Source organism: Micromonospora sp. NPDC005254 (assembly GCF_042872525.1).
Classification (GTDB): domain Bacteria; phylum Actinomycetota; class Actinomycetes; order Mycobacteriales; family Micromonosporaceae; genus Micromonospora.
This window is the reverse complement of the sequence record NZ_JBIAKM010000008.1, coordinates 1-115,343: the sequence shown is the minus strand read 5'-3', so window position 1 is coordinate 115,343 and position 115,343 is coordinate 1. Positions and strand designations below refer to the sequence as shown.

Sequence of the window (115,343 nt, the reverse complement as noted above, 5' to 3'; positions counted from 1 at the left end):
ACCTGCGCTTCGTCAACGACTACTTCATCAAGGCGCACCCGTCGGCCAACGTTCTTTATGGACAGGTCGGCAAGGGCGACGACGACCACAAGTGGTGGGGCCCGGCCGAGGTGCTGCCGATGGCGCGGCCCGCGTACAAGATCGATGCGAGCTGTGGCGGCGCGGACCTCGCCGGCGAGACGGCGGCCGCGATGGCCGCCTCCTCGATGGTGTTCCGGCCCACCGACGCGACCTACGCGGACAAGCTGCTCACCCACGCCCGGCAGCTCTACACGTTCGCCGACACGGTGCGGAAGTCCTACAGCGAGTGCATCACCGACGCGGCCTCCTTCTACAAGTCGTGGAGCGGCTACCAGGACGAGTTGGTGTGGGGCGCGATCTGGCTCTACCGGGCCACCGGCGACGCCAGCTACCTGACCAAGGCCGAGAGTGAGTACGACAAGCTCGGCACCGAGCCGCAGTCCACCACCCGTTCCTACAAGTGGACCATCGCCTGGGACAACAAGCAGTTCGGCGCGTACGTGCTGCTGGCCAACCTGACCGGCAAGCAGAAGTACGTCGACGACGCCAACCGTTGGCTGGACTACTGGACCGTCGGGGTGAACGGGCAGCGGGTGCCGTACTCGCCCGGTGGGATGGCGGTGCTCGACTCCTGGGGCGCGCTGCGCTACGCGGCCAACACCTCCTTCGCCGCGCTGGTCTACAGCGACAAGACCACCGACACGACCCGCAAGGCGCGCTACCACGACTTCGCCGTCCGGCAGATCAACTACGCGCTCGGCGACAACCCGCGCAACTCCAGCTACGTCATCGGGTTCGGGGCCAACGCACCGAAGAACCCGCACCACCGCACCGCGCACGGGTCCTGGTGGGACAGCCAGACGGTGCCCGTCGAGACCCGGCACACCCTCTACGGCGCGCTGGTCGGCGGCCCGTCCTCGGCCAACGACGCGTACACCGACAGCCGGTCCGACTACGTGATGAACGAGGTCGCCACCGACTACAACGCCGGCTTCACCTCGGCGCTGGTCCGGCTGACCTCCGAGTACGGCGGCACGGCGCTGGCCAACTTCCCGGTCGCCGAGACGCCCGACATGGACGAGCTGACCGTGGAGACCACGGTGATGCAGGCCGAACCCCGGGCCACCGGGCTCAAGGCGATCATCTACAACAAGTCGGCGTTCCCGGCCCGGGCCCTGACCACCGGCAAGTTCCGGTACTACTTCCGGCCCGACGGCACCGGTCCGGTCCAGGTCACCTCCGGCTACACCCAGGGCTGCCCGTCGCCGACCACGGCCAAGCAGTTCAGCGGCGACATCTGGTACGTCGAGGTGGACTGCACCGGCTACACCATCGCCCCGGCCGGGCAGTCGCAGCACCGGATGGAGGTCCAGTTCAAGATCGGCGTGCCGGAGGGTGGCACCTGGGACCCGACCAACGACCCGTCGTACCAGGTGACCGCCGGGCCCAACCGCAAGGTTCCGCTCTACTCCGGCGGGGTGCGGGTCTGGGGCGAGGAGCCCGGACCGGCCACCCCGGACACCACCGCGCCCACAGTGCCCGGCACGCCCGTCGCGTCCGCCGTCACGTCCAGCGGGCTCACGCTGACCTGGGCCGCGTCCACCGACACCGGCGGCAGCGGGTTGGCCGGCTACGAGGTGACCCGTACCTCGGCCGGCGCCGACCCGGTCGTCACCGCCTCGACGGGGGCCACCCTGGCCGTGACCGGGCTGGCGCCCGAGCGGACGTACCAGTTCACCGTGCGGGCGCTCGACGGCGCCGGCAACCGCTCGGCGGCATCGGCCGCGCTCACCGTCACCACGCCGGCCGGCCCGGCGTCGGACACCACAGCGCCGACCGCACCCGGTACGCCCACCGCCTCCGCGATCGGCCCGACCGGCCTGACCCTGACCTGGGGCCCGTCCACCGACGCGGTGGGCGTCACCGCCTACCGCGTCTACCGGGGCGGGAACGTTCTGGTCGGCTCGGCCACCGGCACCACGCTGGCGGTGACCGGGCTGACCGCCTCCACCACGTACACGTTCACGGTGGTGGCGGTGGACGCGGCCGGAAACGTTTCGCCCGCGTCGCCCGGCGTCACGGTCACCACCACGGCCCCGCCTGCCGGCGGCGGCTGCGCGGTGACCTGGACGTCGAACAGCTGGGACACCGGGTTCACCGCGAACATCACGATCGCCAACACCGGCACCACGGCGATCAACGGCTGGACGCTCGCGTTCACGTTCGGAAGCAGCGGGCAGAAGGTCGGGCAGGCCTGGTCGGCGACCGTGACCCAGACCGGCACCGCGGTGACCGCGTCGAACCTGTCCTACAACGGGACACTGGCGCCGGGTGCGTCGACGAGCTTCGGCTTCAACGGCACCCACACCGGCAGCACCACCAGGCCGGCCGCCTTCACCCTGAACGGCGCCGCCTGCACGGTCTCCTGACTCATCGACGCGGCGTGGCGTGGCCGGTACCGCACCCGGGCGACCGGCCACGCCGCGCGCGCAAGGCCAAAACATTTCCGAAACATTTCCGAAAACTCGATTGTCCGGACCGAGCCGTGGTTAGCATCGATCGAGTTTGATATCCCAATCGAAGACGTCCGGCCGTGCCCCTCGGCGGCCCGGGTGTTGGCCAGTAAGGAGGCCGAGATGGCAATGAGCCCATCCGTTCATAGCGGCGGGACTCGGCGACGGCGATCACCCGCCGTCCGAGCACTGCTCGCCGGCGCGTTCAGCGTCGTGACTGTGGCCGCCGTCGCGGTGATGATGCCCTCGGCGAACGCCGCCGCGACCACGCTCGGCGCGGCCGCCGCGCAGTCGGGCCGGTACTTCGGCACCGCAATCGCGGCAGGCCGGCTCGGCGACTCGACATACAGCACGATCGCGGCGCGTGAGTTCAACATGATCACGGCCGAGAACGAGATGAAGCCGGACGCGACGGAGCCCCAGCGGGGCCAGTTCAACTTCAACTCCGGTGACCAGATCTACAACTGGGCGACCCAGCGCGGCCTGAAGGTCCGTGGGCACACCCTGGCCTGGCACGGGCAACAGCCGGGGTGGATGCAGAGCCTGAGCGGCAGCAGCCTGCGTCAGGCGATGATCGACCACATCAACGGCGTGATGGGCCACTACCGGGGCAAGCTCGCCGCCTGGGACGTGGTCAACGAGGCGTTCAACGAGGACGGCAGCCGTCGCAACTCCAACCTCCAGGGCACCGGCAACGACTGGATCGAGGTGGCGTTCCGCACCGCGCGGGCGGCCGACCCGTCGGTCAAGCTCTGCTACAACGACTACAACATCGAGAACTGGTCGTACGGCAAGACGCAGGGCGTCTACCGCATGATCCAGGACTTCAAGTCCCGTGGCGTGCCGATCGACTGCGTCGGGTTGCAGACCCACTTCACCGGCGGCAGCTCGCTGCCGAGCAACTTCCAGACCACGCTGTCCAGCTTCGCCGCGCTCGGCGTGGACGTGGCGCTGACCGAGGTCGACGTCACCAACTCCTCCACCACCCAGTACGCCGGGTTGACCCAGGCGTGCCTGAACGTTCCCCGCTGCATCGGCATCACCGTCTGGGGCGTACGCGACAGCGACTCCTGGCGCTCGAACGAGAGCCCGCTGCTCTTCGACGGCGGCGGCAACAAGAAGGCCGCCTACAACTCCGTCCTCAACGCGCTCAACGCGGCCCCCCCGACCTCGGGGCCGACCGTGAGCCCGACGGTGAGTCCGACCGTGAGCCCGACGGTGAGCCCGACCACGAGCCCGCCGCCGAGCGGCGGCGCCGGCCGGATCGTCGGGGTGCAGTCGGGCCGGTGCATCGACGTGCCCAACGCCACGCAGACCAACGGCACCCGCGTCCAGCTCTACGACTGCAACGGTCAGTCGAACCAGCAGTGGACGTACACCTCCGGCAAGCAGTTGCGGGTCTACGGCAGCAAGTGCCTCGACGCGAACGGCGCGGCCACCGCCAACGGCACCGGAATCATCATCTGGGACTGCAACAGCGGCGCGAACCAGCAGTGGAACATCAACTCCAACGGCACCATCACCGGTGTGCAGTCCGGCCGGTGCCTGGACGTCTGGGGCACCGGCAACGGCCAGCAGATCCAGCTGTACGACTGCCACGGGCAGACCAACCAGCAGTGGCGGACCGACTTCGGCGGCACCACGCCGACGTCGGCGCCGCCCACCACGGCACCGCCGACCACGACGCCGCCCACCACGGCGCCGCCGAGCGGCTGCGCGCTGCCGTCGACCTACCGCTGGTCGTCGACCGGCGCGCTGACGAACCCGCAGAACGGCTGGGTCTCGCTCAAGGACTTCACCAACGTGGTCTACAACGGCAAGCACCTGGTCTACGGGTCGAACGTCAACAGCGGCGGCCAGTACGGCTCGATGAACTTCAGCACGTTCACCAACTGGTCCGACATGGCCTCGGCCAGCCAGACCGGAATGAGTCAGGGCACCGTGGCGCCCACGCTGCTGTACTTCGCCCCGAAGAACATCTGGGTGCTGGCGTACCAGTGGGGACCGACCTCGTTCAGCTACAAGACGTCGAGCGACCCGACGAACGCCAACGGCTGGTCCTCGGCGCAGACGCTGTCCACCGCCACCCTCTCGGACGCCCCGTACGGGGTGATCGACCAGACCCTCATCGGCGACGACCAGAACATGTACCTGTTCTTCGCCGGCGACAACGGCAAGATCTACCGGTCGAGCATGCCGCTGGGGAACTTCCCGGGCAGCTTCGGCTCGACCTACACGACGATCATGACCGACTCGACGAACAACCTGTTCGAGGGCGTCGAGGTCTACAAGGTGCAGGGCCAGAACCAGTACCTCATGATCGTCGAGGCGATCGGGAGCCAGGGACGCTACTTCCGGTCGTTCACGTCCACCAGCCTGAGCGGCTCGTGGACCCCGCAGGCCGCCAGCGAGAGCAACCCCTTCGCCGGCAAGGCCAACAGCGGCGCGACGTGGACCAACGACATCAGCCACGGTGACCTGGTCCGCACCAACCCCGACCAGACCAAGACCGTCGACGCCTGCAACCTGCAGTTCCTGTACCAGGGCAAGAACCCCAGTGCGGGAGGCGACTACAACCTGCTGCCGTGGCGGCCGGGTGTACTGACCCTCCAGCGCTAGGCGCACATCCGTTCGCGCAGAACCGGGGCGGGGGGGGGGGGGGGGGGGGGGGGGGGGGGGGGGGGGCGGGGCGGGGGCGGGGGGCGGGGGGGGGGGGCGCGGGGGGCGCGGGGGGCGGGGCGGGGGGGGGCCGGCGCGCCCCCCCCCCCCCCCCGCCGCCCCCGCCGCCCCCCCCCCCCCCCCCCCCCCCCCCCCCCCCCCCCCCCCCCCCCCCCGCCCGGTTCAGTCGGCCAGCTCCTCCGCGAGCAGGTCCATGAGCAGGGCATTGTGCCAGCGGCCGTCCTCGCCCCGCTCGTAGCGGCGCATGATGCCCACCGGCCGGAAGCCCACCTTCGCGTACGCCCGGATGGCCGCGCTGTTCGCCGCGGCCGGGTCGATGGTGAACCGGTGGTGGCCGTACTCGTCGATCAGGTGCCGGGCCAGGGTGCGGATGGCGTCCCCGCCCAGGCCCTCGCCGCGCACCGCCGGGTCGAGGAAGATGTCCAGGCTGGCGTGCCGGTAGTCCGGGTCCGGTTCGGCGTACCACTGGATCGCGCCGATCACCCGGCCGTCGTGCTCGATGGCGTACAGGGCGAGGTCGCCGTCGTTCAGGTCGGCCTGGACGGACGCGGCCAGGTCGTCGCCGCCGCGCCACCACCGGCGTACCTCCGGGTCGGCCCGGATGGCCGCGAGGGCCGGCACGTCCGCGACCGTCGCCGGTCGGAGGGTCACCGCACGCCCGCGCAGCATCGGCTCAGCCTCGGCTCTCGCCGTGCTCGACGCAGACCGCCGACCAGCCGACCGGCAGCACCTGCACCTTCATCCGGCGTCGGCAGCGCGGGCAGTAGCGCGGCGGCTCCAGCGTCCGGGCCGCCGCGCACGACTCGTGCCCGGCGGCCGACGCGTCCTCGCCGCAGCGGTCACACCAACGCTGCGCTGCCACAAGCTCGGTCACGTCGTCCTCACCGGTCAGCTCAGAGGGTCGCGGAGAGGGCCTTGACCGGCATCTTCAGCTCGTCGAGCAGGTCGAGGTCGGCGGTCGCCGGCCGGCCCAGGGTCGTCAGGTAGTTGCCGACGATCACGGCGTTGATGCCGCCGAGCAGACCGTCGCGGGTGCCCAGGTCACCGAGGGTGATCTCCCGGCCGCCCGCGTACCGCAGGATGGTGCGCGGCATGGCCAGCCGGAACGCGGCGATGGCCCGCAGCGCGTCCTTGCCCTCGACCACCGGGCGGTCACCGAGCGGGGTGCCGGGGCGCGGGTTGAGGAAGTTCAGCGGCACCTCGTGCGGGGCCAGCTCGGCGAGCTGCGCGGCGAACTCCGCCCGCTGCTCGACGGTCTCGCCGAGGCCGAGGATGCCGCCGCAGCACACCTCCATGCCGGAGTCGCGGACCATGCGCAGCGTCTCCCACCGCTCCTCCCACGAGTGGGTGGTGACCACGTTCGGGAAGTACGACCGGCAGGTCTCCAGGTTGTGGTTGTAGCGGTGCACACCCATGTCGACCAGGTCGTCGACCTGCTCCTGGGAGAGCATCCCCAGCGACGCGGCGACCTGGATGTCGACCTCGGCCTTGATGGCGGCGACGCCCTCGCGCATCTGCTTCATCAGCCGGTCGTCCGGGCCGCGCACGGCGGCCACGATGCAGAACTCGGTCGCCCCGGTCTGCGCGGTCTGCTTCGCGGCCTCGACAAGCGACGGGATGTCCAGCCAGACCGAGCGCACCGGGGAGGTGAACAGGCCCGACTGCGAACAGAAGTGGCAGTCCTCCGGGCAGCCGCCGGTCTTCAGCGAGACGATGCCCTCGACCTCGACCTCCGGGCCGCACCACCGCATCCGCACCTCGTGGGCGAGCTGGAGGGCGGCGGGCAGGTGCTCGTCGGGCAGGTTCAGCACGGCGAGGACGCCGGCCTGGTCGAGGCCGACGCCGTCACCCAGGACCTGGGTGCGGGCCTGGTCGAGGATCTCTGGCATGGCTCGTACCCTACAAGGCCCCCGGCCAGCCGGGTACGACCTGCCGTCCGGTCGATCTCCGCCGGCGGAGATCGACGCACGCCGGTGGCGACCGCTGGTGACTGACCATTGACGGTACGTGGTGACGGTCGCCGCGGATCCCGATCGGCGTCGACATCCGCCGCCGGTCGGCCCCCGCTTGCCGAGTGGATTCGTCGGGTCGGTGGCGGCGGGTGGTAATTTCGCCCGGCGGGTGTCGGCGTGACCGGCGCGGACGGCGGTGAAGGGGTGACGGTGGCGGACTGGCTGGCGGCGCTCGATCGTCGCGCGCAGTTGCGGGCTAAGGCCGGCCTGACCCGTCGGCTGCACCCGCGTCCCGCCGACGACCGGATGACCGACCTGGCCGGCAACGACTACCTCGGACTGGCCACCCACCCGGAGGTCACCGCCGCGGCCACGGCGGCACTGTCGGCGTACGGGCTGGGAGCGACCGGGTCGCGGCTGGTGCGCGGCTCGACCGACGCGCACGAGGCCCTGGAGGTCGAGCTGGCGCAGTGGCTGGGCACCGACCGGGCTCTCGTCTTCTCCTCCGGATACCTGGCCAACCTCGGCGCGCTGCGGGCCCTCGTCCAGCCCCGGACCCTGCTCGTCTCGGACGCGCACAACCACGCGTCGCTGATCGACGGCTGCCGGATCTCCGGCGCGGAGACGGTGGTCAGCGCGCACGCCGACGTGACGGCGGTGGCCGCCGCGCTGGCGGTGGCGCCGGGACGTCCGGCGGTGGTGGTCACCGAGTCGGTCTTCTCGGTCGACGGCGACCTCGCGCCGCTGGCCGACCTGCACGCGGTGGCCCGCCGCTACGGCGCGCTGCTGCTGGTCGACGACGCGCACGCGCTCGGCGTGACCGGTCCGTCCGGTGCCGGCGCGGTCGCGGCCGCCGGGTTGGCCGGCGAGCCGGACGTGGTAATCACCGCCACCCTCTCCAAGGCGCTCGGCGGGGCGGGTGGGGTGGTCGCCGGCCCGGCGGAGTTCGTCCGACACCTGGTCGAGACCGGCCGTACGTTCATCTTCGACACCGCGCTGCCGCCGGCCGTCGCGGCCGGTGTGCACGCCGCGCTGCGGCTGGCCCGGGCCGGCGACGACCTGCGCGCCGAGGTGGCCGACCGGGTGGCGCTGGCGGTCGGTCGACTGGGCGCGGCCGGGCTGGCCGTCTCCGCGCCGGACGCGGCGGTGATCTCGGTGGCGGCGCCCGGCCCGGAGGCGGCGACCGCCTGGGCCGCCGACTGCCGGGACCGGGGAGTCGCGGTGGGCTGCTTCCGGCCGCCCTCCACCCCGGACAGCCGCTCCCGGCTGCGCCTGACCGTCAGTGCCGGGGTGCCCCGGGCGGATTTCGAGCGGGCCCTCAGCGTCATCGTGGAGTGCGCGCCGTGAGCGCGTGGGAGGGGTCGGTGCTGGTCACCGGCACCGACACCGAGGTGGGCAAGACGGTGGTCACCGCGGCGATCGCGGCGGCGGCGCAGGCCGCCGGCCTGCGGGTGGCGGTTCTCAAGCCGGGTCAGACCGGCACGGCCGGCGGTGAGCCGGGCGACGTGGACGCGGTCAATCGGCTGGCGGCTCCGCTGACCGGTCGCACGCTGGCCAGCTTTCCGGACCCGCTCGCCCCGCTGGCCGCGGCCCGGGTCGCGGACCTGCCGCCGCTGGAGCTGTACGCGGCGGTGGACGCCGTCCGCGAGGAGGCGGACAAGCACGACCTGGTCCTGGTCGAGGGGGCCGGTGGCCTGCTGGTGCCGATGGGGCTGCGGCCGTCCGGCGAGCCGTGGACGATGGCCGACCTGGCGGTGTCCCTCGGCGCGCCGGCGGTGGTGGTCATCCGCGCCGGGCTGGGCACGCTCAACCACACCGCGCTGACCCTGGAGGCGCTGGACCGTCGGGCGGTGCCGGCCGGCGTGGTGATCGGTGCCTGGCCGGCGTCGCCGGAGCTGGTGCACTGGACGAACCTCACCGACCTGGTGCCGAACCTGCTGGGCGCGGTGCCGGCCGGCGCCGGTGCGATGGACCCGGGGGTGTTCCGGCGGTCGGCGCCGGGTTGGCTCACTCCCGCGCTGCACGGGGTGCTCGACGACTGGCGCGTCTGGGCCGAGGAGAGCAGCTGAACACCTGACTTTCGTCGGTGTCGGGGCAGGTCGGGCGTGGGTAGCGTGGCCGCCGTGAGCATCCTGGACCTGCCGGGGCGGTGGCGGCGTCCGCTGCTGGACGTGCTGCTCTGGGCTGTGGTGGCCGCCCCGATCGCGGCTGCCCGGTTGACGCCGCCGTACCCGCGTTTCGACGTGGCGCTGCTGCTCGGTTCGCTGGCGCTGCTGGCGGTCGCGGTGGCGTCGGCGCGGCGCTGGCCGCTTGTCGGGTTGCTGCTGGTGGTGCTCGGTTCGCTGGTGGACGGCAACTTTGTCTTCGCCATCCCGGTGTTCAGTTATCTGAGCGGGCGGCGCAGTGCGGGCGCGGCGCCGGCGGCGGCGCTGTTCGGCGTGATCGCCGTCGGCGGCACGGTGCTGAACCTGGGGTTGCTCGGTACCGGGGCGGCGACCTGGTTTCTGCTCGCTTCGGTGCTGCTGTTCGCCGGGGTTTTCCCGTGGCTGGTGGGCCGGTACCGACGGCAGCAGCAGGCTCTGACCGATGCCGGTCGCCGGCACGTCGAGGCGTTGACACGCGAGCGGCGGGGCGCCGCGGAGCGGATCCGGCTGCGGGAGCGGGCCCGCATCGCCGAGGAAATGCACGACTCGCTCGGTCACGACCTCAGCCTGATCGCGTTGCGGGCGGCCGCGTTGGAGCTGGCAGACGACCTCGCCCCGGAGCACCGGACGGCGGTGGGGGAGCTGCGGGCCAGTGTCGCGGCGGCGACCGAACGGCTGCACGGCATCATCGGGGTGCTGCGGGAGGAGGGCGGTCCGGCCGGCGTCCGCCCGGTGGGGGAGACAGTCGTCGACCTGGTGGTCGGGGCCCGCGAGGCCGGGATGGCGGTACGGCTGGACGGCCCGACCGACACCGTCGAGCTGCCCGGGTTGACCGGGTCGGCCGCCCACCAGGTGGTGCGGGAGGCGCTCACCAACGCGGCCCGGTACGCCCCGGGCGCACCGGTGACCGTCACCCTCGCTCGGGACCGGAACGCGGTCGAGGTGCGGGTGCGTAACGCGTCGGCGCCGGCTGGCCCGCTGCCCCGACCGGCCTCCTCGGGGAGCGGTCTGCTCGCCCTCGCCGAGCGGGTCCGGCTGGCCGGCGGCGTGCTGGATGCCGGGCCGCGCCCCGACGGTGGCTTCGCGGTGCGCGCCCGGCTGCCGCTGCCCGCCGAATCGCACTCCGGCGCGGGATGGTCGGGAGTACCCGTCGCGGTGGGCGCCGGGACCGATGGCACGTTCGACGGTGACGCCCCGGTCGGCGGTGGCCCGGAACGGCCGGCCGACGCCGAGCGCCGGCTGCGCGAGGCTCGCCGCCGGGCTCGGCGCAGCCTGCTGACGGCGCTCGCCGCCCCGGCCGGTCTCGCGCTCGTCCTGTCGTTGGTCTACTACCCGGTCGCCACGACCGGCACGGTGCTGGACGAGTCGACGTACGACCGGATGCGGCCCGGTACCTTGCGCGCCGACCTGCCCGGGTTGCCCCACCGGCAGCTCACCCCGCCGGTCGGCGGGGCGACGCCGGGGTGCGAGTACTACACCGACGGCAACTTCCCCCTCGCCGAGCCGACGTGGCGGCTCTGCTTCACCGACGGTCGACTGGCCAGCAAGGAGCGGATCGCGCAGTGAACACCGATACGGCCGCGCCGCCTCCGGTCCGGGTGGTCCTCGCCGACGACGAGGCGATGATCCGGGCCGGCGTCCGGGCCATCCTCGCCGCCGATCCGGGCATCGAGGTGGTCGCCGAGGCCGGCGACGGGCGGGCCGCGGTGGAGCTGGTTCGCGCGCACCGACCCCGGGTGGCGGTGCTGGACATCCGAATGCCCCGGTTGGACGGGTTGGCCGCGGCGGCCGAGATCCGCCGGGTCGCGCCGGCCACCGCGACGCTCATGTTGACCACCTTCGGCGAGGACGACCACGTGGCCCGGGCGCTCGGGCACGGCGCGAGCGGGTTCCTGCTCAAGGCCGGTGACCCGCGCGAACTGATCGCCGGGGTGCACGCGGTCGCCGACGGCGGGGCGTACCTGTCGCCGCGGGTGGCTCGCCGGGTGATCGAGCTGGGGGCCGGACGGCTGGCCCGCCAGCCCGCCGCGCGGGACCGGACGGCCGGGCTGACCGAGCGGGAGCGTGAGGTGCTGGCCCTGGTCGGGGCGGGGCTGTCCAATGCGGAGATCGCCCGCCGGCTGCACCTGGTGGAGGGCACCGTGAAGAGCTACCTGACCAGCATCTTCACCCGGCTGGATGTGCGCAACCGGGTGCAGGCGGCGATCCTCGCGTACGAGGCGGGGCTGGTCGAGCAGTGAGCGGGGGCCGCGAGGGCCCCCGCTCGGTGTGGCTCAGGCGTCGCGGCGGCGCAGCGCGGCCTGACCGAGCAGCAGGGCGGCGCCCGCCCAACCGGCGAGCACCAGCAGCCCGACCGCGCCCGGGTACGGCTCGGTGTCGCCCGCCAGGAAGTGCCCACCGGCCACGCCGGGGAACGCGTCGGCGATCCGGTTCAGGACGGTGATGTCCGGCTCCTGCAGGGACAGCGGCACGATCATCAGGGTGGCGAAGAGCACGATGATCGTGAGCACCGCGCTGCGCAGCGCCGCGCCGAGGCCGAGCGCCAGGACGCTGACCAGGGCCAGATAGGTCGCCACCGCCACGATGTCGCCGATCGTGCCGGCGGTCGGCGCGCTGCCCCACTCGCCGAGCACCGGCCGGGCGACCAGGGCGCCGACCCCGCCGAGCAGCAGTCCGAGGACGAAGGTGACCGCGCCGGCCACCACGGCCTTGGCCAGGAGCACCCGACCGCGTGCCGGGGCGCACTGCAGGGTGGTCCGGATGGTGCCGCTGGTGAACTCCGTCGTGATGGCGAGCAGTCCTAGCGCCAGCACGGCGTACTGGGTCAGCTCGACCGCGTCGATCAGCACGCTGCCGACGGCGACGATGCCGGGGTCGTCGGCCGGGTCGTCGTTGGTGTTGGCGTTGGCCGCGTAGATGGCGAGCTGGCCGGCGCTCGCGGCCATCAGGAACAGCCCGGCCAGCATCGTCCACCAGGTGCTGCGCACCGAGACCAGCTTGGTCCACTCGGCGGCCACCGCGGCCCGGAAGGCGGTCGGCGCGCTGACGGCCGGCGCGGCGGTGGGACGGCTGCCCACCACTGTCTGCGTGCTCATCGTGCGTCACCTCCGGTCGGGCCGCCCGCGTACTCGACGCTGTCGGCGGTCAGCTCCATGAACGCCTGCTCCAGCGACGCGCCGTGCGGGCTCAGCTCGTGCAACCGCACCCCCAGCTCGTACGCCAGGTCACCGATCCGGTCGACTGTGGTCCCGGTGACGGTCAGCTCGTCCGGGCCGGCCGGTTCCACGGTGGCGCCGTGCGCGGCGAGACGGGCGGCGAGGGTGGCGAGCCCGTCGGGGTGCGGGCTGCGGACCCGTACGGCGAGTCCACTGCCCGCGATGACGTCGCCGACCGGGGCGTCGGCGAGCAGTCGTCCCCGGCCGATCACCACGAGCTGGTCGGCGGTGAGCTGCATCTCGCTCATCAGGTGGCTGGAGACGAAGACCGTGCGGCCCTGCCCGGCCAGGGAGCGCAACAGCTGCCGGACCCAGCGCACCCCGTCCGGGTCGAGGCCGTTCACCGGCTCGTCGAACATCAGCACCGGCGGGTCGCCGAGCAGCGCGCCGGCGATGCCGAGCCGCTGGCCCATGCCCAGGGAGAGGGTTCGGCCCGGTTTCCCGGCGGCACGCCCGTCCAGCCCGACGGTGTCGAGCACCTCGTCGACCCGCCGCGCGGGGATGCCGTTGCTGCGGGCCATGGCCAGCAGGTGCGCGCGCCCGGACCGGGTGGGGTGGATGGCCCGGGCGTCGAGCAGGGCGCCCACCTCGTGCAGCGGTCGCCGCAGCTCCCGGTACGACCGACCGTCGACGAGCGCCGTTCCGGCGGTGGGCCGGTCCAGGCCGAGGATCATCCGCATGGTGGTGGACTTGCCGGCGCCGTTGGGGCCGAGGAAACCGGTGACCCGGCCGGGTGCGATGTCGACGGTCAGCGCGTCGACCGCGAGGGCCGCCCCGAACCGTTTCGTCAACCCACGTAATGTGATCATGCGCTGACGCTAGGCGTCCGCCACGTCGGCCCGCCGCGCCCGAACGGCACCACCCGACCCTGACTTTCGTCAGGTCGCCCCGGTCAGCGGATGTAGTCTTCCAGCAGCGCCGGGGTGAGCCCCGCCCGGTGGATCGCCTGCAACGCCGCGAGGAGGTCGTCCATCAGCGCCGGCCGGAAGTGCATCAGCAGCACGTCGCCGGGTTGGACCACCTTCTCCGGGGTCTGGTAGCGCACCTTCCCCTCGTGGACGGTCTCGGACCAGTGCAGGACGGCCTTCGCGCCGCAGTCCCGAGCGGCGGTCAGCGTGGTGCTGTCGTACTCGCCGAACGGCGGGCGGAACAGGGTCGCCCGCTTGCCGAACAACGCCTCCAGCCGGTCCACGGCCCCGCAGATCTCCTGCTTCTGGTAGTCGTACGACCGGCCGGCCAGCGAGGTGTGCCGGATCGTGTGGCTCTCGACGACCCCGCCGGCCACCTGGATCTGCCGGAAGTAGACGTCGTGCTCCTCGGCCGCCGGTGAGTTCAGGAACATCGTGACCGGGATGTGCGCCCGCCAGATGAAGTCGGCCACCGCGGGCGGGCGAGCCAGCCCACCGTCGTCGATGGTGATGAAGGCGACCTTCTGGTCGGTCGGCAGGCGGTGCCAGAACGGGATCGCGCCGGTCGCGGCCAGCGGCACCGGCTGCGGCGGTGGCGCCTCGGGAAAGGTCGGCACCTGGGACACGTACCAGTCCAGGCTTCCGGGGGCGGGCGGGGCGGACGGGGACGGCGAGGCGGACAGCGACGGCGAGGCCGACCGGGTGGGTGCCGCGACCGACGGGCTCGGCGGGACCGCGGCGATCTGCCGGGCGTGGGACACGGGTCGGGCTGTGCAGGCACTCAGCGTCAGCAGGGCCAGAAGCGTTGTGGCGGCGAGGATCCGACGGGCGGGGGTGGCGGACACGCCCGGAAACATACCGAGCGGAGGTCGGTCCGGTCAGCCCGGTGCGACCTGAGGACGCCGCACCACGAAGGCGTCCGGCATCCGGAAGGTGAGGTTGTCCGGGCACCACGGCGGCCGGACCACGCTCACCCCGTCGAGCAGTGGCGTCGCCTCGGCCACCACCACGGCCGCCTCCATCCGGGCCAGTACGTCCCCGACGCAGCGGTGCGCGCCCGCCCCGAACGCCAGGTGCCGGCGCGACCCGCGCTGTCCCGGGCGGAACTCGTCGGGGGACTCGACGATCGCCGGGTCCCGGCCGGCGCGGGCCAGCCACAGCACGATGCTGGTGCCCGCCGGCACGGCGGTCCCACCCAGCGTGCCGTCCACCGCCGCGACGCGCCGCCACGTGACGATGGGCGGTTCGAGGCGTAGGCCCTCCTCGACGACGTCGGCCACCGCGACGTCGCCGGTGCGCAGGCCAGCGCGTACCGCCGGTTCGACGGCCAGCCGGTGCAGCAGCAGGGTGAGGAACTGTGAGGTGGTCTCCTGGCCGGCGACCAGGAGGAAGAAGAGCGCGCCGACCACCACGTCCGGCGGGTGGCCGCCCGCGCGCAGCTCGGCGGCCAGGCCGCCACCGGTGGCCGCGAACTCCCGCAGGACGCCGTGGAAACGGCCCACCTCGGTGGCGAGCGCGAGCTGCCGGTCGCCGTCCAGGGGCGCCCAGAACAGCTCCAGTGCCGCCCGGGCGAACTCCTTGACCGCGCCGACCGGCGCGTCCGGCAACTCGACCAGCCGGGCCAGCACCAGCAGGGGCAGGTCGGCGGCGAGGTCCGCGTACAGGTCGACCGGCTCACCGGCGTCGAGCGCGGCGCGCAGCCGGGCCACCCGCTGCCGGACCAGAGCGGTGAGCCAGGGGCGTTGCGCCGCGACCCGCGCGGGGTGCAGCGCCTCCGCGACGATCGCCCGGATCGGGGGATGGCTGGCGGCGGAGTTGTTCGCCAGCGTCGGCGGCAGCCGGAACCGGTGCCCGGCGAGCACCCGCAGCGCGGTCACCGGCATCGGGGTCACCGCGTCCAGGGCGTTGTCCGGCCGGTAGCGGACCGGGTCGGCGAGGACCTGCCGGACCAGCGCGTGCCGGGTGACGACGAGGTGACGTACGCCGACGTGGTCGGTCACCTCGGCGACGTCCGGCCAGGGTGCCTCGACCTCGGACGCCCAGCCGGAGAACAGCACGTCGACACGCTAGCCGGCAGCCCTCGGCAGGCCGGCGCGCAACTGCCAGACGGTGGTGCGCTTCACCCGGACGCTCTCCAGGGCCTCCGGCACCGGCACGTCGTAGGTCGCCAGCTCGTCGAAGCGGTCCCGGGGCAGGAACGCCCGGCCGGGGTCTCCGACCAGCGCCGGCGCCCCGGCCCGGGTGGCGCGCAGCAGGAACCGCAGCACCCGCCGGGCCATCGCCTCGCTGTAGAACACGTCCCCGGCGAGCACCACCTCGGCGTCGCCCGCGTCGCCGTCGAGGATGTCGCCGAACTCGGCGTCGACGCGTACCCCGTTGGCCTCGGCGTTGAGCGCGACGGCCGCGACCGCCAGCTCGTCCACCTCGACGGCCCGCACGGACGCCGCGCCGGCCCGGGCGGCGGCGATGGCCACCAGGCCGGAGCCGGAGGCGAGGTCGAGCACCCGGCGGCCGGCGACCAGCTCCGGGTGGTCGGTGACGTAGCGGGCGAGCGCCTGCCCGCCGGCCCACGCGAAGGCCCAGAACGGCGGCGGCCGGTCGCTGGAGAACTCGCCCTCGGTCAGCTCCCAGAGCCCGATCGGTTCGTCCGCCTGGTGCAGGCGCACCTCGGGAACGAAGGGGACCGGGGCCAGCCGGGCGTGCAGCCGGACGAAGGTGCTGGAGAGCTCGGACACCCGGCGATTCTCGCGCACCGGTCAGCCCCGGCGACGCACGGAGGTGGTCGAGGGATCGCGGGTACGCGTGAAGGGTTCACCACTCTCGGTGAAATCACCCCTCCTGCTTGGCATCCGATGCGAAGACACCCCTCTGTCCGGCCCGCCCGTTTCCTCCTAGCGTTTCCCTCCAGGGACGAGAAGGAGCGAGGTGGTGGTGATCGTGTGGCGGTACGCGCTGCGGCTCGGAGCGTTGGTTGCCGGCGTTGCCGGGGCGGTGCTGACCATGGCCGCGCCGGCACAGGCGGCCTTCGCCACCGAGATGAGCGGCCTGCCGGCCCGGTTCAGCGCGGGGGACCAGGTGCGCACGATCTCGGCGGTGGTCTCGCAGACGGACCGGCGCGGCGGATGCGCGAAGGTGCGCTGGTCGATGGTGCTCCGCGTGCAGGGCATCCGGCTCGACCAGGTGAAGATGGACCGGGTGGAGGAGAACGGCGACTTCCCGCTGGAGGTCCAGACCGAGGGTGACGTGGCCCGGTTGACCGATCGGCAACTCGACCCGGGCACGCTCTGCCCGGGCCGCACGGTCACCGCCCGCTACCGGGTGGCCTTCGCCGAGGACGTCACCCAGGGGCGGGTCACCCTCGCCGCCGAGGCGTACGACGCCAACCTGCGCCTGTTGGCCCGCCAGACGGCCACCCGGTCGGTGGTGGGGGCAGGGGTCAGGCCGACCGGTACGCCGACGCCGAGCGCGACGCCGGCCGAGCCCAGCGATCCGCCGAGCGAACCGGCGCAGGAGAGCGCCCCGGCCGAGGAACCGGTCGCCGACCAGCCCATCGACGCCGCGCCGCCGGCCGCTGGCCGTCCGGTCTCACAGACCGGTGGGTTCGGCATGGTGCAGGCCGCCTTCCTGCTCGGTGGGCTGCTGCTCTCGCTCGGGGTGGGGCTGCTGCTGCGGCTGCGTCACCTGACCCGGGCCGCCACCACCGAGGCCGAGGACCCGCCGGTGGACCGGCTCTGGGAGCGGCCGGCGCCGGCGGGTGGCTGGCGACCGGCCCGCCGCTGATCGGGGGTTGTCGGGGCCGGCGGAGGACCGCCGGCCCCGACGGTGTCACTTCGTGAACGCCTGGAACTCGGCGATCCTGACCTGGGCCCGGGCCGGGCTGGCGGTCGCGCAGTCCGTCGTCGTGGCCGGGTCGTCGTCCTGCTCACCCGCGTACTGCGGGCCGCCGGTGCACTGGCTGGCCAGCACCTCCAGGCGCAGGTGGGTGGCGAGGGTGGTGGGCACCGCGAACGTCCGCAGGTTGATGTCGCGGCTGTACGCCCGGTACGCCCCGCCGGGGAACGCGTCGCCCGCGCTGGTGTAGATCCGCCGCCAGTGCGCCGGGTCCGCGCAGTCGGTCGTCGTCGCGTCGCACGCCGACACCGCGAACGAGCGCAGCGCGCTGAGCGCGTTCTGACTGCCGGTGTCGGCGTCCCCGACGATCGCGGGTCGCAGCATCGCGCTGACGTTCACCCGCTTGACCGTCTGCGGGCCGTCGCCCGGCAGGTCCACGGTGAGCTGCCGGCCGGCCACCCCGTCCAGGGAGGCCCAGTTCGTCGCCTCGGTGTCGTCGGCGACCCGGTCCAGGTTGACCCCGTCGCCGCTGATCGTGGCACCGGAGGCCGTGGACGCGAGGTTGCGACTCAACCGCAGGTCCACGTAGCCGGTCCGGCCGGCGTCGGCGACCACGCTGAGCCGCTGGTGCCCGAAGCCGGGCGCGACGGCCAGCAGGTCGTACGTGCCGGCCACCATCTCCACCGTGTCCGGGATCGGCGTGGCCGGGTCGGTGTCCGCGATCGGCGTGGCCCGTGCCTCGTACGCCCCGACGTACACCCGGATCGGCGCGTCGGCGCTGTCCCCGCGGGGGCGCAGGGTGAGCGTCGCGTTGCCGCCGCGCGGCGAGGCGAAGCTCGGCGTCGGGTCGGTGTCCGCGGCGCCGTTGGTGGCGGCGTCCCGGCCCATCCCGGAGCGGGCGAACTCGGCCCAGATCAGGTCCTGGTTCGCGCCCCCGAAGCGCAGCAGGTCGGCGGTGAGCATGTTGTCCCGCATGTCGAGCATGCTGACCTGGCTGGCGGCCTGGAGCAGGAACGAGTCGAAGACCAGTTGCGACCAGCGCCGGTTGCCCGGGCACTTGTCGGCGGTGACCTTGCCCTGCGCGCACTCCAGCTGCCGCTGGGTGGTGCCGAGGCCGTACCGCTTCACCAGCGCCGAGCGGACCCGGTAGTTGGTGGCGCCCCAGATCTCCCCGTCGGCGTGCACGGCGGGGCCACCGGTGTTGTAGCCGATGTCGGAGTAGTTCAGCGGGCTGCGGCTCAGGTCGTAGTTGCGGATGCCGCTGACCAGGTTGCCGGTGACGTAGCCGCCGGTGACGAAGGGCGACTCGCCGGGCGCGCGCAGCCCGTTCTGGTACAGGTACTCGGCGGCGAGCAGGTCGCCCCACGACTCACCCATCGCCCCGCCCTGGTGGCCGCTGATCCCGCTGTCCGGGCCGGCGATCATCCGGTTGGTGATGGCGTGGGTGTACTCGTGGCCGATCACCGTCATGTCGTAGTCGCCGTCCACGCACGGCGGGTACGGGCCACCGGCCTGCGGCTGCCACAGGTACATGTTGGTGGTCGGCGGCAGGCCGTCGCGCCCGGTGCCCTGGTTGGCGTTGTTGCGGTTGCCGGTCAGCGCGCCCTGCTGGGCGCGGCCCTGCTCGGCGTCGCCACCCAGCCCGGACGGGGTGAGGTTGACCGCCTGGAGGTTCCACGCCGACTCGGTGAAGCCCAACTGGTACGCCCAGTCGTGCATGCGGTTGTGCATGACGAAGAGGTTGGCGATCGCCGCGTCCGCGTCGTTGCGCTGCGCCGACGTGAACACCGCCGGGTTGCACTTCGCCTGGTGCCACTGGTCGGTGAACGGGTACTCGTAGCGGCGCTCCGGGCTGGGGGTGGCCGGGACGATCGGGGTGTTGTTGCCCCAGGAGAGCACGGTGTTGGCCGAGTTGCCGCGCGAGGTGAAGGTCGGGGTGCCGGTGGCCGCGTCGACGTCCCACGGCTGGCCGGTGGCCGGGTCCCGCTGGGCGACCTGGCAGCCGGGGGCCGGGTCACCGCACCAGCGCACCCGCGGGTCCTGCCCGGCGGCGAGGTCGCGGGGCGGGGTGGCCGGGAAGACCGCCCAGCTCGGGTTGTCCGAGTCGAAGTCGACGAGGTCCTCGCGGACCAGCACCTTTCCGGTGCTGCCGTCCACGTAGCTGGTGAACGCCGCCGGGTGGTCGGCGTCCGCGCCGATCATGGTCACCTCGTAGGCGGCCCGGGGCCCGTCCAGCGGGGTGGGTACGGCCACGGCGCGCACGGTGTGGCTGGCCACCGCCGTCGCGGTCAGCCCGGCGTCGGCGAGCGCGTCGGCGTACGCCTGTTCGGCGGTGCGGGTGGCCGGCGCGGGCGCGCTGGTGTCGCGGGCCAGCGAGGAGTTGACGGCGAGCACCGAGCCGCCCTGGACCGCGAGGGTGACCAGGCCGTCGGGCCCGGCCGGCAGGTCGCCGAAGCGCTGCCGCAGGGTCACCACGGCACCGCTGCCGATCGGTCGGACCAGCACCCGTTCCAGGTCGGCGACCGTCGCGGCGTCCATGCCGTACAGGTCACGGTTGGCCCTCAGGTAGGCGCGGGCGGCGGCCTCCGGGTCGGTGGGCAGCCCGGTGGCGAGCGGGGTACGACCGGGGCCGAGTGCCTGCGGGGTGCCGAACCGGTTCCACCGCACGTCGGGATCAGCGGCGCGGGCCAGGCCGCGCTGGCGGGCGTCGGGTGCCGCCGTACCGGAGCGGTTGTCGAGGTCGGCAGGCTCGTGGTTGCCCTCGGCGAACGGCCCGGACGAGCGTTGCGTGGACGGCGCCCCGGCGGGGGCCGCGGTGCTCGCGCCCGTGGGTAGCAGCGCGGCGATGGTCGCGGTCGTCGCCAGGACGGCGATGAGCCGGCGTCGACGCCGGCTCATCGGGGGTGACCACTCCGGTTGTGGCACGGGACCTCCTCGTGGGAGCGGGATGGCCGGCGGCTGCCGACCGACGCAGCGCGGTGACGCATGCGCATCTGTGGATATCAGCCGACCGGGGGCGCGGCAAGGCCCCCGACCGCCGACGCGCCGACTGATCGAGATAAATCGACTTTACAAAACGTACGCTCTTGTAAATGAACGTGATGGCTGTCACTGTCGATGTCAGAACGCGAGACCGGAGGTTGGCCATGACCGTCGATGCCGATCCGACCGTCGAGCCCGCCGCCTGGCGGGACCGTCGCAAGCCGCTCTGGCCGCTGGCGCTCCTGGTGCCGGCGCTGCCCTTCGTCGGCTTCGCGCTGTGGCGGGCCGGCGGCGGCGCCTGGGCGTGGTGGCTCACCCCGGCCGTCGTCTTCGGCCTGATCCCGGTGGTCGACCTGCTGCTCGGCGACGACCGGCAGAACCCTCCCGAGGAGGCCGTGCCCCGGCTGGCGGCCGACGGCTACTACCGCTGGCTCACCTACCTCTACCTGCCGGCGCAGTACGCCGCACTGGTGCTGTGCTGCGCGGTGTGGGCCCGCGACAGCCTCTCCCTCGCCGGTGCCGCCGGCCTGGTGGCCACCGTCGGGGTGGTCAACGGCATCGCCATCAACACGGCCCACGAGCTGGGCCACAAGCGCGAGCGGGTGGAGCGGTGGCTGTCCAAGGTGGCCCTGGCGCCGGCCGCGTACGGGCACTTCTACGTCGAGCACAACCGCGGCCACCACGTCCGCGTCGCCACGCCGGAGGATCCGGCGAGCTCGCGACTGGGGGAGAGCTTCTGGGCGTTCTGGCCGCGTACCGTCCTCGGCAGCCTGCGCTCGGCCTGGCGGTTGGAGACCAGCCGGTTCCGCATCCGCGGCCGGTCCCCGTGGACCCACCGCAACGACGTGCTCAACGCGTGGGCCATGACCCTGGTGCTGTACGCGGCGCTGACCCTGGTCTTCGGCCCGGTGGTGCTGCCGTTCCTGGTCCTGCAGGCGGTGGTCGGCTTCTCCCTGCTGGAGGTGGTCAACTATCTGGAGCACTACGGGCTGGCCCGGCAGCGCACCGCCGCCGGACGCTACGAGAAGGTCGACGCCCGGCACAGCTGGAACAGCGACCGCACGGTCACCAACGTCTTCCTCTTCCAGCTCCAGCGGCACAGCGACCATCACGCGAACCCGCTGCGCCGCTACCAGACGCTGCGCAGCTTCGACACCTCACCGCAGCTGCCCGCCGGGTACGCGACGATGGTGGTCGTGGCGCTGGTCCCGCCGCTGTGGCGACGGGTGATGGACCACCGGGTGCTCGCGCACTACGGCGGCGACCGGGGACTGGCCAACACGCGGCCCCGACGCTGACCGCTCAGTGGCCCGGGGCCCAGTCGGGGTCGCGGCCGAAGGCGGCCAGCAGCTGGTCCTGCTCGTCGGCGTCGGCGGGCAGCCGCGCGTCGTCGCGTACCAGCTTGTCGCGCCGGTAGTCGTCGATCCGCCCGGCGAACCAGCGGGCGCACACGCGCACCGCGTCCGGGTCGAGCCGCGGATCGGCGCCGATCGCCACCGCCAGATCCCAGCCGTGCACCAGGTGTTCGGCGAGGAGCTGCTGGACGTACTCCGCGGCCGGGGTCGGGCCGGCCGACAGGTGCACGGTGCGGTCGATCGTGCCGGGATGGGTGACAGCGATCTCGGCCTGCGCGGCCGCCTCCCGCGCCGTCGCGGCCGGGTCCGCGCCGAGCTGGTCACCGTCGAAGCGGTCGCCGACCTCGTCGACGGTGCGGCCGGCGAGCAGCGGAACGCTCCACCGGTCCTCGCCGACCACGTGGTTGACCAGGGTGCGGACGTCCCAGTCCGGGCACGGTGTCTCCTCGGCCCACTGGCCGGGCCCGACCTGGTCCACCCGGTCGACGAACTCGGCCAGGCTCCGGCGGTACGCCTCCAGCAGGTCCATGCCGTCGATTGTTCTCCTCGGCGCGGTGGCCCGAGCCCGTTTTGCCCGGCCCGACCTGCGGTGCCGTTCCGCCGTCGCCGCTCAGTCCAGGTCGGCCGGGGCCAGGCCCAGCTCCCGGGAGGTGACCAGCCGCACCCACTCCCCGAACTGCCGGCGGGAGATCACCCGGTCGTGCACGGCGAGCTGCACGGCGAGGCCGTCCATCACGGCGCTGATCCGCCAGGCGGCCCCCTGCGGGTCGGCGCACTGGAAGGTGCCGTCGGCGACCCCGGCGGAGATGACGGCGGCGAGATCCTGCCGCCAGCGCAGGTCGAGCCGCCGGGACACCTTCTCCAACTCGGGGGTGCGCAGCGACTCGGACCAGCCGTCGATCCACATCGACCAGGAGGTCGCCCGACCGGCCGGGGTGTAGAGCTTGAGGATCCGGCGGAGCTTCGTCAACGGCGGAGCGGAGGAGCGGGTGACCGCGTCCAGGCGGGCCAGATCCTGCTCGACGGCGTACGCGAACGCCTGCGCGAGCAATCGCTCCTTGGTGGCGAAGTGGTAGAACACCAGGGCCTGACTCACACCGGCGGCCTGTGCCACGTCCGCCGTCCGGGTGTTGGCCAGACCGCGTTCCACGATCACGTCGCAGGCCGTGCGCAGCAGGGCATCCAGGCGGATCTCGGCCGCACGTCTCGTCACGACCGTTACCGTAGCCCATCCACCCGAACACGAACAGTTACCGCCACCGTCCGTTTCGTGGGCTAAGAGTCGGAAGTCGGACACTTTCCAGGGGTGCCGCGGTTCGGTCTCCCGGCGGTGTTCGTCGAGGTCCGCCGCTCGCCGCGGGCGCGCGTCGCCGCCGGGCGAGGGGCCGTTGTCCCGGTGGCGACAGCGGGCGTCGCACGATGCCGGAGTGTGACGGTCGGGAGTCAGTTGAGAAACCAGGCCAGCTCCCTAGGAAGCCTGCGGCGAGTGAGTCCGACCCTCCCCGGGATCCGGCACGCGGCCCCCGCTCGGCGCTCCCGGGCGGGAGGGGACGCGCCGACACAGACCCCCGAGTTGGCAGTCGTTCACCGGCTCGGCTAAAGTTCTCATCCGTCACCCGGGAACGCCGGGGGCGTGCGGACGTAGCGCAGCTGGTAGCGCATCACCTTGCCAAGGTGAGGGTCGCGGGTTCGAATCCCGTCGTCCGCTCGGAGCTGCCGCCACGCGTGACGGGGGCAACCTCGGTGGGGTGGCCGAGAGGCGAGGCAACGGCCTGCAAAGCCGTCCACGCGGGTTCAAATCCCGTCCCCACCTCGGCATTATGCACGGGCGATTGGCGCAGTGGGAGCGCGCTTCCTTGACACGGAAGAGGTCACTGGTTCAAACCCAGTATCGCCCACCAGCTGTACAAGCAGGTCAGAAGGCCCGTTACCGGATATCCGGTAACGGGCCTCGTTTTTGCACCGGTCGCCGGCCGGCTACTCGCCGGCGCGGAGCACCTCGCTCAGCCGGTCGCGTCGCCGCAGGGCCGACTCGACAGGTACGACCGTGGCGGCCGCCGCCAGCAGCGCCACGCTCACCAGGCCGAGCAGCCACCACGGCGGGACCGCCCCCGGGTCGGCGGCCTGGCCGGTGAGCAGCCGCAGGTCGAGCGGGCCGAGCGTCAGGCGTGCGAGCAGGGCCCCGAGCAGCGGGCCGCACACCGCGGCGACCACGACCGGCGGCAGCACCTCTCCGGCGGCGACCCAGCGGGCGTCGCGTGGCCGCAGGCCGAGGGTCCGCAGCCGGGTCAGGGTCTGCCACCGCTCCGACGCGCCTGCGGCGGCGGCGAGCGTGAGGCCGAGCAGCCCCAGCGCCAGCAGCACCGCGGCGGCCGTCCACGCCAGCCGTACCAGCCCTGCGGTCAGCGGAGCCACTCGCTGCGCCCGTAGGACGTCGGCGCGCAGCACGACGTCGGCGGCGACGCCGCTGTTCGACACGGCCCGCGCCGCGCCGGGGCCGGTCACCCAGACGGTGTTCGGAACGGCGGGCAGCCCGGCGCCCGCGAGGGCCGCGGCGTCCACGATGACGACGTCACCGGCGCCGCCGACGGAGGGCGCGGTACCGACGGCGGTGAGCCGGATCGCCGGGGCGTCGTCCCGGGGTAGCTGCAACCGCGTGCCGGTCGGCAGCTCGCCGTCGCTCGATCGGACCAGCGCTGGGACGTCCCCGGGGCCGGGACCGGGTGTCGTGAGCCGGGCCAGCGCCGGCGCGTCGGGCAGCGGAGTGGTCGCCAGCAGGCGCTGGAACGCGTCGGCGTCCACGATGACCAGGCGTGGGGTGAACAGTGTCGAATCGCTGAAGACGCGCGCCGAGTCGGTCACCTGCGCGACGACGACCTGCCCGACCCCGGGTGCGGCGGCGATGCGCTCGGCGACCGCGGGCGTGGCGACCCCGGCCTCGGCGCCGACGTCGAGGCGGGCGTCGGCGCCGACGCTGCTCCACGCGCCGTCGGCCAGGCCCCGGGTGACGGTGGTGCCGAGGATGAGCGCGAACGACGCCAGCGCCGTGGCGCTCACCAGAACCAGCAGCGGTAGCGCGCGCCCGGCCGTTGCGGCCGCCCGGGCGGCACCGAACACGGCCAGCGGGCGGCGCGAGCGCAGCGCCTGCCGGAGCGCGAACCGCGCCCCGAGGGGCAGCAGCCGGAGCAGGACGAGCGCGCCGACGAGCACGCCCAGAGCGGGCGCGCTGATCGGCAGGATCGTGTCGCCGGTCAGCGCGCCGGTGTCGCCGTCGGAGGCGACGGACAGGAGCCCGCGCTGGTGCAGGGTGACGAAGGCGGCGACCGCGGCGATCAGGACTGCGGCCTCCACGGCGGCGCGGCGTAGCTGGCCGGTGGCCCGGATCCAGCGCCGAGCGGCCCGGTTGGCGGGTTGGCGCCGGTCGCGGCTGGCGCGGGCGGCGGCGAGGATGCCGAACGCCGGCCCGGCGACGGCGCCGGCCAGGACAGCGGGAACGGCCCAGGCCCAGGAGACGCCGGGAGCCGCCGCGCGGGCGAGCGCGAGCCCGACGGCGGCGGCCGACAGGGACACCACTGTGGACTCGATGGCCAGTTCCGCACCGAGGTCGGGTAGCGCCGCCCCACGCTGCCGGGCGGCGCTCAGCGCCGGGGTACGGCGGCGGACCAGCAGGTCGGCGGCGAGCAGCAGGACCAGCACCGTGGCGGTCAGCACCCCGGTGAGCAGGACGGCGGCCTGCACGGCAACGGCGCCGATCCGGGTACGGGCGGCGCGCAGGGTGGTGTCGAGTTGCGACTCCCACTTCAGGGACTCGTCGCGGGCGCCGGAGGAGCCGGAGGCTGCCTTGAGCTTGACCACCTGGCTGGCGAGTGCCGCGGTGGTGTCCCAGGTGAGCGCGTCGGGAACGGGTGCGAAATGGATGGTACGTCGCAGTTGGTCCTCGTCGACGGCGAGCCGGGCGTCCGGTAACGACTCGGCCGACAGCAGGCCGGCGAACCGGGTGGTTCTCACGCCGTCGGCGCCGGGCACGGGGCGCAGAAGCGCCGGGGCGAGTCGCCAGGCGGGGTCGGCGCTGTCCGCGGGTCGGTAGATGCCGCTGATCCGGACGTCCCGGTCGCGACCCTGGCCGTCCTTGACCGGGATCCGATCGCCGGGGCCGAGGTGGAGTGCGGTGGCCTCCGCCTCGGAGATGCCGACCTGCACCGGCCAGGGCGGTCCGTTGTAGGGGGTCTCGACGAACTCGTCGGTGACGGCGGGGCCGGGCGCGCTGCCGGCGATCCAGGTCACGTCCGGGCCACCGAGATCGCCGGCCAGGTAGGTGAACTGGAAGGTACGCGGCGCGCTGCCGTCGGTGATGCTGAGGATCGGACCGTTGACAACGGCGATGGGCGGGAGCAGCGCGGCGTCCAGGTCGGGCCCGAGCGCGTAGGCCGCCCGGGCGCGGAAGTCGTCGACGTCATCGGCGAGGCGGGCTGTCCGGACCCGCCCGCCGGTCGGGCCGTCGTCGCGTTCCCAGTCGGCGCGTACGAGGACGTTCGAGTCCTGGCCGGCGCGGCGGACCGTGTCCTGGACGGCGCTGTTGGCGGCGGCCCGGAGCAGCGCCGGCACGGCCCCGGCGAGCAGCGCGACGGCCGCGATGACGGCGGCGGTGAGCAGCAGCGGTCCGGCGTCGGTCCGGCCCCGGCCCCGGACGCTGGGCCAGTGCGGTGCCGGCCACCGGCGGGTCAGCCACCGTTTCACGGCGCCACCCGCAGGTGCGCGGCGTCGGCCCGGCGGACCTGGACGGTGACCACAACGGCGACCGCCAGCAGGCATCCGGCCAGCAGTACGGCGAGCAGTGCGGCCTCGGCTGGCCACGGCCACTGTGGCTGGCGGCCGGGACGGGCGCGGCGCCGGTGTCGGAGCGCACGAGCAGGGGAGCGACGATGCGGGTGGCGAGCGCGCCGACGGCCGCGCCCGCCGCGAGCAGGGGCAGCAGGACGCCGACGTGCTGGCCGAGCAGCACGGCCCGGATGCCGCGCCGGGACATCCCGAGGCCGCGCAGCCGCCCCACCTCGACGGCGCGGACCTGCAGATCGCAGGTGACGTGCAGGACGACGCCGGCGAGCAGCAGCAGGGCCGCGGCCGGGACGATGAGCCGGAGCGCGGCCGGCAGCCCGGCGCGCAGCGGGCCGCCGGTGAGGCGGGCGGTCTCCGCCTCGCGGTTCGTGACGGTGCCCAGGTGCAGGGCGGTGGCCCGCTCGGCAGCGCCGGGACCGGCGGGGTGGCCGACCCACCAGGCGTCGACCGGGAACGTCAGGTCGCCGGTGACGGCGCGTGCGCGGGACAGCGTGTCCAGGTCGGCCAGGACGGCGACGGCGCCGGGGGCGGACGGTACGGTCGGCACGACCTCGGTGACGACGATCGGGACGGGCGTGGTGCCGACCGTGACGCTGAGCTGGCTGCCACTGTCGACACCGACCTCGCTGGCAAAGCGGGCGGAGACGGCGACGGGCACCGGCCCGGGGTCCGGAAAGGCGGTGGCGACGATAGTCCGGGCGGCGTCGTCTGCGCCGCCGAGGTCGACTGTCGCGGCCATCCGCAGCGCGGTTCCCGTCCGTACCGGAGACAGCGTGACGCTCAGGTCGCGCACCCTGCTCGGGACCGGCGGCGCGGACGTGGCGGTCCAGTCCGACCCGTCGGTGGACCCTTCCGCCGACCCGGCGGGCGGCACGGTGAGCGTGACGGCTACGGCGACGGGTCCGCCGACCGGGTCGGCGGTGACCGGCAGGGCGACCGCGACGAGGCGCAGCCCGTCAGCCGTCGCGCAGGCGGGCAGCCGAAACTCCCGACCGTCGAGCGGTACGGCGGGACCGGTGCAGGACGTGCGCAGGCCGGTGGCGTCCTGCAGCAGCAGCCGGGGCGTCACGGCGAGGGAGGTGCCGCCGGCCGCGGTCCCGCTCAGGACGAGCGGGGCGCCGGCCGCAAAGGCGAGGCCGGTGACCCGGGTGCGTGGTGCCAGCGTGGCGCCCACGTCCGCCCATCCGCGGTCGCTGTCCACCGGCCCGCGCAGCAGCGCGTCGGCTCGGGTGGTGTCGACGGCGACCAGGCGCGGCGCATCGCCGGCGGTGCCGAGCCACTGACCGACTGCGGTACCACGGTCGAGGGCCGGACTCACCGCCCCCGCGGTGGCCGCGCTGACGACCGCGCCGTCGCCGGGTGCTGGCGCCGTGCTGAGGGTGAGTGCCAGGTCGGTGCCGACGGAGAGCGCGGCCTGGTCGCGCTGCGACTGGTGCCACGTGGCGTCGAAGGCGAGGCCGAAGGTTCCGGCCGCGCAGGCCAGCCCGACGAGCAGCCCGGCGGCGACCGCCTGGGGGCGGCGGGCGCTCTCGGAGACCGCCAGCGGGAGCGCCAACCCGCGGGCGCGGTACGCCAGTCGGTCGGCGCCGCGCAGCGCGGGCAGTACCACCCTGAGCGCCAGGGCGGCGCCCGCGGTGAGCAGCAGCGCCGGCGCGAGCACCCGGACCGCGTCGGCGCGTGGGCTGGCGGCGGTGGGCTGCGCGTGCAGCTGCCACCATCCGGCGGCGGCGAACACGGCGAGCATCAGGTCGGCGCCGGAGCGGGCCAGCAGTTCGCGGCGGGTGCGCCGGTCGCCGGGTGCCCCGACGGGCCGGATCGCCAGGACGGTGAGCACAGCGGTGAGCACCAGCGCACCGCCGACCACCGCGAGAACCTGGGCACTCGTGATGGCCGGCCGGACGGTCAGGCCGGCGTCGTCCAGCGGCGGCAGGTGGGTCAGGCCGGCGTGCAGGGCCGACGAGGCCGGTATCGCGAGCGCCGCGGCGACGGCGGCGACGAGCCCGGCCTCGAGTGTCGCGGTGGCGGCGAGTTGGCGGCGGCTGGTGCCCAGGGCGGACCGCAGGGCGGTCTCGTCCGCGCGGATGCCCGCGGTCAGCCGGCCGGCGAGGACGAGTGCCGTCGCGGCCAAAACACCGCCGAGGACGGCGATGGCGAGCACGACGGCGTCGGTGACGTGCCGTTGGTCGTCGGCGGCCCGCAGGGTCAGCGCCAGGTCGGAGGAGACACGTGCGAGCGTGACGCGGTCGCCGAGGGTGCCGGCCAGCCGACGGTCGGCACTGCGGACGGCCCCGGCCATGGTCTCCAGGTCGCGGCGGTTGGGGTGGGACAGGTCCGGATGGGCGGTGACCTCCAGCCGGTCGACGGTGGCGCCCGTGGTGACCAGGTCGGCGAGGTCGACGAGGAACGGGCCGTACGCGTTGACCGGCTGCAGGAAGCGGCCGTCCCGGTAGCCGGTGGCGGAGCCGGCCGCGGCGAGCGGGTCGCGGTCCCAGCCGCGCCCGGGCAGCGGGCGTACCACACCGACGACTGTCACGTCGATGGCCGGGACGGGCGGGTGGGCCAGCTCGGCGCCGAGGCGCACCCGGCTACCGGGGGTGAGGCGGAGGAGTTGGGCGGTGGACTCCAGCAGCACCGCGTCGCCAGGGTGTTGTGGCCAGCGTCCGGTGATCAGCTCGGCTCGGGCCGGCAGATCGTCCAGCCCCGACAGGTACGCCTGGGCCGGGACCGTGGTGCCGGGGGCGAGCGCGGGCGGCAGCGCCCGCAGCACTGTCGACGCCCGCGCGGTAGTTGTCACCGGGAACGGTGCGAGCGCGGAGGCCACCACGGTGCGGGTGTCGGCGGCGACGGACGGCGCGTCCCGGCCCTCGACGGCGCCGGTGTAGACGGTCACGTCGACGGCGGCGGGGGCGGCGCGGGCCATGGCGACCTCCAGCGCCCGCTCGGCGGTGCGGGTGACCAGCAGGGTGCAGGTGCCCAGCAGCGTCGCGCCGATCGTGACGACCCCGAGCAGGGCCGCCAGCAACGGCCACTGCGCGCGGGCGCGCCGGCTGACCAGCCTCAGCATCGTCGTGTCACCCGGCGTCCGACTCGGGCCCGTACGGCCCGGTCGCCTGTTCGTCGAGGTGCCCGTCGTGGATGCGGATCACCCGGTCGGCCAGGGCCATCATCACCGCGTCGTGCGTCGACACCAGCACGGTGACACCTTCGGATTCCGCTATCCCGCGCAGCAGGGCCATCACCGACAGACCTGTCTCGGCGTCCAGTTGCCCGGTGGGCTCGTCGGCGAGCAGCAGCCGGGGCGAGGCGGCCACCGCGCGGGCGATCGCCACCCGCTGCTGCTGGCCGCCGGACAGCTCGGCCGGCCGTTGGCGGGCGTGGTCGGCCAGGCCGACCAGATCCAGCAGCAACTCGACCCGCCGCTCGCGCTCGGCCGGGGCGACGCGGGCCAGCCGCAGCGGGGCGGCGACGTTCTCCGCGGCCGACAGCACCGGGATCAGTCCGAAGCTCTGGAAGACGTACGACACCTTCTCGCGTCGCAGCCGGGACAGGCCGTCCTCGTCGAGCGCGCCGACGTCGGCGCCGTCGACGTGCACGGTGCCGGCGTCCGGGCGGTCCAGGCCGCCGATGACGTTGAGCAGGGTGGTCTTGCCCGAACCGGACCGGCCGACGAGCGCCACCATGGAACCGGCGGCCACGTCGAACGACACGCCGCGCAGGGCGTGTACGACGGTCGGCCCGGTGCGAAAGCGCCGGTGGACGCCGCGCACGCGCAGCAGCGGCTCGCTGCTCATTCGTCGCTTCCCGAATCGGGGCGGATCGTGATGTGGTCGGGCTCCAGGGCCAGCCGGACCCGTCGGGTCAGCGCCAGCGCCTGGCGGAATTCGCGGGGCACCTGGACCCGGCCGGCCCGGTCCATCACTGCGTACTCCTCGGCGATCACGTGCGTGTCGCCCTCCGCGTCCGTGGTGGTGCGGCGCAGCACCTCGCTGCTGGTGCGCCCGTCCCGGATCGCGATGGTCCGTTCGACCTGGCCGCTGACCTCCGGGTCGTGGGTCACCACGACGACCGTGACGCCGTACCGCCGGTTGACGTCCCGCAGCACGCCGAAGACCTCCGCGGACGTGGCGGCGTCCAACTCGCCGGTCGGCTCGTCGGCGAGCAGGACCCGCGGCTGGTTGGCCAGCGCCACCGCGATCGCGACCCGCATCTGCTGACCTCCGGAGAGTTGCCCGGGGCGCCGGTCGGCGCAGTCGGCGACACCGAGGCTGTCCAGCAGCTCGGCCGCGCGCTCCCGGCGCTCCTTCTTCGCGGTACGGGCCGCCGTCATCGGCAGGTCCACCATCTCCCGTGCGGTCAGGTAGGGAATCAGGTTGCTCGCCGTCTGCTGCCGTACGAACCCGACGGTGTGCCGCCGGTAGTCCACCCGGTCCGCGCGGGACATCGCCAGGAGATTCCACTGGCCGACCCGGACCCGCCCGGCGGTGGGGGCGTCGATGCCGGCCAGGATGGAGAGCAGCGTCGACTTGCCGGACCCGGAGGCGCCGACGACGGCGACCAGCTCACCGCTCTGCACGGCCAGGTCCAGTCCCTGCAGCGCCTGCACCTCGATCGAACCGGTCTGGTAGATCCGCACCAGGTTCTCGCAGACGATGAGCGCGTCCCGGCCGAACTCGGGCGCCCGCGCGGATGGCTGCGGCAGGGACAGCGGTGTGCTGGACATTGCCAGCAGTTTCGCAATCCGCGGCTTCGTTGACCATGCCCCGGGCGGCTTTTCCACGTTCCGGACGAGGATCTGCTCCGGAACGTGTCAGCGGGCGGGCGGCCCGGTCAGAAGATCAGCAGCCGGAACTCGCCCACGGCGGGAAGCCGCGGCGGCGGTAGACCGCCTCGGCGATGGGTGACGAGGTGAGGGCGCACCGATGTCGGCTATGCCGTTGCCGAGAGCAGCGCCTCGGCGAGGTCGGTGCGGGCGCTGAGCAGGGCCCGACCCCGGCGGTGGGTCACCACCAGACCGGCCGCGCGCAACGCGGTGAGGTGCTGGGAGACGCCGCCGGGTGACATCCCACTGCGGCGGGCGAGTTCGGTGGTGCTCGCCGGCCCGATCAGTTCGGTGAGCAGCCGGGCCCGCCCGCGGCCGAGCACGGCGGCCAGCGCGTCCGGGACGCCGTTCGGCCGCTCCCAGAGGGTGCCCAGCCCACTGGCGGGGTAGGCGAGCTGCGGCGCGTCCCCTGCGGAGACGCTCAGCACCGACGGCCAGACGAAGACCGACGGGACCAGCACCAGGCCCGGACCGTCCGCGACGTCCGGGGCCAGGCAGTGCCGCTGCGCGACGACCAGCGTGTCGCCCTCCCACCGGACCTGCCGGTGCAGATCGTTGAGGAGCACCGCCGCACCGTCCTCGGCGAGCAGGCGGGCGCGTGCGGTGACGTCGGCGTCGAGCAGCAGCCGCAGCCGCGGCCAGTGCGGGGCCAGGGCGATCCGCCAGTACGCCTCGATCTCCTCGCTGAGGCGGCGCAGCCCGGCCGGCGGGTCGGCGTACAGGGCGGCGAGTGCTGGCGTGCGGTCGCCCGGGTACAGGTCCAGGTGGGCGCGGACGGTGTCGGCCCCGGTGGCGCGCAGGGCCGTCAGTTCGGCGGCCAGATCGGGGTTGAGGTTGGTCGGCGGCGGCGTGAGGAAGTCGGCCAGGTAGCCGGGCGGTGCCGGCACCAGCTGCCAGAGCAGACCGCCGTCCGACTCGATCACACCCGCCTCGACCAGCGGCTGACGCACCCGGCGTACCCAGGGCAGGTGGACCGCGTGGTCTCCGGGGTCGCGCAGCACCCGGACGCTCGCGACGACCTCCCACAGGCAGGAGACGGCGAACCGGATGCGGGCGACGGCGCCCGCCGACATGCTGATGGCGACCACGGCACCCCCGATGGTTTCAGCTGGCGCTAAAACATTACCGGCGGCTGCGGGGCCGGCCGAGACTTGCCGCGTGAGCGAACACCACACCCGAGCCGAACTGTTCCGATCCCTGCACACCCCCGGGTCGCCGCTGGTCCTGGTCAACGCCTGGGACGCCGCGAGCGCCCGCGTCGTGGCCGCCGCCGGCGTCCGCGCGGTGGCCACCACCAGCGCCGGCGTCGCCTGGAGTCTCGGGGCGCCCGACGGTGACATCCTCGGCCGCGACGCGGCCGTCGACCTGGTCCGCCGGATCACCGCCTCGGTGCCGCTGCCGGTCACCGCCGACATCGAGTCCGGGTAAGGCGCGACGCCGGCGGAGGTCGGCGTGACCGTACGCGCGGTGCTCGACGCCGGTGCCGTCGGCGTGAACATCGAGGACGCCCGACGCGAGGGCGGCCCACCGCTGCGCGACGTGCCCGACCAGTGCGCCCGGATCGGCGCGGTGCGAGGCGCGGCCGACGCTGCGGGTCTGCCGCTGTTCGTCAACGCCCGGATCGACACGTTCCTCGCTGGCGCTGGGGACGTCGCCGAGACCCTGGCCCGGGCCACCGCCTATCTCGCCGCCGGCGCGGACGGCATCTTCGTGCCCGGGGTGGTCGACCCGGTGACCATCCGCGAGCTGGTGCGGGCGGTGCCGGCGCCGCTGAACGTGCTCGCCGGGCCGGGCGCCCCGGCGGTGGGGGACCTGGCCCGGCTGGGGGTGGCCCGGGTGAGCCTCGGCTCGTCGATCGCGCAGGCCGCGTACGCGGTCGCCCGCCGGGCGGCGGACGAGGCCCTCGGCGCGGGCACGTACGACGCGCTGGCGGACGCCCTCGACTACGGCACGCTCAACGCCCTCATGCGGTGAGCGGGGCGGGCTGCGTCACGCTCGCAGCCGGTGCCTCCCGTGGCGCGGCAGGCCACGAAACGCCGGGCCGGCCGCCTCTGTCGAGGTGGCCGGCCCGGGTGCTCCGCCAGTGGTGGCCGATGGTCGTGTCACAGCGGCGGGGCGATGTCCCGCCGCTCCTCGACCCGGCGGTACTCGACCGGCTCCTCGACCCGGCGGTACTCCACCGGCTGCTCGGTGGCGACGGGGACCGCCTGGCGGCGGCGACCCCAGATCAGCGTGGTCATGATCAGGCCGAGCACGCCGGCGCCCATCAGGATCCAGCCGACCACGTCGAGGTTGATGCCGCCGACGCTCGCGTCGAGCGCGAAGGTGAGGATCGCGCCGAGCGCGATCAGGAAGATGCTGGTGCCGATACCCACGACAGCCTCCTTAGGGGGTGTGGTGCGCTGTCGAGGTCACTCAGTACCCCGGTGGCGACCAGCGCAATCGCCGCCGCCCAGGGTCGCGCGCCCGCCGATCTTGGCATCGGGTAGAGTTTGCCGCGTCGCCGGCGTTCGTCGGGGACGTGCGGACGTAGCGCAGCTGGTAGCGCATCACCTTGCCAAGGTGAGGGTCGCGGGTTCGAATCCCGTCGTCCGCTCGCGATTCGCCTCGACGGGCTTGAGCTCCCGGGTCGGGCGGAAACCACGGGCGATTGGCGCAGTGGGAGCGCGCTTCCTTGACACGGAAGAGGTCACTGGTTCAAACCCAGTATCGCCCACCAGTTCGCAACGGCTCGTCACCGCATCCTCGGTGACGAGCCGTTTGCCGTGGTGACACCACCGGGATCCCGACGCTCGGCAGACCGCGGACAATCCGGTTGTGACACGGGTTGGTCGTTGCGAGACTCGGTCCCGTGCCTGAGCCGGACCGCTTCCGCGCCGCCGTACGCGTCTGGGCGGCCGGCGGTCCGGACGCCGCGACCGCCGCCGACGCGGCCCGGGAGTCGGGGGCCGGCCTGCGTACCGTCGTGCTCGTCGAGGGGGTCAGCGACCAGTTCGCGGTGGAGGCGCTGGCTGAGCGACGGCACCGCGATCTGGTCGCCGAGGGTGTGTGCGTGGTGCCGCTCGGAGGCGCGATGAGCGTCGGTCGGTACCTGCGGCTCTTCGGCGCGCAGGGCCTCGCCGTGACCGTGCGGGGGCTGTGTGACGAGGCCGAGGAGGGCTTCTTCCGGCGTGGCCTGGAGCAGGTGGGTCTCGGCGCCGGCCTGACCCGGTCGGCGATGGAGGTGCTCGGCTTCGGTGTGTGCGTGACCGACCTGGAGGACGAGCTGATCCGCGCGCTCGGCAGCGACGGCGTCGAGCGGGTCATCGCCGAGCAGGGGGACCTGGCCCGGTTGCGGGTGTTCCAGAACCAGCCCGCCCAGCGTGGGCGCCCGGTCGAGCGGCAACTACGCCGCTTCCTGGGGACGATGAGTGGCCGCAAGGCCCGCTACGCGGGGGCGCTCGTGCGCGCTCTCGAGCCGGGTGCCGTGCCCCGCCCGCTGGACCGGCTGCTCGCCGGTTGACCGGCCCGATCCCCAGTCGACCTGCCCGATCCGGCTGCGCGCGGGCGTCGGTGCGGGGGTTCTGCCGAGGGCAGATCCGCTCGCCGTGAACAAGAGCGCAATCCGCCACACCCATCCGCCAGGGTGGAGCACATGAGATTGCTGGTGTTGGGCGGTACGGGTTTCGTGGGCGGTGCGACGGTCGCCGAGGCGGTTCGCCGGGGCTGGTCGGTGACGGTGTTCAACCGAGGGCTGCACGGGTCGGTCCCGCCCGGCGTACACCGGTTGCGGGGTGACCGGAGCGCGCCGGACGGCCTGGCGGTGCTCGCGGACGGCGAGTGGGATCTGGTGGTCGACACCTGGGACGGCGCGCCGCGCGCCGCGCGCGCCGCTGCCCGTGCGCTGGTCGACACCGTGGGGCACTACACCTACGTGTCCAGCGGGTCGGTCTACGCCGACCCGGTGGCGCCCGGCTCGGACGAGACCGCGCCGGTGGCCGACGCCGACCCGGACGCTGCCGACGGCGACTACCAGCAGCTCAAGGCGGGGGCGGAGCGGGCGGTCTTCGGTGACCGGGCGCTGATCGCCCGGGCCGGGCTGATCCTCGGGCCGGGGGAGGACATCGGCCGGCTGCCCTGGTGGCTGAGCTGTATTGCGCGGGGCGGCGACGTGCTCGCCCCCGGCCCGGCCGAGCTGCCGATCCAGTGCATCGACGTGCGCGACCTGGCCAGCTGGATGCTGGACCAGGGCGCCCGAGCGCGGGGCGGGACGTTCAACGCGGTCAGCCGCCCCGGGCACAGCACGATGGGTGAGCTGCTCGGCGAGTGCGTGGCGGTCACCGGCTCCGACGCCCGGCTGCGCTGGACCGACCCCGAGTCGATCCTCGCCGCCGGGGTGGAGCCGTGGAACGACCTGCCGATCTGGTTGCCGCTCGGGCATCCGTACCGCTGGCTGCTGGAGCGGGACACCAGCCGGGCCCACGCGGCGGGGCTGACCTGCCGGCCGGTGGCCGAGACCGTGGCGGACACGTGGCGGTGGTTGCGGGAGGTGGGCACGGTTCCGCCGCGCGCCGGCAGGCCCCGCCGCGCTGCGGTCGGCCTGGACCCGGCCCGGGAGGCCGCACTGCTCGCCACCCAGCCGGCGGCGGGCTGACCGGCGGCCGCCGGATCACTCACGTGGAGGCGCCGGACAGCCGTTCACCGGTGACGGCGGGTGCGGCCGTAGTCATCATTGCGGGCTGGTACCCCATTTGTTATCACGGGCGGTAGCGGACATAGACAAACCTGTAAGCCAGCCCTACAGTTCGGCCGACTAGTTCTCATCAGCACGGGGGTTTTTGATGACCACTGGCCGCTGGCTGCTGCCCGCGCTCCTAAAGAGACGTTCCCTTCTCGTAGTCGGAAGCGCGGTCGCACTTCTCGGCACATCCGTCGCGGTGCCCGCACAGGCCGTGCCGGCTGCCGCGTCGAAACCGTCAACCGCCATCTCCGAGACCGCCGACCCCGCCTCGGCGTCCGCCGCCGCGCGCCGCTCCGGTAAGCGGGTGGAGGTCGCGTCGGCGCGTACCGAACTGACCCAGGTGTTCGCCAACCCGTCCGGGGGCTTCACGGCGGAACTGGCCGTGGTGCCGCAGCAGGTCAAGCGCCCCGACGGCTCGTGGGCGGTCGTCGACCTCGCGCTACGTCGGGGTGCGGACGGCTGGCGGCCGACGGCGTCGGTTGCGGACGTGCGCTTCTCCGACGGTGGCGATGCCGCCGCGGTGGTCCTGTCCCGCAACGGCCGGTCGTTCTCCCTGTCCTGGCCGGGTGGTCTACCCCGACCCTCGGTGTCCGGTGACTCGGCCACCTACACCGACGTGCTGCCCGGCACGGACCTGGTGCTGCGGGCCACCCGGACCGGGTTCACCCACGTCCTCGTGGTCAAGACGCCGGAGGCAGCGGCGAACCCGCGTCTGCGCGAACTCCGCTTCGACCTGGGCGGCGACGCGCGGGTGGTGCGGGGTCGAGACGGTCGCCTGTCGGCGCTCGCCGGCGACGAGGTCCTCGCCGCCGCCGACAGCGCCGTCATGTGGGACTCCCACGCCGGTGTCGCAACGTCAGGCCAGCGATCGGCGACGGCCTCGGCCGGGGACGCCGCGTCCGCGGGTGGGTCGTCGTCCGACCTCTCGTCGTCGGCGGCGCCGGGTGACAGAGCGCGTGTCGCCGCCGTCGATGTCCAGGTCGCCGACGGTGACCTGGTCCTCCGCCCGGACGCCGCGTTGCTCTCGCCGGCCGGCACGACCTTCCCGGTCTACATCGACCCGGCCTGGTCCACCGGCAAGTCCCGATGGGCGTACTCGACGAACAACAACAGCAACAACACGGACACCTCGGTGGCCCGGGTGGGCCGGGACCCGGACTCCGGGAAGCTGTACCGGTCCTACTTCGACTTCCCGTTGACCACCGTGCGGGGCAAGCACATCGAGTCCGCGTATGTGCAGATGAAGCTGGATCACTCCTGGTCGTGCGGCAACACGCCGACCTACATGTACCACTCTGGTGGCATCGCCTCGACTCCGCGTACCAACTGGGCGCCGAAGCTGATCGGCTTGAAGTCCTCGGCCAGCTCGCACGCCAACGAGGGCTCCGGGTGCTCCGACTCGCCACAGCCGGACATGACCGTCAACTTCACCGGGTCCGCGGTCACCAGCGTGATCCAGTCCTCCGCGACCAGCAGTGCCACCAACATCACCTTCGGCTTCTGCGCGTGCAGCGCCACCGACGGGTCGGGCGAGTCCACGACCGACCGGTGGAAGAAGTTCTTCCCGGGCAACGCGAAGCTGGTGGTCGACTTCGACTCCATCCCCGGTAAGCCGAACAACCTGCAGGCGGCCGGCGTTGCCTGCTCGGCCAGCACGACGCTGGTCATCGGCACCCTGAAGCCGACGTTCTCCGCGATCTTCCCGGACGCGGACGGTACGCAGGCGCTGACGACCGGGTACGAGTGGGTCCAGGTACCCGCCAACGGTGTGATCGACGCGTCGACCCCGCGCCGGTCGGCGCCGGCCGGAGCGTCGGTTCCCGCCGGAGGTCGCTCGACGACGGCCGCGGTGACGGCCGGCGAGGGGGTGACATACGCGTTCCGCGCCAAGGCGACGGACCCCGCTCCGTACAGCCGGACGAGTGTCTGGTCCGACTGGTGCAAGTTCATGGCCGACACCAAGGTGCCGCCGGTGACCGCGACGCTGACCTCCGGAACTGGGTTGCCGGGCAGCACGGCGACCTTCCTCATCTCGTCCACCGATTCCACGGTGACCAAGTTCCGGTACGGCTGGATCAACCCGCCGGTCACCGAGGTCACGGCGGTGGGTCGCATAGTGATGAGGCCACCGAGCGAACCCATCACCGTGAAGCAGGCGCAGGTATCGCTGGTGGTGCCCAAGTACGGATTGAACACGCTCTACATCTCCGCAACCGATGGTGCCGGCAACATCGGCTACGGTTCGCTGGAGTTCACGGCCCCTCGGCCGGCGCCCGCCACGGCCCGCTGGGGTCTGGAGACCTACCCCGGGGTCACGGCGTCGCAGGCACTCGACGACACGCAGCAGTCGCCCCCCTCGGGCAGGACCCCGCTGTCCTCGGGCAGCGTCTCGTGGACCGGAGATCTGCGGCTGATTCGCGGCGAGACCGCCTCGTTCAACGGCACCTCGTCCAGCCTGGCCACAACCGGGCCGGTGGTGGACACCACGGAGTCGTTCAGTGTCGCGGGTTGGGTACGCCTGGCGGCGCTTCCCACCACGGCGGACATGGCGGTCGCCGCCCAGGCCGGCACCAGCACGGCCGGCTTCGTGTTGGGTACCCGGCTGGAGGGTTCCCCGCTGACGCCGCGCTGGTCGTTCCTGATGAAGGACACCGACCTGCAATCCAGTTCCACCCGAGCAGCGGTCAGCTCCGCCCTGACAACGGCGGACGTCGGGCGGTGGACGCACATCGCCGGTGTCTACGACAAGACCGCCGGGAAGATCCGGCTCTACGTCAACGGCAAACTCACCGCCGAGACGGATCGGACCGCGGCCGCGTGGAGCGCCGGTGGCCCGTTCAGCGTCGGGCGGGGCTGGACCTCGGGCGCGCCGGCCAACTGGCTGAAGGGCAACCTGGCCGACGTGCAGGTGTACGACCGGGTGCTGGTCGACCACGACTTCACCGGTCAGCTCGCCGAGGATCCGGACTCCGGAGGCTTCGACGAGCCGGGAATGCTGTCGGCGGTCAAAGTGGGTGACTGGGGCTTCGGCAACGGCATGCCGTGCTACGTGGAGTCGACGGACCCCACCCTGTGCAGCGCGCCGGAGGACGGTCAGTTCGGCCGCAGGCTGGCTCTGACGGCGGGCGCCGATTTCGGCTCTCTCTCCGACGACAAGTTCCTGACGCTGGACCGACAGGGCATCGAGGATCCGGCCCAGCTGACGACAGAGTACGGGCGCTCACAGGACAATCTCGCCGAGCCGCAGAACCCGGTCTGGCAGGACGGCCGCGTGCTGCGTACGGATCAGTCCTTCTCGGTGTCCGTCTGGGTGCGACCTGACGCACAGGCACTGGGCACCATGACCGCCGTCAGTCAGGCCGGCACGCAACAGTCGGCCTTCTACCTCGGCCAGCGTGCCTTCACGGTGGGCACCACGACCGAGTACCGGTGGTGTGTCAGCGTCTTCGGCGTCGACGACGATGACACCACGGGTCAGACCGTGGCGGTTCCGATGACGTCGGGGGTCCTGACGGAGGACGACTGGGCCCGGTGGACGCATCTGGTCGCCGTCTACGACGCGTCCCGGCGCGAGATCCGGCTCTATGTCAACGGAAAGCAGGAGGGGATCAAGGGTTTCAGCAGCGGCACCTTCACCGGCGCCTTCGACGCGACCGGTCCGCTCGTCGTCGGCGCTGCCCGCTTCACCCCAGTGGGCGGAACGACACGGTGGGTCGACCTCTGGCGGGGCGACATCGACAAGCTCGGCCTCTATCAGGGTGCACTGACCGACGCGACGGTCAAGACGCTCTTCGATGCGGAGTCGCCGGAGTCGGTGGAAGCACCCGAGGACTGACCGCTCCGCAACCCCTGACCGAACCCCGCACGTCGACCTCGTCCGTGGAGGCATGGTGAACCCCTACTCAAAAACTCTCCGTAAAACCCTTCAAAAGCCCCATAAAACCGGCAAGGCTCTCCTGGCGGGGTTGCTCAGCGCCGCTTTGTTGACCATGGGGCTGTCGGTTCCGGCGCAGGCCGCGCCGGGCGGCCCCAAGCCCGGGACCGGTCAGCGAGAGAAGCTCGACAAGGACGGCGGCCCGGCGGTGGGTCGTGCCCGGCCGACGAAGGCCGTACCGAACGCCAAGCCCGCCGCGCCCGTGTGGCCCGCCCCGGGCGAGGCGACGGTGACCCTGCCGCCGGACGGCGCGGCAGGCGCGGCCGGTCAGCGCCGCTCCTCGTCCTCGGCGGTGCCCGCTGGTGCGCTGCCGGTGTCGGTCCAGCGGGCGACCGGCACGGCAGGCGCCCGAACCTCGGCGGTCTCGGTCCAACTGCTGGACCGCGCGGCCGTGCCGGCCCGGTGGCGCGACGGACTGATGCTGCGGATCGACGACGCCGGTCAGGCGCCCGCGCGGTCCACGACACCCGCTCAGCGCGGCGCGGCCACCGTCTCGGTGGACTACCGCGGTTTCCGGGACGCCTTCGGTGGCGACTGGGCATCTCGGCTGCGGCTGTGGCAGGTCCCCGAGTGCGGACTGCGCGACCCGCAGCGGGCCGAGTGCGCGGCCAAGCCCCTGATCTCCAGGAACGACGGCACCTCGGTGACCGCCGAGGTGCCGGTGGCCGCCGACAGCGCGGCGGCGCGGACCGCCGGGCAGGCCGGGACGCTCGTCGCGCTCGCCGCGGGCAGCTCGGGTCCGGAGGGTGACTTCTCCGCGACCCCGATGTCGGCCAGCGCCACCTGGTCGGCGGGCACGTCGACCGGTGGCTTCTCCTGGTCGTACCCGATGCGGATGCCGCCAGCGATCGGCGGCCCGGCACCCAGCCTCGGCCTCTCCTACACGTCCGACGCGGTCGACGGCCAGTCCGACGCCTCGAACAGCCAGCCGTCGTGGGTCGGTGAGGGCTTCAGCCTCTGGTCCGGCTACATCGAGCGCAGCTACGTCCCGTGCGCCGACGACATGAGCGGCGGCAACAACAGCTCCAACCGCACCGGGGACCAGTGCTGGCGCTCCGAGAACGCGACGATGTCGCTGAACGGTCGGGGTGGCGAACTGATCTTCGAGGCCGGCAAGGGCTGGCACAGCCGCAACGAGGACGGCACGAAGATCGAGAAGCTGACCGGCACCGCCAACGGTGACGACGACGGTGAGTACTGGAAGGCGACCACGCCCGACGGCACGCAGTACTTCTTCGGCCGCAACACGCTGCCCGGTCAGAGCGCCACCACCGAGTCCGCCTGGACCGTCCCGGTCGCCGGCAACCACGCGAACGAACCGTGCAACGGCTCCTCGTTCGCCTCGTCGTTCTGCAACCAGGCCTGGCGGTGGAACCTCGACTACGTCGTCGATCCGCGCGGCAACACCCTGTCGTACTGGTACGAGAAGGAATCCAACTACTACGCCAAGCTCGCCACCTCCACCAACAAGGCGTCCTACGTCCGCGGCGGATCGCTGCGGCGGATCGACTACGGCACCTGGGACCGCAGTTCCACCGACCGCTCGGTCAAGCCCCTGGCCCAGGTCGTCCTCGACATCGCGGACCGCTGCGTGACCGACTGCTCGAACCGGGGCAACTGGAAGGACGTCCCCTGGGACCAGGAGTGCACGGCGGCCGCGGCGGACTGCAAGGAGAACTACGGTCCGACGTTCTGGACGACCAAGCGGCTCTCGACGGTCACCACACAGGTCTGGGACACCACCAAGACCACCCCGGGCTGGCAGCCGGTGGACTCCTGGACGCTGGGTCACACCTATCCGCCCGTCGGTGACGGCAGTGACCACGCCGGAATGTGGCTTACCTCGCTGGTGCACAAGGGCCTGGTCGGGGGCACCGTCGTCATGCCGCCGGTGACCTTCGAGCCGGTGTCGATGGCGAACCGGGTGTTGAGCAAGAACAACACCAGCAACAACCGGATGCGGATCGGCAACATCTTCACCGAGACCGGGGGGCAGATCCAGGTCACGTACAGCCTGCCTGACTGCAAGAGCAACAGCCTTCCGTCCGCCCCGAACACCAATACGCGCCTCTGCTACCCGGTGGTGGGGCCCGACCCGTACGAGCCGGGCAAGGAACTCACCGAGTACTGGCACAAGTACGTCGTCAAGCAGGTGTCCGAGTCGGACATCAAGGTCATGGCCGGCGGCACGGACCACGGCCAGCCGGTGCAGAACACCTACTACGACTACGTGGGCGACCCTGCCTGGCACTACGCCGACGACAACGGGCTGGTGCAGCCGAAGCGCAAGACGTGGAACCAGTTCCGCGGCTTCGGGCAGGTGGAGGTCCGCAAGGGCGACGCCCCGGCCCAGACACTGACCCGCACGACCTTCCTGCGCGGCATGCACGGTGACCGGCTCGCTCCGTCCGGCGGCACCCGTGACGTCACCGTCGGCGCCTCGCTCGGTGGCGAGACGGTGTACGACGAGGACCAGTTCGCGGGCATGGTCCGCGAGCAGGTCGTCTACAACGGCGTCGAGAGCAAGCCGGTCAGCAAGACGGTCAACGTGCCGTGGCGATCGAAGGCGCTCGCGACCCGCACCATCAACAAGGACGTGGTCTCGGCCCACTTCACGAACACCCGGGTCACCTACAACGCGGTGGCGCTGGGGGTCAACGGGGCATCCGGCTGGCGCACCTCGCGTACGGTGTCGGCCTTCAACGAGGACTACGGCAGCACCGAGTCGATCCAGTCCGACGGCGACGTCGGCAAGACCGGTGACGAGACCTGCACCACCTACCTCTACAACCGCAACACCGACGCGAACCTGCTCGGGACGGTCAAGCAGATCACCGTCAAGGCTCTGCCCTGTGCCACCGCGCCCGCCAGCCAGGACGACATCGTGGCGGACGAGCGCAAGTTCTACGACGGCGCCACCAGCATCGACGCTCAACCCACCCGGGGTGAGGTCACCCGGATCGACCGGCTCAAGGACTGGTCCGTCGCCGGTGGCACGGTCTGGCAGACCATCAGCCAGGCCACCTTCGACGCCTACGGGCGGCCGGCGACCGCTACCGACGCCCGTGGCCGCACGGTGAAGACGGTGTACACCCCCGCGACCGGTGGACCCGTCACGAAGGTGACCACCCAGACGCCGGATCCGAACGGCGGCACCGTCGACTGGGAGAACAGCATCGAGGTGCGGCCCTACTGGGGCCAGCCGGTCAGCACCAAGGACTACAACGGCAAGCAGTCCGACCTGGTGTACGACCCCATGGGGCGGCTCGCCAAGGGCTGGAAGGTCGGCTGGCCGCAGGCGGATCACCCGAACAGCCCGTCGGTCGAGTACACCTACTACTACGCGCCCAACCGGGATGCCTACCCGTACACGAAGAGTCGGGTCCTCCACGCCGGCGGCGGGTACCTGACGTCGTACGACATCATGGACGCCTTCCTGCGGCCTCGCCAGACGCAGGCAGCCGGGGTGGGCGGTGGCCGGGTCGTCACCGACACCCTCTACGACGCGACCGGTCGGGCCGTGACCTCCTACCAGGCCCACGCCGAGCCGGGCACGCCCGACGGCGCGCTCTGGTGGGAGCCCGAGTGGTCGGTGCCGGCGTTGACCAAGGCGCTCTACGACAACGCCTCCCGGCCCACCGACCAGGTGTTCTTCGGCACCGACGGGGTCACCAACCTCATCGAGAAGTGGCGCACCAGGACCGAGTACCTCGGCGACACCACGAAGGTGACCCCGCCGCCGGGCGGCACCGTCACCACCACCAAGACTGACGTGCAGGGCCGGACGGTGGAGCTGCGCCAGCAGACCGACCGGACGCAGGTAACGCCGGACCACGTCACGACCTACACCTACAACCGCAAGGGCCAGCTCACCCTCGTCCGGGACACGGCCCAGAACGAGTGGGTCAACACGTACGACGTCAAGGGCCGCCAGACCAGCGCGAAGGACCCGGACAAGGGCACCACCACGACCACCTTCACCCAGTACGACCAGGTGGAGACGGTCACCGACGCCAACGGTGTGCTCGTCAACGAGTACGACTCGTTGGGGCGGCGCAAGGGTCTCTACGCCGGCAGCGTGGGCGCCGCGAACAAGCTGGCCGAGTGGAAGTACGACAAGCTCTACACCGGTCAGACCGTCCGAGGTCAGCTCACCGAGAGCATCCGCTACGAGTCGGCCGGATCGTCGAACGCCTACAAGTGGCAGGTGCGCGGCTTCAGCGACCGCTACCAACCCACCGGCACCAACTACGTCATCCCGACCAACGAGGCTGCGAATCTCGCCGGCACCTGGGTCTATGGCTACGAGTACTCGCCCTACGACGGCAGTCCGACGGCGGTCACCTATCCGGCCGGCGGTGGTCTGACCACCGAGAAGGTCCAGACGACGTACGACTCGACGACCGGGCTACCCACCGAACTGTCCACCAATCTGATCAACGTGGGTCGCTACGTGATCGGCCAGCAGTACACCCAGTACGGCGAGCCGACGCTCACCACCCGCAAGACCGACGGCGGCGTGTACGTCGAGGACAACACCTACTACGACCTCACCACCCGACGCGTCGACCGGATGACGGTCAAGCCGGAGACCGCCGCCGGAACGGTGGTGGACACCGACTACGAACACGACGCCGTCGGCAACATCCTCTGGATCAAGGACACCCCGCAGGTCGGCACGGCGGACACCCAGTGCTTCCGCTATGACGACCTGCGCCGGATGACCAACGCGTGGACGCCCAAGGCGGGTGTCGAGTGCAAGACGGATCCGAGCGGGTCGAACCTGGGCGGCCCGGCCCCGTACTGGCACGAGTGGACCGTCGACGCGGTCGGCAACCGCAGCACGGAGAAGGTGCACACGGCGGCGGGTGACACCACCCGCACGTACACGTCGCCGGCCAGCGGCAAGGACGCCGTACGACCGCACGCGGTCACCTCGGTCCTCACCGAGGCGCCCGGCCAGGCCGCCGTCACTACCCAGTACGCCTACGACAATGTCGGCAACATGACCTGCCGGCCAGCGGCCACCACGGCGAACAACTGCGCCAACGGGACCAACTCGCAGACGCTGAAGTGGAACACCGAGGGCAAGCTCGCCTCGGTGAGCGTCGGCGGGCAGACCGTCGAAACCAACATCTACGACGCCGAGGGCGCGCGTCTGATCCGTCGCGACTCCAGCGGGAGCACGCTCTACCTGCCGGGTCAGGAGATCCGGCGCGACAACAACTCCATCGTCACCGGCACCCGCTACTACAGCTTCGCCGGCAGGATGGTCGCCAACCGTACGCCCAGCGCGCTGACCTGGCTCTACTCGGACCACCAGGGCACCCAGCAGACCGGCATCAACGCCGCGTCCCAGGCGGTCACCGTCCGCCGACAGACACCGTACGGCGACCCCCGCGGCACCCAGCCGCAGTGGACGAACAACAAGGGCTTCGTCGGCGGCGACAAGGATCCGACGGGCCTGACCAATGTCGGAGCCCGGCAGTACGACACCGCTCTGGGACGGTTCATCTCCGTCGACCCGGTGCAGGACCTCGCCGATCCGCAGCAGTGGAACGCGTACGCCTACAGCAACAACAATCCGATCACGTTCTCCGACCCGAGCGGCCTGCGGGCCTGCTCCGACGACGCCTGCGGTCCGGGCGCCGACTACGAGGACATGTACGGCAACTACGTCGAGGTCAAGGGCGACAACGACGGCTGCGGTGGTAGTTGTGGCGACGACGACTGGGCCGAGGCCCGCGCGGCGCACGAAGCCGGTGGCGGCAACGGTGGCGGCGGTGGCAAGGGTGGCGGCAAGAACGGTGGCCCCACCGACGAGGAGATCAAGCGGGCCAAGGAGGTCAAGAAGCAGAACGCCGTCTCGATCATCATCCAGGCCGGCGGGAAGCTCCTGCTCGACTTCTTCGGCATCAACGACATCCTGGACTGCATCCACGGCGATCTGATGGCCTGTGCCTTCACGCTCGCCGGCATGCTGCCCGTGGGTAAGGCCCTCCAGTTCCTCCGCAAGGCCAAGCCCATGGCCAAGACGATCACCAGGGCCGGTAAGGCGCTGTTGAAGTGGAGCCAGGAGACGAAGTGGGCTGACGACGTCCTCGAGGCAGCCGAGAGTTGTCTGGTAAAACGGCACAGTTTCGCGCCAGGGACGAAGGTGGTGCTGGCCGGCGGCGGTTACAAGGCCATCGAGGAGTTGCGCGAGGGTGACCTGGTCCTCGCCACCGACCCGGAGACCGGAAAGACCGAGGCTCGCGAGGTCACCAGGACGCACCGCAACGAGGATGCGGACCTGACGGACCTCACGGTCAAGGCCGACGGCGCCGAGGCGACGGTCATCAAGACCACCCAGCACCACCCGTTCTGGAGTGAGGATCGTCAGGACTGGATCGACGCGGCCGACGTCCAGGTCGGTGAGGCGCTGCGGGCGCTCGACGGCACGGCGATCACGGTCCAGGCCGTCCGGTCGTACGCCGGCCTGGAAGCGATGTACGACCTGACGGTCGCCGACATCCACACGTACTATGTGGTGGCTGGCAAGACACCGGTCCTCGTCCACAACCAGGGGGGATTGGACCCAGGGCAGATCTATCTCTACCGGGCGGTGCAGGGCGCCGAGTTGGCTGATATTCATTCGACGCGTTCATTTCGGAGCCCCGATGGTGGTTCAAAGTACTTCTCCTACACCGAGAATGGTGCTTCCGAATATGCGCGGCGGGCGTACGGTGCGTATCCAGATGAAGGACCGTATACTGTCGTGCGAACGGTGGTAAATAGGGCGGATATTCCGGCCAGTGCCATCATGCCGCATACGGCAGACGTGGTTGACGGTGGCGTAGCGCTGGGGTCCGATGAACTTTCAAAGCTTGGTCGTCCACGTATTATGCCCGGCATGAGTACTGGCATCGGATGCTAGGAGGAACAGCAGTGAGGTTTGTCGTTGCCTCTTCATCCGGACTCAAGTCGGAGCAGCTATCCCACCTGCTCGGGGGTCTCCCGAAAGTCGCCGTCCGGAGTGGATCGCTCGCGGACGTGGGTGCGGGTTGCGATGCAGCTGTCGTGCACTACACGCTTGCGCATGACCGCTACGGTGGGGCGCCGATCGTTGGGAAAGCGCAGATACTCCGGAATTCCAGGAACGATGGGGCTCCTCCGACAATCTTGGCCACTCCACCTTTGGAGTCTGGTGCTGCTGGAAGGGGCTCCGAGGCGCAAGCAGAGGTTGAGAATCATGCGTTTCGGATGCTTAGTTCGGCCCTCGCTGAATGGGCGCGGTCTCCGTATTACCCACCCGGATCAGCAGAAGCAGCGTGCGCGCTCCATATCGAGGCCGCTGGGCTTGACTTCGGTGATCTCGGGTCCATAGCCCGAGGTATTGGTTTGGCGATCGAGGGCTGTATCGGCGACTCCGAGTAGGTGGCAGAGGGTAGCGGCCAGCTGTACTGGTTCGTGGTTGGTCCCACGGGTTGTCGGTGAGGTCGGGTGGGCTCTTGACATCAAGAGCCCACCCGACCGATCACCATCGGGCGTGAGCCTGAACGGGCGGCTCAGCGGCTGTCGACGGGTTGGACCAACACCTCGTCGACCTCCCGACGCGGGGTGGGACGGCCCGGCTGGCCGTACCCGATGCGCAGCACCATCTGCGGCGCGCCGAACCGCCCCAGCGACACCCGCAGCTGTTCCCGCGCGGTCGGCACCTCGATCGGCTGGGACAGCATCGACACGCTCAACCCCGAGTCGGTGGCGGTGAGCAGCACCCGTTGCAGGGCCTGACCGGCGACCACCTGGTCGATGGCGGTGTTGCCGACCGAGCCGAGCACCCCCACCAGCGGCTCGGGTTCGAAGTCCCGTCCCGGCGCCCGGTCGCGCCCGCCGAAGCCGCGCGTCGGCAGCACGTCCTGCGGCTCGTGCTGCGGGCCGCCGGCCGAGGCGGGTACGCCGTCCGGCGCGGGCTCCCGGCGCAGCCACCGCTCGCGTTCCGCCCGGTAGGCCGGGTCGCGCTCCAGCACCCGGTGCGCGCTGCGGGCGATCTCCCCGAATGCCGTCACCGCGCTCACCCCGATCAGCAACTCCAGCCAGCACCCCTCAGCGCGGGCCGCCTCACCGAGGCGCCACCGCGCGTCGGACGGCACCGGGTCCGGCCAGAACGGCAGCCGGTTGCTGAACCGGCGGGGGATGGCCGCGTGCAGGCTCTGCTCGGCGGGGGTGGGCCGGCGCGGGATGTCCGGCACCAGCCGGGCCAGCAGGTCCGGCTCGGCCGGGTCGGGGCGCAGCCGTACCCGGGCCGGGACGCCGGCCACGGCCAGCGCGACCCGCAGGTTGAACAGGGCTGCACCGCAGGCGATCCGTACGCCCCAACCGCTCGGGTCGGTCGCCGGCAGCCGCCGGGCCGGGTCGGCCAGCACCTCGATCCCACCGTCGCGTAGCCGTAACCGCCACGGCTGCGTGTTGTGCAGCGACGGCGCGCGGACCGCGTCCGCGGCGGCGGCTCGCAGTTGGGCTGTGGTGTAGCCGATGTGCATGGCGGTGCTCCCTTCCGGTGGGCCGGTCGTCGAGTCGCGGCGGCCGGCGCACCCCCACGGTCCGCCCGCCGGATGGGCGCCGAGCAGGGCCGGACGTCCCGATCCACCGGGCCCGACCGCCCCACCGACAGTCGGTCCCTCCGGTCGGGACCTTCGGCCCGTGCGCCTGCCGAGCGGCGCGGGTAGAAACGAGGGATGATCCGCGTCTTCCTCCTCGACGACCACGAGGTCGTCCGCCGTGGCCTGGCCGACCTGCTGCAGAGCAGCGGTGACATCGAGGTGGTCGGCGAGTCCGGCTCCGCGCAGGAGGCGTCCCGCCGCATCCCGGCGCTGCGGCCCGACGTCGCGATCCTCGACGCCCGGCTGCCCGACGGCAACGGCATCGACGTGTGCCGCGACATCCGGGCCGTCGACTCGTCCATCAAGGGCCTGATCCTCACCTCGTACGAGGACGACGAGGCGCTGTTCGCCGCGATCATGGCGGGGGCCGCCGGGTACGTGCTCAAGCAGATCCGCGGCACCGACCTGGTCGACGCGGTGCGTCGGGTGGCAGCCGGGCAGTCCCTGCTCGACCCGGCGATCACCACCCGGGTGCTGGAACGCATCCGCAACGGCGTCGAGCAGCCGCGCGAGTTGAAGTCGCTCACCGAGCAGGAGCGGCGGATCCTGGAGTACGTGGCCGAGGGGCTGACCAACCGGGAGATCGCGGGAAAGATGTTCCTCGCCGAGAAGACGGTGAAGAACTACGTCTCCAGCGTGCTGGCCAAGCTGGGCCTGGAGCGCCGCACCCAGGCCGCCGTCCTGGCCACCCGTCTGTTGGGCAAAACGCCCTGAGCCGACCCGCGCCGGTCAGTCGCGCAGGGGCACCGACCAGCACAGCTCGGTGCCGTGCGCCTCGACCGGGCGGATCGTGAAGGTGCCGCCGAGGCGGTCGGCGCGTTCCCGCAGGTTGATGAGGCCACCTCGGGCGGCGGCCGGGTCGCAGCCCACCCCGTTGTCGGTGACCGTCACGCTGACCTGCCCGCCGTCGACGCGTACGGCCACGTCGACGCGGGTGGCCTGCGCGTGGCGGACCGTGTTGGACAGCGCCTCGCGCAGCACGGCGGTGAGATCCGGGCGGAGGGCGTCCGGCACGGCGCTGTCCACCGGGCCGGTCACCTCCAGGTGCGGCTTGAAGCCCAGCGACTCGGCGGCCAACTCCATGGCCTCGCGGATCTCGGTGCGCAGCGCGGCGGTCATCGGCGTCCGCAGCTCGAAGATGGTGCGCCGGATGTCGCGGATGGTGGCGTCGAGGTCGTCGACGGCCGCGTTGATCCGCTTGGCCACCTCGGGGCGGGCCATCATCGGCGCGGCGCTCTGCAACTGCAGGCCGGTGGCGAAGAGCCGCTGGATCACCACGTCGTGCAGGTCGCGGGCGATCCGTTCGCGGTCCTCCAGGACCACCAGCAGCTCCCGTTCCTCCTGGCCGCGGGCCCGTTCCATGGCCAGCGCCGCCTGACCGGCGAAGCTGCCCAGCAGCGCCACGTCCTCGGCACTGGCACCGCCGCCGCGCTCCGGCCGGTGCGCCACGATCAGCACGCCGTGCAGCGTGTCGGCGGTGGCCAGCGGTGAGACGATCGCGGGCCCGGTGTGCAGCAGCGCCGGCCACGGCGCGGCGTGTGCCAGGTCGTCCACCTGGTCGTGCCGACCCTCGGCCACGGCCGCCCCGAAGCTGGTGTCGGCGGCCGGCAGGACCGCGCCGACCAGCGCCCGGGCCCGCTCGTCGACGCCGTCGACGACCTCCACGGTGAACTGGGCGGTCTCGCTGTCGTGGAGCAGCACCAGCGCCAGCTCCGCCTCGGCGACCTCCCGGGCCCGGCGGGCGACCAGCGTCAACGCGTCGGTGCGGCGCACCTCGCCGAGCAGCACCGTGGTGATCTCGGCGGTCGCGGCGAGCCAGCGTTCCCGCCGGTGGGCCAGGGCGTACAGGCGGGCATTCTCGATGGCCACGCCGGCGGCGGCCGCGAGCGCGACGACGATCTCCTCGTCGTCCTCGGTGAACTGCGCGCCGCCCTGCTTCTCGGCCAGGTAGAGGTTGCCGAACACCTGCTCCCGGATGAGCACCGGCACGCCCAGGAAGCTGTGCATGGGCGGGTGGTTGGCGGGGAAGCCGTAGGAGCGTGGGTGCTGGGTGATGTCCGGCATGCGCAGCGGGCGGGAATCGTCGATGAGCAGGCCGAGCACGCCCCGCCCGTGCGGCAGGTCGCCGATCTGCGCGTGCTGCTCGGGCGTGATGCCGTGCACGATGAAGTCGTGCAGCAGCCGGTCCGGGCCGACCACGCCCAGCGCGCCGTACCGGGCGCCGACCAGCTCGCAGGCCGCCTGCACGATGCGTCGCAGGGTGGTGCGCAGATCCAGGTTGGTGCCGATGCCGACGACCGCGTCGAGCAGCGCCCGTAGCCGCTCCCGGCTGGTCATCACCTCGCCGACGCGGTCCAGCATCTCCTGCAACAGCTCGTCGAGGCGGACCCGGGACAGCGGGCTCAGCCCGAGCGACGGCGTCACCGGGGATTCCGGGCGGGGCTGCGGAACGCTGCTGGTCACCGCGCGATCGTAGCGTCGGCGTACACAGTCGATCGCCCGTCAGGCCCGCTCGCCGCGCACCGCGGAGGTGTCCACCACCTGCTCGCTGGCCAGCCGCGGGGTGTGCGGCGGGCCCGCGTGTGCCGGGTCCGCGATGCCCAGACGCAGCACGAGGTACGGGAAGCCGATGCCGGCGAGCATCTGACGCAGGGTCTGTCGGGTGCCCGGGACCTCCACCACCGCGCTGAGCGGCACCACCGACACGCCGAGTCGGGTGGCGGTCAGCCAGGCGGCGGAGAGCGCTTCACCGGCGCGCAGCCAGCTGTCCCGCTCGTCCTCGTCGCCGTGCAGCAGCGCGTACACCGCCGCGCGGTCGTGGCCGGGGCCGACCGGCAGGCTGCCGGCGCGGCCGAAGTCGCGGGCCGGCACGGTGGTCTGCGGCGGCTGCTCGGGCAGCACCTCGGCCGGCAGCCCGGTGCCGGCGCCGGCGCGGCTCGTCCAGTACGCCAGCTCGGCGCGCAGCTCCGGGTCCTCGGCCTCGACCGTGTCGGCGTGCCCGGCCGTGGCGGCCAGCTCCAGCACCTGGTCGCGGTCGAGGACCTGGAGCCGGCCGCCCTCGGCGGTGACCGCCTGGGCGATCTCCCCGATCGCGTCGGTCGGCACCGGTTCGTCGCTGACCGGCCGCCGGTCGGTGTGCCGCACCGACATGCACTGCACCATCCGCATGGCCTCCGGGTCGGCTGCGGTTCGGCTCAGGTCGGTCAGCCGGGCCAGCAGGTCGGGGTCACCCGGGTCGGGCAGGCGCTGCACCACCGCGCGCCAGCCTTCGGCGGCGAGCGCCAGCCGGGCGTGGTGCAGGGCCGCGCCGCAGCTGATCACCAGCAGCCGCCCCTCCGGGTCGCTGGCCGCGAGCTGCCGGTCGGTGACCGTACGCAGCTCCAGCGCGTCGGGGAGCACCCGCCACCGCCACGGCTGCGTGTTGTGCACCGAGGGGGCGTGGCCGGCGGTGGCGGCGGCCTCCGCCAGCGCGGTGGTCAGCTGACTGTCCTGACTCATCGTCACGACCTTTCCGTCTCTGCCATCGCGCCTCACCTGGCGGTGACGCGCGGTGTCGCCGCCATCGTGGAACATCGTCGGACGCCGGGCAGGGGCCGCAGGTCCCGAATCGGCGGGTCGTTGCGCCCACCTGGTGCCTCGACCGGCGGCCGGCTCGGGTGCCGGCGAATGCGCCGAGCCGCCGGGACGCGCCGCTGTCGCGGCACGCGCCGACGCGGGCAGTCGGGCGGGCGCGGCCCTCAGCGTTCCCGGACGACCGCGACCGGGCAGCCGGCGTGCTGGATCAGCTGCTGGCTGACCGAGCCGAGCAGCATCCCGGCCAGCCCACCCCGGCCCCGACTGCCGACCACCACCAACTGCGCGGACCGGCTCGACTCGATGAGCGTCCCCGCCGGGCTGCCCGCGACGAGGTCGAGCGTGATGTCCAGCTCGGGGAACGTCCGCCGCCACGGCTCCAGCGCCTCCTCGACGGCGGCCTGCTCGTCGGGCGTCCCGGCCGCCGCCTCGGGGCCGGGGGTCCAGGCGTGCAGCACGCGCAGCGGCACCCGGCGTTGGGCGGCCCGCTCGACCGCGAACCCGAGCGCCACCAGCGACGGCTCCGAACCGTCCACACCGACCGCCACCGGGGCTTCCGGTCCGCTGGCGGTCCCGTCGCGGACCACCACGACCGGGCAGTGCGCGTGCGCGGCGACCGCCACCGCCGTCGACCCGGCCAGCAGCCCGCCGAACCCTCCGTGGCCGCGGCTGCCGAGTACCAGCAGCCCCGCGTCGGCGGAGCGCTCCTGCAACACCAGGGCCGGCGGCCCGTCGTACACCTCGCCGGTGACCGTCAGGCCGGGGTGCGCGGCGGCGGCGTCCGCCGCGGCCTTGCGAACCAGGTCGTCCGCCTGTCTCCGGGCGGTGTCGTCCGGCCAGACGCCGGGCGCCACGCCCGGACCGACCCAACTGGCCACCGTCAGCCACTCGAAGACGTACGCCAGCCGCACCGGCTGGCCGCTGCGCTCGGCCTCGGCCAGCGCCCAGTCCAGGGCCACCGACGCGTCGGTGGAGCCGTCGTAGCCGACCAGGATCTCCGCGTCCCGCACGTCGTCCTCCTCAGGGGTTGGTCGGATCGGTCTCGCGGACCCAGCGCCACTCGGCGACCCGGGGGTCGTCCTCGCCGTGTTCGCGGGTGTAGTCGCGGGCGGCCTGCCGGGCGTCGACCATGTCCTGGCGCAGGTGCGCGGCGCGGGCGCCGAGGCCGGGCACCCGGTCGATGACGTCGATGACCAGGTGGAAGCGGTCCAGGTCGTTGAGCATCACCATGTCGAACGGGGTGGTGGTGGTGCCCTCCTCCTTGTAGCCGCGCACGTGCAGGTTGCCATGGTTGGAGCGGCGGTAGGTCAGCCGGTGGATCAGCCACGGGTAGCCGTGGTAGGCGAAGATGACGGGCCGGTCCGCGGTGAAGATGGTGTCGAACTCCTTGTCGGGCAGGCCGTGCGGGTGTTCGGTGTCCGGCTGCAGGCGCATCAGGTCGACCACGTTGACCAGCCGCACCTTCAGCTCCGGCAGGTGCTCGCGCAGCAGCTCGGTGGCGGCCAGCGTCTCCAGGGTGGGCACGTCACCGCAGCAGGCTAGGATGACGTCCGGCTCGCTGCCGCCGTCGTTGCTGGCCCACTCCCAGATGCCCAGGCCACGCCGGGTGTGCTGGATCGCCTCCGTCATCGTCAACCAGTTCGGCGCGGCCTGCTTGCCGGCCACCACCACGTTGATGTAGTGCCGGCTGCGCAGGCAGTGGTCCATCGTGGCGAGCAGCGTGTTGGCGTCCGGCGGCAGGTAGACCCGCACCACCTCGGCCTTCTTGTTGACCACGTGGTCGATGAAGCCGGGGTCCTGGTGCGAGAAACCGTTGTGGTCCTGCCGCCACACGTGACTGGACAGCAGGTAGTTGAGCGAGGCGAGGGGCTGCCGCCAGGGGATCGCCCGGGTCACCTTCAGCCATTTGGCGTGCTGGTTGACCATCGAGTCGACGATGTGGATGAACGCCTCGTAGCTGGTGAACACGCCGTGCCGGCCGGTCAGCAGGTAACCCTCCAGCCAGCCCTGGCACAGGTGCTCGGAGAGCACCTCCATGACCCGGCCGTCGGGGGAGAGGTGGTCGTCGCCGGGGACCGTGCCGGCGATCCAGGCCCGGTCGGTCACCTCGAAGGCGGCGCCCAACCGGTTGGACGCGACCTCGTCCGGGCCGAACAGTCGGAACGTCTGCGGGTTGGCGGTGATCACGTCGCGGATCCACGGGCCGAGCACCCCGGTCGCGCCGGCCATCGGCTGGCCCGGCTCCCGGACGTCCAGGCCGTAGTCGCGGAAGTCGGGCAGGGTCAGGTCGCGCAGGACCACTCCGCCGTTGGTGACCGGGTTGGCGCTCATCCGTCGGTCACCGCGTGGCGGCAGCGTGCGCAGCTCGTCGACCGGAGCGCCGGTGGCGTCGAACAGCTCCTCCGGCCGGTAGCTGCGCAGCCAGTGCTCCAGTTCGGCCAGGTGGGCGGGGTTGTCGCGGACGCCCGACAGTGGCACCTGGTGGGCGCGGTACGTGCCCTCCACCCGGGTGCCGTCGACCTCGCGCGGGCCCGTCCAGCCCTTCGGCGTCCGCAGCACGATCATCGGCCAGCGGGGGCGTTCGACGACACCGCCGGAACGGGCCCGCCGCTGGATCTCGGCGATCTCGTCCAGCGCCCGGTCCATCGTCGCGGCGAGCGTGCGGTGCACCACTGCCGGGTCGTCGCCGGACACCACGTACGGCTGGTAGCCCGAACCCCGCATGATGTCGAGCAGATCGGACTCGGGGATCCGGGACAGCACGGCCGGGTTGGCGATCTTGTAGCCGTTGAGGTGCAGGATGGGCAGCACCGCGCCGTCGCGGGCCGGATTCAAGAAGACGCTGGAGAGCCAGCTGCCGGCCAGCGGCCCGGTCTCCGCCTCACCGTCGCCGACCACGCAGGCCACCACGAGGTCCGGGTGGTCGAACGCGGCGCCGTAGGCGTGGCTCAGGGCGTACCCGAGCTCGCCGCCCTCGTGGATCGAGCCCGGCACGTCCGCCGCGACGTGGCTGGGAATGCCGCCGGGGAAGGAAAACTGCCGGAACAGCCGGGCCATCCCGGCCTCGTCGCGCGCCACGTCGTGGTAGCGCTCCGACCAGGTGCCCTCCAGCCACGTGTTGGCCACGATGGCCGGGCCGCCGTGCCCGGGGCCGGTGACCAGCATCGCGTTCAGGTCGCGGGCGACGATCACCCGGTTGAGGTGCGCGTAGATCAGGTTGAGTCCGGGGCTGGTGCCCCAGTGTCCGAGCAGCCGTGGCTTGATGTCGTCGGGGGTCAGCGGCTCGCGCAGCAGGGGGTTGCCCAGCAGGTAGATCTGCCCGACGGTGAGGTAGTTCGCGGCACGCCAGTAGGCGTCCAGCCGGCGCAGCTCCTCGTCGGTGAGTGCGCGCTGCACGTCGAGAGCGATGTCCATGGTGCTGCCTCTCGCGGGTAGGGGGCGGGTGTCCGGCGTCCAGCCTCGCCGCCGCCGACGCGGCCGGTCAGGGCCGTTGGTCCCGGGTCGGGCGGGCGTCGGGCTCGGTGAGCGGCATCTCGGCCAGGCCGCGTACGACGACCACCGGGGCGGGGGAGTGGTAGAGCAGGGACTGGGCGACCGCGCCGAGCATGGCTCGTCCCGGTTCGTCGCCCCGGGCGGCGACCACCGCCAGCTGGGCCGACCGGGACGTGTCGACGAGCACCTGCCCGGGGTCGCCGCGGGCGACCCGGCACTCGGTGGGCACCCCGCTGTGGCGGTCGGTGTGGCGGGCCAGGGCCTCGCTGAGCTGCTCGGCGACCGCGTGGGTGTCCTCGTTGCTCTCCGCCACTCGCAGCGCCACGAGGCGGGCGTCGCGCCTGCGTGCGCAGTCCACGGCCCACCGCAGGGCGAGGTGTGAGCTGGGCGAGCCGTCCACCCCGACCAGGACCGGGCCCTGCGGCGGCGGTTCGCGGCGGACCACCAGCAGCGGGCAGTTGGCTCGCGCGGCCAACTGCACGGCGGACGTCTCGGCCGGGACGCACTGGCCGCTGCCGGCCATTCCGCTGTCGCCGACCGCCAGCAGGAAGGCCGTCTCGGACCGGCGGATGAGGGTGGGAAGCAGGCCGCTCTCGACGATCTCGGCGCGTACGGTCAGACCGGGTTCGACCTGGTGGGCGAGCTGGGCGGCCCGGGTGATCAGGTCCTCGGCCTCGTTCCGCGGCGCGGCGACGGTCGCCGCCTCGAAGGCCGCGTGCCAGTCGAAGGTGTGCACGACGTGCAGCGGTCGGCCGTGCCCGGCGGCCTCCTGCGCGGCCTGCTCCACGACCGGAAGGTCACCGTCCGAGCCGAGGCCGACCAGCACCTCCGCGTCGGCGGATACCGCCATCCGATATCACCTCCCGGGCGTCGCGCCCGGCACGACCGCGCTGTCTCCTGACTGAGGGTAGTCGGGTGGACGCGGCGGCGGGCCGGTTCGGGCCGCGCCGACGGGCCTGCGGTGGTCCGCGCATCGGGGGGGCGACGCGACCGGACGTCAACAAAGGTTGACAGCGGTGGTGGTGTCAACGTATGTTGACGGCATGAGTCAGGCGACGGAACTCGCGGCGGCAGCCGGCAGCACCGACCCCCGGGTCGGGCTGCGCGCCGTCCGCGCGCTGCGCCGGCTGCTCGAGCGACTCGAGGTGGTCCAGGTGGACAACGCCCGTCGACAGGGCTGGTCCTGGCAGGAGATCGCCGACGCGCTCGAGGTCAGCCGGCAGGCGGTGCACAAGAAACATGCTGGGCGACCGGCGGTCAACTCATCCTGGGAGGCGTGATGTTCGAACGGTTCACCGAGCGGGCGCGCGGCGTGGTGCGGCAGGCGCTGGAGGAGGCGCGGGCCGAGGGTCAGCGGCCGGTCGGCACCGAGCACCTGCTGCTCGCCCTGCTCGCCGACGAGGCCGGCCTGGCCAGCCGGGTGCTCACCGACGCCGGGGTGCGCGCCGACGACCTGCGCGAGCGGGTCCGGCGGCACACCAGCGGCGGAGGCGCTGGCCTCGGCGACGCGGACGCGGCGGCGCTGCGCGAGATCGGCATCGACCTGGCCGCCATCGTGGCCCGCATCGAGCAGTCCTTCGGCCCCGACGCGCTGCGCGAGGCCGTCCCGGCGCCGCGCCGCCGCTGGCGGCGTCGACGCTACCTCGGCGGGCCGTTCTCGCCCCGGTCGAAGAAGGCGCTGGAGCTGTCGCTGCGCGAGGCGTTGCGGCTGCGTCACAAGCACATCGGCACCGAGCACATCCTGCTCGGGGTGCTGCGCGAGGGCCAGGGGCTGGGCGCGCTGGTGCTCACCGAAGCGGGCGTCGACCTCGACGATCTGCGCCGACGGGTGGAGACCGCGCTGCGGACGGCGGCGTGACGCACGCGTACGCGTTGAAACCTGTCTGTGGCACTTCCGACGCCGGCCGGTCATCGGGTCGCTGAAGGCGGCCCGGTGCTGCACACTTGCGCCGTGGATGCTGGACAGGACAGGCGCCCCTCGGGTGGCGACGGCGGGCTGCGCTCCGCCGTGGTGGTGAACCCGGCCAAGGTCGACGATCTCGACGAGCTGCGCCGTACCGTGAACGACGCCCTGAGCGCCGCCGGCTGGCCCGAGCCGCAGTGGTTCGAGACCACCGTCGACGATCCCGGCCGCGGCCAGACCGAGCAGGCCGTCAAGGCCGGCGTCGACCTGGTCTTCGCCTGCGGCGGCGACGGCACCGTGATGTCCTGCGTCAGCGGGCTCGTCGGCACCGACGTGGCCCTCGCCGTGCTGCCGCAGGGCACCGGCAACCTGCTCGCCGCCAACCTCGGCCTCTCCACCGACCTCGCGGCGGGGCTCCAGGTCGCCGTCGAACGCGGCCGGCGGCTGCTCGACGTCGGCGCGGTGGAGGACCAGTACTTCACCGTCATGGCCGGCATGGGCTTCGACGCCCAGATGCTCGCCGCCACCAACGAGACCACCAAGGCCCGCATCGGCTGGCCGGCGTACGTCATGGGTGCCGTGCGGCACCTGCGGGACCGGCCGATGCGGGTGCAGATCCGCATCGACGACCGCCCGCCGGTGCGCCGCCGGGCCCGCTCGGTGCTGATCGCCAACGTCGGCCGGCTCCAGGGCGGGGTCCGCCTGCTCACCGAGGCCGAGCCGGACGACGGCTGGCTCGACGTCGCCGTGCTCACCCCGCGCAACCTGCGGCACTGGCTGGCCCTCGGCTGGGCGGTGATCCGCCGCAGCGGCCAGGTGCCGCAGATGGAGGTCTTCCGCGGCCGGACGGTGGTGGTCAGCAGCGACCGGGCGCAGCCGCGGGAGCTCGACGGCGACCTCATCGCCCCCGGTCGGCGGCTGCACGCCGAGATCCGACCGCAGGCGCTCTGGCTCTGCGTCCCGCAACCCGAGGACGCCCCCGACCTGTCCGTCGACGCGCAGGCCGCCGGGGAGCGGGGCGAGCAGCTGATCGAGGAAGCGCGCCGTGAGTAGCACCCGGATCGTGCCGGAGACCCGGCTGATGGCCAACGAGGAGCTGTCGGCCGACGACGCCTGGCACACACTGCGCCGCAAGGGCGGCTGGCACCTGCTGCGCGACGCGTTCATCCGGTTCCGCTACGGCGACGGGTTCAGCCACTCCCGCGCCTTCGCGTTGCAGCTCTGCCTCGCCGTGGTGCCGTTCCTGATCGCCCTCACCGGTCTGATCAGCAAGCTGGGTGTCGAGGAGGGCGGCCAGGTGGTCGCCGACACCGTGCTGGCGCTCACCCCGGGCCAGAGCGCGCAGGTGGTCGGCGAGCTGCTCGGCGAGGGCGAACGCGTCGAGGACGCCGGTGAGCTGGCGCTCACCCTCGGTCTGCTCACCGGGCTGGTCGCGCTGACCACCACGATGGCCCAGATCGAGCGGGGCGCCAACCGCATCTACGGGGTCGAACGGGATCGCCCGGCCCTGCCGAAATACCTGCGGGCGGCCGTCCTGGCCGTCACCGCCGGCCTGCCCGCGCTGGCCGGCTTCCTGATCCTCGTCGGCGGCGGGGCGATGGGCGACTCGGTCCGCAAGCACTACGAGTGGGGCGAGGTCGCCACCGGCGTCTGGGACGTGGTCCGCTTCCCGCTGAGCCTCGGGCTGACCGTGCTCGCCGTGGCAGTGCTGTTCCGGCACGCGCCACGCCGCAACCAACCCGGCCTGTCCTGGCTCTTCTTCGGCGCGGGCATCGCCACGGCCCTGTGGTGGCTGGCCAGCCTGCTGCTCGCCGCGTACGTGCGGTTCAGCGACGGCTTCGGCCAGACCTACGGCGCGCTGACCGGCATGGTGGCGCTCCTGCTCTGGGCCAACCTGACCGGCATGGCGCTCTTCGGTGGGCTGGCCTTCGCAGCCCAGTTGGAGGCGCTGCGCATCGGTGTGGAGGAGCCGGCGCAGCCCGACCTGTGGGAGCCCAAGACCGACCGCGCCGAGCTGCTCGACACCGGGGACATGACGGCGCTCTGAGCGGCGCCCGGGTGTACGCCTGACCCGGATGGGGTACAGCGCCTCGCCAGGTACAACAAGGGAGGTGCGGGGTGACCGCGGTCAAAGAGGTGGCTCGACGTCCGATCGGTCACTTCGCCGAACGGAGCATCGCCGGCCTGGTGGCCGTCACCGGTGCCGGCGTGGCCTTCGGGCTGTTGTTGTTGCTCGTGCGGGTGCGGTGGAGCCCGTTGCAGGACGCCGACCACGCGGTCGCCGAGTGGTTCAACTCGCTCGTCGCCCCGCACCACCCGCTGGTCACCGTGCTTCAGGCGGTGACCGACCTGGGCGGCCGGCCGATCCTCATCTGGCTGGTCACCATCGCGGTGGTCGGGCTGCTGATCCGACGGCAGCCCCGGCTGGCCGTCTACCTGATCATCACCGGGGTCGGTGGGCTGATCCTCGACCCGTCGCTCAAGACCCTCGTCGGCCGGCTCCGCCCGGTGGTGGACATCCCGGTCGCCAGCGCACCCGGCAACAGCTTCCCGAGCGGGCACGCGCTGGGCTCGTTCGTCGCGTACGGGGCGCTGCTGCTGGTGTTCCTGCCGGCGATGGCACCGCGCTGGCGCAAGCCCGCGATCGTCGGCGTCGGTGTGCTGGTGGCGCTGATCGGGCTGACCCGGATCGCGCTGGGCGTGCACTTCGTCTCCGACGTGCTGGCCGGCTGGCTGCTCGGCGCCACGTGGCTGGGCGTGACCGCGTACGCCTTCCGGCTGTGGCGGCGCGAGCGCGGCCGGCCGGTGCCGCCGCTGAGCGAGGGGCTGGAGCCGGAGGCCGGGCACGAGATCGCCCCCGCCCCGGCCGAGGAGCACGTGCTGGCGCACCCCCGCTCGGCGGTGGCCGAGCTGCTGGTCGGCTGGGTGCTGGTGTTCGGCGCGCTGTACGGCTTCGGCACGTACGTCAGCTATCACGCCAAGGGCACCTTCTTCGACACCCTCGACACCGAGGTTCCCCGCTGGTTCGCCGCCCGGCACACCGACATGCTGACCGAGGTGAGCTGGTGGTGGAGCAAGTTCGGTGACACCCACGCGATCCTGCTCATCTCGCTGGTGTTCTGCCCGCTGGTGCTCGCGGTGTGGCGGCGGTGGCGGCCCGTGCTGTTCGTGGCGCTGGCGATGGTCGGTGAGCTGACCCTCTTCCTCGCCTCGGCGCGTGCGGTCGACCGGCCACGGCCCCCGGTGGAGAACCTGGACGGGCAGATGCCCACCTCCTCCTTCCCGTCCGGGCACATCGCGGCGACGATCTGCGTCTGGCTGGCGATCACCCTCATCGTGTTCCCGCGTACCGACCGCTGGTGGCGGTGGGTCTTCGTGGCGTTGGCCGTGATCATGCCGGCCGGGGTGGCGACCTCGCGGATGTACCGGGGGATGCACCACCCGACCGACTTCATGGGCGCGATCCTGCTCTCCGCGCTCTGGATCGCGCTGCTCTACCTCGTGATCCGCCCGAACGCCGACCTGACGGAGGGCAACCAGCCGGCCATCGAGTCCGACGACGTGGACACCCTCGACGACGAGCTGGCGCGCGCCGGCCGAGCCGACTGAGCGCTGCCGTGCGGGTGATGACCTGGAACATCCGCACCGGCGGCCGGGACCGCGGTGGCTCCGACCGGCTGGATCAGGTGGTTCAGGTCATCGACCAGCAGAGGCCGGACGTGTTGGCCCTGCAGGAGCTGCGCGGCTTCGACCGGGACGGGTTGATGGCCACGGTGGCGGGCCGGGTGGGGATGACGCCCCACCTGGCCCGGTCCTGCTTCGGGCAGCCGGTGGCGGTGCTGGTCCGGCCGCCGTACCGGGTTCTCGCCGCGGGGGCGCTGCGCCGGCCGTTCCACCACGCCGCCGCCCGCGTCGTGGTGTCCACCTCGGCCGGCCCGCTCACCGTGCTCGGCACCCACCTCTACCCGTACTCCGGCGGACGCCGACGGATGGAGGTCGACTGGCTGGTGGCGGCGCTGCGCCGCGCCCCGGGGCCGCTGACGCTGCTCGCCGGCGACCTCAACTCGCTCGACCCGACGGTCGACCACACCGCTCGCCTGACCGGCCTGAGCGCCATCTACCGGCGACGGCATGTGCGCCGGGGCGGTGGCGCCGTGGACACCCGCGCGATCGCCCGCCTGCTCGCCGCCAACCTCGTCGACCTGTGGCCGTCGTCCAACGTCGGAGCGCCGGAGGCCGACGGTCTCACCGTGCCCACCCGCTTCGGCGGGGCCGAATTCGCCGGCATGCGGCTGGACTACCTCTTCGGCAGCCGCGCGGTGGCCGAGCGGGTGCGTGGCTGCCGCGTGATCCGCGGCGGGGCCGCGGACGCGGCCTCGGATCACTATCCGCTGCTGACCACGCTGGATCTGGACGCCGGCTGACGCTGCCCGTACCGCCGACGCGGTGCGACGTACGCCGATCCCCACCGGCTGGCGCGGCCTGGTTACCGTGCCACCGTGACCGACGGCCCCACCGTTCCCGCACCACCGCCCGCGTCGCGAACCGCGCACCCGATCGCGCCGACCGTGACGCGTCCGGTCCGCGACCTGTCGGCACCGCACACGCCGGAGCCGGCCGCCGTCGCGCTCCCGCTGGTCGCGGCCGTCGCGCGCGCCGTGGCGCTGGCCGTGGTGCTGCCGGTACGCCTGCTCTGGGAGCTGTTCGCGGCTGCCGGCCGGCTGCTGCGCCGGCACCTGATCAGCCCGGCTGGCCGGTTCCTGCGGCAGTGGGTGCTGGCCCCCCTGGCCTGGGCGCTGTACCGGCTGCTCTGGCTGCCCCTGCTCTGGTGCGCCCGCACGCTCGTCTGGCTTCCGCTGGTGTGGCTCGGGCGGGGGATCGCGTGGGTGGCGCGCACGCTCGTCTGGCTTCCGCTGGTGTGGCTCGGGCGGGGGATCGCGTGGGTGGCGCGCACGCTCGTTTGGCTGCCGCTGGTCTGGTTGGGCGGCGCGCTGGCCGCTCTGGGCTCGGCGGCGGGGCGGGCGGTTCGGCGTCTGCTGTGGGATCCCCTGCTCTGGGTGGTCCGCAACGTGCTGCGTCCGCCTGTCGTCGGTCTGGGTCGCGTGCTGGTCTGGCTCGCCGATCACCTGATCCGGCGGCCGCTGCGCTGGCTGGGCGCGGCGCTCAGGCCCGTCGGGCGGTTGCTCGTGCGCGGCCTCGTCCTGCTCGTCGGTGGGCTGGGCGTGGCGCTCGTCGGGCTGGCCCGGGGGATCTGGTGGGCGGTTCGCGGCCTGGGTCGGCTGATCGTCCTCGCCGTGGTCGGCGCCTGGCGCACTGCCGGCTGGCTGCTGCGGCTGGTCTACCGAGGCCTCCTGCGCCCGCTCGGGCGTGGACTGCGCTGGCTGTGGCGCCACACCGTGCGCCCCCTGCTGCGGGGTGTGCGCTGGGTCTGGTCGGTGACGGTCGTGCCGGTGGCGCACGGCGTGCGGGCGGCCTGGCGGGCCACCGTCACCCCTGCCGCGCGCTGGATGCGCCGCTCGGTGCTCGACCCTGCCCGGCTGGCCTCCCGGGAGGTGCTCACCGCCCTGGGTCTGCGTCGCTGACGGGCCCCACCCGGCACGGTGTTCTCAGAGCAGCACGTTGACCAGCACGGTGAGCAGCACCGAGGCGAGGATCGAGAAGAGGATCATCAGGAGGCAGCCGAGGCCGCCGCCGAGGGGCCGGATCTCCGTGTTGCCGAAGCGCATGGGTTTCACCTGTTCACGAGTGTCGGGGCAAGAAGCCGGCGGATCGCGTCGGCGACCGCGGTCGGAGCCGTGGTGGCCACGTTGTGTGCGGCCCGGGGGACGACCACCCGTCGACCAGCCGCCACTCGCTGGTCAAGCCGGCGGCCGGCCGAGGCGCGGTCAGGGCGAGCCGCAGCTCGGCCGGCCCGAATCGACCGGAAGGCGTCAGCCTCACAGTTGGCGCAGCCGGGGCAGCAGCTGCTCCTGTGCCCAGTCCAGGAACATCGGCTGGCTCTCGCCGCCGACCTGGATGATCGCCACGTGCGTGAAGCCGGCGTCGACGAACTTGCGGAACGCCTCGACGTGCGCGTCCACGTCCGGGCCGCAGGAGATGCCCTCGGCGACGTCCTCCTCGCGCACGAACTGGGTGGCGGCGGCGAAGGCGTCCGGGTCGGGCAGGTCGGCGTTGACCTTCCAACCCATTCCGAACCAGCGGAACTGGTCGTGCACGGTCTTGCGGCACTCGGCCTCGTCCGGGCCGTAGCAGATGGCCACCTGCCCGTAGCGGGGCTGGCCGACGCCACCGGCGTCGTCGTACATCTCGATGATGTGCCGGTCGGGCTCGGTGGAGACGAGGCCGTTGCCGTACTCGGCCGCCAGGGTGGCGGACTGCCGGCCGGAGGCGGCGATGGCCATCGGCACCGGCCGCTCGGGGCGGTCCCAGACGTAGGCGTCGGGCACGTCGAAGTGGTTGCCGGAGAAGGTCAACGTCTCACCGTTGAGCAGCGGCCGGATGATCTGCAGCGCCTCCTCGAACATCTCGTGGCGCTGCTGCACGTGCGGCCAGCCGCCGACGACATGCTCGTTGAGGTTCTCCCCGGCGCCCAGGCCAAGGGTGAACCGCCCGTCCGAGAGCGCCCCGATGGTGCCGGCCTTCTGCGCGACCACGGCCGGGTGGTAGCGGCGGATCGGGCAGGTCACGAAGGACATCAGCTCCGCGCGGGAGGTGGCGTGCGCGACCGCGCCGAGCACCGACCAGGCGTACGGGGAGTGGCCCTGGGCGTCGAGCCAGGGATAGTAGTGATCAGAGATCACCAGTTGGTCGAAGCCGGCCGCCTCGGCCCGCACCGCGTGGTCCACCAGCTGCTTCGGACCGGCCTGCTCGCACATCAGGGTGTAGCCGACGCTCACCATCCGGGTATCTCCTTCTCGCCGACGGTTCGTCCCGAGATACCCAGGTCAGCGGCCGTCAACCCTCTCGTCCGGTTCGGACGGCCGATGCTTGACGGATGCCAGCGACCGGCCTACGGTCGTCTTAACCGGTTAAGACCTACGGTCTGGCGCACATCCTGTGGTGGGGATGATCGCCCCGTGACGGCCCGCTTCCACGCGGGCCGTTACGGCTGTCCGCGTCCCTGACCAGGCTACTGAACCGGTTGCTAGGGCTGATCCATCGCCCTAGGCTGATGCGAGCGTCGCCGGGAGCCGGGCGGCGGCTGTCGGGCTGCAGCCGCCTTCCCCTGTCACGTCCCACCCCTGTCGGGCACCGGGGGTCCTCCCTGAGGAAGGCCATGAAGACTCGACTCTCCGCCGCCGGCTCGGCCCTGCTCGCGTTGCTCCTCGCCGTGCTGGCGTTCAGCCAGCCGGCGCACGCCGCGGCCGGCTTCTCCGTCGCGGGCGGCAAGCTGTACGACGCCAACGGCACCCAATTCATCATGCGTGGGGTGAACCACGCCCACACCTGGTATCCGCAGCAGACCAGCACGTTCGCGAACGTCAAGGCGCTCGGCGCGAACACCGTGCGGGTGGTGCTCGCCAGTGGCGACCGGTGGACCCGCAACACCAACGCCGACGTCGCCAACGTCATCTCGCTGTGCAAGGCCAACCGGCTGATCTGCGTACTGGAGGTGCACGACACCACCGGCTACGGCGAGCAGAGCGGCGCGATCACGCTGGACCGCGCCGTCGACTACTGGCTCAGCCTGAAGGATGTGCTGGTCGGCCAGGAACGGTACGTCATCGTCAACATCGGCAACGAGCCGTACGGCAACCAGAACTACTCCTCGTGGGCCACCGACAACGCCAACGCGATCAAGCGACTGCGGGCCGGTGGGCTGACCCACACGATCATGGTGGACGCCCCGAACTGGGGGCAGGACTGGTCGTTCACCATGCGCGACAACGCCGCCGCGGTCTTCGCGGCGGACCCGGCCCGCAACACGGTCTTCTCCATCCACATGTACGGCGTCTTCGACACCGCCGCCGAGATCACCGACTACCTGGGCCGTTTCCGGGCGGCCGGGCTGCCCATCGTGGTCGGTGAGTTCGGCTTCAACCACTCCGATGGTGACCCGGACGAGGACACCATCCTCGCGTACAGCCAGGCCAACGGGATCGGCTGGCTGGGCTGGTCGTGGAGCGGCAACGGGGGTGGCGTGGAGTACCTCGACATGGCCACCGCGTTCAACCCGGCCAACCTGACCACCTGGGGGCAGCGGGTCTTCAACGGCGCCAACGGCATCCGGCAGACCGCCCGCGAGGCAAGCGTCTTCGGCGGTACCCCGCCGCCGACCACGCCCCCGCCCACGACCCCTCCGCCGACCACTGCGCCTCCCACGACGCCGCCGCCGACCACTGCGCCTCCGACCACTCCACCGCCCGCCGGTGGCTGCACGGCGACGTACACGGTGCTCAACCAGTGGCAGGGTGGCTTCCAGGGCGAGGTGCGGGTGACCGCCGGGTCGACGTCGATCGCCGGCTGGACCGCCCGGTGGACCCTCGCCAGCGGTCAGAGCGTCACCCAGGCCTGGAACGCGACGGTGACCAGCAGCGGATCCACGGTGACCGCGCGCAACGTGGACTACAACGGCCGGCTGGCTGCCGGCGCCAGCGCCAGCTTCGGCTTCATCGGCAGCTGGACCGGCACCAACCCCAAGCCGGAGGTGAGCTGCACGGCAAGCTGACCGACGCCAGGTGGCCGGGCCCGCGTCGGGCCCGGCCACCGCGCCGGCCGCGGTCAGTGCTCCCCGGTCAGGTTCACGATGACCACCCCCGCGATGATCAGAGCGATGCCGACGAGCTTGACCGGCCCGACCGACTCGCCCAGGAACACCGCGCCGATCGCCACGATGGCCGCAGTGCCCAGACCCGACCACAGGGCGTACGCGACACCGACCGGTATCTCCTTCACGGCCTGGGCCAGCAGGAGGAACGCCAGCGCGTACCCGGTCAGGCATCCCAGCGTCGGCCAGAGTCGGCTGAATCCGGCGGTGCTCTTGATCAGGCTGGTCGCCAGAACCTCCGCGAGGATGGCGATCCCCAGCAGCACGTACGCCATAGGGTTCCTCAGTCCTCGGTGGTCGGTGGACCGGCGGCGAGCCGGGCGGCCCGCATGGTGAGGTAGCGCTGTTCGGGAAGGCTGCTGGTACGCGCGGCGGCGGCGCGGTAGTCCGCGATCGCCCGCTCCCGGTCGCCGGCCATCTCGTGCAGGTGCGCGCGGGCGGCGGCCAGCCGGTGGTGCCCCGCCAGCCGGGGATCGTCGCCCAGGGCGTCGAGGGCGGTGAGGCCGGCTGTCGGCCCGTGCACCATGGCGGTCGCCACGGCCCGGTTGAGCGCCACCACCGGGGTGCCGGCGAGCCGTTCCAACACCTCGTACAGCGCCAGGATCTGCGGCCAGTCGGTCGCGTCGGTGCTCGGCGCCTCGTCGTGCACAGCGGCGATGGCGGCCTGCACCTGGTACGGGCCGACCGGGCCGCGCGGCAGCGCCCGGGTGATCAGTGCGACGCCCTCGGCGATCGCCGCGGCGTCCCAGCGGCTGCGGTCCTGGTCGGCCAGGGAGATCAACTCTCCGGAGGGGCCGGTGCGCGCCGGGCTGCGCGCCTCGGTGAGCAGCAGCAACGCCAGCAGCCCGGCCGTCTCGCTGTCGTCGGGCAGCCGCGTGTGCAGCGCGCGGGTCAGCCGGATCGCCTCGGCCGCGAGGTCGACGCGGCGCAGGGCCGGGCCGGCGGTGCTGGTGTGCCCCTCGGTGAAGATCAGGTAGAGCACCTGCCGGACGGCGGACAGCCGGTCGGCCCGTTCCGCCTCCTCCGGCATCCGAAACGGCAGCCCGGACGCGCGGATACGCTGCTTGGCGCGGCTGATCCGCTGGGCCATGGTCGCCTCGGGCACCAGGAACGCGCGCGCTATCTCGGCGGTGGTGAGCCCGCCGACCGCGCGCAGGGTCAGCGCGACCGCCGATGCGGGGGCGAGCGCCGGGTGGCAGCACAGGAAGAGCAGCACCAGGGTGTCGTCCCGCGCGGCGGTCAACTCCTCGTCCGCTGCCGGCGCGTACTGCCGGTCGTCAGGATCCCGGCGGGCGACCAGGTCCTCCCGGCGGCGCCGGGCCTGCTCGCCGCGGATCAGCTCGATCATCCGGCGGTAGCCGACCTGGATCAGCCAACCGCGCGGGTTGGCGGGCAACCCGTCGGCCGGCCACTGGGTCGCGGCGGCGAGCAGCGCCTCCTGCACGGCGTCCTCGGCGGTGGCGAAGTCACCGAACCGGCGGGCGAGCACGCCGAGGACCTGCGGCGCCAACTCGCGCAGCAGGTCCTCGATGTGGGGATCGGTGGTCAGCCCTCACAACTCCTCGGTGGGTGCGGACATCACCGGGTGCACCTCGATCGGCATGTTCAGCGGCCGGCCACCGGGGCCGGGCGCGGTGGAGATGTACGCGGCCACCTCCACCGCCCGCTGCGGGCTGTCGCAGTCGACGATCCAGAAGCCGGCGAGGAACTCCTTCGTCTCGGCGAACGGCCCCTCCGTGACCACCGGCGTCCCGCCCTCGCCGGCACGCACGATCCGCGCCTGCTGCGGGCCACCGAGGCCCTGCGCGTCGACCCACTCCCCGGCGGCGGTCAGCTTCTCATTGACCTCGCCCATGAACGCGATGTGGGCCCGGACCTCGTCCGGGGTCCAGGTGTCGATGCTCGGGAAGTCGGTCCCGGTGGCGCTGAACTGCATCAGCAGCATGTACTTCATGGTTCGCCCCTCACGTCCGCGCACCGTGGTCGGTGCTCTCACCCTGAGGTAGAAGCACGCGTCACCGTTCTCGACACTCCGGCGGAAGAATTTTCTAGCTGGCCTCGTCGACCTCCAGCACCAGGCTCTGCTCCGGGTGCAACGCGGGCAGCTGCACACCCACCCGGGCCAGCGCCGCTCCGCTGAGCGTGACACCGGAGGCCAGCCACGGTGGCGCGGCCCGCTCGATGGTCGCCGGGGGCGGCACGTCCGCCACCGCTCGTACCCGGTAACGCCGCGTCGGCTCGAGGCCGGGCAGACGTACCGCGCCCGGGGTCTGCGCCACCGAGGTGGCGAGCCGTGCCACCGCGTACACCGCTCGGGTCCTGTCACCCGCGACCACGCCGTGCGCCCAGACGGCCGGGTCCGGGTGGTCGACGCGGACCACCCGGCCGGCGTGCAGCAGCGGACGCAGCCGCTTGTGCAGCGCCACCCAGGCGGCCAACTCGGCCTGTTCGGCAGCGCTGATCGAGGCGATGTCCCACTCGATCCCGTGGTGGCCGAACAGCGCGGTGGCCGCCCGGAAGCCCAGGTCGTGCACGCGGTTGGTGGTGTGCGAGCGTTCCGGGCCGATGTGCGTGCCGATCAGCTCCGGAGGCAGCAGCAGACCGGTCCAGCGTTGGATGCTGAGCCGTTCCAGGGCGTCGTTGCAGTCGCTGGCCCAGACCCGGTCGGTGCGGGCCAGGATGGCCAGGTCCACCCGGGCGCCGCCGGACGAGCAGCTCTCGATCTCGACGCCGGGATGCCGGCGGCGCAGCTCGTCGAGGAGGCGGTAGACCGCGAGGGTCTGCCCGTGCACCCCGGGCCGGCCGTGGTGCCCGGCCTCGGTGAGGTCCCGGTTGTGGTCCCACTTGAGGTAGCTGATGCCGGGGTGGTCGCGCAGCAGCGCGTCGAGGCGTTCCAGCACGTGGTCGTACGCCTCCGGGCGGCCCAGGTCGAGCACCTGCTGGTTGCGCCAGGCCGGCGGCAGTCGCCCCGGCACGGCCAGCAGCCAGTCCGGGTGCGCGCGGAACAGGTCGGAGTCGGGATTGACCATCTCCGGCTCCACCCACAGGCCGAACTGAAGGCCCTGGCCGGTCACGTGGTCGATGAGCGGTTGCAGGCCGTCGGGCCAGACGCCCTCGTCGACGTACCAGTCGCCGAGCCCGGCGGTGTCGTCGCGCCGGCCGCGGAACCAGCCGTCGTCGAGCACGAACCGTTCCACGCCGAGGTGCGCGGCCCGGTCGGCGAGGGCCCGCAGCCGGTCCAGGTCGTGGTCGAAGTAGACCGCCTCCCAGACGTTGAGGGTCACCGGGCGGGGGGAGCGCGGGTGTCCGGGCCGGGCCCGCAGATGCGAATGGAGTACGTCGCTGAGCCCGTCCAGCCCGACGTCGGACCAGACGGCGTAGAGCAGGGGAGTGTCGTACTCCTCGCCGGGGGCGAGCCGGATCTCGCCGGGCGCCAGCAGTTCGCCGCCGCCGAGAGTGGACTCGCCGGTGGGATGCCGCTCGGCGACGGTGACGTGGTCGCCGCTCCACGCGGTGTGCACCGCCCAGACCTCGCCGTGGCCGAAGCCGAACCCGGCGGCGCCGGCAACCAGCAACAGCGTGGCATCGTGCCCGGTGCGCCCGTGCCGGCCCTCGCGGACCCACGCGCCGTGCTGCCAGGGATGCCGCTGTGGCGAGCGTTCCCGACACCAGCGGCCGGTCAGGTCGAGCAGTTCGGTGGCGACCGCCGGCACCGGCAGCACCGGCGTCAGCCCGTGCACCTCGTACGCGCCGTCGCCGTCGTTGCGCAGGCGATGGCGAATGGTCAGCAGGCCGTACCGGTCCAGCGTGATCTCGACGGTCAGGCCGAGCCCGGCGACCCGGTCCGACGCCCGCACGGTGACCCGCGCCGGAGCGTCGGAGGGCTGGTCGACGTCGAGACCGTCGAGCCGGAACGCGGTGGACCAGTCCTGCCCGTCACGATGCCCGACCAGTCCCGGCCGACCGCTCCAGCCGGCGCTCGCCTCCGGCAGCAGGGACAGCGCGGGCGGCTCGTCGAAGCTGCTCGGCACCACGGGTGGCACTGTCGCGTCGGTGAGCTGGCGCAGGGCGTCGTCGTCGAGGTCGCCGACGTCGCCGCCCCAGTGCACGACGCGGGGCAGCCCCGGGCCGCGCGCGTCGAGCACCAGGCTGGTCCGCGCGCGGCGCAGGTGCAGGATCGTCATCCTTTGGAGGCTCCCAAGGTCAGGCCCCGGACGAAGTGCCGCTGGAGCATAAAGAAGATCACCAGGGTGGGGATCGCGACGAGCACGCTGCCCGCCGAGACCAGGTTGTTGTCGGTGAAGAACTCGCCGCGCAGGTTGTTGAGCGAGCTGGTCACCGGGAACTTGTCGCCGGTGCGCATGAGGACGGTGGCCCAGAAGAACTCGTTGTAGATCCAGGTCACCTCCAGGGTGGCGAGCGCTGCCAGGGCCGGCCGGCACAGCGGCATGGTGACCTGCCAGTACTGCCGCCAGACGCTGGCCCCGTCGACCATCGCCGCCTCGTACAGGTCGCGGGGCAGCGCCTTCATGTAGTTGCTGAGCACGAAGACGCAGAACCCGCACTGGAAGGCCACGTTGATCAGGATCAGGCCCCAGTAGCTGTCGTAGAGCAGTTCGGAGTCGCTCATGAACTCCGGCAGCGGCACCTCGGTGAACAGCCGGAACAGCGGGATGAGCAATGCCTGCTGGGGCAGCAGGTTGGCGGCGGTGAACACCCCGAGCAGGACGAGGTTGATCTTCCAGTTGAACCGGGCGATGACGAACGCCACGCAGGAGGCGAGGAAGAGCGTCAGCAGCACCGCAGGCACGGTGATGTAGACCGAGTTGAGAAAGTGTTTGCCGAACTCCGCTGTCCGCCACGCGGTGACGTAGTTGTCGAAGGTCCAGCCGCCGAACGAGACGTAGCCGTTGGCGGCCGTGTAATCGTAGGAGCGCAGCGAGGTCAGCACCGCCCAGGCGATCGGGAAGAGCCAGGCCAGCGAGACGACGATGAGGAAGCCGTGCAGCAGCAGCCGCGCCGGGGTCAGCTTGCGGCGGCGGACCGGGGTGTCGGTGCCACCCTCGGTACGCCGGGTCACTGTCGCGGTGCTCATTCCCGGTCCTCCCTCATCACGGTCGCCAGGTAGATGGTGATGAAGACCAGCGAGACGACCAGCATGATCGTCGCCAGCGCGGAGCCGAAGCCGATCCGGCTCGCCTCACCCACCACGTTCTGCGTGACCAGTGCCGAGATCAGCTCCAGACCGTTGCGTCCCTTGTTGACGACCCAGACCAGGTCGAACGCGCGCAGCGACTCGATCACCGTCACCACCAGCACGATGATGTTGATCGGCCGCAGCACCGGGAACACCACCCGGAAGAACGTCCGGCTCTCCGACGCGCCGTCGACCGCCGCGGCCTCCCGCAGCGACGGGTCGACGCCCTTCAGGCCGGCGAGGTAGAGCAGCATGATGTAACCGACGTGCCGCCAACTGGAGGCGATCATGACCGCCCAGATGTTGACGTTCGAGTCGCCGTACCAGTCGACGTTGCTGCCGAAGACGGCGTTGATGAGTCCCTGGTCGCGGGAGTAGAGCAGCTGCCAGACGAAGCCGATCAGTGCCAGCGAGAGCACCACCGGCAGGTACAGCGCCGTCTGGTAGAAGCGGCTGCCGCGCAGCTCCTTGTCGAGCAGCACGGCCAGGAACATGCCGAACGGGGTGGCGACCACGAACAGCACGGCCAGCCAGAGCAGGTTGTGCTGGATCGCCGGCACGAACGGCGGGTAGATGTTCACGACGTCGCTGTAGTTGCGAGCGCCGACGAAGTCGATCTCGTTCAGTGGGCCGATGCCGTCCCAGTCGGTGCTGGAGAGCACCACGGTCGCCAGCGCCGGCAGCCAGACGAAGGCGGTGACGAGCAGCAGCGGGACGAGCACCATCAGCGTGATGACCACGCGGTCGGTGCGGGACAGGAGCCGTAGCCGCCGGCGACGACCACCCGTTGAGGTGGTCGCGGCCGGCGGCGGCACGGCGCGATCCGCTTGGATCAGGGGCAGGTCGGACACGATGTCCTCCCCCTTCCGCCGTCAGTCAGTGAAGATCGACTTCTTCTGGTTCTCGATGGACGACGTGAGACCGTCGATGTCCTTGGGGTTCTTGATGAACTGCTGGATCGCCGGGATCATCACCGTGGAGGCGAAGTCCGGCCGGGTGTCCCGGTCGAGGAACTGCGCGATCTCGGTGGCCGACCCGACCAGCTCGGCGGCCTTCTTCTGCAGCGCGGTGTAGCCGCTGACGTCGGCGCCGGTGTTGGCGACCAGGGTGGTCGGGTCGCTCTTGACCGTGATGTCCGCGGCGGTCTTGCCGCCGAAGTACTCCATCAGCTTGCGGGCGTTGTCCTCGTTCTTGGGCTTGCGGGCCATCATGTAGCCGTCGATCGGGGCGTCCAGGGCCTTCGCGCCGATGGACGGGTCGATCTCGGGGAACGTGAAGAAGTCGAGGTCGCTCTGTTCGTCGTTGCTGAACTGCTGACCGACGAAGAGACCGAGCAGGTACATCCCGCTCTTCTTCTGCTGCAGCGACTGCGCGGCCTCCTGCCAGGTGCGGCCGAGGCTGTCCGGCTGGTGCAGGGGGAGCAGGCCGGCCCAGGTGTCGAAGACCTTCTTGACCTTGTCGGAGGTCCAGGCCTCCTTGCCGGCCATCAGGTCGACGTGGAACTGGTAGCCGTTGATCCGCAGGTTGAGGATGTCGAAGGTGCCCATCGCCGGCCAGCCGTCCTTGTCGGCGAAGGCGACGGGGATGAGGCCGTCCTTCTTCATCTGCGCGCCGAGCGCGGTGAACTGGTCCAGCGTGGTGGGCACCTGGTAGCCGTGCTGCTGCCAGACCGACTTGCGGTAGAAGACGGCCCACGGGTAGTACGACGCCGGGACGAAGTACTGCTTGCCGTCGTCGCCGGTGGACGCCTTCTTGAAGGCGTCCGAGTAGCCGGAGAGCTTGCCCCACACGTCGCTGATGTCGCTGGCCAGGCCCTTCTGGGCGAAGAAGCGCATCCGGTAGCCGGCGAACCAGGTGAAGACGTCGTCCGGCTTGCCCTGGAGGTAGTTGTTGATGTTCTCCTGGAACGTGTTGTGGTCGACCGTGTTCACCGCGACCTGGACGCCGGAGGCGGTCTTGAACCCGTCGGCGACCTTCGCGAGGACGTCCTTGGGCTTCGGGTCGGACTGGTTGGATCCGAGCGACACGTCCTTGCTGGACCCGCCGGAGCCGGAGTCGTCGCCGCAGCCGGCGAGCAGACCGGTGCCGAGCAGCGCGCCCGTGCCGGCCGCGCCGGCCAGCAGCGACCGTCGGTTGATGCCGGCGACGGAGGGCGGTACGAGCCGAGCCAGGTACTCGGCTTGGGATCGGGGACGGGACATCTGTGCCTCCTGCGGATGAAGAGGTGCTACGCCCAAGGGCCGTCAGGGGTGGTGAAGAGCGCGTCCGGCCTTGTGGATACGCATCGTGATCCACCGAGAATCCACATTGGCGAACACGATCGGCCAGTTGGGGCCTCAAGCTACCCCTCCATAGGCCGCTGTCAAGAGGGCTGTTCACCTCTGATAACCCAGTCGTGATACGGCTGTTACGTGGTAAACGTTGGAAACAAAGTCGATGTTGGAACCTGTTGACTTCCGTGCGGCGGCAGGTGCACCCTCAGCTGTCATGCGGCGATGGCAGGGGAACGGCATCTATTTCGGCGGCGACTACAACCCCGAGCAGTGGCCCGAGCAGACCTGGTCGGAGGACGTCGAGCTGATGCGTCGGGCCGGGGTCAACCTGGTCTCCGTCGGCATCTTCTCCTGGGCTCTGCTGGAGCCCGCTCCGGGCCGGTTCGAGTTCGGCTGGCTGGACCGGGTCCTGGATCTGCTGCACGACGGCGGCATCCAGGTCGACCTGGCCACCGCCACCGCCAGCCCGCCACCCTGGCTGGCCCGCGCGCACCCGGAGACGCTGCCCCGCCGGGCCGACGGCGCGATCCTCTGGCCGGGCGGCCGACAGGCGTACTGCCCCAGTTCCCCGGTGTTCCGCGAGCGCTCCCTGGAGCTGGTGCGGGCGGTCGCCGGCCGGTACGCCGAGCATCCCGCCGTGGTCATGTGGCACGTCTCGAACGAGCTGGGCTGCCACAACGTGCACTGCTACTGCGACGTCAGCGCCGAGGCGTTCCGGGGCTGGCTGCGGGACCGCTACGGCGACCTGGACCGGCTCAACGACGCCTGGGGCACGGCCTTCTGGAGCCAGCGCTACGGCGACTGGGCCGAGATCAACCCGCCGCGCACCGCGCCGACCTTCGCCAACCCCACGCAGCAACTCGACTTCCTGCGCTTCTCCTCCGACGAGCAGCGCGCCCAACTGCGCGCCGAACGCGAGGTGCTGACGACGCTGGTCCGCCAGCCGGTCACCACCAACTTCATGATCGGCATGGGCGTCAAGCACATGGACTACCACTCCTGGGCCCCCGATGTGGACCTGGTGTCCAACGACCACTACCTGACCGCCGCCAACCCGCAGGCGCACCTCGGGCTGGCGTTCGCCGCCGACCACACCCGGGGCGTCGCCGGCGGTGACCCGTGGCTGCTCATGGAGCACTCCACCAGCGCGGTCAACTGGCAGCCGCGCAACGTGGCCAAACTGCCCGGGCAGCTGCGCCGCAACAGCCTGGCGCACGTCGCCCGCGGCGCCGACGGGGTGCTGTTCTTTCAGTGGCGGGCCTCGCGGGCCGGCGCGGAGAAGTTCCACTCCGCGCTGGTGCCGCACGCCGGCCCGGACACCAAGGTGTTCCGCGAGGTCTGCCAGCTCGGCGCGGACCTCAAGGCCCTCGCAGAGATCCGCGGCAGCCGCGTGGACGCCGACGTGGCGATCCTGTTCGATTGGGAGGCATGGTGGGCGGTCGAGCTGGATTCGCACCCCAGCGCCGACGTCACCTACGCCGACCGGATCAACGCCCTCTACGGCGCGTTGTGGCGGGCCGGCGTGACAGCCGACATCGTCCACCCGTCGGCCGACCTCAGCGGCTACCGCCTGGTCCTGGTGCCCACCCTTTACCTGGTCGGCGACGCCGACGCCGACGCGCTGCGCCGGTTCGTCGAGGCCGGTGGCACGGCGGCCGTCACCTACTTCAGCGGCATCGTGGACCCCAACGACCACATCCGGCTGGGCGGCTACCCGGGCGCGTTCCGGGACCTGCTGGGCGTACGGACCGAGGAGTTCTTCCCGCTGCGCGAGGGCGAGCGGGTCCGGCTCGACGACGGCAGCACCGCCGACGTGTGGACCGAATGGCTGCACGCCGACGACGCCGAGGTGCTGGCGTCGTACACCGACGGGCCCCTGCCGGGTGTGCCTGCGCTGACCCGGCGGCCGGTCGGCGCGGGCGCCGCCTGGTACGTCGGCACCCGGCTGGACGAACCGGCCACCGACCGGCTCGTCGCCCGGCTGCTCGACGAGGCCGGCGTCCGCCCGGCGGCGCAGGCGCCGACCGGGGTGGAGGTGGTACGACGACGCGACGGCGAGCGGACCTGGCTGTTCGCGATCAACCACACCGAGACCGAGGTACGCGTCGCGGCGCGCGGCACCGAGCTGTTGACCGGGACGCGGTGTGCGGGTGAGCTGACAGTGCCGGCCGGCGAGGTGGCCGTGGTCCGCGAGGACCGGGCCGACGAGTCGGCCTGACCCGGCGACCAGCGCGGCGCGAAGGAGGTTCCCTGAGATGCTGGCCCAGCAGCGGCAGACCGCCATCCTCGATCTGATCCGCCAGCGTGGCGGCGTGCGGGTGAGCCACCTGGTCAGCCGGTTCGGCGTGTCCGACATGACGATCCGGCGCGACCTGGAGGTGCTGGCCGAGCGCGGCCTGGTGGACAAGGTCCACGGCGGCGCGACCCTCGCCGGCCCGGGCTCGGCCGAGGAGCCCGGGTTCGCCGCGAAGTCGATCCGCCAGCAGACGGAGAAGCGGGCCATCGCCGAGCGGGCGGCGACGATGGTGGAGCCGGGGATGGCCATCGCGCTGTCCGCCGGGACGACCACTGCCGCGCTGGCCACCCTGCTCTCCGATGTGCACGGGCTGACCGTGGTGACCAACTCGATCCCGGTTGCCGACGCGCTCTACCAGAACCCGCGCGCCGACCAGACGGTCGTGTTGACCGGTGGCATCCGTACCCCGTCGGACGCGCTGACCGGTCCGGTGGCCGAGGCCGCGATCAGCGCGCTCAACGTCGACCTGCTGTTCCTGGGTGTGCACGGGCTCAGCCCGCGTACCGGCTTCACCACGCCGAACCTGCTGGAGGCCGGCGTCAACCGCTGCCTCATCGGTGCCGCCCGCCGGCTCGTGGTGCTCGCCGACCACACCAAGTGGGAGACGATCGGCATCGCCACCATCGCCCCGCTGGAGGCGGCCGACGTGCTGATCACCGACCGAGGGCTGCCAGCGGACGCCCGCACCACGATCGGCGAACAGGTAGGCGAACTGGTCGTCGTGGAGACCGGTTAGGACTCTTCTAATGATCGTTCAGCATGAACAGGAGCGTGTGATGCTGCACGTCCAGGAACACCACCCGCCAGCGTGTCGACGGTAGCGCATCGTTGTAGGTCTGACTGTGCAGCCACTGTGGCTTGGTCGGGAGGAACGGTGCGAGGTCCGGTCGCACGTCCGTAGGCGTGTGTGAGTGGATCAGCTCGGCCGGGTCGATGGATGTGAACGAAACGAACTCGAACCGCTCGGCCAACCGGTGTGCGTCCTCGGGACGCAGGATGATGACGCCCTGGTATTCCCAGTCCGTCGGGCCCGGCATCCGTGAACACGGATTGCCCAACGCGCGCGCTTGCCAGTGAATCTCCGAATAGTCGCCGATAAACGGAAGCTCATCCGGCGGCTCCCAGCGGCTGACCCGGACCTTCGCCTCGTCGAGCTGCCGCTGCTCCTGGCATCCACGCGTCTCGTCAACCGCTGCCGTGTCGCACCCGACCACCGCCAGCAACGCGACCGCCGCAGCGAGCACGGCGGCGTGTGCCCGTCTCCCCATTGTCATCGTCCACGAGGATAGATGTGGGTCAGGGATCCTCGACAGGAGAGCAGGGTCCGTCGTGGTCGGCCGGCCGCGCACATCGCCGGCGATCGGGCATGATCCGGTCACAGAAGACCCAGTGTCGTACGTGCTGCGTGTCCTCGGCCGACACGGTGATGCCGCCGACGTCGATCTGTGACGTCGCGGTCAGCGACCGGGCGAGAGCACGGGCCAATTCCAGTGCGCCGGCCAGGTCGACAACCGCCACCGGCAGGTGAATCACGTGCCGGGGCGGCGGTTCGGGCGGCTCGGTGAACGCCAGCACGGCGGCGCGAGGCAGCGGTACGAAGATCCGATCCGGCGGAATCACCTTCGCTGCCCCTCGGACCAGGCGCCCTGCCGGGCCCGCAGCGCCCGCTTGACCCGCGCGTTCTCCTCGCTGAGCAGCGCCAGGTCGTGGTGCAGCGCGGTCAGGTCGAGCGCGACGCGGTGCAGGAACCGCCGCACCTCCCGGGGGTCGAGGCCCCTTCGGCCGAAGCCGACGGTGGCGAACTGGTGGTCGCGCACGTGCCGCGGATGCAGCCGTCCGCCGTCGTGGTGCGTGCCTCTGGTCATCGGTCACCTCTGTCGTCGTCGGTCGATGGTGGGTCGGGGTCGCGAGAGCGCCCTTCTTCGTGGTAGGTATTCGTGCAAGTCGGTTCGGAGCCGGGATTCGTACCTCCCGACGCTCTAGTTGAGACCCGACGAGAGCCGGTATGCGACTGCCACTCGCGAGGCCGCCTCTCGTCACCTTCTCGGCTGTTGGCACAGCTGCGGTTGCCGTGTTTGCACCGGGCTTCCCCGGGGGCCGGCGATCACCCTCACCCGCGGGCCACGTTTCCAGTGGCCCCGGCATTGGTGCAACGACACCAACGAAGTTCGTCATGAGGGACGTCAGAGAGGGGACCCATGCCCGCCAGGCGTGAATCGTTCGTCCAGACATTGCGTGCCCAGTGGCTCGGCCAGCAGATGCGACAGTTGCGGGAACAGCGCGGCATCACTCTCAAGCAGGCGGCCGAGTTTCTGGAGCGGGACTTTTCGTCCATCGCCCGCTGGGAGCGTGCCGAGTGGCCGTTCCGCCGAGGCGTTGTCGAATCGCTTCTCGATCTTTACGGCGAGCATGACGGGCGCGAGCGCAACCGCTTCCTCCAGCTTGCCGAAGACGCCTGGCGGACCGACCGCTGGGACGACGACTACGACGAGTTGGTGGACGCCTCGTTCATCGATTCCCCTGGTTGGAGACCAGAGCCGAGCACATCTGCTCGTGGGATGCCTTCCTCATGCCGGGGCTGATGCAGACGGCGGCCTACGCGGAAGCGGTGATCCGTAACGCCGAGGGAGAGCAGGCATCGGATTTCTCGGTCCGCAAGTGGCTGCAACTGCGGGTCGACCGCCAGCGTGTGCTCACGCGCGATCCCGCCGTCCGTGTAGCGGCGGTCATCGACGAAAGCGTTCTTCGTCGACCAGTCGGGAGTCCGGCCGTGATGCGCGGCCAACTACAACACCTCGCCGAGCTGATGCGACGGCAGAACATCGACGTCCGCGTGTTGCCATCGCGGGTCGGCCTGCACGCCGGGCTGGACGGCTCATTCGTTCTCTTCCGGATGCCGAAGCCGTATCCCGAGGTGGCCTATGCGGAGACTCTGGGTGGGCGCCGGTTCATGGAATCTCCGAAGTCGAGACGGTACGCGCTTGCGTACCATCGCCTGCAGGATGTCGCGCTCGATCAGCGCGAGGCGGCCGAGCTGATCGCGAAGATCACGGAGGAACTGCCATGAACGAAGCCCTGCCGGCCGTGGCCTGGCACATCAGCACTCGCAGCAACAGTAACGGCGGGAGCTGTGTCGAAGCGGGGCCTGTTCTCGACGGTTCTGGTCGGGTGGCGGTGCGGGACAGCAAGGACCGCGCGGCGGCGACCCTCGTCTACGGCGTCAGCGGCTGGACTGCCTTCGTCAACGGGGTCAAAGACGGCACGTTCGGCCGCACCGAGCCGTGATCGACTCGACATCGCCGATGTCGGGGTGTCCCGGCCGGCTGATAGCCCCATATCGGCGATGTCGAGTCGATCAAAAGTTGGTGGCGGCAGCGACTGGCCGGGGGCACCATGTCGAGCGTGGTGGCGGACCTGTTCGACCGGGCGGTGCAGCGGTTACGGCGTACCGTCGAGGATGGCGAATCCGACGACGGATCGGAGCTGCTCCGGCAGGCGGCCGACTCGGGTGCGGTGGCCGTCCGGCTGGCGGTCGATCGGCTCGCCGATCCGGACCGCGTGGTGCGCGCGGCGGCGTGCGACCTGCTCGGCTACGCGAGCGCTGTGCACGGGGACGACCTGCGTGCGGCCGCCGCGACGGCCCTGATCTCGCTGGCCAGCACCGAGGCCGATCTCGAGGTGCACTGGTCGATCGCGCGCGCCCTGGGCGCGACCTGCGATCCCCGCGCCCTGCCGACCCTTGTCACCCTCGCGGGCAGTCCCGACAGCGACGTACGGTTCCAGGTCGCTGTCGCGGTGCCGGCGGTCCTCGACGATCCTCCGGCCGAAGCCGGCGAGGCGGTGCTGATCGACCTGTCCACCGATTCCGATACCGCCGTGCGGGAGTGGGCCACCTTCGGGCTCGGCTGGGTGAGCACCGCCGACGGGAACGCCGTCCGCCGGGCGCTGTGGGACCGTACCCGCGACGTCGACCAGGAGGTACGCGCGGAAGGTGCCCGAGGGCTGGCCCGGCGGCGGGACGCACGGGCACTTCCACTGGTACGCGAGATGCTCTCCCACGACGAGGTCCACAGGTTCACCATCCGGGCCGCCGCGTACCTGGCAGATCCGTCACTGCTGCCGCTGCTGGACGGCTTCGATCCCGACGCGGACCACGTCGCCGAGGCCCTGCGCGAATGCGATCCGCTGCGTCGTGACCGGCGGAACGACCTGGCATGGCGGCTACTGCTCGCGGTGCACCGGCGTCGGCCCGACTGGGAGGTCACCGTCGCCGGCGAGCGGTGCAACCTCGACCTTGATCTCGATGTCACCGATGGCGCCGACCGCTCGGGTCACTGGTGTGTCGACGGGCTGCTCCGCCGGGCCGGCGACGATCCCGAGCGCGCAGCCGACCTGGCGATCGGGGATCTGACCCCCGGCATGATCCGCGCGCGACGCTGATCGACACCAGGTCGCCGGTGTGGCGCGCTCACAGCCATCTCACAGGGGTGCTGGATAGGGTGCGCGGTGAGTCAACGTCCGACTCCATGGTGGAGCGGTCGGCTGTCGCACAGGAGTTTCGATGGTCTTCAAGAAGATGTTGAGCGCGTTCGGTGTGGGCGGTCCCAGTGTGGACACCGTGCTGACCAACCCCAACACCCGGCCCGGCCTGACCCTCGACGGGCAGGTCAACCTCGTCGGCGGTGACAGCCCGGCGGCCATCGAGCAGGTGGTGATCGGTCTGGTCACCCGGGTCGAGGTCGAGGGCCACGACACGGAGTACGCGGGCACCATGGAGTTTCACCGGATGGCCGTCAGTGGCGCGTTCCAGCTCGCGCCCAAGCAGGAGTTGTCGATCCCGTTCCAGCTCCCGGTGCCGTGGGAGACCCCGATCACCGACGTGTACGGCCAGCGCCTGCACGGCATGACGATGGGCCTGCGGACGGAGCTGTCGGTGGCCCGCGCGGTCGACAAAACCGACCTGGACCACGTGGCGGTGCACCCGTTGCCGGTGCACGAGCGGATCCTGGAGGCGTTCCAGCGGCTCGGTTTCCGGTTCAAGCACGCCGACCTGGAGCGCGGTCACATCCGCGGCGTGCAGCAGACGCTGCCGTTCTACCAGGAGATCGAGTTCTTCGCCTCCCCGCAGTACGCGGGCACCATCAACGAGGTCGAGCTGACCTTCGTGACGAGTCAGCGTGGTGTCGAGGTGATCCTGGAGTGTGACAAGCGGGGCGGCTTCCTCAGCGCCGGGCACGACGCGTTCGGCCGCTACCAGGTGTCGCACGCCGACGTCGACCGCGTCGACTGGGCGCAGGTCGTCGACGGTTGGCTGCGCGAGACGATGTCCCGCTACGGCAGCCTGCGCTCCCAGTACGGCCACGGCCACGGTTATGGCCGCGGGCACGGCGGTATGGGCGGCGTGGGCGGCATGGTGGCCGGCGCGGCGCTCGGCGTCGCCGGCGGCATGATCGCCGGCGAGATGATCGAGGACGCCTTCGAGGGCGACTTCGGCGACTTCGGCGGCGACGAGTAACGCCTCCACAGACGACGGTGGCCTCCGGGAGAACTCTCCCGGAGGCCACCGTTCACGCAGGGGCGTCAGCGCATGCTCCGCTCCTTGGCGGACCGGCTGGCAGAGCCAGCCTTCGACAGACCACGGCTGACCAGGTAACCACCGGTCAGGACGGTCAGATACCACCACGCCTGGTTCGGGTTGTTGATGTTCAACCCGTTGGTGGCGGCGCCTCGCCAGAACGCGGCGATCACCACGAGCGCGACAGCAGCGGCGTAGATCCAGAATTCCGTCGTCAGGAACGCCTGCTTGGTCTCCGTACCCGGCGACGGCATCGGGTCTCGGTGCCCGTCGCGCATTGCCGGCATCTGCTGCGTGTCCCGCATCATGGCGGGATTCTGCGGGTCGTTCACGGGCCGGTTCATCGGCCGGGTGGAAGCAGCCTGCGTGCTCATCTGGTCCTCCTCAGGATGCGATGAGTCGTACCTGCATTCCCCCGCCCCGCTACCGCGTTTCGGCCACGGCACGGTTTCGCTTTCACGGCGGGGACACCCCCCGACTACCCGAGGCCCCCGACCAGGTAACACTCTCCACCGGCCGGAAAAGAATCGACGGCGGCCGGGCCACTTGCGTGTCACCCCGTCGCGCCCGCATCATCACCGCTCGGGGCGAATGTCCGTTTCCGGGTCGACGGGCGAGTGCTGCGGGTTTGGCCGACCGGTGACCGGGCACGCCGTCAGTTCCACAGCTTCTGCGAGGTGATGACCGTGCGTGAGGACGACATGCGGCAGGAGGCCGCCCGGCGGGCCGAGAACCGGATCGCCGGCGGCGTGTACGGCGAGGGCGCCCTCGACGAGGTGACACTGCCTCCTACCGACATCGAGAGCCAGATCCAGCGAGACGACCCGCTCGACCCGGCGCACGAGCGGGTCGACCCGCAGGTGCTGCGCGACGGTGGCCCGGTCGGCGGGCAGGGCGCGGTGACCACCACCGGTGGCACCGCCGGCCCGGCGAGCGTGCGGCGGGTCGCCCGCCAGCCGGAGCGGCACCCCGGCAAGGTGGCCCCGACGACGACCGGGGACGCCACCACCGGCGGGTTGAGCACCCCGATGGGGGGCAGCACCAGCGACCAGTCCACGTCCGCCACCGGGCCGGGCAAGTCCATCCGGGACCGCTCGACCGACTGACCGACGGTGAGCCCGCCCCCGCCGACCGGCCGGTCAGCGGGGGCGCGGCGGTCGGTCAGCGGCAGGGGCGCAGGACGCCCAGGCGCTGGGTGGCCCGGGTGAGCGCGACGTACAGGTCGCTGCGCCCGCGCGGCGACTCCGCCACCATCCGGTCCGGGTCGACCACCAGCACCGAGTCGAACTCCAGGCCCTTGGCCTGCGCGACCGTCAGCACGACCACCCGGCTCTCCAACTCCGGGTGCTCGCCCACCGTGGCCTCCGGCAGCGCGGCGGTCAACGCCGCGCCGAGCGCGTCCACCCGGCTGGCCGGCACGATGACGCCGAGCCGGCCCTCGGTCAGCCCGGCGGCCTCGCGCGTCGCCGCCGACACCAGCTCCGCGGGCAGTTGCTCGTCGGGCACCGCCCGGTCCCACGGTGGTACGCCGCTCTCGCGCACCGAGCGCGGCGGTCGCAGCGCCGGGTCGATCTCGGCCAGTACGTCGGCGGCGACCGCCATGATCTCGGCCGGCGTGCGGTAGCTGACCGTCAGCTCGGTCAACCGCCAGCGCTGCGCCACGTAGGGGGCGAGGGCATCGGCCCAGGACGGCGTCCCGGCGAGCGCGCCGGTCTGTGCCACGTCCCCGACGATCGTCATCGACCGGCTCGGGCAGCGGCGCATCAGCAGCCGCCACGCCATTGGCGACAACTCCTGCGCCTCGTCCACGATCACGTGCCCGAACGCCCAGGTCCGGTCGGCGGCGGCGCGCTGCGCGGTGGTCAGCCGGTCGGCCTCCTCCTGCCGCTCCAGCAGCCGGTCGGCGTCGATGAGGTCGGTCACGCCGAGGATCTCACCGCCCTCGGCCTCGTCCTCGACGTCGATCGAGCGGGAACCCCGGGCGATCTCCAGGACGCCCTCGGCGTACTCCCGTTCCATCATCCGGATGCGGTCCCGGCGGGCGGCGGCGGCCCGCTCGTCCTCACCGAGCAGCTCGGCGGCCTCGTCCAGCAGCGGCACGTCGGCGGGCGTCCACCCGCCCGGCTCGCGATGCAGCCGGGCCCGCTCGTCCTCGGTGAGCATCGGCGCGGCGGCGGCGATCCGGTCCGGGTCCGCGTACAGGTCGGCGAGCAGGCGCTGCGGGGTGAGCACCGGCCACAGCCGGTCGAGGGCGGCCTGAATCTCCGTCTCCTCGCGCAGCTCGCGACGGATCTCGGCGCGGTCGGCCTCGTCGAGCAGGTTGTCCCCGCCCAGCGGGTCGGCGCCGATCCGCTCCGCCACCTGGTCGGCGAGCGCGTGCACGATCTCCACGTCGAACAGCGCCCGTGCCAGGTTGTGCGGCCGGTCGGTGCGGCGCACCCGGTCCCGGGCGGCGCGCACCGTCTCCGGGTCGAGGGTCAGCACCTCCCGCTCCACCTCGATCTCCAGCGGCTCGTCCGGCACCCACTGCCGGTCCCGGACGGCCAGCGCCAGCACCTCGGCGAGCACCGCCCGGCCCTTGAGCGCCGCGGTCTCGGCCGGCTCGACGCGCTGGGCGCTCACCCCGGGAAACAGATCACCCTGGGTACGCAGCAGCACGCCCGTCTCGGCCAGAGTGGGCAACACCTGGGAGATGTAGCGCAGGAACGTCGCGTTCGGGCCGACCAGCAGCACACCCCGGCTGGACAGCTCCCGCCGGTGTGTGTAGAGCAGGTACGCCGCCCGGTGCAGCGCGACCGCCGTCTTGCCGGTGCCGGGGCCGCCCTGGACCACCATGACGCCGGGCAGATCGGCGCGGATGATCCCGTCCTGCTCGGCCTGGATGGTCTCCACGATGTCGCGCATCCGGCCGGTCCGGCCGGCGTTGAGGGCGGCGAGCAGCGACGCCTCGCCGGTCAGCTCCTCGTGCCCGCCCGGCGAGGCGCTGTCGATGTCGAGCACCTCGTCGTTGAGCCCGGTCACCTTGCGCTGGCGGGTGCGCAGGTGCCGCCGCCGGCGTACGCCCTGCGGGTTGGCGGCGGTGGCGAGGTAGAACGGACGCGCGGCGGGGGCCCGCCAGTCCATCAGCAGCGGGTCGTAGTCGCCACTGGTGTCGAAGATCCCGATTCGGCCGATGTAGCGGCGGGAGTCGTCGTCGCCGTCGAGCCGCCCGAAGCAGAGACCATTCTCCACGGCGGAGAACTGCTCGACCTGGTCGGCGTACATCGCCACGGAGCTGTCGCGCTGGGAGCGGTCCTGGAGGGTGCCGCCGGTGTTGCGCAGCTCGGCGGTGAGCCGGTGGGTGGCCTGCTCACGCAACCCGTCCAGCCGGTCGTAGAGCATCGAGACGTACTCCTGCTCGCGGCCGATCTCGTCGTCGAGCGGCAATTCACCGGTACCGCCGGAGTGCCTTGACAAGCCGTCTCCCTTAAGATTAGAATCCTTTGCAGGAACGGCTTTTATGCCGTTCTTTTTCGTGCCCTCGAATTGTTGAAGATAGCGCGGTCCGCCCGCTGTCACCAAGCCGACCGGGCTGATTCGAGTCACACAACCACGGACGCCGGGCCGACCATCTGGTCGACCCGGCGTGAGCGCTTCGGGAAATCAGCCGCGGGCCACCTGGTAGAGCCGCTCGGGGGTGACCGCTCCGGCGAGCACCCGACCGTCGTCGGTGAGCAGCACGCTGAACAGCTTGCCGGTGAGCAGTCGGCCGCTGCCCCAGTCCCCACTGACCGCGGGCAGCCCGCCGAGCAGCTTCGACACGTCCGCGTCCGGCGCCGCGCCGGCCGGCTTGCCGCCGGCCGGCTTGCCCGGGGTCCCGTCCAGGCGCGCGACCAGGACGGTGGCCCAGCCGTCGCCCACGGCACGCACCTGCGGGTCTCCGCCCGGTGCGGCCTGCGCGGGCCGGCCCGCGGACGGCCGCTCGGCGGTCTCCTCGGTGACGGCTACCCCGGGTGGCGGGTTGAAGGCGAACTGGTCGGCGTCGGGACGCCGGTAGTCGACCTGGGTGAAGGCCATCTCGAACGCCGGCTGGTCGCTGCCCTTGGCGAGCACCTCGAAGCGCAGCGGCACGTGCTGCGTGGCGTCGATGGCGATCCGCAGCTGGTGCACCAGCGAGTCGCGGTCGCGCGGCTGGAGCACCAACTCGTAGGCGTCCCGACCGGCGACGGTGGCCGAGCGGCCGACGCTGACCTCGGTGCTCGGATCGATCGCGCCCAACGCCAGGTCGGCGGCCTCCTGCGGGGTGGCGGGGAGACTCGGCGTCGCCGCGGGACCCGGCTTTCCGGTCGTGCCCCCGTCGCCCAGCGTGCGATGGCGTGCGGTGTTGCCCCGGCTCTCCCAGGTCCACACGTCCCGGCCGTTGCGGATCACGTCCTGCTCGCCGAGGGTGTCCATCAGCGCGACGCGCTGCCGCTCCGGCCCGGAATACCACACCCGCAGGGTGTGCGTGCCGGTCAGCAGGGTGGTCAGGTCGTTGCCGGGAATCAGCCCGACCAGCGGCGGCAGACCGAGGTCGGCACGCTGGACGACCGTCCCGGACAACCCCTCCAGCCGGGAGGTCTGAAGATCCACCAGGAGTTGGGCGGCGGTACGCGGCGGCAGGCTCGGCTCCGCCTCGGCGGCGAACGTGCCGATCGCGGCCCCTCCGCCGATGACGGCGACGCCAGCGGCCGCCGGGACCAACCAGCGCAGGACGGGGCGGCTTCTCAGGATCGACATGGTGCACCTCCTGCCAGACATCCTGCCCGGTCGGCGCTGTGAAGGCGCTGAGGACGCCGAACCTCCGACTGTGACCCGGGTGGCACCCTTGGACCGTGCGGTTGTTGGTGGTGGAGGACGAGGCCCGGCTGGCGGCTGCCCTGCAACGCGGCCTGCAGGCGGAGGGGTTCGCGGTCGACGTGGCGGCGACCGGCCCCGCCGGCCTGGACGCGGCCCGGCACGGCGGGTACGACGCGATGATCCTTGACGTGATGCTGCCCGGGCTGTCCGGCTACGAGCTGGTCCGCCGGCTGCGCGCCGAGCAGCACTGGCTGCCGGTCCTGATGCTCTCGGCCAAGGACGGCGAGTACGACCAGGCCGACGGCCTGGACTGCGGGGCCGACGACTACCTGACCAAGCCCTTCTCGTACGTGGTGCTGCTGGCCCGCCTGCGGGCCCTGCTGCGTCGGGGAGCGCCGGAACGCCCCACCGTGCTGACGGTCGGTGACCTGCGGCTGGATCCGGCCCGCCGACGGGTGACCCGTGCCGACGCCGAGGTGACGTTGACCGCGCGGGAGTTCGCGTTGCTCGATTATCTGATGCGTCGCCCCGGCCAGGTGATTTCCAAGATCGAGCTGCTGGACCACGTGTGGGACGCCAGCCTGGAGACGGCGCCCAACGCGGTCGAGGTGTACGTCGGCTATCTGCGCCGCAAGCTCGGCCGGGACCGGCTGGAGACCGTCCGGGGCGCCGGCTACCGGCTGGCGACGTGACACCGGCCGACCCGGTGGACGATCGTTGGGTCCGCCGGTTGCCCGGGTGGGGTCTGCGCGGGTTGGGCCTGCGCGGGCGGCTCACGGCGCTCGGCGTGGTCGGTCTCACCCTCGGGCTGGCCCTCGGCGGGGCGGTGCTGCTGGGCGCGCTCGGTTTCGTGCTCCAGCGCACCGTGGACACCGAGGCGTTCCGGACCGCCGACGCGGTCGCCCTGCTCGCCGCCGAGGACGCGCTGCCCGACCCGCTGCCGGTGGCCGGCGGCCAGGTCCGGGTCCAGGTGATCGACGCGCAGGGTCGGATCCGGGCCGCCTCGATCGACGCGGACCGGCTGGTCCCGATGGTCCGCCCCGAGCGGTTGGACACCGGTCGCCGTCAGCGTCTGGTGGTGCCGGCGGAGCGAGCGGGGCTCGCCGGCCCGGTTCGGGTGGTCGCCGTACCCGCCGGCACGGCAGCGGATCCGCTCACCGTCCTGGTCGCCCGGTCGATGGCAGACGTCCGGCACAGCACGCACGTGGTACGCGCCATCCTGCTGGTGGCGTTCCCGCTGCTGGTGGCGATCCTGGCCGGGGTGGCGTGGCGGGTGATCGGTGCGACGTTGCGTCCGGTGGAGGCGCTGCGCCGGGGCGCCGAGGAGATCACCGGCCGCGCGGGCGGCGGCCGCCTGCCGGTGCCCGCCTCCGCCGACGAGATCCACCGGCTGGCGGTCACCCTCAACGGGATGCTGGACCGGTTGGAGTCGGCCCGGACCCGGCAGCGCGCCTTCGTCTCCGACGCGGCCCACGAGCTGCGCAGCCCGCTCACCAACATTCGCACCGAGCTGGAGGTGGCCCAGCGGCTCGCCGACCGCACGGACTGGACGGCGGTGACCGTCAACCTGCTCGCCGACACGGAGCGGCTGAGTCGGCTGGTCGACGACCTGCTGCTGCTGGCCCGCCTGGACGAGATGCCACCGGCCCGGGGGACCGGCCCGGTCGACCTGGGCGCGCTGGTGACCGAGGTCGCCGCCCGGTACCCGTCGCCGCCGGTGCTCCTCGTGCCGCCGCCGGGCCCGCTGTGGACGGCCGGAAACGCGGCCGAGCTGCGGCGGGTGCTGTCGAACCTCGTCGACAACGCGGTCCGGCACGCGCGAGGCAGCGTGGTCCTCACCGTCGAGCCGCACGACGATGCCGCGTACCACCTGGTGACGGTGACCGACGACGGCCCGGGGATCCCGGCGGCCGACCGGCGACGGGTCTTCGACCGTTTCACCAGGTTGGACGACGGTCGGGGCCGTGACGACGGCGGCGCCGGCCTGGGCCTCGCCATCGTGTGGGAGCTGGTCCGCCGCGCGGGCGGCACCATCACCCTGACCGACGCCGACGGCACGCAGGGGCTGCGGGTGCGTCTGCTGCTCCCGAGGACGCCGACCGGCGACGGGCAGCAAGCGGCGGTCGACACACCATGACGACGGTGGTCAGCCGGTCGGGATGTCAGCGGCGGCGGGTGCAGACCTGGTTGGCGCTCGCGACGGTGTCGGTGGACCAGACGACGGCCACGGTGAAGCAGTAGTCGTTGGCGCGGTTCAGCGCGTAGACGATGTAGCTGTCGGTGCCGGCGGGCAGCGTGGCGATCGCCGTCTTCTCCTGCCCGGCCCGGCCGGCCGACACGACCACCGGCCCCTCGCCGCCGGCCGGGTACGTCCAGCGCAGAGCGATGTTGTCCCGGTTGTCGCGCAGGCTCACCGCGCCGGGCGGGGTGCCGGGTGCGGCGGCCGGCGTTGCCGTGCCGGTGGCGGCCGGCGCACCCGTGCCGGTCGGGCCGGCGCTGGGGGAGCCGTTGTCCGGCCCGGCTTTCGGGTCGTCCCCGTCGCCGACCCGCGCCACCCCGGCGATCACCGCCGCCGTGCCCAGCAGCACCACGACGACGCCGGCCACCAGCACCGGCACCAGGGGGTTGCGCGGCGACGCCTTTGCCCGGTGCACGGGCACCGGCAGCAGCCGGGACGGCGTGTACGGCTCCAGCGGCGCGTACGGCTGCGCCGGCTGGTCCGGCTGGGTCGACGCGCCGGGGCGGTGCAGCCGGTAGACGCCGGACGTCTCCTCGGTGCCGGCGGTGAACCCGGCCACCGATGGGGGCACCGGCGGGACGATGGAGTGCGGGGCGGGCTCGTCCGTCGGGTCCGGCGGCCAGCGGAAGCCCGGCGACCCGTCCGGCTCGTCGGCCGGCACCCGGGGGTTCGGCACCGAGCCGACACCGTGCCCGGCCCTGCCCTCGTCGTCGCGGTCGGCCGGACCGGTCACCCCCGGGTCCACCTGGCGCGGCGGGGGCGCGGGTGGGTGGTAGGCGGACTCGACCGGCCGGTCGTTGTGCGGCGCGGTACGCGCGGCCGGCACCACCGGGGCGTCCCGGTCGGCGGGCGCGTCGTCGGCGCAGACATGGTCGGGGTTGGCCGCTGCCCGGGCGAGAGCCGCCACCTGCAGCGCCAGCGGGTCGTCGGCGGCCAGGTGCTGCCGGCACAGCTCGCGGGCCAGCGCCAGGTTGTCGTGCGCCTCGGCGAACTGCCCACAGTCGCGCTGCATGGCGCCGAGCCGGGCCAGCATCTTGATCCCGCTGGGGTGACCGTCGCCGTACACCTCACGGTGTAGCTCCCAGGCGTCCTGGAGGCGGTCGCGGGCCACCGTGCACTGGCCCCGGGCGTACTCGACGGTGGCCAGGTCGGCGTGTGCGGCAAGCACCCGCAGCGACTCGGGCCCGTCCTGCGCGGTCAGCTCGATGATGACTTCCTGGTACAGCCGGGCGGCCCGGGAGTGGCTGCCCACCCGGTGCAGCACGGCGGCCAGGGTGGCTGCGGCGGCGACGGTGCGGGGGTCGGAGCGGCCGTGCAACCGGGTGGTGGCCGCGTACGCGAAGGCTGCCCAGCCGCGCGCGGAGTGCGGCTCGCCGAGGGCGACGAGCACCCGCGCCTGGAGGCTGGCCGCCTCGGCCAGCTCGGGTGTGGCGTTGGCCGGGCGGGGGTCGGCGTCGGTGAGCGCGTCGGAGAGCAGCCGTTGCGCACCGGCCACGTCGCCAGTGGACACGAGGTGGTGCGCCTGGTCAGTCAACTCGTCGAAGCCGGAGGACACGCCCCATCGTGCTCATCCGACGACGGTAAGTACAAGACCCGCGCCGGTGCCGATCGGTCAGGATCTGGTCAGGTGCTCGGCCAACGTCTCGCTGATCCGGCGCAACTGGTCGACCTGGGCCGGGCTCAACGCGTCGAACAGGTGTCGGCGTACCCCCTCGACGTGGCCCGGGGCGGCGGCGGCGAGGGTGGCGAAACCGTCGTCGGTGAGCACCGCGATCTGCCCGCGCCGGTCGGTGGGGCAGTCCTCGCGGCGTACCCAGCCGGCCGCCTCGAGGCGGGCCACCGCGTGCGAGAGCCGGCTGCGTGACGACCCCGCCGCATCGGCCAGGTCGCTCATCCGAAGTTGCCGACCCGGGGCCTCGGAGAGCCGGACCAGGATCTCGTAATAGGCGTGCGGCATGCCGGCATCGCGTTGCAGCTCGCGGTCGAGCGTGTCCATCAGCGCCCGGGAGGCGGCGAGGAACGCCCGCCAGGTGCGCTGCTCATCGGGGTCCAACCAGCGGGTCATGACGGCCATCATACGCGCAATGGTTGAACGTTCAACCAAATGGCGCTAGCCTGGGGTCATGGGTATCCACCGGCTCAACCACGCGGTCCTCTACGTCAGTGACCTCGCCCGCAGCGTCGCCTTCTACCGCGACGTGCTGGGCTTCCGCCCGGTGGCGATGACCCCGGACGGCTTCCGGGGCGCCACCTTCCTCCAGGCCCCCGACTCCACCAACGACCACGACCTCGGCCTGTTCGAGATCGGCGCGGCCGCCGGCCGGTCCACCGCCGGCCGGGCCACCGTCGGGCTCTACCACCTGGCGTGGGAGGTCGACACCCTCGACGAGCTGGCCGCCACCGCCGAGCGGCTCACCGCCGCCGGGGCGCTGGTCGGCGCGTCCGACCACGGCACCACCAAGAGCCTCTACGGCCAGGACCCGGACGGTCTGGAGTTCGAGGTGGTCTGGCTGATCCCGGCCGACCTGCTCGACGACACCGCCCTGGCCGCCCGCAAGCGCATCGGCCGGCTCGACCTGGACGCCGAGCGGCAGCGCTACGGCGGGCAGACCCGCGGTGGTGTGGGGATCTCCGTGCCGGCCTGAGCCGGCCATAGGGTAGAACGGACCGATGCCGACCAACCGGACCACCGACTTCCTTCGTGAGCTGCTGGTCCGTCAGGTGACGACCTGGCTGCCCGCCGCCCTGCACCGCTCCCGGCGGGCAACCGTCGCGCTGGCCTGGGCCGGCGCCGACGGCGGCGCAGCGGAGGCGGTGCTGCGGGTGGTCGCCGGCCACGCCGCCCAGGTGCGCGGTCGTCAGGTGACGGTGCTGGTGCTGGCCGACGGCGCCGCCGACCTGCCGGCCCGGCTCGGGCCGATCGAGGCGGAGTTGCCTGCCGAGGTGACCGTGCACCTGCTGCCCGGCGGTCCGGACCGGCTGCCGGTGGCGGTGAAGGCGGCCGGCGCGGCCGGGTCGCCGCTGTTCTGCTTCCTGGACCTGCCCGGCGAGGTGCCCCCGCACCTGCTCGGCGCCGCCGCCAACGGCCGCACCGGCGAGGTGCTGCTGCACGCCGGTGGCGTCACCCGTGCGGCCCTCGTCGCCGCCGGCTTCCCGCTGGTCGCCGAGGTGGCGCCGGTGCTGCCGGATGGCGCGGCGGCCGGCGTGGTCGCCTTCGGCAGCCGTTCGGACCGGAGTCTGGAGGCGCTCCGTGACGCGCTCTGGACGGTCGGCGCGGAACTCGGTGTGCGCTACCGCGACCCCGCCGACCCGACGGCCCCGCCGGTGGACGTGGCCGGGGACCCGGCCCTGGAACCGCTGGCCGGGGAACTGCTGGCCGAGCTGCGCCGGGGCGGCCCACGGCCGGTCACCGAGCTGCGCCGGCACACCCTCACCGCGACCGTCTACCGTGCCGCAGACGCCAACCGGGCGCTCGCCAACCTGGTCGAGACGGGCGACGTACGCCGCGAACGCGACAGCGGCCGCCTCGCCGGCGACGAAATCATCACGCCCACGCGCTGAGGCGCACCCCTGCCCCTCCGCGATCGTGCTGTTTCTGCCCCGGCCTACCGGGGATTCCGCAAGATCGACGAGGTGCGGGTGGGGCGGGTGGACGCCGAGCGGGGTGCCGGTGAATCACCGGCACCCCGCTCGACTCCCGGGACGCTACGACCGGGACTTGTCCTGCTTCCAGGACAGCGGACCCGGCAGGTCGACGCGGTGCGCCCGGGCCTTCGAGTTCCAGGACCAGCGGCCGATCTTGATGCTCCACGAGGAGAAGCCGTTCTCGGTGAAGTTCAGGATGATCGGTCCGTACTTCTTGCGCTTGCGAAACATGAGGCCCATCGGAGGTCTCCCCTCGTCACCGTTCCCTGCCGTGTCGAGATCGAACATTCCCGAACGGGCGAATTCCGAAACCCCCTCGTCGTCCCGGGTGGACGGTGGCGCGGCACGACCCGGCAATCTCTATCAAACAGATAGGTGTTGCGCGGCGGTAAACGCAGCTAGGGGCGCTTTGTAACATCGCCAGCGATGAAAGTCTCACCTTCTGGAAGACCGTTGACCGGTCGCTCCCACCGGTTGCAGCATGAGGTCATGTCGCAGCGGGATGAGCTCCTCCTCATCGCTTGCGTGCACGTCGACCTGGTCCGGCACGCGAGCGCGCTCTGTTGAGCTGACCGGTTCTCCCCGGCTCGGCTCAGTCGCCGCACTCTCACCGCTCGCCCGCTCACCGCGGAGCGGCGTGCCTTCACGCCTCGCATCCGGGCGTACCCCGCTCCCATCGTGGACAGATCAGGAGACCTCCCATGTCCCCACCCCGTCGTGCCCTTCTGCGTAGCCTCGCGGCCGCCGCCGCGTTGACCCTGCTCACCGGCGTGGCCGGCTGCGGCGGCGACGCCGAGGCCGGGCAGGCCACCGAGCTGCGCTACCAGGGTTCGGTCGGCCAAGTCACCCTCCCCGAACTCGCCGCCGACCTCGGCTACCTCGGCGACGTGAAGCTCACCTGGATCGGCAACGTCACCGGCGGCCCACAGGACATCCAGGCCACCGCCACCGGCCAGAGCGACTTCGGCGGCGCGTTCAACGGCGCGATCGTCAAACTCGCCGCCGCCAACGCCCCGATCACCGCCGTCGTCAGCTACTACGGCTCCGACGCGCAGACCTTCCAGGGCTACTACGTGCTCGACGGCAGCCCGATCCGCAACCCTCGTGACCTGATCGGCAAGAAGGTCGGCATGAACACTCTCGGCGCCCACGCCGAGGCGGTGCTCAAGACCTGGCTGGCTCGCGGCGGGCTCACCCCCGCCGAGGTCAAGCAGGTCGAGCTGGTCGCCCTGCCACCGGTCAACACCGAGCAGTCGTTGCGGCAGAAGCAGATCGACGTCGCGGTGCTCGGCGGGGTCATCCGGGACAAGGCGATCGCGGGCGGTGGCCTCCGCACCATCGTCACCGACTACGAGCTGCTCGGCGCGTTCAGCGCCGGCACGTACGTCTTCCGCGACGACTTCATGAAGCGCAACCCGGAGACCGTCAAGGCGTTCGTGACCGGAGTCGGCAAGGCCATCGAGTGGGCCCGCACGCAGCCCCGGGAGACCGTGGTCGCCCGGATGCGCGACATCATCGCCAAGCGCGGCCGCAACGAGGATCCGTCGCTCGTCGCGTACTGGAAGAGCAGCGGCGTCGCCGGGCGCGGCGGGGTGATCAGCGAGCAGGAGTTCGGCACCTGGATCGACTGGCTCGCCGCCGAGGGCGAGCTGAAGGGCGAGCGGCCCAAGCCGTCCGACATCTTCACCAACCGGTTCAACCCCTTCGTGGACGGAGGGAACGCGTGAGCACCGACAAGATCCTCTTCGACCGGGTGAGCAAATCCTTCCCGGTCCGCGCCACCCGGCGGGGGACGGCCGGCGCGGTGACCGCGCTGGACCAGGTGACCCTCGGGGTACGCCCCGGCGAGTTCCTCGTCGTCGTCGGCCCCAGCGGTTGCGGCAAGTCCACCCTGCTCGACCTGCTCGGCGGGCTCATCGCACCGACCAGCGGTCAGGTGCTCGTCGACGGCCGGCCGGTCACCGGCCCCGGCCTGGACCGGGGCATCGTCTTCCAGCAGTACGCGCTGCTGCCGTGGCGCACCGCCGCCGGCAACGTGGCGTTCGGGCTGGAGGCCAAGGGCGTGCCGCGCGCGGAACGCGCCGAGAAGATCGCGTACCACCTGGACCTGGTGGGCCTGAGCGGCTTCGCCGATCGCTACCCGCACGAGCTGTCCGGCGGCATGAAACAGCGGGTCGCCATCGCCCGCAGCCTCGCGTACGACCCGGACGTGCTGCTCATGGACGAGCCGTTCGCCGCGCTGGACGCGCAGACCCGCGACTCGTTGCAGGACGAACTGGTGCGCATCTGGGCGCGCACCGGCAAGACCATCGTGTTCATCACCCACGGCATCGACGAGGCCGTGCACCTCGGCCAGCGGGTCGCGGTGCTGACCTCCCGACCCGGTCGGGTCAAGCAGGTCATCGACATCGACCTCGGTGACCGGGACGCCGTCGAGGACGTGCGCTCCACCGACGCGTTCCGCCACCACCGGCACCAGATCTGGACGCTGCTGCGCGACGAGGTACGCGCCGCACAGGCCGCCGAAGGCGCCGCGGGCAGCCGCACCGCCCACACCGGAGCGGTCGGTGGTCGTACCCTCGTCGTCGCCGGCGCCGACGCGCGGCGCGGGGCGCCGGCGGCGGCTGACCCCGAGGAGGCCCGCGTTGGTTGACATCGTCGAACGTCCCACCCGGCTGACGGCCCCAACGGCCGTGCTCGACGCGGTGGCCGCGCCCGCCGCACCCGGCTGGACCGGTCGGTTGCTCGGCCTCGGCGCAAGGGTGCTGCACCGCAGCGTCGCGATCGTCGCGCTGGCCGCCGTCTGGGAGGGCGCACCCCGGCTCGGTCTGGTCGACCGGGTTTTCCTGCCGCCGCTGTCGGAGGTGCTGGTGGCCTGGTGGGAGCTGCTGCGCAGCGGGCAGCTCGCCGAGCACGTCGGCGCGAGCATGACCCGGTCACTGGCCGGGCTGGGCCTGGCCGTGCTCACCGCGATCCCGCTCGGGCTGCTGATCGGCTGGTACCGGCCCCTCGCGGAGCTGCTCAGCCCGCTGCTGGAGGTGTTCCGCAACACCGCCGCGCTGGCCCTGCTGCCGGTGTTCGTGCTCATCCTCGGCCTGGGCGAGACCTCCAAGATCGCCCTGGTGCTGTACGCGTGCTCCTGGCCGATCCTGCTCAACACCATCGCCGGTGTGAAGGGCGTCGACCCGCTGCTGATCCGCTCGGCCCGCTCGATGGGGCTCAACCATCTGCGGCTGTTCCAGAAGGTGATCCTGCCGGCGGCGGTGCCGACCATCTTCACCGGCGTCCGGCTGGCCGGGGCGTACTCGATCCTGGTGCTCGTCGCGGCCGAGATGGTCGGCGCGAAGGCCGGCCTCGGCTACCTCATCAACTACGCGCAGTACAACTTCGCGATCCCCGACATGTACTCCGGGATCATCACGATCTCCGCCATCGGCCTGGTCGTCAACCAACTCCTCGTCGCCCTCGAACGCCGCTTCTCCACCTGGCGCGTCGACGTCTCCGCCGGATAGGACAGAAACCCATGACCCGCACCCTGCACCTCAACGCGTTCCTGATGGGCGTCGGCCACCACGAGGCCGCCTGGCGGCACCCCCGCACCGACCCCCGCCGGGTCACCGACGTGCGGCACTTCCAGGAGCTGGCCCGCATCGCCGAGCGCGGCACCCTCGACTCGCTGTTCCTCGCCGACGGGCTCTCGGTCGGGCCGAACCCCCGGCACAACATCCAGGCCGTCTTCGAGCCGCTGACCCTGCTGGCCTCGCTGGCCGCGGTGACCGAGCACATCGGTCTCATCGCGACCGTCTCCACCACCTACAACGAGCCGTTCCACGTCGCCCGCAAGTTCGCCTCGCTGGACCATCTCAGCGGTGGCCGGGTCGGCTGGAACATCGTCACCTCCGCCCAGGAGCGGGAGGCGGTCAACTTCAACCGGGACAGCCACCCCCCGCACGCCGACCGGTACCGGCGGGCCGCCGAGTTCGTCGACGTGGCGATCAAGCTCTGGGACAGCTGGGAGGACGACGCGCTGGTCTTCGACACCTCCGGCGGGATCTTCGCCGACACCGACCGCGTGCACCAGGTGGCCCACCGCGGGCCGGAGTTCCAGGTCCGCGGCCCGCTCAACATCCCCCGCGGGCCGCAGGGCCGACCGCTGCTCGTGCAGGCCGGCTCGTCGCCGGACGGGATCGCCTTCGCCGCCCGGTACGCCGAGGCCGTCTTCACCGCCCAGCAGACCCTCGCCGACGGGCAGGGCTTCTACGCCGAGCTGCGTCGGCAGGTCACCGCCGCCGGCCGGGACCCGGATCTGGTGAAGGTGCTGCCCGGCATCGCGCCCGTGATCGGCGGCACCGAGGCCGAGGCGCGGGCGCTCGCCGCCGAGCTGGAGGAGCTGATCGTCCCCGACTACGCCCTCGCCCAGCTCTCCGGGATGCTCGGCATCGACCTCACCGGCCTGCCGCTGGACTCCCCGCTGCCCGACCTGCCGGACGCCGGCACCGTGCAGGCCCACCAGAGCCGCTACCGGCTCGTCACCGACCTGGCCCGTCGGGAGAAGCTCACCGTCCGGCAGCTCATCGGTCGGCTCGGCGGTGGTCGGGGTCACCGCGTGGTCGCCGGCACCCCGGAGCAGATCGCCGACCAGATCGAGCTGTGGTTCACCCAGGGCGCCGCCGACGGGTTCAACATCATGCCGCCGCACCTGCCCGGAGGGCTCGCCGACTTCGTCGACCACGTGGTGCCGGTGCTGCGCGCGCGAGGGCTGTTCCGCACCGAGTACACCGGCGCGACCCTGCGCGAGCACTACGGCCTGCCCCGACCGGCCAGCTCGTACGCCGCGCCGACCCTGGTGCCGGCGTGACCACGGTGGAGCGTCCGGCCACGGACGCGACCGAGCTGCGACCGGTGGACCGGGACCTGTTCCGCGCGTTGCTGCGCCGGCAGGCGACCAGCGTCACCGTGGTCACCGCGGTGGCCCGCTCCACCGACCCCGCCTGCCTGGGCGGGATCGGCGCACCGATCCGGGCCGGGTTCACCGCCACCTCGTTCACCTCGGTCTCGTTGGATCCGCCGCTCGTCTCGTTCTGCCTCGGCGTGGCGTCGTCGAGCTGGCCGGTGCTGGCCCGCGCCGAGCACGTCGCGGTCCACCTGCTGGCCGCGGGGCAGCGGGAAGCCGCGACGGTCTTCGCCACCAGCGGCATCGACCGGTTCGCCGCCTACCCGGACTGGACATCCGGCCCGTTCGGGGTGCCGCTGCTGAGCGGGGTGCTGGCCCGGCTGCTCTGCCGGGTGGTGCACCGCGTCCCGGCCGGCGACCACACGCTGGTGATCGCCGAACCGCTCGCCCTGAGCGACGGCGGCGACGGCACGCCGCTGGTGCACCACCGGGGTGGCTACACCACAGCGGTCCCGGTGTGAGCGCGCCCGTCGCGGCGGACCTGCTCGTGCTGGACCGGGCCGCCCAGGACCTGCTGTTCCGGGCGGCCCGCACGGCCAACACGTTCACCGACGAGCCGGTCACCGACGCCCAGGTCGCGGCGATCCACGACCTCATCCGGTACGGACCGACGGCGTACAACGGCCAGCCGCTGCGGGTGCTGCTGCTGCGCTCGCCGGAGTCGCGGGCCCGGCTGCTGCCGTACGTCTCGTCGAGCAACCGGGCGAAGACGGCCAGCGCGCCGCTGGTGGCGGTGCTCGCCGCCGACGTGGGCTTCCACGAGCGGCTGCCCGAGCTGTACCCGCACCGCCCGCAGGCCCGCGACTGGCTCGCCGACCGGGCGGCGCGCGCCGAACAGGCCCGCTTCAACGCCACCCTGCAGATCGGCTACCTGCTGGTGGGCGTACGCGCCGCGGGGCTGGCCGCCGGACCGATGGCCGGGTTCGACGCCGCCCGGGTGACCCGGGAGTTCTTTCCCGACGGGCGGCACGAGGCACTGCTGCTGCTGAACGTCGGCCACCCCGGCCCGGACGCCTGGCGCGAGCGGCTGCCCCGGCTGCCCACGGCCGACGTCATCCACACCCTGTGACCAGGGTCAGCGCGGCTCCCACGCGTCGGGCAGGGCGGTGAGCTTGCGGACGTGTGCGGGCAGCCGACCGCTGACGATCTCGGCGAGGCTCACCTCGTCGACGACCCGCCGCACGGCGGCGCGGACCGCCACCCACAGGCCGGGCAGGTTCTCCGCCGCGCCCTCGTAGCGGGTCTCCTCCGGCCGCAAGCCGCGGACGCCCGCGAGGGGGCCCTCCACCGCGCGCAGCACCGCGCCGACGGTCACCTCGCGGGGCGGACGGGCGAGGGTGTAGCCACCCTCGGCGCCGCGCTGGGCGCGCACGATGCCGGCCCGGCGCAGATCGGCCAGGACCGCCTCCAGGAACTTGCGGGGCATGTCCTGCTCGGCGGCGATGGCCTGGGTGGACAACAGCGAGGGGTACGCGGTCGCGAGGCTCAGCGCCGCCCGTACCGCGTAGTCGCCGCGCGCGGAGATCTGCACCCCGCCATCATGCCCGCCCGATCCCGCCGCCCGACCCGGTGGGCTTCCCGGACCGCGTGGCGTGACCGCCGTTGGCCGGTTCGACGGCGGCGCCGGAGCGGAACCGCCCGCTGTTGGCGCCCGTCGGTTCGACCGCCGGTCGGGGTCGGACGACCCGCCCGGTGGCCGGCTGATCGCGGGCGGCGCGGAACGCGCCCGGGCTGACCCCGATCTCACGGGTGAAGAACCGGCCGAAGTTGGTGGGCTCGGTGAAGCCGAGCTGACGGCCGATCTGGGCGATCGGTTCGTCGCTCGCGGCGAGCAGCCGGGCGGCCTGCAACGCGACCCGCTCGTCGATGACCTGTTTGGCGCTGCGACCGGTCACGGCCAGGCAGGCGCGGGTCAGGGTCCGCACCGAGCAGCCGAGCGCGGCGGCATAGTCCTCGACCCGCCGGGTCACCTGGTAGCCGTGCTCGACCTCCCGGCAGAATCGCTGGAACGTCTCGACCTCCGGCCGGTGCCCGGACCGGGCCATACCGGGCAGCGTCAGCCGCAGCAGCAGCACGGCGAGCTGGTGGCGCAGCAGCGCACGACCGGCGGGGGCGCCGCCGTGCCGCTGGCAGTCCACCGCCAACTGGCTCACCTCGTTGATCACCGCGTCCTCGTCCTCGCCGGCCAACTGCCGCCAGGTCTGCGGGGCGTCCGGGTCGACGGCCAGGCCGTGCAGCGCGTCGGCGGTCCAGCCGACCACCGTCGCGTCGAACTGTGGGCCGGCGCAGCGCAGCACCTGACCGGCGCGGACCCGCAGCAGCGTGCCGGGTCGGCACGGCAACAGGTGGAAGTCCAGCTCGGCGTCGCCGTGACCCCGGGTGGTGAGGATCAACAGCTCCCGCTCGACGAACACCGGCCGCCGCCAGCCGGGGTCACCGGCCAGGTCGGCCAGCGCGAACGTGGAAATCTCGTCGGGTACGGGTGACGCCGTTCCGATCGATGGCGCGGGGGAGGGATCGGTGGAGACCATCGTCTGCGACGGTAGCCCGAACCGCAGGTCACCGCATCCCGATCAACGTGCGCGGCGGCGCCGAGGCTTGTGACGATCCCCGCGGCCGGGCTACGTTACCCGGCGGTAGCGCTGTGCGGTCCGTGGCCGCCTGGCGCCCGCCGTCCGCCCGACCGCCCGGCGGACCCGCCGACACGCGATGGGATGGGCATGACGCAGCTGTTCTCGGTCGAAGGCAAGACGGTCCTGGTCACCGGCGGGTCGCGGGGGATCGGGCTGATGATCGCCCAGGGCTTCGTCCGAGCCGGCGCCCGCGTGATCATCTCGTCCCGCAAGGCGGACGTCTGCGAGACGGTCGCCAAGGAACTCTCCGCCGAGGGCCACTGCGAGGCGATCCCCGCCGACCTGGGCACCGACGCGGGCGCCGAGACCCTCGCCGCCGCCGTCCGCGAGCGCATCGACCGTCTCGACGTGCTGGTCAACAACGCCGGCGCCACCTGGGGCGCTCCGCTGGAGAGCTACCCGGAGGCCGCGTTCGACAAGCTCTGGGCGGTCAACGTCAAGGCCGTCTTCCGGCTCACCACCGCGCTGCTGCCGGCGCTGCGCGCCGCAGCCAGCGCCGATGACCCCGCCCGCGTGATCAACATCGGGTCCATCGACGGCATCCGGGTGCCGTTCATGGAGGTGTACGCGTACTCGGCCACCAAGGCGGCCGTGCACATGCTCACCCGCAGCCTCGCCCACCAACTGGCCGGCGAGCAGATCACCGTCAACGCGATCGCGCCCGGCCCCTTCGAGAGCAAGATGATGGCGTTCGCCCTCAACGACCCGGCGAGCAGGACCGCCATCGAGCAGCAGGTGCCGCTTGGCCGCATCGGGCGCCCCGAGGACATGGCCGGCACCGCCATCTACCTCTCCTCGCGGGCTGGCGCGTACCTCACCGGCGCGGTCATCCCCGTCGACGGCGGCATCACCACCCACGGCTGAGCGCCGGCGACCCCCGGTCGGGCTGCCCGCGTACCCCCGGGTGTGCCAGGGCCGCGCGGACTCGGCAGATCCGCGCGGCCCTGTCTGGCCGGTGTTGCCCGTTCGGGCGGTGCTCAGCGACCGGCGAGCAGCCGGTTCACCGCCGTGTCGACGTCCAGGTGCTCGGCCTCGCGGCCGCGCGGGACGACGACGTACGTCCGTCGAAGGAAACGCACCAGGACGCTGCGCGGCACCTCGAAGAGGGCGTTGCCGTCCGGTGACGAGAGGGCCAGCGCGACGAAGTCGCCCCGTGGTGTGGCCCAGGGCCAGACCCGCACATCGCCGATGCCCGCCGGCTCGTCCAGGCCGGTGACCAGAAGTTCGCGCGCGAACGACCAGCTCACCGCCTCGCCCCCGGCCGATTCGGCATGGAACAGGACATGGACCGCATACGGGTCAGCAGGGTCGTAACGCAGACTGGCACGCACCGGCAAGGCGGTGGCGTCAGGTGCGACGAGCCTTAGCGACGTCTCGACCTCTACGGTCGTCGGTCGGATGACACTCATGGACGTTCTCCCCCCGGCACCGCTGCGGAACGCGCGTGTCCCGCTTTTCCCATACTCAGGTGCTACTCCTGGCTACGCTCCGCCATACGCTGACTTCACCCAGTGGTGGGAAGGGGGACGGAAAGGCCGCGTGAATGTGAGCATTCATGTAGGATTTCCGGTTCTGCCCAGTGCGTGATTCCGCCCGGCGTCGGGTGGCTCAGTCGTCGACTTACTCCGGTAACGTCCAGTCGGCCGTTGCAGTGACGGGCCCGAGCGACACTGGGGGGTGAAATGGTCACGAACCGATCCTCAGTGGATCCGGTGGCCGCGTCCGGTCCGCCGAAAGTCGCGGTCCGAGCAGCCGAAAAGCGGGGGTACGACGTGTCGATGGAGCAACCCGAGCGACCCGGACGGTCGACGCCCGACACGGGCCGTACCGGCGGCGTCCTCGTCGTCGGCGAGCCCCCGCGACGCCCACGCTGGCGGGACCGCATCTCGACCACCCTCGACCTGATCCGCGCCAACCCCACCGGCCGGATCGCCCTCAAGATCTTCATCTCGATCGCCGGCGCGCTGGTGGTCACCATCGGCATCGCCCTGATCCCGCTACCCGGGCCGGGCTGGCTGCTGGTCATCGCCGGCCTCGGCATCTGGGCCGTCGAATACCACTGGGCCCGCCGACTGCTCGGCTTCACCCGCCGGCACGTGCACGGTTGGACACAGTGGGTGACGCGACAGTCGCTGCCGCTGCGCTTCGTGCTCGGCATCGTCGGCCTGGTCTTCGTCGGCGTTGTGGTCTGGCTCTCACTCAAGCTCAGCTTCGGCATCGACGTGGTGGCCGAGGCGATGCAGTACCTCGCGACGCACTGACCCCGGATTTCCGGTCTGGTTCCACGATCGGGTAGAGTCAGTGGCGCTGAGGGCGATTAGCTCAGTGGGAGAGCGCTTCGTTCACACCGAAGAGGTCGCTGGTTCGATACCAGCATCGCCCACTCTCAGTTTGTGCAGGTCAGAAGCCCGTTACCGAATGAGTCGGTAACGGGCTTCACCGTATGTGCCGCTTACATTGGGAGCAGATTGGGAGCAGCGCGGCTGGTTTTCTGTTCGGGCCGCCATGGACCTGTTCGGTTGAGTGACCTGATGTGCGGTCCCGAGCGGGCCTGCTGGCTAGTTGAGGAGTTGGGCCGATCGCTGCCGGTGCCGCGCGGCGAGAGGGTGGCCCCGGTTATGGCTCATGGGTTGACTGGCGGCCGTAGGTCCGATGGTTGGCCCATTCGCCGGTCCACAAGGCGAGGTCGTGTACCCAGAGCGCGGCGCTCTGCCGGGACTTGACGGCCCACTTTGCTGCGTTCTTCGACGCGAAGTGGTCCAGGACCTGACGGTCGGTCGCCGTCCATGCGGGAAGCTGGGTTAGCCACTCTTCTGCCTGTTCCGCGCTGTGGCCGCTGCCGATCAGCCACTGGACGAGCAGCGCGAGTTCGACCCATGCGGCGGCCTTGGTTGCCCACGCCCAGTCGACGATCCGTAGGCCGAGTGGCGTCACGATCAAGTTGGCCGGGTTGACGTCGGAGTGGATAAGTGTCTCGCCATTCATCGCCGGGTGCGCGAACCCGAGCCGGGCTGCCGGGGTGAACCACATCTCGCCAGGCGCAGGCGTCTCTTGAAGTGCTTTCAGCGCGGCGAGGAGCAGATCGAGGTCCCTACTGCCGGGTGACAGGTCGGGGTGGGGACCGGCAAGATGTTCGGTCCCCACCACCAGCCAGCCATCGGATTCGAACTGCCACAGGACCGCGGGCGGGTGCCGGTCGATGGCTCGGGTGGCCGCGAGTTCGTAGCGCAGCGACCGAACGCTCAGCTCGCCGGAGGCAGCCTTGACGAAGATCCGCCCGGCGGGTCCGGTCACCGTCGAGGCGATCTCGGCGTGGTTGCCACTGGAAGCCGAGGTGACGTCAAAGGTTCCGCCGACCCGTTCGGAGATCCCTGCTGTGACACTCTCCGGCAGAGCGGTCCAGTCGCTACGCATCGGATCTCCCCTCTGCTACGTGCCCGGCTGAGGCGGATTCGGCGGACAGCAGGACTCGGCCTCGCCGCCCCAGAATTCCATGCCGACCCGGTAGCCGGTCGCGTGCAGCGCCGCGAGTGTGTAGGTGATGGCGGTGCCGTCCTGCATGGCCCCGGTCAGGATCGGCCGGTGGTGCACGTAGTGGCCCGCGATCTGTTTGCAGGCGACGGTGTAGGGCTCGCTGATCTGCAGGGCGGCATGCCAGACAGCCGCACACAGCAGCGATGGCGACCACGCCGCCGACTATCTCAACCAGGCGGGCCGCAGCTGACAAGGCGCGGCGATCGTGAACGTGTTCCCCGATCGGCCGATGCGGCTGCGGGAGCCAGCGCTGGTTCCCACCAAAGCACTGGGCTGGCAGCTCACGATGGGAGGTGGGGGAGCCGTCGTCCTTTCTGTCGACGGTTGGCCCATGTGCCTCAACCTGGGTCTGGGCAAGTCGCGGTCCTTGCGGGCAACTCGGTGGTAGCCGAACGTCAGCAGCAAGCCTGTGTCCTCTCCGTGGCGACGTTGTCGGCCTGATCGCGGGCGCCTTAACCGGAAGCACATTCTCGCCCGTCATCCGTACGGATGCTTATGTCGCTGGGCACGCTTTCCTTGCTAGCGTCATCGCCCGGGGCAGCACGTCGATGTGCGCCGAACCAGCCGAGGCGGGGGGATGAAGACACGTAGGCGATGCCGGTGGCCTGACCGAGCGCGGGCCAGCCACGGCGGGTGGCCCCGACGTCCGGCCGAGGCAAAGTGTTCCGGCGCATCACGGTTTGGGTCATGACGGTGAAGAAGCCGGTCTCACCGGCGTCCACCGGCGGGGCCGGCACGCACTTCGAGTACCGGGTCGCCGCGATCGTCTACAGTCACCTGCTGACCGGCACGCACCCGCCAGGTCTCGTGGTACCGCTGGTTGCGGTGGGCCTTCAGCAACGGGTGCACGGTCATCTGCTCGACGACATCGTGCTGACCGCCGAACCTGGGCCTCATCCGTTGTGCATAGAGTTCCAGGTCAAACGCAGCCTCATGGTCACCGGCGCGGACCCGCCGTTCGTCGAGGTGGTGACGCAGTCACTGCACCAGCTTCATCGCCGCGGCGACGAGGTGGCTCGCGGCGACCTCGCCCTCGGGGTCGTGGCGCAAGGTGATCCGGAGGCGTTGTCGCAGCTCGCGGCATTGAGCGAGCTGGCTCGTGGGCACACGACGCACGACCGTTTTGCCGAGCTGCTCGTCCGCGATGTCACGAACCAGAATGTGCGCAACCGCTGGGCTCACGTGCGCAAGGCGGTCGCGGCGGCGTTCGCCGAACAGGCGCCCGACCTGGGCGGGGTGGACTTCTCGGCGCATGCGTTCCTGTCGGCGCTGCACGTCTGGTGCGTGAGCGACAGCACCGACGGGGCGGAGTACCGCGCCGCCCTCGATCGTCTCGGGCCGATCGCGCAGACGCTGGCGGTCAAGCCGGTCGACCTGTTCGAGCACCTGACCGCCCTGGCCCAAGGATGGGGTGTGGTGGCCGGCATTGCCGACGCCGGCACCGTGCGCCGCCATCTGCGCCGACGTGGGCTCGGCATGCGGACGTCGGACCCGGACGCCGCCGCGACCGGCTTCGCGGAGCTCGACGCCGATGCGGTGGTTCGTGGTCCGATCGCCGCGCTCGAGCTGGAGGGAGTCCGCGACGAGGCCGAACGCCGGTACGAAGCTGCGGACCCGGCCGCGGCGCAGCTGTTCGCCCAGATCGCAGAGCGGCTGGAGGAGCATGGCATGCTTCCGCACGCCGTGATCATGCGCCGGCGTGAGGCGGATGCCCGGCAACGGTCCGGGGCCGCAGACGACGCGGGCATCTGCCGGGCAGCTCTGGCGTGGGAACACCTCGACGCGGTGCAGCCGTGGCAAGCCGGGTTTGCCCTCCAGGACGGGCGGCAGCCTGGTTCCCCGCGTGCGCTCGGACAGGCAGCGCAACGGGTCGTCGCGCTCGCCGGCGCCGCCGTCGGGGTCGCGAAGGGCGCCGATCTCGACGGGCTGATCAAGGCCTTCGACGCCGCTCAGGACGCAGATCCGTACCGTGAGCGGGCGGCGGCGCTGCTGTGCGAGGAGGCCATCGCGGATGGCAGGCCCACGCTGGTGGCACAGCGCGCCACCACGCTCGAGTCGATCGCCCGGGCAGCCGCCCGTCAAGGCGAGGCTGCGTCACGACGGTGCGGCGCGCGGATTTTGATGTGCGTCGCCGACGCCACCGGGAATTGGGCGCCGCTGCTGCCCGAGATTCATCGCCGGCACGGCGGGGCGATGACGGCCTGGGCGCATGCCCGGTACGGCCGTTTTCTCGCGCTCAACGGCGACGGTGCCGGCGCGCAGGCACAGTACGTGCTGGCCGTCGAGCGCGCCTGTGTCGCGAAATTGTTCGACGAGGCCGCCGACTGGCTCTACGCCGCGCGGATCGTGCGGTACTGGTACGGCGACGTCGCCGGGGACGATGACGAGCACCCTCTTGCCCAAGCGTTGCGCGCGAACGCCACGCCCAGCCGGCTTCCCGGATCGCCGCACACCGCCGAGCTCGCCATGAGCGCAATGCTGAGCAAGGACAAGCCCCGCGAAGCCGTCCAGCAGGCCCGCCGCTGGCGATGGCAAGCCGTCGTGCGCGGCTACCTGGCCGAGGAGCGCGAGGCCGTCGCGGCGCTCGGCACGCTGTACGAACGGGCGGAAGATCCGCGCTCGGCCGTTACCTGCTTCGTTCGGGCCGGATCGGATAGGCAGGCCGCAGCCGCCGCGCGAACACTTCCCGAAGTGCCCGCCGACCTCGGCGTGGACCTGCTCACCGCGGTCGAGGCGGGCCGCGCCGCCGCGTACGCCGCGGTCGCGGCCGCCTCCGATCTGATCACCGACGAGCAGGCACGCGAGTGGGCGGATGCCGCCATCAGTGAGGTCGCCGGGCACCGTGCCGAGCCGATCGCCGGCCCGTCGGCCCGGCTGGCGGCGTTCGACGCGCTGGCCGCCCTCGGCGGCTGTCTGAGCGACCAGCAGGTGGACTCGCTGCTCGTGATTCTCGACCCGCTCATCGACCGCGACCCCGACCACTACCGGTTCAGCGACAAGGCCGTCACGAAGATCCTCATCTCTATCGCGGGCCGGCGGCGGGAGGCCGTGGTGCTGCTGCTGCGCGCCCTGCTCGCCGACCAGCAGATGGCGGAGATCATCCTGCAGGAGGGCATCGAGGTTCTCAGCGCGAACAGCAAGATCACCGAGGAACTGCTCGGTCCTGCCGCGGCCACCAACGAGCATGCCTGCCTGGCGCTGATCCTCGCCGGTCTGGACACCGCACCGGTCACGACGCTCGCACAGCAACGAGTAACCCGATACCTGCTTCCCAGGGCTCATCATCCGGGCGTGATAGCCGTGTACGCCGGGTCCCAGCACACGGCGCTGCTCGCCTCGGTCCTCGACCCGGCAACCCGTCGACAGGTGGCGCAGGCCATGCTGGATATGGCTGCGGACGTCAGGGAAACCGCGTCGAGCCGGTACGACGGCCTAGCCGGGCTGACCGTGCTCGCTCCCCACCTCGACGAGCAAACCCGCGATGGCCTGCTCCCGCCGGTCCTGCACATGGCGCGCGGTGAGCACGACGACCATCTGGTCGACGACTTCTTCCGGCGCGGCGTGACGCTGACGGATCGTGCTCTGGAATGCGCGGCTCGGCTCGCCACCGGCGATGCCCGGCGCGCCGAGATCGAGCAGATCGGCATCGCCCTGCTGCAGACGGCTGACGAGCCCAGCCGGTGGCGGGCCGTCCGCGCCCTGTTCCTGACTCCCGCGGCCGCGACGACGCTCAACCTCGAGCATTGCGCGGTTCACCCGATCCCGGCAGTACGGGCACTTGCGGCCGTACGGTGGGCGCAGAACCCGGCCGTGCTGTCCCCCGCAGCCGCGGTCCGGCTCGCCCGGGACGACGACTACCGCGTGCGGCGCAACCTGGCCCGCGCTATCCGTGATCATGCTGAGGTCCACATCCGCAACGAGACCGCACTTGCGGTGCTTGATGCCCTGGCCAGCGACCCCCGAAGAAGCGTTCGTACCTGCGTCTCCCGGAAGCGGATGCCCGCTGAGACCGACACCCAGCCCACTGGCTAGCCAATCGCGGGCGCGCACTGCCGCTGCGACCGGGTCGCCTGCGCCCGCGTCCGTCACGGCGGATCGCTGCGAACACATCGATCGTCGACATGCGTCAAGCCGCTGCGTTTGGCCTGCGCGCCACTTCACACACCATGACCGGCGCCGGTCGTAGGTCGCGCGTTGTCTGCGGCAGATCCGCGCACCTGACCTTAGTTCAGACGGTGACAGTCTCAAGGGCGAATCTCTGCCGGGCCCTCGACCGGGCTCGGGCTGCTTCGCGCAGTGAGCGGTCAGGGTGTGGACGCCCGCCGAACCTGCTCGAAGTGGAACTCGCGAATGAAACAGTCTCGTGGTTGGCCGACCGCGAAAAGCACGCAGTCGATGACCGATCGCGCCGTGAGGTCGCTGTTTACCTGTCGGGGCCCGTCCTGAACGAAGTCCGGCGGAAACAGTGAGATTACCCGGATCCCTTCTGGCCGGAGCCGGTTTGACAGGATCTCAGCGAGCCCGGCGTGGGCATGCTTAGCGGCATAGAACGCGGGATGTGCACCCGAGCGGCGGTGCCCCACCTGACCGCATGCGGAGATCATGTTGACGATGTCGGGCCGCGACGACGCTCGTAGCAGCGGCAGCAAATTTTTGGTCAACAACATGGTGCCGGTCCCGCCCGCAGCCATCACGCTTTCGATCTTGTCGTCCGAGACGTCTCCCAGGTCATCACCTTCGACGTATGGGGCGCCATTGTTGATCAGCACATCGAGGCGCTTCGTCCGTTCGGCCACGGCAGTGGCGAACGCGCGCACCGACTCCGGTACGGCGAGGTCGCAGTGAAATGCATCAGCCCGACCTGGCCCCCGCTGGCTGATCGCATCCGCGACATGCTCGGCCGCAGCCACGTCGCGGGCCGAGAGAAAGATCTGTGCACCGCGCTTGGCGAAGGCTTCGGCCAGTAGTCGCCCGGTGTCACGTGCGGCACCGGTGATGGCGACGCGCAGGCCGTCAAGATTCATGGCCGAAGTGAAGCATCTGAACTCTGGTTGAGGTCAACAGGAACTTGCCAAGATCAGACATCCGCTCTTCGGCAGAGTCGCTCGCTTTGGTCCGTGTGGCGAGCGGCGATCTAGACGTCGCAAAGACTGACGCCGGCACCCGGCATGGTGTGGCGCGTCAGGGCGGTCAGGTGTCGCGACGGTCGAGGAGCGCTTCCAGTTCCTCGACCGTGATCAGGCCGTCTTTGATCGCGCGGACGGTCAACTCGGACTTCGTCGAGGCAGGCCGGCCGACGTAGGCGTATTTGATCCTGACGCGGGTGATGTATTTGTCGACAGTACTTTCGGACACGAACATCTTGCGGGAGACCTCGGCTTTCGAGCCCAGCTGCAACCAGAGCAACAATGCCTTCTTCTCCTGCTCGGACAACCGGGGCTGTTTGGGGTCGACCAGAATCGCGCCGCCCAGCTTCGGCGTGGTGTAGGTCTCGCCGATCGCGGCTGCGCGCACGGCCCGGATCAGGTGGTCCTTCTCCTCGCTCTTGGCGATGTACGCCAGGGCGCCGCGGTCGATGCACTGCACCGCTGTCTCCTCGCCCTCGTACATCGTGTACACCACCACATGCCGTCTGGACTCGGCGAGCCGGGTGATCGTGTCGAACTGGTCCTTTCCCTCGACGAGGAGGTCAAGGATGACCACGTCGGCGCTGCGGCCGGGCTCGGTCCAGGCCAGGGCTACTTGGCCGCCCGCCTCGACCAGATCAATTGGGGGGTCGGCCTCCGAGCACCACTTCTGGATGCCCTCACGCATCCCGGCGTGGTCCTCGATCAGTACAGCGGTCGTCAACCGGTCGCCCATTGTGCTTCCACCCAGGTCGAGTCGTCATCCGAGGTGGCAGTGACCCGCACTGCCGGATCCGTGGCCGGGAACGATTCCATGATGCTGCAGTCGGCTCGGACGCTGACGGACAGAACACCGCCGATGCAAATTACGACGATCCGGGCCTCGGACCACGCCGCGGTGATGGTGGGGATCACGGCGTCGGTGAGCGACCGGCGGATTTCCGGCGGTGGGTCCGGCCAGCTGCCCACCGTGATCAGGTCGACCTTCACCCCTCGGCGCGCGGCGACGTCGGAGGCCTGTTCCAGGAGGTGCTTGAGCGGCTCGGCGGGGGTATCGGCCTCGGCGAAGAGCCGGCGCATGCGTGCGGCTTCGATCGTGCACTCTTGCATTACCTGCTGATCCGCGGGATCCAGCGTGCCGTCGGCCAGCCCTTGCAGCAGGCGGCCCGCAGATTCGTCCAGCGCGGCGAGGCGCGCCTGGCGGTTCCTGTGGATGCGCTCCGAGCTCTCCTCGGCCGTACGCCTCTCCTCCGTCTCATAGGTGGCCTGGGCCGCTACCTGGGCCACCCCGCGTAGCGCGACTGCCGCGATTCCGCTGGCCAGCGGATACCCGATGGTGCCCAGCGAGCCAGCGACGAAGTTGAGTAGGACGTCGCGGGTGCCGGCCCCGGGCAGCAGGATCGCGGCGAGCGTCACCGCCTCGTGCATGCCGAGGAAAGCCGCTAGGTAGCCGAGCGGCCGGTCCAGCAGCAGGATTACACCCATCCACCCGAGCGCCCCGAAAATCCAGTCCGCCGACGTGACCGCGGCACCGGGGGCCAGAAAGGCGCGAGCCAGCACGTCGGCTGCGAGGACCACGGCGAGTGCCGGCCACCGCCAGCGGGACCAGCCGCGACGCCGGGCGGCGAGCATTGCCTCGGCGACGACCACAGCGCTCAAGACGGCGTATGCGATGATCTGCGGCCATAGCGGGTGGTAGCGATCGAGGTTGCGCGCGAAACTCAGCGGCAAGATCAAAACGACCGCGGCGATGGTCACCACGGCGATCCGCAGGCCGTGTTGCAGCCGCCGCGTGATCTCCGCAAGGTGTCCTTGCTCAAGCATGGGTCCACCGCAGACGAACGGTGGTGCCGCGTCGGAGCTCCGACTCAATGGCGGCGCACCCGCCGATCTCGGCCATCCGGCCGCGAATCGACTCTCGGACACCGCGCCGGGTCGTCAGTACCCGCTCCGGATCGAAACCGTGGCCCTCATCCCGGATCTCGACGATCACGATGCCCCCGTCCTCGGCGACATGTACCTCGGCTGACCCCGCACCGGAATGCCGTCTGACGTTGGTCAGCGCCTCAATCGTCGCGTTGGTCATGGCTCGCGCAGCGTTCGTCGGCACAATCAGCTGCTCAGCCCCGGTGCGGGTGACCGGAAGCCGCGCTTCGTCGCAGGCAACCGCGAGCAGGCCGCACAGATCGCTCCGGGCCGGCGGCCGTTCGTCGGCCGGCCGGCGCAGCACCGCTAGATCACGTTCTGCTTGCTCGCCGATCCTGGGATCGGCCAAACCCAGGCCGACCATCAACAGTGTCGTCGCCGGGTGATCGTGCAGGTCTCGGTTGGAGGCCTGCTCGTCGGCGCGCACCAGCGCGGCGATCCGGCTCTCCCGCCGTGCGGTCTCCGCCTCGGCGATCGTCTGGTCGGCCAGCTCGCCACCCCGGTGGACCAGCGTCCAGAGCAACCGGGCCAGGCCCGTGACGACCACTGCCCAGCACGCCGTGATCACACCGTCGATCACTGAACCCTCGGGGCGCCCGGTGACCGTCCCGACAACCATGCCCATGATGACGACGAGGCCGGCAAGACTGCCGGAAATCCTCCCTTCGTAATACTGATACGCCACACAGGCGAAAGTGCAGAACGGCACAATCCATGACTTTCCGCTGCTCAACCAGCTTGCCGAGACAAGCCAGGGCGTGGCGAGAGCCAGCGCCGCCAGCGCGCTCGCATCCACTGCGGTGACCCAGCGTGGCGGGTGGCGGAAGACCTGGCGGGCGTAAAAGACGCTCCAGCCCGCGAGCACCAGCGAGGCGGCGGCGCAGGCATATCGCATCTGCGGCGACTCAGCGGCGGCTATCGCGACCACTGCGGTGATCGGTAGCGTGACTATTCTGATCATGGCGGCGTACCGGCGGCCAGCTGCACGAAGGCTCTCGACCGCGTCACCGGAGCGGGCGAGTCGCGCGGTTTCTGCAACCAGATCATGTCGGACGTACGGCATCAGAGCCCACCCGTCGTCAGCAAACGTGTGCGGGCCAACGGTATCGGCGCGGTTCACACCATTGTGTGGGGTGAACGCAGGACGCCGGAGAGCCACTGCGGCGATCACACTCGATTCGGCGGCCCGCGAGGGGGTGAGGCCGCCCGGCTCCCCGATGGCACGGTCGCTCGGGAGCCGTCGAATGACCGCTGAAGGGAACGATCTCATGAATGACAGGTCTTGGCGGGCCACAGCGGACCGCCATCGGGAACCGCGCGGTACGACGCGACTCACCAGGCGTCGGCTGGCGGCCCTGTTGACCGCGGGCACTCTGGCGTTGGCAGTGATGCCCGCCTCCTCCGCCGAGGCCGTTACCGCCGCTCAGCGTGCTGAGCAGGTCCGCTATGCCAAGGAGACGATGCTGCTGGGCAACCGGCAGTTCGCCGAGCGTAAGACGAACTTCTTCGCCGCGGGTTGCGGGACGCTGGACAACATCGACAAGTGCCGGAAGCCGGTGCCGTACAACCAGTTTGACTGGGACACCGACAGCTGCAGCAGGCCCACGCCGGAGAGCTGGCGCAAGCTGTTCCACCCGGCCTGCCAGCAACACGACTTCGGCTACCGCAACTACGGCAAGAGCCTGACGCTCGGGCGTGACGAGAACACCCGTCGATGGATCGACGACCGGTTCCGCGCGGAGATGAAGTCGATCTGCAACTACCGCTTCAGCGATTGGACGCAGTACGCGAACCTGCAGGCCTGCTTCAAGGAGGCTGATGGCATGTACGCCGTCGTCCGGAACCTAAGCGACTGGAGCAGGCCGCTTGACCAGCCCGTCGCACAGCAGGCGCCGGCCGAGCCATCCGAGCCAGCCGCGCCGGCCACGTTCGCGGAGACCACCGGCAGCGTGACCCATACCTGGACGAACCGGCAGAACGCGGGCGGCTCCCCCGGCCCAGCGATTTCGGCCGGAACCACGGTGCAGGTCGCCTGCCGGGCCGATGGCTTCCGCGTCGCCGACGGCAACACGGCCTGGTACCGCATCGCATCGAGTCCGTGGAACAACACCTATTGGGCCTCCGCCGACGCCTTTTACAACAACGGAAGCACCTCCGGCAGCCTGCGGGGCACGCCGTACTTCGACAACTACGTCCCGGTCTGCTGACCGCCACCGAGCTGCGGAGAACGAGATATGACCACCCACACCGGCAGCAGCCCGGCGCCACACGGTGGCGGGGACACCCTCGGCACCGTGCTGGGCCTGGCCGGTGTGGTGCTCGCCGTCGCTGTCATGGTGTTCCGGCCCGCGCTGCCCTACGAGATCAACAGCTCACTCGGGATGGCGCTTCTGGTGTGCTCGTCGGCCGCGCTGGTCTGGCTGATCAACCTCGGCGTGCGGTGGCGCCGACAGCAACAGCGCCCCCGGGGCTTCCGGCGTACCACCTCGATCACCGGTGTACTCGGGGTGCTGCTCATCCTGGCCGCCATGCAGGTCCAGGAGACCGGGGTCCGCACCGCCCACTGCGAGTTCGGCGTGCACGGCGTCGGTTACGGCATGGTGTGGGCCAAGGTCGAACCCCGCGAGCCCGGCAAGAAGTACCAGGTCACCGTAGTGTGGGCGGGCTGGACCGGCCGACCGGAACCGGTCGTGCTGAACCAGGCGACGTTTTTCACCTTCCTCAAGCGCGACGTCTACAGCCCGGCCGCCGACGTCATCACCGACCACGACGCGAAGATCGTCTGCGGGGACGGGCGCCCGCCGGCCGACGAGGACCAGATCCACCTCGTCGGGGCGGACTGGATCCGTGGCAAGGCCACGCCGGTCGCCCGGCGCTGATCACTGCCCGAACGGTTCGCCTGGCGGCCCACCCGGCGCCAAGCCAGCTGCGAGCGCGGGTGCCACAAGTCAGGGCCGCCAGGGTGCCCGTCCGGGTGTACAGAGCTGATCGGGTGCAAACAGGTGTGCGAACCACCACAGGTGCCCGAAAATGGCCGCGTGGTGCGGTCGAACGACGTGTGCTGGGGTCAGAGGTGCCCCCCGAAAACCCCTTGAGAGGGCTGACGATCGATGATAAGCCTTGATCACCGTGTAGCGGCGTTTAGGCACCTCAGCGTCAAGATCCGCAAATCGATGACAAGCTACCGACCGTAACTGTCGGTAACAGAAGGACCGAGGTTCAGGTTACGTGAGCCGGGCTATTGCCGACTGACGCTGGTTGCGTTGCTGGCCCTGCTCGGGAGCCGATCGGGGACATCGTCGTCGAGCCCTGCCTCCGACAGGAGGCGCAGGTAGCGGCCCTGCAGTTCGGTGGCCGCTTCGTGGTCGCGGTGAGCGCCCTGCGACCGCGGGCGTGTAGGTCTGCGTTATGCGGGTCGATGCGGAGGCCCGCCTGCAACACGGCAAGGCCGCGCTGCAGGTCAGGTTCAACGTCGGCAAGGGCGGCGCAGGCGTCGATGACATGCCGCCGGATCGCTTCGCGGACGGGGTCGAGCTATGGCCAGGTGCGTCCGGGGGCAGTCCCGCGGGGTAGGCGCCAACGACTGCTTGCCAGGCAGCGGTGGTGTTGGTGACGGCAGGGGCGGCGTGATGAATGGCGGCTCGCAGACCCCACAAGTCGACGTTTAGGTGAGTCGGGTTGAGGCGATAGCGGTCGTCGGTATGTTCGATGACGTGCAGCCCGCTGGCCTCCCGGATGGCAGTGCGGAGGTCGCTGAGGGTGGTGTAGAGCCGTCCGGTGAGAGACCGGCGGGGGACACCCGGCCAAATCGCATCGGCCAGCTGTGCGGTGTGAGCGCGGGTGGGGTGGTTGGTGGCCAGAAAGATGAGGATCTGGAGGGCGGCGCTGCGGCGGATGGTGAGGGGTTCGCCATCGACGAAAAGGGTGGGCTCGCCCAGGACGCGTAGGCGAAGCCGCCGAGTGGCAGCATCGGGCCGGCTGCGAGGCTCGCCTCGGGTCGCTTGCCGCGGCAGCCGGGTCTTCGGTGGTGCCTCGTGCGGCACGGATGGATCTTGAGGCGGGCGGGCGGTGCTGGGTTGGGGCGGACGATGACGGCGAGCAGGTCGGTCGCCGTCACCTGGTCCAAGACACACAGTCGAGGTCCAGGCCCTTCGGGGCGCAAGGGGTCGTGCAGATAGCCTGCCAGGTCGGGCCTGCCGGCCATCCTCCCAGCACAACGACTCGGCCACCGGCCGTGGCCGCCATATCAGCAACGTCTTTCAGGTTATAGCCGCCGCAGCACTCCTCCTTCAGCAGGACGACGATCCTCGGTGATGGGGTGGACTCGACGTGCGCTGATCTTGCGCCGTCCGAGCGTGACAGCCCTTGGGCGGGCGTTCGTGCCGGTCGGTTCACGCGGGGCCGTCGAGATAGCCGACATCCGTGGAGTCCGACGCGACGCGGACGCGATAGCCCCAGCGTCGCAGGACCTGAGCGAGTTTTGCGGCACCCGCCGGGTTGGCGGAGTGAACGTTGATGACGCCGACGTCAAAGGGGCGCTCGTCGAAGGCAGCCTGTTCGAGGACCTCCACGACCGGCCAGATCGTGTCGTCCCCGCCTAGGCCGTGTTTCGTAGGGCACGAAGCCATTGGTTGATAGCGGCGATGGTGAGGGTGGCTTCGTAGCGCACGGCGAGTTTGTCGTATCTGGTGGCCATGGCGCGGTGTTGTTTGAGCTGGTTGATGCCGCATTCCACGGCGTGGCGCGGGCGGTAGACGTCGGGGTCGAAGGCGGGCGGACGTCCGCCTTGGGAGCCTTTGGCTTTGCGGTGCGCGTCCTGGTCGGCCTTGCTCGGGATGCAC

The 115,343-nt window shown here is 71.9% G+C and carries 90 protein-coding genes, 6 tRNA genes and 4 pseudogenes (1 of these 100 running past the window's edge); 50 read left to right on the top strand and 50 right to left on the bottom strand.

Going from position 1 to position 115,343, the window contains the following annotated elements; translation table 11 throughout:
* Both ACFYPR_RS23835 and ACFYPR_RS23830 read left to right on the top strand, forming a co-directional pair.
* Positions 1-2,450, top strand: the 3' portion of a protein-coding gene (locus ACFYPR_RS23835; protein WP_387262564.1) for a glycoside hydrolase family 9 protein. The gene continues 439 nt to the left of window position 1, outside the view; 2,450 of the gene's 2,889 nt are visible here — the last part of the coding sequence; its start codon lies off the left edge, out of view; its stop codon occupies positions 2,448-2,450.
* 207 nt (positions 2,451-2,657) lie between these two features.
* Positions 2,658-5,153: a non-reducing end alpha-L-arabinofuranosidase family hydrolase gene (locus ACFYPR_RS23830; RefSeq protein ID WP_387262562.1), complete on the top strand. Its 2,496-nt coding sequence runs from the start codon at positions 2,658-2,660 to the stop codon at positions 5,151-5,153.
* 222 nt (positions 5,154-5,375) lie between these two features.
* Here ACFYPR_RS23830 and ACFYPR_RS23825 read toward each other — a convergent pair whose 3' ends face one another.
* Genes ACFYPR_RS23825 through bioB form a run of 3 tightly spaced genes read right to left on the bottom strand, consistent with a single transcriptional unit; the run spans position 5,376 to position 7,102 of the window.
* Complete coding sequence (locus tag ACFYPR_RS23825; protein ID WP_387262559.1) at positions 5,376-5,882, bottom strand: GNAT family N-acetyltransferase; 507 nt, start codon at positions 5,880-5,882, stop codon at positions 5,376-5,378.
* Between the two features lie 4 nt (positions 5,883-5,886).
* Entirely contained in the window at positions 5,887-6,105 is a 219-nt protein-coding gene (locus ACFYPR_RS23820; protein WP_355064047.1) for a hypothetical protein, read from the bottom strand.
* Between the two features lies 1 nt (position 6,106).
* Positions 6,107-7,102: a biotin synthase BioB gene (gene bioB / locus ACFYPR_RS23815; protein ID WP_354855452.1), complete on the bottom strand. Its 996-nt coding sequence runs from the start codon at positions 7,100-7,102 to the stop codon at positions 6,107-6,109.
* A gap of 273 nt (positions 7,103-7,375) precedes the next feature.
* Here bioB and ACFYPR_RS23810 point away from each other — a divergent pair, with 273 nt between their 5' ends.
* Genes ACFYPR_RS23810 through ACFYPR_RS23795 form a run of 4 tightly spaced genes read left to right on the top strand, consistent with a single transcriptional unit; the run spans position 7,376 to position 11,549 of the window.
* Positions 7,376-8,512 (top strand): 8-amino-7-oxononanoate synthase, encoded by a 1,137-nt coding sequence (locus ACFYPR_RS23810; RefSeq protein ID WP_387262773.1) that lies wholly within the window; start codon positions 7,376-7,378, stop codon positions 8,510-8,512.
* Positions 8,500-9,234 carry a dethiobiotin synthase gene (bioD, locus tag ACFYPR_RS23805; protein WP_387262556.1) on the top strand — a complete coding sequence of 245 codons (735 nt, stop codon included), beginning with the start codon at positions 8,500-8,502 and terminating at the stop codon, positions 9,232-9,234. Before ACFYPR_RS23810 ends, bioD begins: the two co-directional genes overlap by 13 nt.
* 54 nt (positions 9,235-9,288) lie before the next feature.
* Positions 9,289-10,875, top strand: a complete 1,587-nt coding sequence (locus ACFYPR_RS23800; protein ID WP_387262553.1) for a sensor histidine kinase — start codon at positions 9,289-9,291, stop codon at positions 10,873-10,875.
* Positions 10,876-10,931: 56 nt separating this feature from the next.
* Positions 10,932-11,549: a response regulator transcription factor gene (locus ACFYPR_RS23795; RefSeq protein WP_363939005.1), complete on the top strand. Its 618-nt coding sequence runs from the start codon at positions 10,932-10,934 to the stop codon at positions 11,547-11,549.
* 33 nt (positions 11,550-11,582) lie between these two features.
* Here ACFYPR_RS23795 and ACFYPR_RS23790 read toward each other — a convergent pair whose 3' ends face one another.
* From ACFYPR_RS23790 to ACFYPR_RS23770, 5 genes are all read right to left on the bottom strand, one after another.
* Positions 11,583-12,404: an ABC transporter permease gene (locus tag ACFYPR_RS23790; protein WP_387262551.1), complete on the bottom strand. Its 822-nt coding sequence runs from the start codon at positions 12,402-12,404 to the stop codon at positions 11,583-11,585.
* Positions 12,401-13,333: an ATP-binding cassette domain-containing protein gene (locus tag ACFYPR_RS23785; RefSeq protein ID WP_354855447.1), complete on the bottom strand. Its 933-nt coding sequence runs from the start codon at positions 13,331-13,333 to the stop codon at positions 12,401-12,403. The genes ACFYPR_RS23790 and ACFYPR_RS23785 overlap by 4 nt, the downstream gene beginning before the upstream one ends.
* A gap of 83 nt (positions 13,334-13,416) precedes the next feature.
* A complete protein-coding gene (locus tag ACFYPR_RS23780) occupies positions 13,417-14,277 on the bottom strand; it encodes a polysaccharide deacetylase family protein (RefSeq protein WP_363938995.1) in 861 nt (286 codons plus the stop codon).
* A gap of 33 nt (positions 14,278-14,310) precedes the next feature.
* On the bottom strand, positions 14,311-15,489 hold the full coding sequence (locus ACFYPR_RS23775) for a cytochrome P450 (RefSeq protein ID WP_387262547.1): 1,179 nt from the start codon (positions 15,487-15,489) through the stop codon (positions 14,311-14,313).
* A 9-nt stretch (positions 15,490-15,498) separates the two neighbouring features.
* Entirely contained in the window at positions 15,499-16,167 is a 669-nt protein-coding gene (locus ACFYPR_RS23770) for a 50S ribosomal protein L11 methyltransferase (RefSeq protein WP_354855445.1), read from the bottom strand.
* Between the two features lie 193 nt (positions 16,168-16,360).
* Here ACFYPR_RS23770 and ACFYPR_RS23765 point away from each other — a divergent pair, with 193 nt between their 5' ends.
* A complete protein-coding gene (locus ACFYPR_RS23765; protein ID WP_387262544.1) occupies positions 16,361-17,212 on the top strand; it encodes a hypothetical protein in 852 nt (283 codons plus the stop codon).
* Positions 17,213-17,257: 45 nt separating this feature from the next.
* Here ACFYPR_RS23765 and ACFYPR_RS23760 read toward each other — a convergent pair whose 3' ends face one another.
* On the bottom strand, positions 17,258-20,188 hold the full coding sequence (locus ACFYPR_RS23760) for a M36 family metallopeptidase (protein WP_387262542.1): 2,931 nt from the start codon (positions 20,186-20,188) through the stop codon (positions 17,258-17,260).
* A gap of 221 nt (positions 20,189-20,409) precedes the next feature.
* Here ACFYPR_RS23760 and ACFYPR_RS23755 point away from each other — a divergent pair, with 221 nt between their 5' ends.
* Positions 20,410-21,543, top strand: a complete 1,134-nt coding sequence (locus ACFYPR_RS23755; RefSeq protein WP_354855442.1) for an alkane 1-monooxygenase — start codon at positions 20,410-20,412, stop codon at positions 21,541-21,543.
* Between the two features lie 4 nt (positions 21,544-21,547).
* Here the strand turns inward: ACFYPR_RS23755 and ACFYPR_RS23750 are convergent, their stop codons facing one another.
* Both ACFYPR_RS23750 and ACFYPR_RS23745 read right to left on the bottom strand, forming a co-directional pair.
* On the bottom strand, positions 21,548-22,129 hold the full coding sequence (locus tag ACFYPR_RS23750; RefSeq protein WP_355139242.1) for a TIGR03086 family metal-binding protein: 582 nt from the start codon (positions 22,127-22,129) through the stop codon (positions 21,548-21,550).
* Between the two features lie 81 nt (positions 22,130-22,210).
* Entirely contained in the window at positions 22,211-22,813 is a 603-nt protein-coding gene (locus tag ACFYPR_RS23745; RefSeq protein WP_355139244.1) for a TetR/AcrR family transcriptional regulator, read from the bottom strand.
* Positions 22,814-23,235: 422 nt separating this feature from the next.
* Here ACFYPR_RS23745 and ACFYPR_RS23740 point away from each other — a divergent pair.
* The 3 genes from ACFYPR_RS23740 to ACFYPR_RS23730 all read left to right on the top strand — a co-directional run bounded on the left by ACFYPR_RS23740 (position 23,236) and on the right by ACFYPR_RS23730 (position 23,501).
* A tRNA-Gly gene (locus ACFYPR_RS23740) sits at positions 23,236-23,308 on the top strand.
* A gap of 34 nt (positions 23,309-23,342) precedes the next feature.
* A tRNA-Cys gene (locus tag ACFYPR_RS23735) sits at positions 23,343-23,413 on the top strand.
* Positions 23,414-23,426: 13 nt separating this feature from the next.
* Positions 23,427-23,501: transfer RNA gene (locus tag ACFYPR_RS23730), tRNA-Val, on the top strand.
* Positions 23,502-23,577: 76 nt separating this feature from the next.
* Here ACFYPR_RS23730 and ACFYPR_RS23725 read toward each other — a convergent pair.
* The 4 genes from ACFYPR_RS23725 to ACFYPR_RS23710 all read right to left on the bottom strand — a co-directional run bounded on the left by ACFYPR_RS23725 (position 23,578) and on the right by ACFYPR_RS23710 (position 32,343).
* Positions 23,578-26,337, bottom strand: coding sequence for an FtsX-like permease family protein (locus tag ACFYPR_RS23725; protein WP_387262539.1), 2,760 nt, complete (start codon positions 26,335-26,337; stop codon positions 23,578-23,580).
* Between the two features lie 3,170 nt (positions 26,338-29,507).
* Positions 29,508-30,227, bottom strand: coding sequence for an ABC transporter ATP-binding protein (locus ACFYPR_RS23720; RefSeq protein WP_387262537.1), 720 nt, complete (start codon positions 30,225-30,227; stop codon positions 29,508-29,510).
* The gene (locus ACFYPR_RS23715) at positions 30,224-31,156 is read right to left on the bottom strand and encodes an ABC transporter ATP-binding protein (RefSeq protein ID WP_354855436.1); all 933 of its coding nucleotides are present in this window, start codon (positions 31,154-31,156) and stop codon (positions 30,224-30,226) included. The genes ACFYPR_RS23720 and ACFYPR_RS23715 overlap by 4 nt, the downstream gene beginning before the upstream one ends.
* A gap of 206 nt (positions 31,157-31,362) precedes the next feature.
* On the bottom strand, positions 31,363-32,343 hold the full coding sequence (locus tag ACFYPR_RS23710) for a DUF5937 family protein (protein ID WP_387262534.1): 981 nt from the start codon (positions 32,341-32,343) through the stop codon (positions 31,363-31,365).
* Between ACFYPR_RS23710 and ACFYPR_RS23705 the strand changes: the two are divergent.
* Positions 32,303-33,229: pseudogene (locus ACFYPR_RS23705) on the top strand (isocitrate lyase/phosphoenolpyruvate mutase family protein). The gene ACFYPR_RS23710 and the pseudogene ACFYPR_RS23705 sit on opposite strands and share 41 nt — an antisense overlap.
* Positions 33,230-33,357: 128 nt before the next feature.
* Here the strand turns inward: ACFYPR_RS23705 and ACFYPR_RS23700 are convergent.
* The gene (locus tag ACFYPR_RS23700; protein WP_007457129.1) at positions 33,358-33,630 is read right to left on the bottom strand and encodes a DUF6458 family protein; all 273 of its coding nucleotides are present in this window, start codon (positions 33,628-33,630) and stop codon (positions 33,358-33,360) included.
* 148 nt (positions 33,631-33,778) lie between these two features.
* On the opposite strand from ACFYPR_RS23700, the gene ACFYPR_RS23695 reads away from it, so the two are divergent.
* From ACFYPR_RS23695 to ACFYPR_RS23670, 6 genes are all read left to right on the top strand, one after another.
* Positions 33,779-33,851: transfer RNA gene (locus tag ACFYPR_RS23695), tRNA-Gly, on the top strand.
* Positions 33,852-33,899: 48 nt separating this feature from the next.
* A tRNA-Val gene (locus ACFYPR_RS23690) sits at positions 33,900-33,974 on the top strand.
* Positions 33,975-34,106: 132 nt separating this feature from the next.
* A complete protein-coding gene (locus ACFYPR_RS23685; protein WP_387262532.1) occupies positions 34,107-34,757 on the top strand; it encodes an ATP-dependent endonuclease in 651 nt (216 codons plus the stop codon).
* A 132-nt stretch (positions 34,758-34,889) separates the two neighbouring features.
* Positions 34,890-35,888 carry an NAD-dependent epimerase/dehydratase family protein gene (locus ACFYPR_RS23680; RefSeq protein WP_387262530.1) on the top strand — a complete coding sequence of 333 codons (999 nt, stop codon included), beginning with the start codon at positions 34,890-34,892 and terminating at the stop codon, positions 35,886-35,888.
* Positions 35,889-36,171: 283 nt separating this feature from the next.
* Positions 36,172-39,810, top strand: a complete 3,639-nt coding sequence (locus tag ACFYPR_RS23675) for a LamG domain-containing protein (RefSeq protein WP_387262527.1) — start codon at positions 36,172-36,174, stop codon at positions 39,808-39,810.
* Between the two features lie 130 nt (positions 39,811-39,940).
* Positions 39,941-46,825: a polymorphic toxin-type HINT domain-containing protein gene (locus ACFYPR_RS23670; RefSeq protein WP_387262524.1), complete on the top strand. Its 6,885-nt coding sequence runs from the start codon at positions 39,941-39,943 to the stop codon at positions 46,823-46,825.
* A 631-nt stretch (positions 46,826-47,456) separates the two neighbouring features.
* On the opposite strand, the gene ACFYPR_RS23665 is transcribed toward ACFYPR_RS23670, so the two are convergent.
* Positions 47,457-48,431, bottom strand: a complete 975-nt coding sequence (locus tag ACFYPR_RS23665; protein ID WP_387262522.1) for an Acg family FMN-binding oxidoreductase — start codon at positions 48,429-48,431, stop codon at positions 47,457-47,459.
* 195 nt (positions 48,432-48,626) lie between these two features.
* Here ACFYPR_RS23665 and ACFYPR_RS23660 point away from each other — a divergent pair, with 195 nt between their 5' ends.
* Positions 48,627-49,265, top strand: a complete 639-nt coding sequence (locus tag ACFYPR_RS23660; protein ID WP_234581614.1) for a response regulator transcription factor — start codon at positions 48,627-48,629, stop codon at positions 49,263-49,265.
* 15 nt (positions 49,266-49,280) lie between these two features.
* Here the strand turns inward: ACFYPR_RS23660 and ACFYPR_RS23655 are convergent, their stop codons facing one another.
* The 5 genes from ACFYPR_RS23655 to ACFYPR_RS23635 all read right to left on the bottom strand — a co-directional run bounded on the left by ACFYPR_RS23655 (position 49,281) and on the right by ACFYPR_RS23635 (position 56,466).
* A complete protein-coding gene (locus ACFYPR_RS23655) occupies positions 49,281-50,957 on the bottom strand; it encodes a GAF domain-containing protein (protein ID WP_387262770.1) in 1,677 nt (558 codons plus the stop codon).
* A gap of 96 nt (positions 50,958-51,053) precedes the next feature.
* Positions 51,054-52,049: an Acg family FMN-binding oxidoreductase gene (locus ACFYPR_RS23650; protein ID WP_387262519.1), complete on the bottom strand. Its 996-nt coding sequence runs from the start codon at positions 52,047-52,049 to the stop codon at positions 51,054-51,056.
* A gap of 239 nt (positions 52,050-52,288) precedes the next feature.
* The gene (locus tag ACFYPR_RS23645; RefSeq protein ID WP_354855426.1) at positions 52,289-53,134 is read right to left on the bottom strand and encodes a universal stress protein; all 846 of its coding nucleotides are present in this window, start codon (positions 53,132-53,134) and stop codon (positions 52,289-52,291) included.
* A gap of 10 nt (positions 53,135-53,144) precedes the next feature.
* On the bottom strand, positions 53,145-55,538 hold the full coding sequence (locus ACFYPR_RS23640; protein ID WP_387262517.1) for a phosphoketolase: 2,394 nt from the start codon (positions 55,536-55,538) through the stop codon (positions 53,145-53,147).
* Between the two features lie 67 nt (positions 55,539-55,605).
* The gene (locus ACFYPR_RS23635) at positions 55,606-56,466 is read right to left on the bottom strand and encodes a universal stress protein (protein WP_363938933.1); all 861 of its coding nucleotides are present in this window, start codon (positions 56,464-56,466) and stop codon (positions 55,606-55,608) included.
* A gap of 193 nt (positions 56,467-56,659) precedes the next feature.
* Between ACFYPR_RS23635 and ACFYPR_RS23630 the strand changes: the two genes are divergently transcribed.
* The 7 genes from ACFYPR_RS23630 to ACFYPR_RS23600 all read left to right on the top strand — a co-directional run bounded on the left by ACFYPR_RS23630 (position 56,660) and on the right by ACFYPR_RS23600 (position 63,101).
* Positions 56,660-56,896 carry an HTH domain-containing protein gene (locus ACFYPR_RS23630; protein WP_007457155.1) on the top strand — a complete coding sequence of 79 codons (237 nt, stop codon included), beginning with the start codon at positions 56,660-56,662 and terminating at the stop codon, positions 56,894-56,896.
* The gene (locus ACFYPR_RS23625; RefSeq protein WP_355139272.1) at positions 56,896-57,474 is read left to right on the top strand and encodes a Clp protease N-terminal domain-containing protein; all 579 of its coding nucleotides are present in this window, start codon (positions 56,896-56,898) and stop codon (positions 57,472-57,474) included. The genes ACFYPR_RS23630 and ACFYPR_RS23625 overlap by 1 nt, the downstream gene beginning before the upstream one ends.
* Before the next feature lie 93 nt (positions 57,475-57,567).
* Entirely contained in the window at positions 57,568-58,572 is a 1,005-nt protein-coding gene (locus tag ACFYPR_RS23620) for a diacylglycerol/lipid kinase family protein (protein ID WP_387262513.1), read from the top strand.
* Positions 58,565-59,566, top strand: a complete 1,002-nt coding sequence (locus ACFYPR_RS23615; protein WP_387262510.1) for a YihY/virulence factor BrkB family protein — start codon at positions 58,565-58,567, stop codon at positions 59,564-59,566. Before ACFYPR_RS23620 ends, ACFYPR_RS23615 begins: the two co-directional genes overlap by 8 nt.
* Positions 59,567-59,637: 71 nt before the next feature.
* A complete protein-coding gene (locus tag ACFYPR_RS23610) occupies positions 59,638-61,128 on the top strand; it encodes a phosphatase PAP2 family protein (RefSeq protein ID WP_354855421.1) in 1,491 nt (496 codons plus the stop codon).
* Positions 61,129-61,145: 17 nt separating this feature from the next.
* Positions 61,146-61,943 (top strand): endonuclease/exonuclease/phosphatase family protein, encoded by a 798-nt coding sequence (locus tag ACFYPR_RS23605; RefSeq protein ID WP_387262507.1) that lies wholly within the window; start codon positions 61,146-61,148, stop codon positions 61,941-61,943.
* A 75-nt stretch (positions 61,944-62,018) separates the two neighbouring features.
* Positions 62,019-63,101: a hypothetical protein gene (locus tag ACFYPR_RS23600; RefSeq protein ID WP_387262505.1), complete on the top strand. Its 1,083-nt coding sequence runs from the start codon at positions 62,019-62,021 to the stop codon at positions 63,099-63,101.
* Between the two features lie 354 nt (positions 63,102-63,455).
* Here ACFYPR_RS23600 and ACFYPR_RS23595 read toward each other — a convergent pair whose 3' ends face one another.
* The gene (locus ACFYPR_RS23595; protein ID WP_355139284.1) at positions 63,456-64,418 is read right to left on the bottom strand and encodes a TIGR03557 family F420-dependent LLM class oxidoreductase; all 963 of its coding nucleotides are present in this window, start codon (positions 64,416-64,418) and stop codon (positions 63,456-63,458) included.
* A 377-nt stretch (positions 64,419-64,795) separates the two neighbouring features.
* Here ACFYPR_RS23595 and ACFYPR_RS23590 point away from each other — a divergent pair, with 377 nt between their 5' ends.
* On the top strand, positions 64,796-66,187 hold the full coding sequence (locus tag ACFYPR_RS23590; RefSeq protein ID WP_387262502.1) for a cellulase family glycosylhydrolase: 1,392 nt from the start codon (positions 64,796-64,798) through the stop codon (positions 66,185-66,187).
* A 53-nt stretch (positions 66,188-66,240) separates the two neighbouring features.
* Here ACFYPR_RS23590 and ACFYPR_RS23585 read toward each other — a convergent pair whose 3' ends face one another.
* The 7 genes from ACFYPR_RS23585 to ACFYPR_RS23555 all read right to left on the bottom strand — a co-directional run bounded on the left by ACFYPR_RS23585 (position 66,241) and on the right by ACFYPR_RS23555 (position 73,684).
* The gene (locus tag ACFYPR_RS23585; protein ID WP_355063834.1) at positions 66,241-66,561 is read right to left on the bottom strand and encodes a multidrug efflux SMR transporter; all 321 of its coding nucleotides are present in this window, start codon (positions 66,559-66,561) and stop codon (positions 66,241-66,243) included.
* 8 nt (positions 66,562-66,569) lie between these two features.
* Complete coding sequence (locus tag ACFYPR_RS23580; RefSeq protein WP_387262768.1) at positions 66,570-67,835, bottom strand: RNA polymerase sigma factor; 1,266 nt, start codon at positions 67,833-67,835, stop codon at positions 66,570-66,572.
* Between the two features lie 3 nt (positions 67,836-67,838).
* Positions 67,839-68,240, bottom strand: a complete 402-nt coding sequence (locus ACFYPR_RS23575; protein ID WP_355063832.1) for a YciI family protein — start codon at positions 68,238-68,240, stop codon at positions 67,839-67,841.
* A 94-nt stretch (positions 68,241-68,334) separates the two neighbouring features.
* Positions 68,335-70,470 (bottom strand): alpha-galactosidase, encoded by a 2,136-nt coding sequence (locus ACFYPR_RS23570; protein WP_387262499.1) that lies wholly within the window; start codon positions 70,468-70,470, stop codon positions 68,335-68,337.
* Positions 70,467-71,381 (bottom strand): carbohydrate ABC transporter permease, encoded by a 915-nt coding sequence (locus ACFYPR_RS23565; protein ID WP_354855412.1) that lies wholly within the window; start codon positions 71,379-71,381, stop codon positions 70,467-70,469. Before ACFYPR_RS23565 ends, ACFYPR_RS23570 begins: the two co-directional genes overlap by 4 nt.
* The gene (locus ACFYPR_RS23560) at positions 71,378-72,334 is read right to left on the bottom strand and encodes a carbohydrate ABC transporter permease (RefSeq protein ID WP_387262496.1); all 957 of its coding nucleotides are present in this window, start codon (positions 72,332-72,334) and stop codon (positions 71,378-71,380) included. Before ACFYPR_RS23560 ends, ACFYPR_RS23565 begins: the two co-directional genes overlap by 4 nt.
* Before the next feature lie 21 nt (positions 72,335-72,355).
* Positions 72,356-73,684 (bottom strand): ABC transporter substrate-binding protein, encoded by a 1,329-nt coding sequence (locus ACFYPR_RS23555; protein ID WP_354855410.1) that lies wholly within the window; start codon positions 73,682-73,684, stop codon positions 72,356-72,358.
* A 286-nt stretch (positions 73,685-73,970) separates the two neighbouring features.
* Here ACFYPR_RS23555 and ACFYPR_RS23550 point away from each other — a divergent pair, with 286 nt between their 5' ends.
* Positions 73,971-75,974, top strand: coding sequence for a beta-galactosidase (locus ACFYPR_RS23550; protein WP_387262494.1), 2,004 nt, complete (start codon positions 73,971-73,973; stop codon positions 75,972-75,974).
* Between the two features lie 37 nt (positions 75,975-76,011).
* Complete coding sequence (locus tag ACFYPR_RS23545; RefSeq protein ID WP_354855408.1) at positions 76,012-76,788, top strand: DeoR/GlpR family DNA-binding transcription regulator; 777 nt, start codon at positions 76,012-76,014, stop codon at positions 76,786-76,788.
* 7 nt (positions 76,789-76,795) lie between these two features.
* Here ACFYPR_RS23545 and ACFYPR_RS23540 read toward each other — a convergent pair whose 3' ends face one another.
* The 3 genes from ACFYPR_RS23540 to ACFYPR_RS23530 all read right to left on the bottom strand — a co-directional run bounded on the left by ACFYPR_RS23540 (position 76,796) and on the right by ACFYPR_RS23530 (position 77,917).
* Positions 76,796-77,326, bottom strand: coding sequence for a hypothetical protein (locus ACFYPR_RS23540; RefSeq protein ID WP_355139294.1), 531 nt, complete (start codon positions 77,324-77,326; stop codon positions 76,796-76,798).
* A 22-nt stretch (positions 77,327-77,348) separates the two neighbouring features.
* The gene (locus ACFYPR_RS23535; protein WP_387262767.1) at positions 77,349-77,585 is read right to left on the bottom strand and encodes a hypothetical protein; all 237 of its coding nucleotides are present in this window, start codon (positions 77,583-77,585) and stop codon (positions 77,349-77,351) included.
* An 83-nt stretch (positions 77,586-77,668) separates the two neighbouring features.
* Positions 77,669-77,917 (bottom strand): DivIVA domain-containing protein, encoded by a 249-nt coding sequence (locus ACFYPR_RS23530; RefSeq protein ID WP_354855406.1) that lies wholly within the window; start codon positions 77,915-77,917, stop codon positions 77,669-77,671.
* A gap of 333 nt (positions 77,918-78,250) precedes the next feature.
* Here ACFYPR_RS23530 and ACFYPR_RS23525 point away from each other — a divergent pair.
* The 4 genes and pseudogenes from ACFYPR_RS23525 (at position 78,251) to ACFYPR_RS23510 (ending at position 81,567) form a co-directional block, all read left to right on the top strand.
* A pseudogene (locus ACFYPR_RS23525) lies at positions 78,251-79,119 on the top strand (helix-turn-helix domain-containing protein).
* A complete protein-coding gene (locus ACFYPR_RS23520; protein ID WP_354855404.1) occupies positions 79,116-79,337 on the top strand; it encodes a DUF397 domain-containing protein in 222 nt (73 codons plus the stop codon). The pseudogene ACFYPR_RS23525 and the gene ACFYPR_RS23520 overlap by 4 nt, the downstream one beginning before the upstream one ends.
* A 117-nt stretch (positions 79,338-79,454) precedes the next feature.
* Entirely contained in the window at positions 79,455-80,492 is a 1,038-nt protein-coding gene (locus tag ACFYPR_RS23515; protein WP_387262491.1) for a HEAT repeat domain-containing protein, read from the top strand.
* A 121-nt stretch (positions 80,493-80,613) separates the two neighbouring features.
* Positions 80,614-81,567: a sporulation protein gene (locus ACFYPR_RS23510; protein ID WP_387262488.1), complete on the top strand. Its 954-nt coding sequence runs from the start codon at positions 80,614-80,616 to the stop codon at positions 81,565-81,567.
* A gap of 65 nt (positions 81,568-81,632) precedes the next feature.
* Here ACFYPR_RS23510 and ACFYPR_RS23505 read toward each other — a convergent pair whose 3' ends face one another.
* Entirely contained in the window at positions 81,633-81,914 is a 282-nt protein-coding gene (locus ACFYPR_RS23505) for a hypothetical protein (RefSeq protein ID WP_387262766.1), read from the bottom strand.
* Between the two features lie 399 nt (positions 81,915-82,313).
* Here ACFYPR_RS23505 and ACFYPR_RS23500 point away from each other — a divergent pair, with 399 nt between their 5' ends.
* A complete protein-coding gene (locus tag ACFYPR_RS23500; RefSeq protein ID WP_355139306.1) occupies positions 82,314-82,733 on the top strand; it encodes a hypothetical protein in 420 nt (139 codons plus the stop codon).
* Positions 82,734-82,788: 55 nt separating this feature from the next.
* Here the strand turns inward: ACFYPR_RS23500 and ACFYPR_RS23495 are convergent, their stop codons facing one another.
* A complete protein-coding gene (locus ACFYPR_RS23495; RefSeq protein WP_387262764.1) occupies positions 82,789-85,008 on the bottom strand; it encodes a HelD family protein in 2,220 nt (739 codons plus the stop codon).
* Between the two features lie 261 nt (positions 85,009-85,269).
* Complete coding sequence (locus tag ACFYPR_RS23490; RefSeq protein WP_387262485.1) at positions 85,270-86,385, bottom strand: outer membrane lipoprotein carrier protein LolA; 1,116 nt, start codon at positions 86,383-86,385, stop codon at positions 85,270-85,272.
* A gap of 95 nt (positions 86,386-86,480) precedes the next feature.
* Between ACFYPR_RS23490 and ACFYPR_RS23485 the strand changes: the two genes are divergently transcribed.
* Together ACFYPR_RS23485 and ACFYPR_RS23480 are read left to right on the top strand one after the other, a co-directional pair.
* Complete coding sequence (locus tag ACFYPR_RS23485) at positions 86,481-87,137, top strand: response regulator transcription factor (protein ID WP_234581645.1); 657 nt, start codon at positions 86,481-86,483, stop codon at positions 87,135-87,137.
* Between the two features lie 53 nt (positions 87,138-87,190).
* The gene (locus ACFYPR_RS23480) at positions 87,191-88,582 is read left to right on the top strand and encodes an ATP-binding protein (protein WP_355064036.1); all 1,392 of its coding nucleotides are present in this window, start codon (positions 87,191-87,193) and stop codon (positions 88,580-88,582) included.
* Between the two features lie 25 nt (positions 88,583-88,607).
* Here ACFYPR_RS23480 and ACFYPR_RS23475 read toward each other — a convergent pair whose 3' ends face one another.
* Together ACFYPR_RS23475 and ACFYPR_RS23470 are read right to left on the bottom strand one after the other, a co-directional pair.
* On the bottom strand, positions 88,608-90,239 hold the full coding sequence (locus ACFYPR_RS23475; protein ID WP_387184173.1) for a tetratricopeptide repeat protein: 1,632 nt from the start codon (positions 90,237-90,239) through the stop codon (positions 88,608-88,610).
* A 57-nt stretch (positions 90,240-90,296) separates the two neighbouring features.
* The gene (locus ACFYPR_RS23470) at positions 90,297-90,758 is read right to left on the bottom strand and encodes a MarR family transcriptional regulator (RefSeq protein ID WP_354855453.1); all 462 of its coding nucleotides are present in this window, start codon (positions 90,756-90,758) and stop codon (positions 90,297-90,299) included.
* A gap of 49 nt (positions 90,759-90,807) precedes the next feature.
* Here ACFYPR_RS23470 and ACFYPR_RS23465 point away from each other — a divergent pair, with 49 nt between their 5' ends.
* A complete protein-coding gene (locus tag ACFYPR_RS23465) occupies positions 90,808-91,329 on the top strand; it encodes a VOC family protein (protein WP_355139314.1) in 522 nt (173 codons plus the stop codon).
* Positions 91,330-91,354: 25 nt separating this feature from the next.
* Positions 91,355-92,245 (top strand): hypothetical protein, encoded by an 891-nt coding sequence (locus ACFYPR_RS23460; RefSeq protein WP_387262482.1) that lies wholly within the window; start codon positions 91,355-91,357, stop codon positions 92,243-92,245.
* A gap of 144 nt (positions 92,246-92,389) precedes the next feature.
* On the opposite strand, the gene ACFYPR_RS23455 is transcribed toward ACFYPR_RS23460, so the two are convergent.
* On the bottom strand, positions 92,390-92,569 hold the full coding sequence (locus ACFYPR_RS23455) for a DUF4236 domain-containing protein (protein ID WP_030333600.1): 180 nt from the start codon (positions 92,567-92,569) through the stop codon (positions 92,390-92,392).
* A 461-nt stretch (positions 92,570-93,030) separates the two neighbouring features.
* Between ACFYPR_RS23455 and ACFYPR_RS23450 the strand changes: the two genes are divergently transcribed.
* The 6 genes from ACFYPR_RS23450 to ACFYPR_RS23425 are packed head-to-tail and all read left to right on the top strand — an operon-like array spanning position 93,031 to position 98,352.
* On the top strand, positions 93,031-94,056 hold the full coding sequence (locus ACFYPR_RS23450) for an ABC transporter substrate-binding protein (protein WP_387184178.1): 1,026 nt from the start codon (positions 93,031-93,033) through the stop codon (positions 94,054-94,056).
* A complete protein-coding gene (locus ACFYPR_RS23445; protein WP_387184181.1) occupies positions 94,053-94,982 on the top strand; it encodes an ABC transporter ATP-binding protein in 930 nt (309 codons plus the stop codon). The genes ACFYPR_RS23450 and ACFYPR_RS23445 overlap by 4 nt, the downstream gene beginning before the upstream one ends.
* Complete coding sequence (locus ACFYPR_RS23440) at positions 94,975-95,841, top strand: ABC transporter permease (RefSeq protein ID WP_387184183.1); 867 nt, start codon at positions 94,975-94,977, stop codon at positions 95,839-95,841. The genes ACFYPR_RS23445 and ACFYPR_RS23440 overlap by 8 nt, the downstream gene beginning before the upstream one ends.
* 11 nt (positions 95,842-95,852) lie before the next feature.
* Positions 95,853-97,187, top strand: coding sequence for an LLM class flavin-dependent oxidoreductase (locus ACFYPR_RS23435; protein ID WP_387262479.1), 1,335 nt, complete (start codon positions 95,853-95,855; stop codon positions 97,185-97,187).
* Positions 97,184-97,744: a flavin reductase family protein gene (locus ACFYPR_RS23430; protein ID WP_387184189.1), complete on the top strand. Its 561-nt coding sequence runs from the start codon at positions 97,184-97,186 to the stop codon at positions 97,742-97,744. Before ACFYPR_RS23435 ends, ACFYPR_RS23430 begins: the two co-directional genes overlap by 4 nt.
* Positions 97,741-98,352 (top strand): malonic semialdehyde reductase, encoded by a 612-nt coding sequence (locus tag ACFYPR_RS23425; RefSeq protein WP_387184192.1) that lies wholly within the window; start codon positions 97,741-97,743, stop codon positions 98,350-98,352. The genes ACFYPR_RS23430 and ACFYPR_RS23425 overlap by 4 nt, the downstream gene beginning before the upstream one ends.
* A 6-nt stretch (positions 98,353-98,358) precedes the next feature.
* On the opposite strand, the gene ACFYPR_RS23420 is transcribed toward ACFYPR_RS23425, so the two are convergent.
* Positions 98,359-98,814, bottom strand: coding sequence for an Rrf2 family transcriptional regulator (locus tag ACFYPR_RS23420; protein WP_007457237.1), 456 nt, complete (start codon positions 98,812-98,814; stop codon positions 98,359-98,361).
* 7 nt (positions 98,815-98,821) lie between these two features.
* Complete coding sequence (locus tag ACFYPR_RS23415) at positions 98,822-99,814, bottom strand: AraC family transcriptional regulator (protein ID WP_354863050.1); 993 nt, start codon at positions 99,812-99,814, stop codon at positions 98,822-98,824.
* A gap of 189 nt (positions 99,815-100,003) precedes the next feature.
* Between ACFYPR_RS23415 and ACFYPR_RS23410 the strand changes: the two genes are divergently transcribed.
* Positions 100,004-100,780: an SDR family oxidoreductase gene (locus tag ACFYPR_RS23410; RefSeq protein WP_354863051.1), complete on the top strand. Its 777-nt coding sequence runs from the start codon at positions 100,004-100,006 to the stop codon at positions 100,778-100,780.
* Positions 100,781-100,893: 113 nt separating this feature from the next.
* Here ACFYPR_RS23410 and ACFYPR_RS23405 read toward each other — a convergent pair whose 3' ends face one another.
* Positions 100,894-101,325: an SsgA family sporulation/cell division regulator gene (locus ACFYPR_RS23405; protein ID WP_007457244.1), complete on the bottom strand. Its 432-nt coding sequence runs from the start codon at positions 101,323-101,325 to the stop codon at positions 100,894-100,896.
* Between the two features lie 294 nt (positions 101,326-101,619).
* Here ACFYPR_RS23405 and ACFYPR_RS23400 point away from each other — a divergent pair, with 294 nt between their 5' ends.
* Positions 101,620-102,177, top strand: a complete 558-nt coding sequence (locus ACFYPR_RS23400) for a PGPGW domain-containing protein (RefSeq protein ID WP_387184244.1) — start codon at positions 101,620-101,622, stop codon at positions 102,175-102,177.
* A 50-nt stretch (positions 102,178-102,227) separates the two neighbouring features.
* Positions 102,228-102,299: transfer RNA gene (locus ACFYPR_RS23395), tRNA-Val, on the top strand.
* Between the two features lie 233 nt (positions 102,300-102,532).
* Here the strand turns inward: ACFYPR_RS23395 and ACFYPR_RS23390 are convergent.
* Together ACFYPR_RS23390 and ACFYPR_RS23385 are read right to left on the bottom strand one after the other, a co-directional pair.
* Complete coding sequence (locus tag ACFYPR_RS23390) at positions 102,533-103,330, bottom strand: aminoglycoside phosphotransferase (RefSeq protein ID WP_387184196.1); 798 nt, start codon at positions 103,328-103,330, stop codon at positions 102,533-102,535.
* A 15-nt stretch (positions 103,331-103,345) separates the two neighbouring features.
* Complete coding sequence (locus tag ACFYPR_RS23385; protein ID WP_387184199.1) at positions 103,346-103,477, bottom strand: hypothetical protein; 132 nt, start codon at positions 103,475-103,477, stop codon at positions 103,346-103,348.
* A 660-nt stretch (positions 103,478-104,137) separates the two neighbouring features.
* Here ACFYPR_RS23385 and ACFYPR_RS23380 point away from each other — a divergent pair.
* Positions 104,138-107,482: a hypothetical protein gene (locus ACFYPR_RS23380; protein WP_387184201.1), complete on the top strand. Its 3,345-nt coding sequence runs from the start codon at positions 104,138-104,140 to the stop codon at positions 107,480-107,482.
* A 272-nt stretch (positions 107,483-107,754) separates the two neighbouring features.
* Here ACFYPR_RS23380 and ACFYPR_RS23375 read toward each other — a convergent pair whose 3' ends face one another.
* From ACFYPR_RS23375 to ACFYPR_RS23360, 4 genes are all read right to left on the bottom strand, one after another.
* A complete protein-coding gene (locus ACFYPR_RS23375) occupies positions 107,755-108,474 on the bottom strand; it encodes an SDR family NAD(P)-dependent oxidoreductase (RefSeq protein WP_387184203.1) in 720 nt (239 codons plus the stop codon).
* Between the two features lie 166 nt (positions 108,475-108,640).
* On the bottom strand, positions 108,641-109,312 hold the full coding sequence (locus ACFYPR_RS23370; RefSeq protein ID WP_355139332.1) for a response regulator transcription factor: 672 nt from the start codon (positions 109,310-109,312) through the stop codon (positions 108,641-108,643).
* Entirely contained in the window at positions 109,297-110,400 is a 1,104-nt protein-coding gene (locus tag ACFYPR_RS23365) for a hypothetical protein (RefSeq protein WP_355139334.1), read from the bottom strand. The genes ACFYPR_RS23370 and ACFYPR_RS23365 overlap by 16 nt, the downstream gene beginning before the upstream one ends.
* Positions 110,393-111,565, bottom strand: coding sequence for a sensor histidine kinase (locus ACFYPR_RS23360; RefSeq protein ID WP_387184207.1), 1,173 nt, complete (start codon positions 111,563-111,565; stop codon positions 110,393-110,395). Before ACFYPR_RS23360 ends, ACFYPR_RS23365 begins: the two co-directional genes overlap by 8 nt.
* Positions 111,566-111,746: 181 nt before the next feature.
* On the opposite strand from ACFYPR_RS23360, the gene ACFYPR_RS23355 reads away from it, so the two are divergent.
* Together ACFYPR_RS23355 and ACFYPR_RS23350 are read left to right on the top strand one after the other, a co-directional pair.
* Positions 111,747-112,709 carry a phospholipase A2 gene (locus ACFYPR_RS23355; protein WP_355139338.1) on the top strand — a complete coding sequence of 321 codons (963 nt, stop codon included), beginning with the start codon at positions 111,747-111,749 and terminating at the stop codon, positions 112,707-112,709.
* A gap of 27 nt (positions 112,710-112,736) precedes the next feature.
* Positions 112,737-113,381, top strand: coding sequence for a hypothetical protein (locus ACFYPR_RS23350; RefSeq protein WP_387184210.1), 645 nt, complete (start codon positions 112,737-112,739; stop codon positions 113,379-113,381).
* 1,512 nt (positions 113,382-114,893) lie between these two features.
* On the opposite strand, the pseudogene ACFYPR_RS23345 reads toward ACFYPR_RS23350, so the two are convergent.
* Positions 114,894-115,109 (bottom strand): annotated as a pseudogene (locus tag ACFYPR_RS23345) (hypothetical protein); the annotation flags it as partial.
* A pseudogene (locus tag ACFYPR_RS23340) lies at positions 115,100-115,343 on the bottom strand (IS5/IS1182 family transposase); the annotation flags it as partial. The pseudogenes ACFYPR_RS23340 and ACFYPR_RS23345, both read right to left, overlap by 10 nt.

Bases quoted from the DNA above. Each gene is read 5' to 3' on its own strand.
- ACFYPR_RS23460 (WP_387262482.1), top strand. From the start codon at position 91,355: ATGCCGACCAACCGGACCACCGACTTCCTTCGTGAGCTGCTGGTCCGT.
- ACFYPR_RS23665 (WP_387262522.1), bottom strand. From the start codon at position 48,431: ATGCACATCGGCTACACCACAGCCCAACTGCGAGCCGCCGCCGCGGAC.
- ACFYPR_RS23360 (WP_387184207.1), bottom strand. From the start codon at position 111,565: ATGCCGTACGTCCGACATGATCTGGTTGCAGAAACCGCGCGACTCGCC.
- ACFYPR_RS23380 (WP_387184201.1), top strand. From the start codon at position 104,138: ATGACGGTGAAGAAGCCGGTCTCACCGGCGTCCACCGGCGGGGCCGGC.
- ACFYPR_RS23555 (WP_354855410.1), bottom strand. From the start codon at position 73,684: ATGTCCCGTCCCCGATCCCAAGCCGAGTACCTGGCTCGGCTCGTACCG.
- ACFYPR_RS23570 (WP_387262499.1), bottom strand. From the start codon at position 70,470: ATGACGATCCTGCACCTGCGCCGCGCGCGGACCAGCCTGGTGCTCGAC.
- ACFYPR_RS23550 (WP_387262494.1), top strand. From the start codon at position 73,971: ATGCGGCGATGGCAGGGGAACGGCATCTATTTCGGCGGCGACTACAAC.
- ACFYPR_RS23450 (WP_387184178.1), top strand. From the start codon at position 93,031: ATGTCCCCACCCCGTCGTGCCCTTCTGCGTAGCCTCGCGGCCGCCGCC.
- ACFYPR_RS23350 (WP_387184210.1), top strand. From the start codon at position 112,737: ATGACCACCCACACCGGCAGCAGCCCGGCGCCACACGGTGGCGGGGAC.
- ACFYPR_RS23565 (WP_354855412.1), bottom strand. From the start codon at position 71,381: ATGAGCACCGCGACAGTGACCCGGCGTACCGAGGGTGGCACCGACACC.
- ACFYPR_RS23750 (WP_355139242.1), bottom strand. From the start codon at position 22,129: ATGGACCTGCTGGAGGCGTACCGCCGGAGCCTGGCCGAGTTCGTCGAC.
- ACFYPR_RS23435 (WP_387262479.1), top strand. From the start codon at position 95,853: ATGACCCGCACCCTGCACCTCAACGCGTTCCTGATGGGCGTCGGCCAC.
- ACFYPR_RS23495 (WP_387262764.1), bottom strand. From the start codon at position 85,008: ATGCTCTACGACCGGCTGGACGGGTTGCGTGAGCAGGCCACCCACCGG.
- ACFYPR_RS23355 (WP_355139338.1), top strand. From the start codon at position 111,747: ATGACCGCTGAAGGGAACGATCTCATGAATGACAGGTCTTGGCGGGCC.
- ACFYPR_RS23650 (WP_387262519.1), bottom strand. From the start codon at position 52,049: ATGAGTCAGGACAGTCAGCTGACCACCGCGCTGGCGGAGGCCGCCGCC.
- ACFYPR_RS23830 (WP_387262562.1), top strand. From the start codon at position 2,658: ATGGCAATGAGCCCATCCGTTCATAGCGGCGGGACTCGGCGACGGCGA.
- ACFYPR_RS23510 (WP_387262488.1), top strand. From the start codon at position 80,614: ATGGTCTTCAAGAAGATGTTGAGCGCGTTCGGTGTGGGCGGTCCCAGT.
- ACFYPR_RS23755 (WP_354855442.1), top strand. From the start codon at position 20,410: ATGACCGTCGATGCCGATCCGACCGTCGAGCCCGCCGCCTGGCGGGAC.
- ACFYPR_RS23790 (WP_387262551.1), bottom strand. From the start codon at position 12,404: ATGAGCACGCAGACAGTGGTGGGCAGCCGTCCCACCGCCGCGCCGGCC.
- ACFYPR_RS23530 (WP_354855406.1), bottom strand. From the start codon at position 77,917: ATGACCAGAGGCACGCACCACGACGGCGGACGGCTGCATCCGCGGCAC.
- ACFYPR_RS23465 (WP_355139314.1), top strand. From the start codon at position 90,808: ATGGGTATCCACCGGCTCAACCACGCGGTCCTCTACGTCAGTGACCTC.
- ACFYPR_RS23680 (WP_387262530.1), top strand. From the start codon at position 34,890: ATGAGATTGCTGGTGTTGGGCGGTACGGGTTTCGTGGGCGGTGCGACG.
- bioB (WP_354855452.1), bottom strand. From the start codon at position 7,102: ATGCCAGAGATCCTCGACCAGGCCCGCACCCAGGTCCTGGGTGACGGC.
- ACFYPR_RS23540 (WP_355139294.1), bottom strand. From the start codon at position 77,326: ATGACAATGGGGAGACGGGCACACGCCGCCGTGCTCGCTGCGGCGGTC.
- ACFYPR_RS23635 (WP_363938933.1), bottom strand. From the start codon at position 56,466: ATGGCGGTATCCGCCGACGCGGAGGTGCTGGTCGGCCTCGGCTCGGAC.
- ACFYPR_RS23720 (WP_387262537.1), bottom strand. From the start codon at position 30,227: ATGAGCAGCGAGCCGCTGCTGCGCGTGCGCGGCGTCCACCGGCGCTTT.
- ACFYPR_RS23505 (WP_387262766.1), bottom strand. From the start codon at position 81,914: ATGCCGGCAATGCGCGACGGGCACCGAGACCCGATGCCGTCGCCGGGT.
- ACFYPR_RS23625 (WP_355139272.1), top strand. From the start codon at position 56,896: ATGTTCGAACGGTTCACCGAGCGGGCGCGCGGCGTGGTGCGGCAGGCG.
- ACFYPR_RS23785 (WP_354855447.1), bottom strand. From the start codon at position 13,333: ATGATCACATTACGTGGGTTGACGAAACGGTTCGGGGCGGCCCTCGCG.
- ACFYPR_RS23375 (WP_387184203.1), bottom strand. From the start codon at position 108,474: ATGAATCTTGACGGCCTGCGCGTCGCCATCACCGGTGCCGCACGTGAC.
- ACFYPR_RS23825 (WP_387262559.1), bottom strand. From the start codon at position 5,882: ATGCTGCGCGGGCGTGCGGTGACCCTCCGACCGGCGACGGTCGCGGAC.
- ACFYPR_RS23630 (WP_007457155.1), top strand. From the start codon at position 56,660: ATGAGTCAGGCGACGGAACTCGCGGCGGCAGCCGGCAGCACCGACCCC.
- ACFYPR_RS23385 (WP_387184199.1), bottom strand. From the start codon at position 103,477: ATGCAGGACGGCACCGCCATCACCTACACACTCGCGGCGCTGCACGCG.
- ACFYPR_RS23605 (WP_387262507.1), top strand. From the start codon at position 61,146: ATGACCTGGAACATCCGCACCGGCGGCCGGGACCGCGGTGGCTCCGAC.
- ACFYPR_RS23715 (WP_354855436.1), bottom strand. From the start codon at position 31,156: ATGTCCAGCACACCGCTGTCCCTGCCGCAGCCATCCGCGCGGGCGCCC.
- ACFYPR_RS23470 (WP_354855453.1), bottom strand. From the start codon at position 90,758: ATGGCCGTCATGACCCGCTGGTTGGACCCCGATGAGCAGCGCACCTGG.
- ACFYPR_RS23365 (WP_355139334.1), bottom strand. From the start codon at position 110,400: ATGCTTGAGCAAGGACACCTTGCGGAGATCACGCGGCGGCTGCAACAC.
- ACFYPR_RS23415 (WP_354863050.1), bottom strand. From the start codon at position 99,814: ATGGTCTCCACCGATCCCTCCCCCGCGCCATCGATCGGAACGGCGTCA.
- ACFYPR_RS23405 (WP_007457244.1), bottom strand. From the start codon at position 101,325: ATGAGTGTCATCCGACCGACGACCGTAGAGGTCGAGACGTCGCTAAGG.
- ACFYPR_RS23370 (WP_355139332.1), bottom strand. From the start codon at position 109,312: ATGGGCGACCGGTTGACGACCGCTGTACTGATCGAGGACCACGCCGGG.
- ACFYPR_RS23490 (WP_387262485.1), bottom strand. From the start codon at position 86,385: ATGTCGATCCTGAGAAGCCGCCCCGTCCTGCGCTGGTTGGTCCCGGCG.
- ACFYPR_RS23660 (WP_234581614.1), top strand. From the start codon at position 48,627: ATGATCCGCGTCTTCCTCCTCGACGACCACGAGGTCGTCCGCCGTGGC.
- ACFYPR_RS23520 (WP_354855404.1), top strand. From the start codon at position 79,116: ATGAACGAAGCCCTGCCGGCCGTGGCCTGGCACATCAGCACTCGCAGC.
- ACFYPR_RS23795 (WP_363939005.1), top strand. From the start codon at position 10,932: ATGATCCGGGCCGGCGTCCGGGCCATCCTCGCCGCCGATCCGGGCATC.
- ACFYPR_RS23590 (WP_387262502.1), top strand. From the start codon at position 64,796: ATGAAGACTCGACTCTCCGCCGCCGGCTCGGCCCTGCTCGCGTTGCTC.
- ACFYPR_RS23390 (WP_387184196.1), bottom strand. From the start codon at position 103,330: ATGCGTAGCGACTGGACCGCTCTGCCGGAGAGTGTCACAGCAGGGATC.
- ACFYPR_RS23545 (WP_354855408.1), top strand. From the start codon at position 76,012: ATGCTGGCCCAGCAGCGGCAGACCGCCATCCTCGATCTGATCCGCCAG.
- ACFYPR_RS23410 (WP_354863051.1), top strand. From the start codon at position 100,004: ATGACGCAGCTGTTCTCGGTCGAAGGCAAGACGGTCCTGGTCACCGGC.
- ACFYPR_RS23575 (WP_355063832.1), bottom strand. From the start codon at position 68,240: ATGAAGTACATGCTGCTGATGCAGTTCAGCGCCACCGGGACCGACTTC.
- ACFYPR_RS23640 (WP_387262517.1), bottom strand. From the start codon at position 55,538: ATGGACATCGCTCTCGACGTGCAGCGCGCACTCACCGACGAGGAGCTG.
- ACFYPR_RS23585 (WP_355063834.1), bottom strand. From the start codon at position 66,561: ATGGCGTACGTGCTGCTGGGGATCGCCATCCTCGCGGAGGTTCTGGCG.
- ACFYPR_RS23455 (WP_030333600.1), bottom strand. From the start codon at position 92,569: ATGGGCCTCATGTTTCGCAAGCGCAAGAAGTACGGACCGATCATCCTG.
- ACFYPR_RS23595 (WP_355139284.1), bottom strand. From the start codon at position 64,418: ATGGTGAGCGTCGGCTACACCCTGATGTGCGAGCAGGCCGGTCCGAAG.